The organism is Haloferula sp. BvORR071 (assembly GCF_000739615.1).
Taxonomy (GTDB): Bacteria; Verrucomicrobiota; Verrucomicrobiia; order Verrucomicrobiales; family Akkermansiaceae; genus Haloferula.
In genome coordinates this window covers 1-115,343 of record NZ_BATP01000001.1, presented here as the reverse complement: position 1 = coordinate 115,343, position 115,343 = coordinate 1, and the positions used below count along the sequence as shown (strand labels likewise).

86 protein-coding genes and 1 tRNA gene are annotated in these 115,343 nt (G+C 61.9%); 40 read left to right on the top strand and 47 right to left on the bottom strand.

Going from position 1 to position 115,343, the window contains the following annotated elements; all coding sequences use genetic code 11:
- The first annotated feature begins 55 nt into the window (after positions 1-55).
- Together BV071_RS00465 and BV071_RS00460 are read left to right on the top strand one after the other, a co-directional pair.
- Entirely contained in the window at positions 56-376 is a 321-nt protein-coding gene (locus BV071_RS00465) for a hypothetical protein (RefSeq protein WP_265593893.1), read from the top strand.
- Between the two features lie 38 nt (positions 377-414).
- The gene (locus BV071_RS00460; RefSeq protein WP_035600582.1) at positions 415-708 is read left to right on the top strand and encodes a hypothetical protein; all 294 of its coding nucleotides are present in this window, start codon (positions 415-417) and stop codon (positions 706-708) included.
- A 975-nt stretch (positions 709-1,683) separates the two neighbouring features.
- On the opposite strand, the gene BV071_RS34625 is transcribed toward BV071_RS00460, so the two are convergent.
- The 3 genes from BV071_RS34625 to BV071_RS00435 all read right to left on the bottom strand — a co-directional run bounded on the left by BV071_RS34625 (position 1,684) and on the right by BV071_RS00435 (position 8,457).
- On the bottom strand, positions 1,684-3,492 hold the full coding sequence (locus BV071_RS34625) for an alpha/beta fold hydrolase (RefSeq protein ID WP_081885686.1): 1,809 nt from the start codon (positions 3,490-3,492) through the stop codon (positions 1,684-1,686).
- 9 nt (positions 3,493-3,501) lie between these two features.
- The gene (locus BV071_RS00440) at positions 3,502-4,395 is read right to left on the bottom strand and encodes an alpha/beta hydrolase-fold protein (protein WP_081885685.1); all 894 of its coding nucleotides are present in this window, start codon (positions 4,393-4,395) and stop codon (positions 3,502-3,504) included.
- A 141-nt stretch (positions 4,396-4,536) separates the two neighbouring features.
- Entirely contained in the window at positions 4,537-8,457 is a 3,921-nt protein-coding gene (locus BV071_RS00435; RefSeq protein WP_035600576.1) for a hypothetical protein, read from the bottom strand.
- A gap of 561 nt (positions 8,458-9,018) precedes the next feature.
- Between BV071_RS00435 and BV071_RS00430 the strand changes: the two genes are divergently transcribed.
- Both BV071_RS00430 and BV071_RS00425 read left to right on the top strand, forming a co-directional pair.
- Positions 9,019-10,227 (top strand): alpha/beta hydrolase-fold protein, encoded by a 1,209-nt coding sequence (locus tag BV071_RS00430; protein WP_265593892.1) that lies wholly within the window; start codon positions 9,019-9,021, stop codon positions 10,225-10,227.
- Between the two features lie 13 nt (positions 10,228-10,240).
- Positions 10,241-11,380: an endo-1,4-beta-xylanase gene (locus tag BV071_RS00425; protein WP_035600574.1), complete on the top strand. Its 1,140-nt coding sequence runs from the start codon at positions 10,241-10,243 to the stop codon at positions 11,378-11,380.
- Positions 11,381-11,609: 229 nt separating this feature from the next.
- Here BV071_RS00425 and BV071_RS00420 read toward each other — a convergent pair whose 3' ends face one another.
- The 4 genes from BV071_RS00420 to BV071_RS32230 all read right to left on the bottom strand — a co-directional run bounded on the left by BV071_RS00420 (position 11,610) and on the right by BV071_RS32230 (position 19,473).
- A complete protein-coding gene (locus tag BV071_RS00420; RefSeq protein ID WP_035600571.1) occupies positions 11,610-13,211 on the bottom strand; it encodes a glycoside hydrolase family 43 protein in 1,602 nt (533 codons plus the stop codon).
- A 41-nt stretch (positions 13,212-13,252) separates the two neighbouring features.
- Positions 13,253-14,296: a LacI family DNA-binding transcriptional regulator gene (locus BV071_RS00415; RefSeq protein ID WP_265593891.1), complete on the bottom strand. Its 1,044-nt coding sequence runs from the start codon at positions 14,294-14,296 to the stop codon at positions 13,253-13,255.
- A 158-nt stretch (positions 14,297-14,454) separates the two neighbouring features.
- Positions 14,455-15,969, bottom strand: coding sequence for an MFS transporter (locus BV071_RS00410; RefSeq protein WP_035600566.1), 1,515 nt, complete (start codon positions 15,967-15,969; stop codon positions 14,455-14,457).
- Positions 15,970-16,002: 33 nt separating this feature from the next.
- Positions 16,003-19,473: a PVC-type heme-binding CxxCH protein gene (locus tag BV071_RS32230; RefSeq protein ID WP_052572694.1), complete on the bottom strand. Its 3,471-nt coding sequence runs from the start codon at positions 19,471-19,473 to the stop codon at positions 16,003-16,005.
- A gap of 156 nt (positions 19,474-19,629) precedes the next feature.
- Here BV071_RS32230 and BV071_RS00400 point away from each other — a divergent pair, with 156 nt between their 5' ends.
- The gene (locus BV071_RS00400; protein WP_035600563.1) at positions 19,630-20,916 is read left to right on the top strand and encodes a Gfo/Idh/MocA family oxidoreductase; all 1,287 of its coding nucleotides are present in this window, start codon (positions 19,630-19,632) and stop codon (positions 20,914-20,916) included.
- 6 nt (positions 20,917-20,922) lie between these two features.
- On the opposite strand, the gene BV071_RS00395 is transcribed toward BV071_RS00400, so the two are convergent.
- A complete protein-coding gene (locus tag BV071_RS00395) occupies positions 20,923-22,854 on the bottom strand; it encodes a YjhG/YagF family D-xylonate dehydratase (protein ID WP_035600559.1) in 1,932 nt (643 codons plus the stop codon).
- A 21-nt stretch (positions 22,855-22,875) separates the two neighbouring features.
- Positions 22,876-23,712, bottom strand: coding sequence for a fumarylacetoacetate hydrolase family protein (locus BV071_RS00390; RefSeq protein ID WP_035600558.1), 837 nt, complete (start codon positions 23,710-23,712; stop codon positions 22,876-22,878).
- Between the two features lie 95 nt (positions 23,713-23,807).
- On the opposite strand from BV071_RS00390, the gene BV071_RS00385 reads away from it, so the two are divergent.
- Both BV071_RS00385 and BV071_RS00380 read left to right on the top strand, forming a co-directional pair.
- Positions 23,808-25,223, top strand: coding sequence for an MFS transporter (locus BV071_RS00385; protein ID WP_052572693.1), 1,416 nt, complete (start codon positions 23,808-23,810; stop codon positions 25,221-25,223).
- Between the two features lie 531 nt (positions 25,224-25,754).
- Complete coding sequence (locus BV071_RS00380) at positions 25,755-26,057, top strand: antibiotic biosynthesis monooxygenase (protein WP_035600556.1); 303 nt, start codon at positions 25,755-25,757, stop codon at positions 26,055-26,057.
- A gap of 468 nt (positions 26,058-26,525) precedes the next feature.
- Here BV071_RS00380 and BV071_RS32225 read toward each other — a convergent pair whose 3' ends face one another.
- Entirely contained in the window at positions 26,526-30,107 is a 3,582-nt protein-coding gene (locus BV071_RS32225; RefSeq protein WP_052572692.1) for a PAS domain S-box protein, read from the bottom strand.
- 883 nt (positions 30,108-30,990) lie between these two features.
- Between BV071_RS32225 and BV071_RS00370 the strand changes: the two genes are divergently transcribed.
- Positions 30,991-31,497: a redoxin domain-containing protein gene (locus BV071_RS00370; RefSeq protein ID WP_035600759.1), complete on the top strand. Its 507-nt coding sequence runs from the start codon at positions 30,991-30,993 to the stop codon at positions 31,495-31,497.
- Entirely contained in the window at positions 31,494-32,033 is a 540-nt protein-coding gene (locus tag BV071_RS00365; protein WP_035600554.1) for a thioredoxin domain-containing protein, read from the top strand. Before BV071_RS00370 ends, BV071_RS00365 begins: the two co-directional genes overlap by 4 nt.
- Positions 32,034-32,118: 85 nt before the next feature.
- On the opposite strand, the gene BV071_RS00360 is transcribed toward BV071_RS00365, so the two are convergent.
- Positions 32,119-34,782, bottom strand: a complete 2,664-nt coding sequence (locus tag BV071_RS00360) for an excinuclease ABC subunit UvrA (protein WP_052572691.1) — start codon at positions 34,780-34,782, stop codon at positions 32,119-32,121.
- 918 nt (positions 34,783-35,700) lie between these two features.
- Here BV071_RS00360 and BV071_RS00345 point away from each other — a divergent pair.
- On the top strand, positions 35,701-37,614 hold the full coding sequence (locus BV071_RS00345) for an ATP-binding protein (protein ID WP_265593889.1): 1,914 nt from the start codon (positions 35,701-35,703) through the stop codon (positions 37,612-37,614).
- A 1,287-nt stretch (positions 37,615-38,901) separates the two neighbouring features.
- Here BV071_RS00345 and BV071_RS00335 read toward each other — a convergent pair.
- From BV071_RS00335 to BV071_RS00325, 3 genes are all read right to left on the bottom strand, one after another.
- Entirely contained in the window at positions 38,902-39,414 is a 513-nt protein-coding gene (locus BV071_RS00335) for a DUF892 family protein (RefSeq protein WP_035600542.1), read from the bottom strand.
- A 250-nt stretch (positions 39,415-39,664) separates the two neighbouring features.
- Complete coding sequence (locus tag BV071_RS00330) at positions 39,665-40,369, bottom strand: response regulator transcription factor (RefSeq protein ID WP_035600540.1); 705 nt, start codon at positions 40,367-40,369, stop codon at positions 39,665-39,667.
- 21 nt (positions 40,370-40,390) lie between these two features.
- On the bottom strand, positions 40,391-41,521 hold the full coding sequence (locus BV071_RS00325; RefSeq protein WP_052572689.1) for a histidine kinase: 1,131 nt from the start codon (positions 41,519-41,521) through the stop codon (positions 40,391-40,393).
- A 371-nt stretch (positions 41,522-41,892) separates the two neighbouring features.
- Between BV071_RS00325 and BV071_RS00320 the strand changes: the two genes are divergently transcribed.
- The 4 genes from BV071_RS00320 to BV071_RS00305 all read left to right on the top strand — a co-directional run bounded on the left by BV071_RS00320 (position 41,893) and on the right by BV071_RS00305 (position 44,370).
- Positions 41,893-42,597, top strand: coding sequence for a PRC-barrel domain-containing protein (locus BV071_RS00320; RefSeq protein WP_052572688.1), 705 nt, complete (start codon positions 41,893-41,895; stop codon positions 42,595-42,597).
- A gap of 112 nt (positions 42,598-42,709) precedes the next feature.
- The gene (locus BV071_RS35050; RefSeq protein WP_265593888.1) at positions 42,710-43,018 is read left to right on the top strand and encodes a hypothetical protein; all 309 of its coding nucleotides are present in this window, start codon (positions 42,710-42,712) and stop codon (positions 43,016-43,018) included.
- 61 nt (positions 43,019-43,079) lie between these two features.
- Positions 43,080-43,547 (top strand): hypothetical protein, encoded by a 468-nt coding sequence (locus tag BV071_RS00315; RefSeq protein ID WP_035600537.1) that lies wholly within the window; start codon positions 43,080-43,082, stop codon positions 43,545-43,547.
- 634 nt (positions 43,548-44,181) lie between these two features.
- A complete protein-coding gene (locus tag BV071_RS00305) occupies positions 44,182-44,370 on the top strand; it encodes a hypothetical protein (protein WP_035600529.1) in 189 nt (62 codons plus the stop codon).
- A gap of 1,010 nt (positions 44,371-45,380) precedes the next feature.
- Here the strand turns inward: BV071_RS00305 and BV071_RS35045 are convergent.
- A complete protein-coding gene (locus BV071_RS35045; protein WP_265593887.1) occupies positions 45,381-45,506 on the bottom strand; it encodes a hypothetical protein in 126 nt (41 codons plus the stop codon).
- A gap of 155 nt (positions 45,507-45,661) precedes the next feature.
- Between BV071_RS35045 and BV071_RS00300 the strand changes: the two genes are divergently transcribed.
- Positions 45,662-45,979: a hypothetical protein gene (locus BV071_RS00300; protein ID WP_035600525.1), complete on the top strand. Its 318-nt coding sequence runs from the start codon at positions 45,662-45,664 to the stop codon at positions 45,977-45,979.
- A 32-nt stretch (positions 45,980-46,011) separates the two neighbouring features.
- Here the strand turns inward: BV071_RS00300 and BV071_RS35040 are convergent, their stop codons facing one another.
- Together BV071_RS35040 and BV071_RS00290 are read right to left on the bottom strand one after the other, a co-directional pair.
- On the bottom strand, positions 46,012-46,257 hold the full coding sequence (locus tag BV071_RS35040; RefSeq protein ID WP_265593886.1) for a hypothetical protein: 246 nt from the start codon (positions 46,255-46,257) through the stop codon (positions 46,012-46,014).
- Between the two features lie 464 nt (positions 46,258-46,721).
- The gene (locus tag BV071_RS00290; protein WP_035600519.1) at positions 46,722-47,120 is read right to left on the bottom strand and encodes a response regulator; all 399 of its coding nucleotides are present in this window, start codon (positions 47,118-47,120) and stop codon (positions 46,722-46,724) included.
- Positions 47,121-47,300: 180 nt separating this feature from the next.
- Between BV071_RS00290 and BV071_RS32220 the strand changes: the two genes are divergently transcribed.
- Complete coding sequence (locus tag BV071_RS32220) at positions 47,301-47,816, top strand: transporter (RefSeq protein WP_265593885.1); 516 nt, start codon at positions 47,301-47,303, stop codon at positions 47,814-47,816.
- A gap of 501 nt (positions 47,817-48,317) precedes the next feature.
- On the opposite strand, the gene BV071_RS00280 is transcribed toward BV071_RS32220, so the two are convergent.
- From BV071_RS00280 to BV071_RS35035, 10 genes are all read right to left on the bottom strand, one after another.
- On the bottom strand, positions 48,318-50,774 hold the full coding sequence (locus tag BV071_RS00280; RefSeq protein WP_265593884.1) for a hypothetical protein: 2,457 nt from the start codon (positions 50,772-50,774) through the stop codon (positions 48,318-48,320).
- On the bottom strand, positions 50,771-51,199 hold the full coding sequence (locus BV071_RS32215; RefSeq protein ID WP_052572685.1) for a hypothetical protein: 429 nt from the start codon (positions 51,197-51,199) through the stop codon (positions 50,771-50,773). Before BV071_RS32215 ends, BV071_RS00280 begins: the two co-directional genes overlap by 4 nt.
- 81 nt (positions 51,200-51,280) lie before the next feature.
- The gene (locus BV071_RS00270; RefSeq protein ID WP_035600739.1) at positions 51,281-53,224 is read right to left on the bottom strand and encodes a DUF3604 domain-containing protein; all 1,944 of its coding nucleotides are present in this window, start codon (positions 53,222-53,224) and stop codon (positions 51,281-51,283) included.
- A 44-nt stretch (positions 53,225-53,268) separates the two neighbouring features.
- On the bottom strand, positions 53,269-54,369 hold the full coding sequence (locus BV071_RS00265; protein ID WP_035600518.1) for a HupE/UreJ family protein: 1,101 nt from the start codon (positions 54,367-54,369) through the stop codon (positions 53,269-53,271).
- Complete coding sequence (locus tag BV071_RS00260; RefSeq protein WP_052572684.1) at positions 54,366-55,235, bottom strand: peptidylprolyl isomerase; 870 nt, start codon at positions 55,233-55,235, stop codon at positions 54,366-54,368. Before BV071_RS00260 ends, BV071_RS00265 begins: the two co-directional genes overlap by 4 nt.
- Positions 55,236-55,540: 305 nt before the next feature.
- Positions 55,541-56,182: a response regulator gene (locus BV071_RS00255; RefSeq protein WP_035600516.1), complete on the bottom strand. Its 642-nt coding sequence runs from the start codon at positions 56,180-56,182 to the stop codon at positions 55,541-55,543.
- 52 nt (positions 56,183-56,234) lie between these two features.
- Entirely contained in the window at positions 56,235-57,776 is a 1,542-nt protein-coding gene (locus BV071_RS32210) for an ATP-binding protein (protein WP_052572683.1), read from the bottom strand.
- Positions 57,777-58,791: 1,015 nt separating this feature from the next.
- The gene (locus BV071_RS00240; RefSeq protein ID WP_265593883.1) at positions 58,792-59,475 is read right to left on the bottom strand and encodes a two-component regulator propeller domain-containing protein; all 684 of its coding nucleotides are present in this window, start codon (positions 59,473-59,475) and stop codon (positions 58,792-58,794) included.
- 239 nt (positions 59,476-59,714) lie between these two features.
- Positions 59,715-59,993 (bottom strand): integrase core domain-containing protein, encoded by a 279-nt coding sequence (locus BV071_RS00235; protein ID WP_265593882.1) that lies wholly within the window; start codon positions 59,991-59,993, stop codon positions 59,715-59,717.
- Between the two features lie 101 nt (positions 59,994-60,094).
- Positions 60,095-60,388, bottom strand: coding sequence for a hypothetical protein (locus BV071_RS35035; protein ID WP_052572681.1), 294 nt, complete (start codon positions 60,386-60,388; stop codon positions 60,095-60,097).
- A gap of 472 nt (positions 60,389-60,860) precedes the next feature.
- Here BV071_RS35035 and BV071_RS35030 point away from each other — a divergent pair, with 472 nt between their 5' ends.
- Both BV071_RS35030 and BV071_RS00215 read left to right on the top strand, forming a co-directional pair.
- Positions 60,861-61,130, top strand: a complete 270-nt coding sequence (locus tag BV071_RS35030; RefSeq protein ID WP_265593881.1) for a hypothetical protein — start codon at positions 60,861-60,863, stop codon at positions 61,128-61,130.
- Positions 61,131-61,671: 541 nt separating this feature from the next.
- Positions 61,672-62,049, top strand: a complete 378-nt coding sequence (locus BV071_RS00215; protein WP_265593880.1) for a hypothetical protein — start codon at positions 61,672-61,674, stop codon at positions 62,047-62,049.
- Positions 62,050-62,871: 822 nt separating this feature from the next.
- Here the strand turns inward: BV071_RS00215 and BV071_RS00205 are convergent.
- A complete protein-coding gene (locus BV071_RS00205) occupies positions 62,872-63,939 on the bottom strand; it encodes an integrase core domain-containing protein (protein WP_075090811.1) in 1,068 nt (355 codons plus the stop codon).
- 215 nt (positions 63,940-64,154) lie between these two features.
- Positions 64,155-64,227 (bottom strand) — tRNA-Ile (locus BV071_RS00200).
- Positions 64,228-64,748: 521 nt separating this feature from the next.
- On the opposite strand from BV071_RS00200, the gene BV071_RS00195 reads away from it, so the two are divergent.
- The 9 genes from BV071_RS00195 (at position 64,749) to BV071_RS35025 (ending at position 82,596) form a co-directional block, all read left to right on the top strand.
- Positions 64,749-66,137 (top strand): TolC family protein, encoded by a 1,389-nt coding sequence (locus BV071_RS00195; RefSeq protein ID WP_052572678.1) that lies wholly within the window; start codon positions 64,749-64,751, stop codon positions 66,135-66,137.
- On the top strand, positions 66,134-67,072 hold the full coding sequence (locus tag BV071_RS32195) for an efflux RND transporter periplasmic adaptor subunit (protein ID WP_052572677.1): 939 nt from the start codon (positions 66,134-66,136) through the stop codon (positions 67,070-67,072). The genes BV071_RS00195 and BV071_RS32195 overlap by 4 nt, the downstream gene beginning before the upstream one ends.
- A 32-nt stretch (positions 67,073-67,104) precedes the next feature.
- Complete coding sequence (locus BV071_RS00185; protein ID WP_035600497.1) at positions 67,105-70,191, top strand: efflux RND transporter permease subunit; 3,087 nt, start codon at positions 67,105-67,107, stop codon at positions 70,189-70,191.
- A 160-nt stretch (positions 70,192-70,351) separates the two neighbouring features.
- Entirely contained in the window at positions 70,352-70,915 is a 564-nt protein-coding gene (locus BV071_RS00180) for a PepSY-like domain-containing protein (protein WP_265593879.1), read from the top strand.
- Positions 70,916-71,013: 98 nt separating this feature from the next.
- Positions 71,014-71,670: a response regulator transcription factor gene (locus BV071_RS00175; protein WP_035600491.1), complete on the top strand. Its 657-nt coding sequence runs from the start codon at positions 71,014-71,016 to the stop codon at positions 71,668-71,670.
- Positions 71,667-73,130, top strand: a complete 1,464-nt coding sequence (locus tag BV071_RS00170; RefSeq protein ID WP_035600488.1) for an ATP-binding protein — start codon at positions 71,667-71,669, stop codon at positions 73,128-73,130. The genes BV071_RS00175 and BV071_RS00170 overlap by 4 nt, the downstream gene beginning before the upstream one ends.
- Before the next feature lie 149 nt (positions 73,131-73,279).
- Entirely contained in the window at positions 73,280-79,207 is a 5,928-nt protein-coding gene (locus BV071_RS00165; RefSeq protein WP_081885677.1) for a cadherin domain-containing protein, read from the top strand.
- A 176-nt stretch (positions 79,208-79,383) separates the two neighbouring features.
- Entirely contained in the window at positions 79,384-82,308 is a 2,925-nt protein-coding gene (locus BV071_RS00160; RefSeq protein WP_035600484.1) for an autotransporter-associated beta strand repeat-containing protein, read from the top strand.
- 141 nt (positions 82,309-82,449) lie between these two features.
- Positions 82,450-82,596, top strand: coding sequence for a hypothetical protein (locus tag BV071_RS35025; RefSeq protein ID WP_265593878.1), 147 nt, complete (start codon positions 82,450-82,452; stop codon positions 82,594-82,596).
- Between the two features lie 10 nt (positions 82,597-82,606).
- Here BV071_RS35025 and BV071_RS00155 read toward each other — a convergent pair whose 3' ends face one another.
- Complete coding sequence (locus tag BV071_RS00155) at positions 82,607-83,431, bottom strand: LamG-like jellyroll fold domain-containing protein (protein WP_035600482.1); 825 nt, start codon at positions 83,429-83,431, stop codon at positions 82,607-82,609.
- An 80-nt stretch (positions 83,432-83,511) separates the two neighbouring features.
- Positions 83,512-84,501, bottom strand: coding sequence for an AraC family transcriptional regulator (locus BV071_RS00150; protein WP_265593877.1), 990 nt, complete (start codon positions 84,499-84,501; stop codon positions 83,512-83,514).
- 51 nt (positions 84,502-84,552) lie between these two features.
- Here BV071_RS00150 and BV071_RS00145 point away from each other — a divergent pair, with 51 nt between their 5' ends.
- Positions 84,553-85,467 carry a phosphoenolpyruvate hydrolase family protein gene (locus tag BV071_RS00145; protein WP_035600479.1) on the top strand — a complete coding sequence of 305 codons (915 nt, stop codon included), beginning with the start codon at positions 84,553-84,555 and terminating at the stop codon, positions 85,465-85,467.
- 29 nt (positions 85,468-85,496) lie between these two features.
- Entirely contained in the window at positions 85,497-85,805 is a 309-nt protein-coding gene (locus BV071_RS00140; RefSeq protein ID WP_035600475.1) for a Dabb family protein, read from the top strand.
- A gap of 217 nt (positions 85,806-86,022) precedes the next feature.
- On the opposite strand, the gene BV071_RS00135 is transcribed toward BV071_RS00140, so the two are convergent.
- The gene (locus BV071_RS00135) at positions 86,023-87,939 is read right to left on the bottom strand and encodes an RNA polymerase sigma factor (protein WP_035600472.1); all 1,917 of its coding nucleotides are present in this window, start codon (positions 87,937-87,939) and stop codon (positions 86,023-86,025) included.
- Positions 87,940-88,067: 128 nt separating this feature from the next.
- On the opposite strand from BV071_RS00135, the gene BV071_RS00130 reads away from it, so the two are divergent.
- On the top strand, positions 88,068-88,694 hold the full coding sequence (locus BV071_RS00130; RefSeq protein WP_052572674.1) for an archaemetzincin: 627 nt from the start codon (positions 88,068-88,070) through the stop codon (positions 88,692-88,694).
- Positions 88,695-88,721: 27 nt separating this feature from the next.
- On the opposite strand, the gene BV071_RS00125 is transcribed toward BV071_RS00130, so the two are convergent.
- Positions 88,722-89,453 (bottom strand): DUF1080 domain-containing protein, encoded by a 732-nt coding sequence (locus BV071_RS00125; RefSeq protein WP_265593876.1) that lies wholly within the window; start codon positions 89,451-89,453, stop codon positions 88,722-88,724.
- A gap of 328 nt (positions 89,454-89,781) precedes the next feature.
- Here BV071_RS00125 and BV071_RS00120 point away from each other — a divergent pair, with 328 nt between their 5' ends.
- Positions 89,782-90,495: a hypothetical protein gene (locus BV071_RS00120; protein ID WP_035600467.1), complete on the top strand. Its 714-nt coding sequence runs from the start codon at positions 89,782-89,784 to the stop codon at positions 90,493-90,495.
- Positions 90,496-90,542: 47 nt separating this feature from the next.
- Positions 90,543-91,136, top strand: coding sequence for a L,D-transpeptidase (locus BV071_RS32190; RefSeq protein WP_052572673.1), 594 nt, complete (start codon positions 90,543-90,545; stop codon positions 91,134-91,136).
- Between the two features lie 35 nt (positions 91,137-91,171).
- On the opposite strand, the gene BV071_RS00110 is transcribed toward BV071_RS32190, so the two are convergent.
- Positions 91,172-92,317 (bottom strand): RsmB/NOP family class I SAM-dependent RNA methyltransferase, encoded by a 1,146-nt coding sequence (locus tag BV071_RS00110; RefSeq protein WP_052572672.1) that lies wholly within the window; start codon positions 92,315-92,317, stop codon positions 91,172-91,174.
- Between the two features lie 131 nt (positions 92,318-92,448).
- On the opposite strand from BV071_RS00110, the gene lpxA reads away from it, so the two are divergent.
- A complete protein-coding gene (gene lpxA / locus BV071_RS00105; RefSeq protein ID WP_052572671.1) occupies positions 92,449-93,225 on the top strand; it encodes an acyl-ACP--UDP-N-acetylglucosamine O-acyltransferase in 777 nt (258 codons plus the stop codon).
- Here the strand turns inward: lpxA and BV071_RS00100 are convergent.
- A complete protein-coding gene (locus tag BV071_RS00100) occupies positions 93,151-93,882 on the bottom strand; it encodes an N-acetylmuramoyl-L-alanine amidase (RefSeq protein WP_265593875.1) in 732 nt (243 codons plus the stop codon). The two genes, lpxA and BV071_RS00100, sit on opposite strands and share 75 nt — an antisense overlap.
- Before the next feature lie 44 nt (positions 93,883-93,926).
- Positions 93,927-94,841 carry a CDP-diacylglycerol--serine O-phosphatidyltransferase gene (gene pssA / locus BV071_RS00095; protein WP_035600464.1) on the bottom strand — a complete coding sequence of 305 codons (915 nt, stop codon included), beginning with the start codon at positions 94,839-94,841 and terminating at the stop codon, positions 93,927-93,929.
- Positions 94,842-94,913: 72 nt separating this feature from the next.
- On the opposite strand from pssA, the gene BV071_RS00090 reads away from it, so the two are divergent.
- Positions 94,914-95,465: a rhodanese-like domain-containing protein gene (locus BV071_RS00090; RefSeq protein ID WP_035600461.1), complete on the top strand. Its 552-nt coding sequence runs from the start codon at positions 94,914-94,916 to the stop codon at positions 95,463-95,465.
- Positions 95,466-95,510: 45 nt separating this feature from the next.
- Positions 95,511-96,203, top strand: a complete 693-nt coding sequence (locus BV071_RS00085; protein WP_052572669.1) for a cyclodeaminase/cyclohydrolase family protein — start codon at positions 95,511-95,513, stop codon at positions 96,201-96,203.
- 260 nt (positions 96,204-96,463) lie between these two features.
- Here BV071_RS00085 and BV071_RS36105 read toward each other — a convergent pair whose 3' ends face one another.
- The 3 genes from BV071_RS36105 to fabG all read right to left on the bottom strand — a co-directional run bounded on the left by BV071_RS36105 (position 96,464) and on the right by fabG (position 98,348).
- The gene (locus tag BV071_RS36105; protein ID WP_343123392.1) at positions 96,464-96,760 is read right to left on the bottom strand and encodes a hypothetical protein; all 297 of its coding nucleotides are present in this window, start codon (positions 96,758-96,760) and stop codon (positions 96,464-96,466) included.
- Positions 96,761-97,113: 353 nt separating this feature from the next.
- Positions 97,114-97,590: a phosphohistidine phosphatase SixA gene (sixA, locus tag BV071_RS00075; RefSeq protein WP_035600458.1), complete on the bottom strand. Its 477-nt coding sequence runs from the start codon at positions 97,588-97,590 to the stop codon at positions 97,114-97,116.
- A gap of 11 nt (positions 97,591-97,601) precedes the next feature.
- A complete protein-coding gene (gene fabG / locus BV071_RS00070; RefSeq protein ID WP_035600455.1) occupies positions 97,602-98,348 on the bottom strand; it encodes a 3-oxoacyl-[acyl-carrier-protein] reductase in 747 nt (248 codons plus the stop codon).
- Positions 98,349-98,435: 87 nt separating this feature from the next.
- Here fabG and BV071_RS00065 point away from each other — a divergent pair, with 87 nt between their 5' ends.
- Together BV071_RS00065 and BV071_RS00060 are read left to right on the top strand one after the other, a co-directional pair.
- Complete coding sequence (locus BV071_RS00065) at positions 98,436-99,023, top strand: TPM domain-containing protein (protein WP_265593874.1); 588 nt, start codon at positions 98,436-98,438, stop codon at positions 99,021-99,023.
- Between the two features lie 48 nt (positions 99,024-99,071).
- On the top strand, positions 99,072-99,668 hold the full coding sequence (locus BV071_RS00060; protein WP_265593873.1) for a hypothetical protein: 597 nt from the start codon (positions 99,072-99,074) through the stop codon (positions 99,666-99,668).
- A gap of 6 nt (positions 99,669-99,674) precedes the next feature.
- Here the strand turns inward: BV071_RS00060 and BV071_RS32185 are convergent, their stop codons facing one another.
- From BV071_RS32185 to BV071_RS00045, 3 genes are all read right to left on the bottom strand, one after another.
- Positions 99,675-100,694 (bottom strand): hypothetical protein, encoded by a 1,020-nt coding sequence (locus BV071_RS32185; RefSeq protein ID WP_265593872.1) that lies wholly within the window; start codon positions 100,692-100,694, stop codon positions 99,675-99,677.
- A gap of 70 nt (positions 100,695-100,764) precedes the next feature.
- Complete coding sequence (locus BV071_RS00050; RefSeq protein WP_052572667.1) at positions 100,765-101,169, bottom strand: NYN domain-containing protein; 405 nt, start codon at positions 101,167-101,169, stop codon at positions 100,765-100,767.
- A gap of 83 nt (positions 101,170-101,252) precedes the next feature.
- The gene (locus tag BV071_RS00045; protein WP_052572666.1) at positions 101,253-101,525 is read right to left on the bottom strand and encodes a hypothetical protein; all 273 of its coding nucleotides are present in this window, start codon (positions 101,523-101,525) and stop codon (positions 101,253-101,255) included.
- Positions 101,526-101,697: 172 nt separating this feature from the next.
- On the opposite strand from BV071_RS00045, the gene BV071_RS00040 reads away from it, so the two are divergent.
- Positions 101,698-102,858, top strand: coding sequence for a class I SAM-dependent rRNA methyltransferase (locus tag BV071_RS00040; RefSeq protein ID WP_035600446.1), 1,161 nt, complete (start codon positions 101,698-101,700; stop codon positions 102,856-102,858).
- A gap of 29 nt (positions 102,859-102,887) precedes the next feature.
- On the opposite strand, the gene BV071_RS00035 is transcribed toward BV071_RS00040, so the two are convergent.
- From BV071_RS00035 to BV071_RS00020, 4 genes are all read right to left on the bottom strand, one after another.
- On the bottom strand, positions 102,888-106,511 hold the full coding sequence (locus BV071_RS00035) for an alkaline phosphatase family protein (RefSeq protein ID WP_035600444.1): 3,624 nt from the start codon (positions 106,509-106,511) through the stop codon (positions 102,888-102,890).
- Positions 106,512-106,593: 82 nt separating this feature from the next.
- The gene (locus tag BV071_RS00030) at positions 106,594-110,778 is read right to left on the bottom strand and encodes a cadherin domain-containing protein (protein WP_081885672.1); all 4,185 of its coding nucleotides are present in this window, start codon (positions 110,776-110,778) and stop codon (positions 106,594-106,596) included.
- A gap of 224 nt (positions 110,779-111,002) precedes the next feature.
- A complete protein-coding gene (locus BV071_RS00025; RefSeq protein WP_035600439.1) occupies positions 111,003-111,596 on the bottom strand; it encodes a hypothetical protein in 594 nt (197 codons plus the stop codon).
- Positions 111,597-111,648: 52 nt separating this feature from the next.
- Positions 111,649-112,119 (bottom strand): hypothetical protein, encoded by a 471-nt coding sequence (locus BV071_RS00020; RefSeq protein ID WP_035600436.1) that lies wholly within the window; start codon positions 112,117-112,119, stop codon positions 111,649-111,651.
- Between the two features lie 46 nt (positions 112,120-112,165).
- Here BV071_RS00020 and BV071_RS00015 point away from each other — a divergent pair, with 46 nt between their 5' ends.
- Positions 112,166-113,143: an SAM-dependent methyltransferase gene (locus tag BV071_RS00015; protein WP_035600432.1), complete on the top strand. Its 978-nt coding sequence runs from the start codon at positions 112,166-112,168 to the stop codon at positions 113,141-113,143.
- Positions 113,144-113,192: 49 nt separating this feature from the next.
- Complete coding sequence (locus tag BV071_RS32180; RefSeq protein WP_265593871.1) at positions 113,193-113,918, top strand: L,D-transpeptidase family protein; 726 nt, start codon at positions 113,193-113,195, stop codon at positions 113,916-113,918.
- A 6-nt stretch (positions 113,919-113,924) separates the two neighbouring features.
- Here the strand turns inward: BV071_RS32180 and BV071_RS00005 are convergent, their stop codons facing one another.
- Positions 113,925-115,127 carry an MFS transporter gene (locus BV071_RS00005; protein ID WP_265593904.1) on the bottom strand — a complete coding sequence of 401 codons (1,203 nt, stop codon included), beginning with the start codon at positions 115,125-115,127 and terminating at the stop codon, positions 113,925-113,927.
- Positions 115,128-115,343 lie beyond the last annotated feature (216 nt).

Genomic DNA, 115,343 nt, shown 5'->3' with positions numbered 1-115,343 from the left:
GGAGGGGTCTTTCGCTATGGCTGGGGTAAGACTCCTCCCCACTTCTCCCGTTATTATGGAACCTGACTACGTACTTCGTCAGAGGGCGATCGACATGACGATTTCCCAGTTCGATTTTGGCAAAGTCCAAAAAGCCGCCGCTACCTTCTCGATGAGGTGGGATCAGCGTCCCGGCGTCCGCGAACCTCTGTCCGTCGAACAAATCAAGGACATCGCCAGGGAACTTCTGGAAAAGGCGTGGGACGACGACCTCGCCCCGAATTGCGAGTATTGCCACGGCGGCCTTAGGGCCACCCGCACGGACGGTGTCCTAGCACTGCAGTTCGTCTTGGAGGAATCCTTCTTCGTCGCGGCAATCGATGCAGAGGCCGCCTGACAAAGGTGGCTGTTCCTTTAACAAACCGAAATTCGACTATGGCTAACCAAAAACATGCACCGCTATCCGCCCTCAAGGAAGCGATCCGTGGTTTTCGCGTGATCCGCTTTACCTGCGATGGGGAAAAGTATGTCGTGGAGCCCAGCGAACTGGGCCGCTCTGAACGTGGATCCATGCAGCTTACCGGCTGGGTTCGGGAAGGCCCCCATGCCTCCGGACTGTGGATGGATTTCCACTATTGGAAGATCCGCGAGCTGGAGATTCTGGACGAGAGCTTCAGTCCTCCGCCGCAAGCCGCGCCCGTGCCCTTCTTAGTGGCACGAGAACGTTAGCTATGCGAGGCCGCCTTCACTGGCGGCCTTTTTCATGTGCTCCCGATACCCCTTCTTCCCGGTGTAGGAGTTCCGGTTTCCTTGCGACGTGAAGTTGTTCCGGGTCGAGTTTCCGGCTCGGGTCCGGTAGTAGCCGCCTACGCTTGCGCCGTCCGGCGGTCGTCAAGTGCGCGACGGCCGGCACCCATCCTCTTAACCCTCCCGCTACTCTCCGTCCGCGGGTCGGAGGTTCTCGAAAGTCGCGGGACTCAACGGGGGCTTTGCCTCCGACTCACACGTCTCTACCTGGGCGCTTGCGTGGTCGAGCGATCGATCGCTGATCTCCGATGGGGGACCGTCCGGGCTCCGACCAGTCTCAGCAGCTTTGATCCACGCCGCCGGCATCCAAATCTCGTTCCCAGCTACGAGGACTAAATACACGTGATCGCCGTTCAAAAGGGCATCGTCGATCACCACGCCGTGTTCCCCTAGTAGTGGGCCGTCTACGATACTGACGCTGCCGTGCAGCTTGGGGGAGGTTTCTTTCAACTGCGCAGTATTATCACCCTTTTCCTGACAACCAAGATGTTCCGCGTACTGTCAAGAAACTCGAATTCTGATCTTCATGCGGCTTCGCGGTGGTAGTAGCGCAGCAGGCCTTCTAGCCGTTCTCGACGCGGGGGGCGTGCCGGAATGCGCGGCGCACGGGATTTATCGCGTCGCCCCCGCCAGACTTTGGGCTCTTCAGCCGCCGGTCCGGGGTTTCCGGGGTTTCCGGCGTCTGCGGTTGACGCCTTTTTCGAAGGGGCGATGAGTTCAAGCAGCGCGGAGTCGGGCTGCTCGCCGCTTTTGCCGAAGATCCTGCGACCCAACACGTCGGCGGCGTTTCAGAGCGGAAATCTCGGCGTCCCGCTTCGTGACCTTGTCGATCCATAGCTTCCGTTCCTCATCCCATCGAAGATAAAACAACGGACGCAGCGCCCCCGGGGGACTAGATCATTTGAAGAAGAGCTGGAGCGTCTCACCAAGATACTGGCGGGCGTTCATCCATGTGTGCCCTCCCTCGGTGATGAGCGAACGGTGATCGACCTTCCGTTCTTTGAGGTAGCTCTCGAAGGTGATGGTCGGCTGATAGAGGAAGTCGTCCTTGCCAACGCCGAGCCACAGCAAGCTTGGCTTGCTGGCAGCGAGATCAGGAAGGTATCGTTCGCAGACCTCAGGAGTCAGGTAAGCGGCGTAGGAAGCGATCCATGCGAATTTATCGGGGTTTCGAAAGGCGGTGAAAAGAGACTGCCCTCCACCGCGTGAAAAGCCGGCGATGGCACGTCCCTCCCGGTCAACCCGCACGCGGTAATTCGCCTCGACGTAGGGCAGGACGTTGCCCGTCAGTTCGTCGCTGAAGACCAGGTACATTTCGCCTGACTGCGGCGAGGAGGGCATCGGCGTTTCACCCATCATGTTGCCGTAGGGCATGGTCACGATCATTGGGACGGCTCTATGCTCGGCGATGAGATTGTCGAGGATGACGTTCACCCGCCCTGCCTTGGACCAAGTCTCCTCGGTGTCCGTTGTTCCGCTAACGAGGTAGAGCACTGGATAATTGTCGGTGCCAGCGCGATAGTTCGGCGGCGTGTAAACAATCAACGGGCGGGTGCGGTTCAAAGTCTTCGACTGGTAGTAACAGGTAGTCAGCTCACCATGCGGAACATCTCGAACCGCATGCAGCAGCGGCGGATTGGCAGGCACGTCCACCAGACTGGGCTTGAACCGCTCGTTGGGAAATACATCGGGGTTCGACGGGTCGGACACGCTCGTGCCGTCGACCACAAAATTGTAGGGATACAGGTTGGGATCCACCGGGCCCACGGTGAGGGTCCAGAGACCGGCTTCGTTCTTCTCCATCGGCTGCCTGTCCTTGAGGAACTGGCCGCTCAATTCGACCTTCCTCGCGTCAGGCGCTTGGAAGCGGAAGCTCACCTTTCCATCCGGATGCACCTCGGGCGACTGGAGCGGCGCGGGTCGCGGGCTCGCGGCAGGCACCGTTTCGTTCTTATCGCCGACCGACTCCTCGATTAGCGTCGCCACGCCGCGTGGGTCCTCTTGCTGGGCGACATGTCCACCGGGAAAGGTGCGGATGGTCCAGCCACGGGAAACCGCGCGCTGCCAGCTCTTGTCGGTCTTGGCGCGTTCCTCGGCGGACTTGTCCTTCGGCACGAATGCGACGTAGGTGACGTCCAGCGTCTTGGCCGCGGGATTCTTGTAGGAAACCGGCTGGCTGAAACACTTGATGGACTGCTTCACGTTGTGCGGCGGCTTCGTGTCGGGCGTGACCCACGGCACCTGCATGAAGCCATCCTTGAATCGCGAGGGATCCTGCGGCCCCGCTCCTCCGAAGAGATCCCAAATGGACATCCCGTCATCCGGCACAGCGGCATCGAGAAAGACGACATGGCGAATGCGCTCGGGCACACGGTCCATCACGCCGGTGATGACCATCCCTCCGTAGCTGTGGCCGGTAAGCACAATATCGTGGAGGTCCTCGAACAGGATGAGGTTGACCACGTCATTGATATGGGTCTGCAAGTCGATGTCGGGGCTGTTGAGGTGCATCCGCTCGCCAAGACCGGTGAGGGTCGCGCGGTAGACCTCGTTACCGTCATCGGATAGGAATTTGCCGGTCTTCTTCCATTCCCAAGCGCCAGCGGTGGCACCGTGGACAAGGACGAAGGTGTTCTTCTCCGCCGCACGGACAATGCCGGCGAAAGCGAGGATCACAGTAAGGATGGGAAAGAGTCGGGATTTCATGGGGTTGGTTCAGCGGTTCTCAGGAAACATGATCTGTGCGGTCTGGTGAAGGTAGCGCCGCCAGTTCCGCCACTCGTGACCGTCGGAACTGAGAGTGGAGAAGGTACGAATGCCGTGTTCGTTGAAAACAGCCAGGGTTTTCATGCTATTGAGGTAAGCGATGTCAGTCTCTCCAACACCGAAATAGACCGGCATGCGGAAACGTCGGCTGCTTGCAGGATCGGAAAGCAAGGGGCTGATGTTCTGCTTGAAGGCAGGCAGCATTTCCGGCCAATAGCCCGAGCTGAAAACGTAAAGCTCCCCGAAGGTGTCAAGGTGAGTAAGACCGGTATTGAGTGTTACAAAGCCGCCCATGGATAGACCGGCAACTGCCCGGGCCTCCCGCTCTGGACGGGTCCGGTAGTGGCCATCCACGAAGGGAAGGATGCTCTCAAGATACTCTCTCGTGCAGGCATCGTCTTCTCCCGGCTTCGGCGGCGTGCCGCTCACCAACTTACCGGTGTCTGGCATGGCGATGATCATCGGGCGCGCCCTTCCTTCCGCGATGAGATTGTCGAGAATACGATGGGCGAAGCCGCTCTCGATCCAGTGGCTGTCGTTCTCTCCGCCGCCATGGTTGAGGTAGAGCACCGGATATCGGAGCATGCTATTTGCGTCGTAGTCCGGCGGCAGATAGAGGTGCATGCGCTTCTCCACGCCGTCCGGGTTCTTGTAGTGGACGACCTCCACCTTTCCGTGAGGGACGTCCTTTTCTGCATAGAAGGAGGAGTCGTCCGGCCCGGCAAGGGCGGGCAGGATGGGCACAGGATTCCCAGGATCGGGCGTCTGAAAGCGACCGTTGGGGCTAGCTTGGGCGAGCACCACGCCGGGCGCGTAAAGAAGCAAAGCTAAAAGCGATCTCATGGTTGATGGAATTGCGGCTCTAAGCTGCGGGAAGGAAGAGTGCGGGTCCGGACAGACTCCGGACCCGCATGTGGATATTTCAGCGTCGCGGCGCTGCTGGTTCAAATTTCATCGTGGCCTTCTCTAATCATTTGGAGTGGTTCAGGGCCTTGTTCCCGTTAGCTGCCCGAAAAGCTTGCGACCGACCGCATTCGACTTGGGCAACTGAACCTTGATCAAGTCGTAGTCGGTAGTGCTTCCTCCGTCTTCAGTCACGGTCACAATCACACCGTTTGCATTTGGGCCCGAGCTCACTGGGCCGATCGACACGACGTTCCAAGAGGCTAGATTTGTCCCCCAGCGGAAACTCAAGGTCGAATCAGTCTCGGAGAGATCATAGCGCTCGAAGGTGAAGATCAGGTTGGTGGCATCCTGGGTAAGACTCACCAGACTGCCGTTCGACGTCAGCGGATTGCCATGCAACTGATACTCCAGGACATTGTTGTAGGCATCGCTGTCCGGATTGGCTTCCGCCCCGTCGTTCACCCCGGTGCTCAACCCCGCTGAAGACACCCATGCCGCATAGCCGACGATGGTTCCGGTGAAGCTGAGAACCCCGGTGGATTCGTCGAACACGTAGTTGCCATCGCCGCTGGTCCAGTGCCGCGATCCTGGCGCTCCCGCACCCGCCGTGAAGCCCCCGGCGACCGCGGCCGAATCAACCACGGTGAAACCGGATTGATAGGTCGGGACAATGGTGAGGAGATTCCATGCGGCCCCTGTCGATGGGACCACCGCACTGAGATCGATCTTCAGCGTTCCCGCCAGGTTCAGAGTGCCAGTGCCACCGATCGAGTTGCTCACTCCAGTCGCACTGGGACGCAGATTATAGACGCTGGCCGTCCCGGGACTGAGTGCCCCGTTCACGATCAGGCTCGCGGTCGGGTTCAGCGTGAGATCGCCGGTCCAGTCGTTGGCCGCATTGTTGAAGCGGACCTGATGGACTACGGTGGCATTGCCATTCAGGGTCAGATCGCCGCTGCCCGAGAACTTGGCGGCCACGATGAGGTCTCCATTGTCGGCAAACAGCGTGGACGGATCGACCGTCAGGATCGTGCCGGCCATGGTGATGGGCTGTCCTGCATCCTCGCCATTGCGAACCGTCACCCCGTCGAAGATGTAGTTCGCTTGCGCGATGCTATTCCCGCCCTTCAGCAGGAACTGGCTTTCGGCAAGTGCCAGGCGAGCCCCCGCAAACACGGTGGTCTGGTTCGCCACGTTCGGCGTGCGGAGTGTCAGGCCGGTGGTGACCAGATAGCTCTTCCCGGCCACCGGGGCCAAGGCTCCCGGCCAGTTGGTGCCGGCGTTGAAAGAGGTAGCGCCAAAGCCGTCCGTAGCTGCGAGCAGGACGCCATCGTAGAAGTTGTCGTCGTTGACGTCCTTGAAGTCATTGCCATCCACCGGGCTGGTGCCATCCGCAAATTCCTCCGCATTGGTGGCGCCGTCCGGCTCGTAGTCCTGGGATGGGACCACGATGTTCAGATAGTTCGCGCCCACCAGCGGCTGGAAGTAGTGGAACTCCCAGTAGTCCGGCAGCCCGTCACCCGCGCCGCTGTTCTCCGTATCGCGGCCAGAGAATTCGTCGATGGGACTAAAGCCACCCTGGAACTCCTGGAGGTCGTTGTCGAAGTCGCCGTCAGCATTGGAATTCACGCCACCCGGCCGCAAGGTCGAGTCCGCGGTCGTGAGGTTGGTGAACCAATCGATCTCCCATCCATCGGAGATGCCGTCGCCATCGGTGTCGGGACTGGAATTCCGGTTGCTGGGATTGGTGCCATAGACTTCCTCGGATTCGTTGTCGGCGAAGTCATTGTCGGGATCGTCCGTGCCGGTCTGAAGCAGGTTGTTGAAGTACTGCCGCTCCCACGCATCGGCGAGCTGGTCCTTGTCGCTATCCGCGGCGGTCGAAAGCGCGTCATTCGGATTGGTCTCGTTGGCCAACTCCAGGTCGTCGGTTTCTCCGTCACCGTCTTTGTCCGCTCCCACGGCTGCGGTGGTCAGATTGTTGAAGCGGGCCATTTCCCATGCGTCGGGGAAGCCATCGGCATCGCTGTCCGCACGGTCGGTGTTGTCCGGGCCGAGCAGTTGGAAGAGCTCGCGCTCGGTCTCACCCAGCGCGCCTTTCCAGATGCGCACCTCGTCGTAGGTAGCGGAGGCCGTGGCATCCGCATACAAGGAACGACCCAAGGTGCAGGCCGTATCGATCAGCGCCCTCAAATCCGTGCCAGCGCCCGTATTGAAGGTCCCCTTGGCCCCGTAGAGCGGGTGGCCGGTCGCTTGGCTGCCACTGGCAGGTGCCGAGTACCAGGTGACTTGCGCACCCGTGGTGATCGCGCCATTGGTGAAGACCGCCGGGACGATGGTCATCACGATATGAAAGGGCACGCCCGCGACATACGGCGAATTGGCGGGCGCAAACGAAGCAGCAGGCTCCCAGCCCACTTGATCGAGACCAATGGTCGTCCCTTGGCTCCAGGTCATGCGCAGGGACTCATTCGGACCGGGATTCGTATTGTCGTTGACCCCGAAGTCAAAGATGCGGCTCCAGCTCTGGACGGCATCTTGGGTTGCCCACAGTTCGATCGTGACCGGCATCACTCCTCCCGACTGCAGACCGCTTAGAAGATTCGCGCCAAGCACCAAGTAGTCGCTCGAGGCCTTGGCTCCTCCCGTCAGATGAACGCTGGTGAGATCCTGGGTGGACGAGAGTCCGGCGTTTGCCGGGGCGTCATTGGCGACCTGCGCGGTGCTGCCTCCCACCGAATCGCTTAGATTGCCCGTAAAGCTCCAGCGATGAGCCAAGGCCGACTTGCCAGGGGACCATGCCGCATTCCGAGGATCCGTTCCGGCCCGGAATTCCTGGAGGTTGGTGTAACCGTCCGCATCGGGATTCGCGGCCGAGTCATCACTGCCGACGACCAAGCCCTTGGCGCTCTCCCAAGCGTCGCACATCAAGTCATGGTCGGTATCGGGCCAGCTGCTTGAACTGGTAGGCGAGGTGCCAGCCGTGATCTCGGCTTGGTTGGTGGCGTAGTCGCCGTCGTAGTCACCGCCCGGGGTCTGGCTGAGGTTGCCGAAGTTGGCCATCTCGATGGCGTCCGAGAAGCCGTCACCATCGACATCGCCCGGCACCGAGGCGGGGTTGGTGGGATCCGAGCTGTTCACGCCGCCGTTGAACTCGGCGAAGTCGCTGCGGCCGTCGCCATCCCAGTCGCCCGATCCATTGCCGGAGCCAGTCGGGCTGGTGATCAAGCCGTTCAACTGGTTCAAAGTGGTGATTGCATCCCAGCCGAGCTCCCAGACATCGGTAAGCCCGTCGTCATCCAGATCCGGATCGCCGAATTGGGAGAAGGCCAGCGCGACTTCCCCATCGGCCCCGGCGGACCAGCCCAGTGCCTTGGCTCCGGCAGGACCGGAGAAGCCATAGCCGCGGCACAAGGCACCGCCACCAATGCCCCCGTTGATGTCGAAGATCGCGGCATTCGCGGAGGAGATGATCGATGTTCCGGCGGGGATCGTACCCGCGCCGTTGCTGTTGTTGATGCCCTTGAAGTTGAGAACGAACTTGTCCGCCCCGGTGGTCGTGATGGAGGCACCCGTGCCGGAATCGATCGCGGCGGCACCACCGCTCGTATCGACGCCACCCAGTTCATACACGAAGATCCCCGCGGCGGGTGCTCCGGCCCCACCAATCGTGCAGGTGATGGCCACGGACGATGGCGCGGGCTGGGGCAGGATGTAGCAGGCGGTGGAGGTCCGGCCATTCACAGCGAACTTGGTGGCGGCAGTCCCGGCGAAGGTGACGCCGGAGGCGGCCGTTCCGTTGTCGCTGTAGTATCCCACCACTAGCACCTTGGCGCTCGATGGGTTTGCCAAGGTATAGGTGTAGTTCGAGGTGCCGGGATTGGTGGCGTTACTATTGGTAATCACGCTCCCGGTCCCATTGACCGTGACTTGGGCCGTGAGGGAGGAGGCAAGTGCCAAGGACAAGGCCGTGGCGACGGTTCGCGGTCGGATCTTCATGGGTTGCGGGTTTGCGGTTGAAATTCTCGCCAGGAGGTATTTTCGCTTCATTGGGTTTGCTTGATCGGAATCGGCGGGCAGGGGCCGGAGAGGATAATTATACGTTTAATTAAGTGGAGGGAATTTCGCTTGGATGAGACAGGAGCCAGAGGCCCTCCACCAATGGAGGGCAAGAGAGGATGCTCAGGTTTGCCAAGGTTTAGGCACCCGCCATCCCATCAGGAGGGTTCGATTAATTCGACGTTTAATGTATCCACATTCCCGCTGTCTAGAACAAATCGACAAATTGTATGACAGGCCACCACAAGGCTGGATTTCATCACAAAAAGGTTGGTTTCTCCGTACCTCGTCCGCTGGAATTCTCCTCCTCGCCGTCTTGGATCGCCCGTTGTCGCCGCCGGCTAACAGAAGTAAGGGTGATGCCGCATTCGCCCGAAAGACCGGAGCGCAACCTTGCGAATATTAATCGGTTAATCTGACACTGGATCACGAGCGGAGGAGCGGTCGCCACTGCGCCCCTTCCCCCGCTCTCATGGACCACTCCACCATCTCACCAAACTCATGAAACTGAATCTCACGACTCTCCTCGGCAGCGCCTTCGGGCTGCTTGCCTCCCTTGCTAGCGGCGCCGACATCGCCGGTCCTTGGAGCGCCCGCTTTCAAGGACCGCGTGGCGAACTCAATTATCAATTCACCTTCCAAACCGAGGGCGGCAAGCTGAGCGGCAAAGCGGTCTCCGAGATGGGCGGCCGGACCCGGGAAACAGAACTGCAGGACGGCAAGATCGAAGGCGACACCCTGAGCTTCGTGGAGGTTCTCAACTTCCAGGACAACGACATCCGCATCACCTACACCGGTAAGATCGCCGACGACGGCATCTCCTTCACCCGCCAAGCCGGTGACTTCGGCAAAAGCGACTTCAAGGCCACCCGTGGGAAAGCCAATGAGCTTCCCGATCCGCGCGCCGCGCTCAATCGCCAGGTGGTCCTCGGGCCCGACGACAAGCCGGCCTACGAGCCACCGCCCTCCGGCTTCAACGCCAGGAAGGCCGATGTGCCCCACGGCAAGCTGGAGATCATCGAATACGATTCCAAGACCGTGGGCACCAAGCGCAAGATGCAGGTCTACACCCCGCCCGGCTACACGAAGGACAGCAAGTATCCCGTGCTCTACCTCCTTCACGGCATCGGCGGCGACGAAACCGAGTGGCAACGCTTCGTGGACGTCGGCTCGCTGCTCGACAACCTGATCGCGGAGAAGAAGGCCGTCCCCATGATCGTGGTGATGCCGAACGGCCGCGCACAGGCGAATGACCGGCCGGAAGGCAACATTTATGCCGCGGGCCCGGCCTTCGCGAACTTCGAACGCGACTTGTTAGACGATGTCATCCCTGCGATCGACTCCCGCTATGCCACTGCCTCCGACCGCGAGCAACGGGCGCTGGCCGGCTTGTCCATGGGTGGCGGACAAACGCTGAACTTCGGTCTCGGTCATCTGGATCGCTTCGCCTGGATCGGCGCCTTCTCCCCCGCCCCGAACACCAAGCCGGCGGCCGAACTGGTTCCCGATGCTGAAGCCGCGAAGAAGCAGCTGAAGCTGCTGGTGCTGACCTGCGGCAACAAGGACGGACTCATCAACATCAGCCAAGGCGTGCACGCCTACCTCAAGGAGAAGAAGGTCCCCCACGTCTGGCACGTCGATGGCTTGGGCCACGACGCCACCCACTGGAGCCACTCGCTCTACTACTTCGCGCAAAAGGTCTTCCGCTGAACCGCTCCGAACCATGAACTTTCGATCCCACACGGCGCTGCTTCTACTCGCCGCCGCCACCAGCCTCCCCCACCCCGCGCACGCCGCGGAACCCACTCTCCGCGGCGTCTTCGAAAAGGACTTCCTGGTCGGCGTCGCCCTGAGTTCCGGAACGATCACCGGCCGCAATCCGAAGGCCGCCGAACTCGCCGCCACGCAATTCTCCGCCATCACGCCGGAGAACGAGACCAAGTGGCAGTCCATCCATCCCCAGCCGGACCAGTATCGCTTCGAATCCGCCGATGCCTACGTCAGCTTCGCCAAGGAGCACAAGATGGAGCTCATCGGCCACACCCTGGTCTGGCACAGCCAGACCCCGGGCTGGGTCTTCCAGGGTGAGGATGGCAAGCCGCCCACCCGCGAAGTGCTGCTCAAGCGCATGCACGATCACATCCAGACCGTGGTTGGCCGCTACAAGGGCAAGGTCAAAGACTGGGACGTGGTCAACGAAGCCCTCTCCGACGGCGGCCCCGAACTCCTGCGCGACTCGCCTTGGCGGAAGATCATCGGCGATGACTTCATCGACCTCGCCTTCCGCTACGCTCACGAGGCCGACCCCAAGGCCGAACTCTACTACAACGACTACGGCCTCGAGAGCGAACGCAAGCGCGCCAACAGTGTGAAGCTGCTGAAGGGCCTGCTGGACCGAGGCGTCCCGATCACCGGCGTGGGCACCCAGTCCCACTTCCACCTGAATCAACCGCCGGTCGCGGATATTGAGAAGACCATCAAGGACTTCTCAGCACTGGGCCTGAAGGTGATGGTCACCGAGCTTGATGTCGACGTGCTGCCCGGACGCGGCAACTTCGGGAATGCCGATGTGAACCGCCGCGAACAGGGCGACGCCACTCTCAATCCCTACACCGCCGGTCTCCCGGAGGATATGCAGAAGAAGCTGGCGGAGCGCTATGCCGAGATCTTCGACGTCTATCTGCGCCATCGGAAGGCCATCACACGCGTGACCTTTTGGGGTCTCAGCGATGGGCAGACCTGGCTCAACGGCTTCCCGATCCGCGGTCGCACCAATTATCCCCTGCTCTTCGACCGCGAGCTCAAGCCAAAGCCGGCCTTCGAGGCGCTGATCAAGAAAGGCAGCGAGAAGCGCACACCCTGATCGTCCCGGCAAATACTGTCCCCACCTGTTGTTAATAAATCGTTTAATTTCCCCTTGCTGCAACGCGCGACATGCTATGAATTCAACACTGATCCGGGTGGTTCTGGATCCGGGTGCTCATTCAAGTGAGCGTCCATCCCTGCAGGAAAAAGCGAGTGGTCGCTGCGGTTTACAACGGGTTCCCGCGGCGACCACGCGTCCTCCCAGGCGGCAGTGCATCAGCCCCCTCTCAAGCATGCTCCCGGTAGAGGAAACAGGAGAAGTCCGCCGGATGGCAGCTCCCGCTGATGTCCTGGCAGCACATGCCGACAAAGGCCCCGGTGAAGCCGAGATGCGCATAGTCATCGGAGAGGATCGCAGCGTTCAGCACGGGACCGATCTTCTCCCATCCCGTATCCCCCGCCGAGAATTCAAACTGCAGCGCCGCGCCCCGCAGCGTGAGGCGCATGCCGATCGGTCCTGTCGCAGGCACCGGTACATCCTCTGGTAAAACTTCGCTGCTGCTCGCGTCATCGGTCGCGATGATGTTGAGCGTGCGTCCCAGCTCCTCGTCGAGGCTGAGCCGGAGATAGTAGTGATTCTCCGTATCGTAGTAGGCGATCAAGCCTGCCATCTGTTGGAAGTTGAGCGGATCGAATTCCACCACGGTTTCCGCTGTGACGTCGAAAGATTGCACCCGGCGCGCGATCAAGCTCTGCCGGAATGTGCTGACCGTCGGCTCCATGCCCTTCAGCCGCAGGTAACCCGGCCGCTCGCCAAGACTGCACCAGTCCGGAGTAATAGCCTGACGGAGGCTCTGGAAGTTGAGGTCGAGTTGCGGATGATCGAAAAGCCCGCTCCACTCCGGCGTCTCCAGCTTCAGCTCGGGCATGCCAGCAGGCCCCTTCACGCTCATGCTGGGCACCGTTCCTCCCTGTTCGAGGTAGAGCCAGTCGTCCACGCCCCACACGCACTTCTGGATCGCGGTCTCGCGGCCCAGCGTGCAGTGCTTCCCGTCGATGGGCCGACCGCAGAGGTGGGCCAGGTACCACTCGCCCATCGGCGTCTCCACCAGCGAAGCGTGGCCGGCCTTCTGCAGCTCCACCCGCGGATCCTGGGAAGCATCGAGGAGGTGCGTGTGAGGATGCAGCTCATAGGGCCCATCGATCGCCCGTGAGCGTGCGAGCGTGGCCGCATGCGCATACTGGGTGCCGCCCTCCGCGGTCAGCAGGTAATACCAGCCGTTGCGCTTGTAGAGATGCGGGCCTTCCACCAGACCGCGTTCGGTGCCCTTGAAGATGTTCCTCACCGGCCCGATCAGCGACTGAGTCCGCGGGCAGAACTCTTGGAGCAAGATGCCGGCGAAGCGGTTGTTCTGCTTGCGGTGATCCCACAGCATGTTGACCAGCCACTTGCGACCATCCTCATCGTGATAGAGCGAAGGATCGAAGCCGCTGCTGTTCAGGAATACCGGTTCGGACCAAGGCCCTTCAATCGACTCTGCGGTCACCAGGTAGTTGCGGGCGATCTTGTAGGGCACCCGCTTCCAGTACTTCACATCGGTATAGATCAGGTAAAAGAGCCCGTCCGCATGGCTGAGGCAAGGGGCCCAGATCCCTCCGGAGTCCGGATTACCCAGCATGTCGAGCTGGCTCACCCGGTCCAGCGGACGGGTCAGCAGCCGCCAGTTCACCAGATCCCGCGAGTGATGGATCTGAACCCCGGGAAACCACTCGAAGGTCGAGGTAGCAATGTAGAAATCCTCCCCCACCCTCAGGATCGAAGGATCGGGATTGAAGCCCTTGAGCACGGGATTCCGGATCGTGGCGGTGGATGAAAGCGGCGTAGCCATGAAATCGATAAAACGTTTTATTTCAGCTCAAAAAGAAGGGCTCAGGTCGTCTTACCGAGGATCAAGGTGGGCCGATAGGCCACGGAAGGCAGCACCGTCTCGGGACCACCCTTTACCAGCTTGAATGCCATCTCACCGGCCTTTTTGCCCATCTCGTAGGAGGGAATCTGCATGGTCGTCAGCTGCTGCCAGGCAGACAACGAAGCATAGTCGCCGTTGAAGCCGGCGATCGCAAGATCGCGCGGCACCCGCACACGGTGATTGTAAGCGGCGCGTCCCACCATGTTCGCCAGATCGTCATCGTAGGCGATCACCGCATCGTGGCGGCGGATCTCTTTCCAGACCTCCGCCGTGAGTTCCACGTCGGCGCCAATGACCGCCTTCGTGACGACCGCCAGGATCGTGGGCTCAAGCTTGGCCTTGCGCATCTCCTTACGGTAGCCGGCTTCGCGGTCGGCAGCACTGTGGTGCATCTTTTTGATCGGAGCCCCGCCTTCGAGCTGGCGGTGCAGGAAGCAGATCTTGCGATAGCCTTTCCCAAGCAGATGGCGGGTCAATTCCGCGCCCGCCCACTGGTCCTCCACGTAAACCGAATTCGTCTCGTGGCGGTCGTTGAGGAAGATCACCGGCAGACGCGCCGCCACCACCCGCTCATAGATCTGTCGTGCCAGGTTGCTATAGCTCTCGATCACAAGCGCATCGAGGTTGCGCTCGCTGAAAACCGTCGGCATTGCCTTGGAAATGTCATCAATGCTGACCGGCAGCCGGATCAGGGTAATCCGCGAGCCTTGGCCCTCCGCAATGTCGTGAACCCCGGCCAGGTAGCCGGTCGGCGAGTTGGCGAAGAGCCCGGTCTTCGCCGTGAAGTAGCCGATCGTGTCAAAGCTGTTGGAGCGGATCGAGCGCGCGCCCGCATGCGGCTGGTAGTTTAGTTCACCGGCGATGCGCTTGACCTTGTCGATCGTCTCCTTCTGGAGCTTGATGTTCGACGTCGGATGCGGCCTCAGCGCCTGAGATACCGCGGCCGTGCTCAGGCCCGCGGCATGGGCAATGTCCTTGATCGTGGCTCGTCGGGGCAGGCTCATCGGTCTCGTTCTCGCGCCGCGGGCGGCAGGGCCGGATAACTCGGCGCGACGCAGCGGAAAATACCGGCGGAAGCCCAACAGGTCCAGCACTCGTCCCGGAATCAAGGACGCTTTCGACGGGAAGGAGTCCATCGCGCGCGATTTCAAGACAGGCATCATCACGCGGCCTCCTCCAGACCGGGTCCGACGTCCGTAGCCCGGCGGGCTTCAAGTTCTGCTGCCATCCGCTGCTCCACGGCCTTCGAGATAGGATAAAACAGCATGCAGATCACCCCGACGCCGAAGAAGGCTCCGGAGTAAATCCCCACCAGCAGACGGATGCCGTGCTGGACCTCCGGCAGGTGGGCGCTCTCCGGCGCGTAGCCGTAGAAGGCCAGCAGCCAGCCCGCCAGCGCCCCACCGATCCCCAGACCGGCCTTCAGCGCGAATACCATCCCGGCAAACACGAAACCCGTGGAGCGCCGGTGGTTCTTCCACTCGCTCCAGTCGGCGGTGTCGGCAATCATCGCCCACAGTAGTGGGATGGTCGGCCCGTAGCACATGCTGGTCAGCACCGTCAGCAGAAACATCAGCGGCACATCCTGCGGCGCCAAGAAATAGACCATGCCCTGGAATACGGCCGCGCCGGCGAGCCCCCCGACAAAGACCAGCTTCTTGCCGAAGGTTCGCGCCAAGGGCTTGGCTGCCACTACCCCGGCGATGTTCACAAGCGAGCCGGTCATGTTGAACAAGCTGATGCCGATCGCCGTCGGCGCATCACCCGGCTTGAGGATCAGCCCGAAGGTATCGAGGATCTTGAAGCCCCAGCTTGGCTGAGCCAGCGCTGCCGGCGTGGCGAAGAGCCCCGCACCTTCGAGGAAGCTACGCAGGGCCTCCGGATCCATGTAGTACTTCACGTGCAGGTAACTCGCATTCCCGCGCAGGGCTAGGGTGATGAAGACGAACAAGGTCATCCCGAACATCGCCAGCCAGGGGCGGTTGCCGGCGATGTCACGGAAGTCGCGCACCAAGTCCGGCTTCTGGTCCGGCGGCGGATGCACCCGCTCCTTCACGCTCAGGAAGGTGATCACGAAGAAGACCAGCGAGACCGCCGCGAAGATGCCGACCGTGACCGACCATCCCCGCGCGGGATCACCGCCACCGAACTTCGCAACCAGCGGCAAGGTGAAGCCCTGCACGATGAAGGCCGCGCACATCGCCGCGAAGAAGCGGTAGGACGAGAGGCTGGTGCGCTCCATCCCATCGCCGGTCATCACGCCGTTCAGCGCGGAGTAAGGTACATTATTGACGCTATAAACCACCATCAGCAGCGCATAGGTGAGGAAGGCATACGCGTAGCGCCCCGATGCACCCATTCCAGAGGGCACCGTGAAGGCCGCCCAGAACAGCAAGGCAAAGGGAATGGCCGACCACAGCAGCCAGGGACGGAACTTCCCCCAGCGGTGATTCGTGCGATCGGCGATCGCACCCACGATCGGATCGATGATGGCATCGCTGAAGCGCACGAGCAGCAGCATGGTGCCCATGGCCGCCGCGCTGATGCCCATCACATCAATGTAGAACGCCGTGGGGAAGGCGATGAAGATCTGGAACACGAAGTTCGCCGAAGCATCGCCAAAACTGTAGCCGGCCTTCTCCCTGAAGCTGAGCTTGCCGCTGGATTGCGAGGACATGGGCAGAGGTCCGCGGTGAAGGTTGATCCCGTATCAACGGCCCAGCTCGCCGGCCGTCCAAGGCGCACTGCGATCCTTGTGCTTGTCCCGGACTTCCTTCACCTGAGCCGGCGTCACCGCAGCCGCGTCGTTCGACCAGCTTTGGCGGACATAAGTCAGCACGTCCGCGACCTTCTGGTCGTCCAGGTCGGTGTGGGCGGGCATCACGCCGTTGAAATCATGGCCCAGCACCTTCACTGGCCCTTGCAAGCCGCCGGTGACGATCCGGATCGGCAGCGAGGGATCGCCCGTGGCCCAGTCCGAACCATCGAGCGGTGGGAAGGCGCCTTCCAAGCCTGCACCGGTCGGCTGGTGGCAGGCCACGCAGGTCATGCCATAGATCTCCCCGCCGCGCTTGTGGACCTCGGGATCGGGCGCGAACTTCTTCTTGGAAGCGGCGGTCCCGGCGCTATCCGCCTTTGCGGCCAACTCGGAAAGGAGGCCCTTTGCGCCACTGGCACCGGGGATCTCGGTGAGCGAAATGTCATCGTAAATCACCGTGCCGCTGGCCCCGCCGAAGGCCCCAATCAGGCAGTGGACCAGCAATCGCGTGCGGTCTCCCGTCTCGAGCTCGGTAGAGACATTGGTCCAATCCGAGTCGCCCTTCACGTAGTTGCTGCGGTCGCCGCCTTCGACAAAGAGCATGGTCCCCAGACCTTCCCCGACCGGCTTGAGGTTCACCGTCTTCACCCAGGCGGAGAGACGATAGCGCGTGGCCAGCTTGACCCGCAGGTTCACTACAGCCCCGCCGTCGACGACCTTGTTAGAGGAAAGCACCAACCCCGGCGTGCCATTGCGGCCCTCCGGCGTGCTGGCCACCTCGAAGGGCGTGCCATCGCCATAGACTCGCACTTCGCCCCAGCCGGTCGGCTTGCCTTCGGAAACCTCGTTGAAGCCCGGATTCGGCATCAGGTTCGGCATCTCCCGCTGCTCGCTCGCCTCACCGGTGTAACCGGCCGCCTTGGTCGCCGCGGTCACGCTGGCGGCATGCCGGTTCGCGGCGATCTGCCAGGCGTCCTTGAGCACAACCTCATCGGTGATGCGCGACTCCTCCTTGGTAATGAGCTGGAACAAGGCCTCGCCAAGTTCCTTGTCCAAGGGCAGCCGCGAAAGCGACACCAGCACCTCCGCCAGTTCTCGGTCACCCGCGACCTTCACCGTGCCGCCGCTCACATAGGCCTCCTTGAGCTGCGGCGGCGTCGCAACCTTGATCCCGGCTCGCTGCACCGCCCGGACATCCGACTTCAAAGCCGCGGCCACCGTGGCCGGCTCGATCACGGCGAGTCCGGCAAGTGCATACACCGCATGGGCCGAGCCACGGCTACCGGCAGCAGCCAGGCCCTTGAGCTTCTCAGCCAGTTCCTTCTTGCCACCTTCGACGATCAGTCGCTGCGCGTGGAGACGCCACAGGAGATTCGGATGATCCAGGGCAGCTATAAGCGTCTCCGGATGCTCGGCATCCAGGCCGGGGTTCGCGTCATCATAGCTGCCCTTGGGATAGATCCGGTAAACGCGGCCATACTGGGTGTCGCGCAGCGGCGTCTCGTAGGCGTTGCCCTTGCCTGTTTTCGCATCCATTCCGGAGGAGCTTACATTTGGCGTCGGGTTGTGCTGGATGATCAGGTTGTACCAGTCGCAGATCCACATCGCACCATCCGGACCGACTTCGGCACAGACCGGACCCGACCAAGCGTCGGCGCTGTTGTAGAGGTTGTTGAAACGCTGGGCTGCCTTGTAGCCGGATCCCGTGCGCGTCACATCAAAGGTCCCCACCAGCTTGCCGGTGGCCTCCGTGACAAAGGCCGTCTTCTCGCGCCAGGCTTCTGGGAAGCGCCCCGCGGTGTAGAAGGCATGGCCGGCCCCGGCGGTGTAGCGCTCGTGTTGATCCACCTGCCGGATGTCGGCGGAGCTTGGGTTGAAGATCGGATTATCGTCCGCCCGTGGGGTGCGCGGGGCACGTCGCCCGGCGGCCGCATAGGCTGCTTCCGGATGCGTCAGGTAGAAGGACGGATTGCCATTCGCCGTGGAGCCCATGATGTCGAAGTCCGAGGTCATCCCGAGTCCCCAAGTGTTGTTCGTCGTCGGTTGGAGGTATTCGAGTTCGGAGCCGTCCGGCTTGAAGCGGAACACGCCTTGGCTGAACTGGTACTGCTTGCCGCCGACACTGCCGCGGAAGCCGGAGTAGCCTACGGTGGCGTAGATCCAGCCATCGTGGCCATAGCGCAGGTTCGAGACGCCCGCGTGCGTATCCCCCATACCGAAGCCGCTGAACAGCACCGTGCGCACATCGGCCTTGTCGTCGCCATCCGTGTCCTTGAGGAAGAGCATCTCGCTGCCGTTGGTGCAGATCACCCCGCCATTCGCGAAAACCAGCGAGGTCGGGATTGAAAGCTTGTCCACGAAGGTCGTGAACTTGTCGGCGCGGCAGTCCTTGTCGCTGTCCTCGGCGATGATAATCTTGTCGTTGCCCAGGTTCCCCGCGTGCAGGTTGTTCGGATAGTCGACGGTCTGGATGATGAAGGCGCGGCCCTTGTGATCCCAGTTTACGAAGATCGGGTTCACGATGTCCGGCTCGGCCGCGAACAGTGAGAGCTCGAAGCCCGCGGGCACCTGCGCCAGCTTCATCGAGTCCTCTGCGGACAGCGGCTTCTGCGCCTTGGTGATGAGCTCGCGCTTTACATAGCCGGGAAGCTTCACCTCCTGCTCTTCCAGCTTGGGCAACTGGAGCGCCTGGAGCACTTGCTGCTTTTCCGATCCCACACTCCACAGGATCGCGCGCTTGATCAGTTCACGGAAGGCGGGCTGATCCCAGACCCGATGGTCATGGCCCGCGGCGGTGTAGAACACCCTCCCCTTCCCCTGCTGGCGGATCCAGGTCCACGGCTCGCCCTCGCGCTTCTCCAGGATCGTGCGGTCGTCGCCCTGCTGGTCGTGAACATAGCTTTCATCCCATGCCTCGAAGCCACCGTAGCCGCGCATAATCTCATGCTCCGGGCTCTCGTTCGAAACGCGGAAGACACCGCCGCCATGGCTCTTGAAGCGCCCGCCGACCAACTTGATGAAGTCCGGCGAGCCACCGTAGCAGGCCGATGCGCAGTGGATCGGCAGGAAGGCACCGCCCTTCTCGACGTAGTCTTCAAGCGCCTTGAGCTGCTCCGCAGGCATCGGTCCGCCCTGCGCCCAGTTCCCGTACATGAGCACCGCGTCGTACTTCGCGAGCGTGTCTGCATTCAGTGCCTCAGCAGGATTCTCGCTGTAGGAGAAATCGATTCCCTCGGTGCCGAGGTAACGCTTGATCACGCGGTAACGGGTCACCGGATCATGACCCGGCCCATTCGCCGTGGGAGCTCCGAAGAACAGCACCTCAAGGCGGCGAGCCTCGGGCTTGGGAGTGACCATCGGTTGGGCCAACAGCGCCCCAAGGACGGCCAGTGGCAGGAGGGAGATGAGACGGATGGCGCGCATAGGAGCGATTCGCAAAGGGTTTTGCCGGCACGACACTTGCGCCGGGCTGGCGACATTTGCTGCCCGTCCGGACGTCCGGATGCAAGTTTAAATTAATCGGTTAATTTTCCGCTCGTCTTCGACGTCACCCTTCGCCCAAGTTGTAGCCCTACCGCTATGACCACGCTCCAACGCCGCTCCTTCCTCGGCACCACCGCTGCCGCGGCCGCCTTCACCGCACTGCGCTCCCAAGCCGCCGATTCACCCGCCGCACCGCCTCTGAAGTTGGGTCTCATCGGCTGCGGCTGGTGGGGTTTGATCGACGCTCGCGCGGCATTGAAAGCCGGCGGCGTGGAGATCATCGCGCTCTGCGATGTCGACAGCGATCACCTCGCGAAGGCCGCGGATGAAATCGACAAGCTTCAGGGCAGCCGCCCTAAAATCTTCAAGGCCTACGAGGAATTGCTCGATGCCGAAGGCTTGAAAGCCGTGATCATCGCCACCCCGCCACAGTGGCATGCCCTGCCCTTCATCGCCGCCTGCAGCAAGGGCCTCGACATCTACTGCGAGAAGCCGCTGGCCTACGATATCCGCGAAGGCCGCGCGATGGTCGATGCCGCGCGCAAGGCTGGCAACATCGTGCAAATCGGCTTCCAGCGCCGCCACGCCACCGGTTTCGCCAATGCCCGCAAGTACATCCAGGAAGGCAAAGCCGGACGCATCATCTCCGCCGAGGCACAGATCCACTATACCCCGGCAACCCCCGATCCCTCGCCCGTCGATCCGCCGGCCAGCCTCGACTGGAACCAGTGGTGCGGCCCCGCGCCGCTGATCCCCTACAGCCCCGCAGTGGGCCACATGAACTGGCGCCTGGAGAAGACCACCGGCCAAGGTCACCTCGTCGACTGGGGGGTGCACCTCATCGACAATGCCCGCTGGATCCTCGGCTTGGGCGCGCCCAGCGCCGTCACTGCTGCCGGCGGCCTCCATCACCTCAAGGGCAAGATCACAACGCCGGATCTTCTAACAGTCCATTTCGAGTTCGATAACTTCCCGCTCACCTGGCATCAGCGCATCTGGGGCGCCCAGGACTTCGATCCCTCCACCTCGAACGGCATCTTCCTCTACGGCGAGAAGGAAACCGTCTTCTGCACCGACAATAAATGGATTGTCATGCCGCGCGGCCGCGATCCCAAGCCGCAGGTCCAGGAGAGCATGAACGACTCCAGCGCGGATCACCTCGCGGACTTCCTGCTGGCCGTGCGCGAGCGCCGCCAGCCCGCCTGCCGGATCGAAGAGGGCTTCCTCTCCACCACCGCCGTGAAGCTGGCTATGATCTCCTACGATACCGGCTCCCGCATCGCCTGGGATGCCAAGAGCGAACAGATCAGCGGCAATCCCGAAGCCTCCAAGCTACTGAAGCGCGAGTATCGCGCCCCGTGGAAGCATCCTTTCCAAGGCTGATTCCCTTCACCGCGATTCGGCTGTTAGGCCGAGCTCCAGCAGATGCGCGATCCGATCCACATCATAGACACAGCCGGCCCAGCTGCCGCCGCTGGCGTTCTGCAGTGCGGACCACAAGCGGGTGTCCGCCGGCAAGTGGGGATGCGGCTGGAGCTCGGGATGGATTCTCCGGGAAGCCAGCTCCTCCGCCGTGAGCGAGACCACATCGACCGAACCCTCAAGCGTCTTGGTATCGATCCTCAGGCGGATCCGGTCGCCGTCGCGCAGTTTGCCGATCGGCCCGCCGGCCCACGCCTCGGGACTGACATGACCGATGCAGGCACCGGTAGAGACCCCGGAGAAGCGGCCATCCGTGATCAGTGCGATCCTCTGGCCATCCTTCACATGCTTGAGCGCGGAGGTGACCTGATAGGTCTCCGGCATGCCGCAACCCGGGCCAATCCCGGCCAAGACCATGACCTCACCCGGGTTCAAAAGTCCCGCCTTGATAGCCTCAATCGCCCCGCTTTCGCTGGTAAAGACCCGGGCCGGTCCCTCGTGAAGGAAGACCCCATCCGCCCCGATCAGATCCGGGGCTATAGCGGTGCTCTTCACCAGCGCACCTTCCGGAGCAAGGTTGCCACGCAGGAAAGTTACCGTGCTGCTCAGCCCGCGATCACGGGCGCAAGCGGCGGACATGATCACATCCCCCCGGTCGATGCCATCGAGGATCCGCAGCTTTTCCTTCAAGCGGACACGGCGCTCGCTCTTCTCCCACCACTCCAGGTTCTCGCCCAGAGTCATTCCAGTCACACTTCGGGCATCGAGCTTCAGCAAGCCCAAGTCGCGCAGGTGGAGCATCGCTTCCGGGACACCACCGGCCAGATAGACTTGCACGGTGGCGAAGTGGCGTGGGCCGTTCGGCAGCGAATCGACCAGGCGCGGAACGCTCCGATTGATGCGCGCCCAATCGTCCACCGTCGGCCGTGGCAAGCCAGCGGCATGTGCAATGGCCGGGACATGCAGCACGAGATTGGTGGACCCACCGAAGGCCGCATGGCAGACCATCGCATTGTGGATCGAATCAGCGGTGAGGATCTCGCGACCTCTCGTGCCCGCGGCATCCAGCGCCATGAGGGCGCGGGCCGAGCGGCGGGCGACATCGCGCCAGATCGCGGAACCAGAAGGAGCCAGCGCGGCATGCGGCAAGGCGAGGCCGAGTGCTTCCGCCACGACTTGGCTCGTGGCGGCTGTGCCCATGAATTGGCAACCACCGCCGGGCGAACCGCAGGCCTTGCAGCCCATTTCCGCGGCATGGTCGAGGGCGATCTCGCCACGGGCAAAGCGTGCCGCGAGGGTCTGGACCTTCGCGGTGTCCTCGGCTTCCTCGGCCAACAAGGTGACACCGCCCGGCACCAGCACCACGGGCAGATCCGGACTGCCAGCAAGCGCCATCAGCATCGCGGGCAAGCCCTTGTCACAAGTGGCCACGCCCAGCACCCCGCGCCGGGTGGGCAGCGAGCGGATCAGACGGCGCAACACGATAGCAGCATCGTTGCGATAGGGCAGGCTATCGAGCATGCCATGGGTGCCATTGGTGCGGCCGTCGCAGGGATCACTGACGTAACCGGCAAAGGGAATCGCCTTGGCCGTGGCAAACTCACGGGCCGCCTCCTCCATCAGCAAGCCGACTTCCCAGTGCCCGGTGTGGTAACCCAGCGCCACCGGCCTGCCATCGGCAGCACGGATGCCGCCCTGCGTGCTGAGGATCAGGAATTGCTTGCCGAGCATCGCTGCGGGCGACCAGCCCATGCCGGCATTCTGGGTCCAGCCGAAGAGCTCACCGCTCGACATCCCGCGCAGGCGTTCCGCGTCGAGCGGCAGGCTGCCGGAAGGACCGGGGGCGGTGGTCCGCAGCGTGTAAATCGCCTCATCGCCGGAATCGAAGATCGGGTTCATCGTCGCATGCAGATTGAAGACTCACGCGACCTTGTTCACCAGGGTGCCGATCGGAGCGATGGTGATGCGAACCTCATCACCCGACTGCAAGGTGAAAGAGTCCGGCGGCACGATGCCGGTGCCGGTCAGCAGATAGGCACCATGCGGAAAGCTGTTGTCACGGAAGAGGAAGCCGGCGAGTTCGGGAAAGGTCCGCTTGATCTGGCTCACACTGGTGGCGCCGGAGAATACGGCCGCGCCATCGCGGCGGATCTCCAGCTCGATGGCTGTCTCCGGTACCAGGATTTCATCGCATACGAGGAGGCAGGGGCCCAAGCCGGTGGAGCGGTCGTAGACCTTTGCCTGCGGCAGGTAGAGCGGGTTCTCGCCCTCGATGTCGCGCGAGCTCATGTCATTGCCCACCGTGTAGCCGAAGATCTTGCCCTCGCGGTTGATCGCCAGGGTCAGCTCCGGCTCGGGGACATTCCACTTCGAGTCGCCACGGATGCGCACATCCATGCCCGGACCTGCAACGCGGTGCGGGGTGCCCTTGAAGAACAGTTCCGGCCGCTCGGCGTTGTAAACCTTGTCGTAGAAGGTGCCGCCGCCCGCATCCTTGGATTCCTCCATGCGTGCGGTGCGGCTCCGCAGGTAAGTCACACCTGCCGCCCAGATCTCCTGGCTGCCGATCGGCGCCAGCGCTTGAGCGGGAAGCGTGCCCGCTTCGCCCGCATCCCAGGCCTTGCGGATCAGCGCAAGAGGATCGCTGGAAGTGAAGAGATCATCCATGCCAAGATCGCCGGCAGCGCGGCGAACCGTGCCGGCAGACTCCAGCACCAGCCCGATGGAATCGCAATAAACGCGGATCATAAGTTCCATCAGCAATGGACGATGGCATCGACTTGTCCAGCCATCCTTGTGGCAGATGACAAGGAATCAGCGCCGAACTCCTACGTTCATCGTATTTCCAAAACATGAATCCCTCCCCTGCCGCTGAATCATCCTCCGGCAACGACCGCCTGAGCACCCGCGAGTATGCGGGCTATGCACTCGGCGACACGGCATCGAACTTCTTCTTCCAGACCTTCAACATCTTCCTTACCTACTACTACGTGGATGTCTGGGGCATCCCCGCCGCCGTGCTGCTGTGGATGCTGCCGCTCATCCGCGGCGCCGATGCGATCGCCGACGTGGGCATGGGACTGCTCGCCGACCGCACTCAGACGCGCTGGGGAAAGTTCCGCCCTTACCTCTTGTGGGGCGCGATTCCCTATGGCCTCTGCGGATACCTGATGTTCGCCGCGCCGGACTTCGGCGAGCAAGGCAAGGTGATCTACGCCTACATCACCTACGGCCTGATGATGCTGAGCTACACGGTGATCAACGTCCCCTACTCCTCACTGCTCGGAGTCATCAGTCCCTCCTCGCGGACCCGCACCCAGGCCGCAACCTTCCGCTTCATCGGGGCCTTCGCCGGCGCCTTGCTGATCTCGCTCTTGGTGCGGCCTCTCGTGCGTGCGCTCGGTGGCGATGACGAGATCCAGGGATTCAAGTTCACCATGGCGATCTTCGCCACTCTGTCGGTGATCATGTTCCTGATCACCTTCGCCAGCACCCGCGAGCGCGTCACGCCACCACCGGGCCAGGAGAGCCATGCCCTGGGGGAGATCCGCGAACTGCTCCGCAACCGGCCATGGCTGATCCTGCTCCTCGCCTCGATCCTTTCGACCGCCTTCATCGCGCTGCGTTCCGGCAGCACCTTGTTCTATTTCAAGTATGTCGCCGGGGATGACGGCTCGTCGCTGCTGTGGGGCCTCGACCGCAGCACGATCTTCCTCACCGCGGGGGCCCTCGGGCTTTTACTAGGCACCGCCTGCCTCAGCCCGATCGCTCGGCGTGTCGACAAGAAGTACTATGCCGCGGGGCTGAGCATGATCACCGGCCTGTGCTTCGCCGCCTTCTACTTGGTCCCGTCGCATGCCTTCGGCCTCCAGATCGCCCTCAACCTCATCGCACAGTTTTGCGCCGGCCCGACCTCCGCCCTCACCTGGGCACTCTACGGCGATGTCGCGGACTACGGTGAATGGAAGTTCGGACGGCGCTCGACCGGCCTCGTTTACTCGGCCTCCCTGTTCTCGATCAAATCCGGGATCCTAGTCGGCGGCTTTCTCCTGCCCTTGTTCCTCGATCAATTCGGCTTCGTGCGGAACGCCTCGCAATCCGAGCAGGCGATGCTCGGGATCACGCTGGCCTTCACCCTTGTTCCGGGAGCGATCGCCTTGCTGAAGGGTATCACGCTGCTTCTCTACCCGCTTGACCAACGCCGCGTTGATGAAATTGAACGCGCGCTCGCTGCCCGCCGCTCGGCCGCCGAAGCTTCCATTCAATGAAGGCCTCTGCGTCTCCAAGCTGCCTTCTTCGCCCTTGGAGACGCGGTTCCATCACCGTGATCCGTTCATGCGTGGTATCACCTTAGAATCCACAGCAACGCCGAATTGATCCAATGCGCTGACGACAAGCCGTTTGTCTGCCTCTCCGCGCTATCCCCGGCAAGCGAAGCCTTAGCCGCAGGGATTTCCTTTGGGGAGATGGGCAGCATGAAATCAAACCGTGGCGGCTTATTCCTCCATAGCTCCGGCCCTCAGTAGCTCATACGCGTTTGATGAAAGATGGTTCCCCGGAGGGTGTTGAATTCGAGGTCAGCGACTTTGGAATCCGCAGGGAGCTTGCGCGCTTTAGGAACTCGAGAATCGATCGCCGATGGATAGCTGTCTCTCCCCTAAGCGCTACTCCAACCTCAATCCACAGTCGATGCTGCGGACAAGGAAAGGGGTTCGGTGCTGTTAGACATTGGGCAATGATCGAGATTTTTGAGCTAATTGCTTTTTTATCGGCGCGATGAGGATAGGGTGTCATCTACCATGGTAAAAGTAGCACTGTTCGTCCGGTTAGAAGCAAAGCCCGGAAAAGAAGAAGACGTTGAGACCTTCCTGAAGGGAGGTCTTCCCCTTGTTATGGATGAGCCCGCCACCACTGCGTGGTTTGGGATTCGTCTCGGACCCAGCACGTTTGGCATCTTCGATGCGTTTCCTGATGACACCGGTCGCCAAGCGCATCTCTCCGGAAAAGTAGCGGCGGCCTTGATGTCGAAGACCGAAGAACTATTCTCCAGCCCCCCCGTTATCGAAAAGATCGACGTCCTCGCAGCGAAGCTGCCTGAATAAAGAAGCCCGACCTGCCGAAGCAGCCGACTACCGCAGCCATGACGATCTATTCTGACCCCCGACACGCGCCTACTGCGGTCGTGTTTGATCTTTAAGGTCCCGGCGGTACCTAGCTATCAACAGCTCACTCGCACACCCACCACCTCCCCCGATCCCCACCACCACCGTCCCCGATGTGCGATGTAAGCCGGTGCCGCCCACAAACGGGGGCGTGCTCTGACCGAAAAATTTGTCGTGCTATCGCAAGAGGATCTGAGGGCTTGGGCCCGAACGCCCGGTTCTCCACCCGGCCAAGAACGACCGTGCGAATTCTCCGCACACACGGAGAATGGTCGTCATTCGCGCCGAAATTAACGTGTAGAGGCGCATACCCCGCCTTAGTGAAATGCGGGCAGGTTCAAGAAGACTCCAATTGCATATGACGTCCGGGATTGAAAGCTCTGAAAACGAGTGAGTGCTTTATCGCGGTCAGTGGTGATCTTGGGTCCGTCCGTCGTGCGGAGGAAGCTGCTCGATAGGTGAATTCTGTTCGGAACCGTACAGCCGGATTTTACAGCCGGGCCTCTGGACCGGCTGCTGGACTAGGGCCAGCACCTCCTGAAGGGCCCTGAGGATTTCTCCGGTGGTAAAGGGCTTGCGGAGGAAATGCTTCATACCCGCCTCTGTACATCGAGCCATCAGGTGCTGGTTTGGAGCCCCGCTGACACCGATGATCCGCGCATTAGGGCTCACCAACCTCAGGAACTGGACCAAAGCCGGCCCATCCATGCGCGGCATCATCATGTCCGCGATCACGACGTCAATGGTACCGCTTGAACGGGCGTAGAGGGCTACCGCTTCCTCCCCATCTGCGGCCGGAAGCACCGTGTAGCCAAATGCCTCAAGGGTTCGTTGGGTGATCTCACGGATCGTCTCCTCGTCGTCGACCACAAGAACGGTCTCCCCTTTGCCACGCGGGAGACCGGGAGCCATCCACCATGACGAGTCGTCCGGTGCCCCTTCCGCGGCTGGCAGGAAGACGCTGAAACGAGAGCCTCTGCCCTCCTCGCTATGAACCTTGATGAAGCCCCCATAGCTTTTCACGATTGCGAGCGACGTGGAGAGACCGAGGCCGGTCCCGCTGCCCACCTCCTTGGTCGTGAAAAACGGCTCGAAGATCTTCTCGACGGTGTCCTTCGACATGCCGCTCCCGTTATCCTCCACTTCGATGCATACATAGGCGCGGGGGTGTGCATCCATGATCGGGATCTCCGGATTCCCGTCACCCCGGATGTTTGTCACACGCACGGCGAGGCGCCCGCCCTCGCGCATGGCGTCCCTCGCATTGACAAGCAAGTTGAGTAGCACCTGGTGCAGTTGGGTTGAATCCGCCCGCAGAGGCTCGAGGTCGGTATTGGCATCAATCTCGATGTTGATGTTTTTCGGAAAGGTCTCTTCGGCGATCTTCACGACCTCCAGCGCTACCAATCCGAGGTCCACCTTGGTTCGCCGCCCCTCGACACCCCGAGCGAAGGTCAGCACTTGGTCCACCATGTCCGCGCCGCGACGGGTACTAACCCCGATCATCTCCAAAACCTGCTGTGCCCTCGGCTCCGGACTATAGCTTTTGAGCAGATCGATCGACATCATGATCGGGGCGAGGACGTTGTTGAGATCGTGAGCAATGCCTCCGGCTAAAGTGCCGATACTTTCCATCCGCTGGGCACGGAAGAACTGCTCCTCCAGCTTCTTGCGCTCGGTGATGTCGGTATTGATGGTGAGGATCGACTTGGTATTGCCGTGCTCGTCACGAACCGCGGTCCAGCGTCCTTCGACGGTGACGGTGCTGCCATCCCTTGTTTGCTGCTCGAGTTCGCCCGCCCACTCGCCGTTGGCGAGAGTCGACCTGGTCGCCCCTTGGAATACCGACAGATCCGGGAACATGAGGTCCGCGACCATTTTCCCGAGTGCCTCTTCCGCAGGCCAGCCATAGAGGCGCTCCGCCCCACGGTTCCAGAAAATGATCCTCTGCTCAAGATCGCACACTACGATGGCATCGTGTGCCTTGTCCAGCAGCGTGGCCTGCTCGCGGAGGCGCTCCTCGGCCTGCTTGCGCTTGGAAATGTCTTCGGCCACGCCCACCAGCCGGTAGTACTCGCCGCTTGAATCCTTTACCGGGAAAGCGCGATCGTGAATCCATCGCAGGGTCCCGTCGGGTCGAACGATTCGATATTCCTCATCATAGCTTCCGTCGGCCCGGCCTGCCATGAACGCGTCGCGCACGCGTCCCTGATCCTCCGGGTGGATCGACTCCAACCACGCGTACGGGGAGGAATAGAGGCTCTTTGGCTCTCGCCCCCAGATGGCCTCAAAGGCGGGACTGACATAAAGCACGCGCTGCTCAGCCGGATCCGCGACCCAGAAGACCTCACTAATATTCTCTGCAAGCTGGCGGAATTTCAACTCGGACTCTCTCCGCGCCTCTTCCGCCCCTTTCCGCTTCGTGATGTCGACAGCGGACCCGGCGAGGTGGGTGACCTTTCCAGTCGCATCGCGCAGCGGACAAAAGATCGCGTCAAGGGTGATCAGTCGGCCCCCCGCCACTTGCACCTTAAATTCCCCGCGAACCGTCTCTCCATCCGCCACGCGCAGCAGTACCGCCCTTAACTCCTCTCTGGCAGAGGGGGAGTGCTTCCACCAGTAGGAGTCGGCAAAGGGCTTTCCGAGCACATCCTCCCTGTGAAGGCCCGCCGCTTCCAGCGGTGCCCGGTTGACTTCTAGAACGACGCCATCGGTGGAAAACAGTCCTACGAAAGCAATCATCGAATCCAGAATGTCACGCCAGCGCGCTTGGGTCTCGCCGAGCCGTTCCTCGGCCAGCTTCCGCTCGGTGATATCCCGCCCGATGAATACCAGATTCGTTAAACGGCCTCGGGTATCCGAAATCGGCGCAATCTCTAGATCAAGCCAGAGCTTCTCACCGGTCTTGGTGCGGCTGACAAATTCCTCGCGCACCGGCCTGCGGGCTTTAAGCGCGGCCTCAATGCGACATTCCGCGGGCCCTGGAGTATCGGTGGACGCCAGAAAACGTGGGCTTCGACCAACGGCTTCCTCGCGGGTGTAGCCTGTCAGCTTCAGGAAGGCGTCATTCACAAAGAGTATCCGCGGTCCCGGTTCCTCCAGCAGCTCCGTCCCGGTGATGATGACTATGTCGTTGAGGCGCGAGACGCAGGTCTCCAAAGTCCGCAATTGCTCCTCCTTTTCGCGGCGGCGGGTGATGTCGCTAAGGGTCACCGTGAGCCCATCGGGCGCCGGAAACGCGCGTACTTCGAACCAAGCGTCGCTGCGTGAGCTGTAGGTCTCGAAGCAGACAGGGACCAGCTCCGTCGCGACATGGCGGAGGTGCTGGACGAAGCTGCTATCGGCTCCCGATTCCCAAGCTTCCCAGATTGCGTGGCGAAGCACCTTGTTGCACTGCCCCAGGAGTTGCTCCGCGCGGTCGTTCATAGACAAGACCCGGAACTCGTGATCAAGGGTCACAAAGGCATCACTAATGCTCTCGATAGTGCTCTGCAGGCGCTTTTGCGATAACCGTAGTTCCAACGTCGTCATGACCTGCCGCGCCAGGATGGAAAGCGCTTCGCCCTGTGCCTTTGATAGTTGCCGGGGCGTGTGGTCGAGAACGCAAAGGGTGCCGATCGGCACGCCTTCTCCTGACATCAAGCGGGCTCCCGCGTAGAAGCGCAGATACGGCGGCCCGGCAACATATCGATTGTTCTCAAAACGTGGATCAAGCGCGAGGTCTGGCACCACAAAGAGTCCCTTCTGCCGGATCGCATGCTCCGAGATGGAGGCGTCCAGATCCGATCCCCGCATCTCCAGCCCAATCACCGACTTGAAGTGCTGGTAGTCGCGATCTACCAGAGTAATGGTTCCGATAGGAGCTTCGCAGAATTGTGTGGCTAAGCGGGTAAAATCGTCCAAATCACCCTCATGCTGACTCCCCCTGAGATCATAGCGCGTAATAGCGCCCACTCGGGCGGGCTCGGGGTCCGGAGAATTTAGATCCATAGTGCAATCAAACCAAGGTCACCGCAGTAGTGCCGCGCCGGCTCGCACCCGAGCAGGGAATCAAACCCTGTCGAGTTAAATTAGATATCAACCGAATTCAGAAAGGACTTACCCGGAAGGAGATACGTAAAACTCCGAAGTTTCGCACAGTCGTTTGCTATGGCGTTTTGCGGAATTGCCATAGCCAGTCTCTTGGCTTTTCGGCGGCATCCGCCAGATGGCTTGCTGCCAGGATAGATTGATGCACAGATCGGCACTCTGGCACATCTGACCCAGAGAAAGAGTGACATCATCAACGGATCTGGCCTTGGGCAGGCAAAAGATCACTCTTCCGCGGTGCCTGCAATTCCACGCTTGAAGGCATTTCCCTCATTTCCACGGCCGGGACAACGCTCATCGTGTTGGGGAATGGGCTTACCTTTGCTGCATGAGCTGAATGTGGACTGGCAGCCTAATGAGCTTGGCAGCGAACATTGATCCGGCCAGCCGAGATTCGATTGGACGACGGGCGGACTTGGGGTGAGTCTTCCTCTTTGACATCCCGACCCCGCGACATCGCGGCTTTCGCCGGGCATTTTTTCCAGCGTTGCGGTTTCCAGCGTTTCGATTTTTCCCGAAGCCACATTTTTCCCGCCCTCCGGTTTGAGGCATACCCGATGGGTTTTTTCAGCGGCCTCCCGTCAGCAATAGATTCCTAGCGGCCAAGCGGCAGTCGGAGAGCAAGCAGCCACCGTCTGAAAAGCAGACCACCGTAGTGGCGGAAAGGAGAGCGGGGCGCTGATTTAGCCCGGCGTCTCGCTGGTGCCTTGATCCCGACGATCAAAAGGCTGTCGGCCAACCAGAAAGAAGCACGACCATGAGCAACCAAGCCAACTACGAGCAAATGTATTCAAAGAGCCCCCGCACGGCGTTGCCGGCGGGGGGCGAAGCTCCCGACTTTAGTCTGCGCAGCACGCCGGACCAATGGGTGACCTTGAGCGAATTCCGCGGACAGCCGGTGATTGTGGCGTTTTATCCGGCGGATTGGAGTCCGGTCTGTGGCGACCAGATGGCGCTCTACAATGAGATTCTTCCCGAGTTTCAGAAGCTTGGCGCGGCGCTCGTGGGCATCTCGGTGGATGGCACCTGGTGCCACGCGGCTTTCGCGAAGGATCGCAAGCTACACTTTCCGCTGCTCGCCGACTTTGAACCGAAAGGTGCGGTGGCGCGTTCCTACGGCGTCTATCGTGAAAAGGATGGCGTCAGCGAGCGGGCGCTGTTTGTGATCGATGCCGACGGCTTCATACATTGGAGCCACGTCTCGCCGGTCGGCGTGAATCCTGGGGCCGCAGGCATTCTTTCCGCGCTCGAAGAACTCCAAACTAAAAAGGAGGCAGCAGCAGTATCATGAAACACGAACTTGTCGAACGCCTGACCGTCCCAATGGGCAAACGCGATCACATTCTAGGACCGGAAAATGCATCCGCCACTCTCCTCGAGTATGGCGACTACGAGTGTCCCTTCTGTGGGGCCGCGCACATGCTGGTCAAAGCCATTCTGGAGAGCGTGGGCGATCGGATCTGTTTCGCCTTCCGCCATTTCCCACTGAGCAACGCGCACCCGCACGCGGAGAGCGCCGCGGAAGCTGCCGAAGCGGCCGGCGCTCAAGGCGCCTTCTGGGAAATGCACGACGTCCTGTTCGAAAACCAGGATGCCCTCGATTATGACGACCTCGCCGAATATGCGGCGATCTTGGAACTCGACGCTTCCCGCCTGATCATGGAAATCAGGGCCAATGCCTATGCCGGCCGCGTGCGCGAAGATTTCAGCAGTGGGCTGAGGAGCGGGGTGAATGGAACGCCAACCTTCTTCATCAACGGCGTGCGCTACGACGGACCCCGCGCGGTCGAGCCAATGGTGGCAGCGCTCACCTATTCAGGCGGGTAGTAGGAGCCGCACACTTGGACTCGTCTTTCTTCCTCAACGTGGGAACATGCCCGCTGCGGACGACCGTATTTCCAAAGCCCGCAGCTTACTTGGCTGCCACGACCTTATTGAAGAGCGCCCGGAGATAGGGCGCGGTGCGACTGTTTTTTGCCTTGGAGACCTCGACGGGAGTGCCGCTGGCGATGATGCGCCCCCCATTCTCACCAGCGCCGGGACCAAGATCGATCACCCAGTCGGTCTGGGCGATGGAGCGTATGTCGTGTTCGACGACTATGACGGTGTTTCCCGCATCCACGAGGCCCTGGAGCTGACGCATCAGGCGGTCGGCGTCGGCGGGATGCAGGCCCGAGGTCGGCTCGTCGAGGATGTAGAGGGTATTGCCGCGTTGCGCCCTTTGCAGTTCGGTGGCCAGTTTGATTCGCTGGGCTTCGCCGCCGGAGAGTTCCGTGGCCGGCTGGCCGAGGCGCAGGTAGCCGACTCCGATCTCGCGGAGCACCGAGAGGGAGCGCATGACGTTTTCTTCCCCCGCGAAGAACTCGCATGCCTCTCCGACTGTCATGGCCAGCACTTGGGCAACGTTCTTTCCCCGCCACTCGATCTCAAGCGTCTGGGCGTTGTACCGGGAACCCTGGCAGGAGGAGCAGGGTGCGTAAACGCTGGGGAGGAACAGTAGTTCGACCATGACAAAGCCCTCCCCTTCGCAGGTAGGGCAGCGGCCCTCCGCCACGTTGAAGGAGAATCGGCCGGGGCCGTAACGACGGCGTCGCGCGGCCGGTGTCGCGGCTAAGAGTCGGCGGACGTGGTCGAAAAGGCCGCTGTAGGTGGCGAGGTTCGATCGCGGGGTGCGGCCTATGGGCTTCTGATCCACCGTCACGAGCCTCCGGATGTGCTCTATGCCGCTCACAATGCGACCAGAGGTCTTTTCCTGTGCAATTTCCAGTAGCGGGTCGAGTTCCTCGTCTTCGGATTCAGGCGGATCGGCACCGAGCTGTTCCTGGATCAGTTCCGGTAATGCCTGGCTGATCAGGCTGGATTTTCCCGAGCCGGACACTCCGGTCACCGCGGTGAAGCAGCCGATGGGAATGGCGATGTCGAGGCCGTGCAGATTGTTGCGGGCGATTCCTTCCAGCCGGAGCCAGTCCCGTGCCGTTCGAGGGGTACGGGCTTCCGGCGGTTGCAGGTCGAAGAGATACCGCCGGGTGATCGAAGCCTCGATTTTTCCGAGCCCGTCGGGAGGCCCGCTATAGATCACCCGCCCGCCCTCGCTCCCCGCGCCCGGCCCCACGTCAACCAACCACTCTGCCTGGCGGATGATGTCGAGATCGTGTTCGACGATGAAGAGTGAATTTCCCGCGGATAGCAGGCCGCGCAGGACTGTTAACAACGCCTCGCCATCCGCCGGGTGTAATCCCGCCGACGGTTCGTCCAGCACGTAGATCACGCCGAAGAGCTGGGAGAACACCTGGGTGGCCAACCGGAGGCGTTGCAGTTCGCCTGAGGACAGCGTGGGCGTGCTGCGGTCCAGGGAGAGGTAGCCCAACCCAAGGTCGATCAACGGATGCAACCGCTCCAGCAGCTCTGAGCACAGGCGCTGGGCGGTAAGGCGCTTTTCCTCGGAAACCGACGAGGTCCGGCGAACGTCAGGCGCGCCCTTGTGGGCGGAACCGCCAGCTGCGACGCGCCGATCCGAGGCAGCGACGCAAGTCTGCTTGTCGAGGGTGTGGTCGCTGGAGAGGTCTTTGATATGAGACAGATCGCCCCGCACTATCGGTGTCAGCAGAGCCACGAGTCCCTCGAAGGAAAGTTCACCAAACCCGGCAACGTCCAGCCCGCAGAACTTCACCGACAACGCCTCTTTCTTCAACCGCTTGCCGGCGCAATCCGGGCAGTCCCGGCCGATGAGATAGCGCGACACCCGCTTCTTCATGAGGGCGCTTTTGGTGTTAGCAAAGGTCTCCAGCACATAGCGGCGCGCCCCGGTGAACGTTCCCTGGTAGCTGGGCTCGGTGCCCCGCTTGCGGGCGACATGGGTCTGTTCCGGGGTGAGGCCCGCATAGACCGGGACGGTGGGCTGTTCGTCTGTGAAGAGTATCCAGTCGCGCACCTTCTTCGACAGCTTGCGCCAGGGTGTGTCGATGTCGTACCCAAGAGAGACGAGGATGTCGCGGAGGTTCTGCCCGTGCCACGCTGGGGGCCAAGCGGCGATGGCACGCTCGCGGATCGTTAGCGAATCATCAGGGACCATGGTCTTTTCGGTGGCCTCATAGACGCGCCCCAGCCCATGGCAGGTCGGGCAGGCACCCTCCACCGTGTTGGGAGAAAAATCCTCGGCGTAAAGCATCGGTTGATCCGGCGGATATTCACCGACACGGGAATACAGCATGCGCACCAGGCTGGAGATTGCCGTCACGCTGCCCACCGAGGAGCGGGTGTTGGTTGCGCCGCGCTGCTGCTGCAAGGCCACCGCCGGAGGCAGCCCGCTGATGGAATCCACCTCCGGAACGCCTGCCTGGTCGATCAAGCGGCGGGCGTAGGGCGAGACTGACTCCAGATAGCGTCGCTGTGCTTCTGCGAACAGCGTGCCAAAGGCGAGCGACGATTTCCCTGAACCGGAAACGCCGGTGAAGACTACAAACGCATCGCGCGGAATATCGACATCCACGTTCTTCAGATTGTTCTCCCGCGCGCCACGAACATGAACGCAGGGAGGGATGTCTTTCCGACCGTCAGGACGGGGTTCCAGCGGCATGGTGATGATAAGGTGGCATTTCTACGAGGTGCAGAGCGGGAATGCTACCACTTTGGTGGCCCCTTTGCTACTTCTCATAAAAGTTGAGGGCATCAGCATGAATGGCTAAGTCAGCCGGCAAATAGGCGGTAAGGACCAGAGAATTACTTCGTTGTAGCGCAATTGAGAAGGACATGAGATGGGCCGCAAAACTTGGATGGAATCAAGAGGGACTGCTCCGGCGGAGGGGGCTATTGGTGCCCAGTTCGCGATCATCGAGGCTCGATCTTCAGAAGCGCTCCCGGCGGTCGCTTTTAGCCGATTGACGCCCGTCACAAGCACCCATGGAATGATCTTTTCGCTCGCGGCCTTGGGACCGATCTAAAAGTGTAAATCGGCCCCGGTGAGTGTTATTAAATCGCTAGTGGGGTGGAGTGCCATCACGGTGCGGACATGAAGCATCAGTTTGCTGCCCTTGAGGCCTTCTTGGACTAGATTAATCCAATCGATCAGGTCGAGAGCCTGAAGGCATTTGCCGCGATCGACGCGGTTACGCGAGTCCTCGAAGAAAGCTTCGAGATTCCTGCATACCCGGCGGAAAAGCTGCGAAAATTTCGCGGGGAGGCGCTCTATGCCATCGTTCCCGGAGAATTGACGAGGCACCTTCCAGCCTCACACTATATCGCAGAGGCGCGGTTCGAGCTGAGGCAAGCGAACGAAGAACTTGTCAAGGACGACTAGCCCATCCTGTGCACGATCGACTCATGCAAACTGCCCTTATACCTACTTCTACAGGGTTGCGTCGCACATCGCGTTCTAGCCTCTTGATTCAAGACTTTTGAAATTTGAGACCTGACGCTGTCACAAGTCGCTGAAAAATAGGAATATGAGAATAACTGGTTGATGTAGGCTTATTTTGTGCAGAGGGAGTATCAACCCATGGCCCAAGACAATCCCCTCTCCGGTAACGCGGCCGATCTCAACGCAGGATTTTCTCCGGCGCTTCGTGAGCTGGCTGATGAGTGGGAGACCGGCGCTTGGATCGCCGATAGAGAGGGCAACAGGATCTGGTTCAACAAGGCCTGGTCGGGAATTTCCGGACGTGACCCTTCGGAAGAGCTGAACGATGGCTGGACCTCAGGACTGCCTCCCGATGACAAAGTTGCGTGTCTTCACAAATTTCGAACGGCGTTCGAGCGCGGCGTCTCGTTTTACATTGAACACCCGCTTCGCGATAAGGAGGGAATTTACCGGAGAATCTCGAATCATGTGGTGCCGCTTCCCTCCTTGAACGGTCCAGAGGGATTCTTTGGTACCGCGGTCATCCTCGAAGATGACCAGAATAAGCAGCGGCCGCCCAGCGACTCGGATTTCGAGCGTGAACTGATCGAAAGTGCAGTTGATTTTGCGATCTTCACGATTTGCGAAGAGCTAAAGGTAGTGTCCTGGTCAGCCGGGGCGGAGCGGATCTTCGGCTATCATGAGGATGAAATCGTCGGCCAAAGCTTTGAAATCCTCTTCACTCCGGAAGATCGGGCTGCGGAGATTCCGGGTCGTGAACTGGTAGCCGCCGCGAGGGATGGACGTTCTTCCGATGAACGGTGGCACCTGAAAAAAGACGGCACCCGCTTTTTCGCGAGTGGCACCGTCTCCCCTGTCAAGGGAAGCAGGCCTGTAAAATTCGTGAAGATCGCGAGAGATCTCACTTCGCGAAAACTGATGGAGGACGCACTGAGCGAAACCGATCGCCGCAAGAATGAATTTATCGCGACGCTCGCGCACGAACTTCGCAACCCCTTGGCCCCAATCCGGACAGGGATTGAACTTCTCAATCGCCCAGACACTCCTGAGGAGGTTCGAAAAAGGGTCCTCGGCATCATGGAGGGCCAAATGAACACGATGGTGCACTTGATCGACGACCTTTTGGAAGTGTCCAGGATCACTCAAGGAAAGATCGTTTTAAAAGCAGAACGCGTGGATCTCAGCGAGGTAGTCCGTTCAGCGGTTGCGGCTTGCCAGAATACAGCCGATCAGAGGCGTCGGGAGATTCCCGTCCATCTACCCGCAGAACCCATATGGGTCCAGGGCGACGTGGTGCGCTTGGAACAATGCGTGGTGAACCTGCTTTTGAATGCCTTCAAGTTCACTTCCCCGGACGAAGAGATCGAGATCTTCCTTCACGCCCGCGATGAGTCCGTCGAGCTGACTGTCGCCGACACGGGCGCAGGTTTGAGGTCGGAAGAACTTGATTCCATTTTTGAACTTTTCTCGCAGGGGTCGGGATCCGACAACGGACTTGGGATTGGGTTAGCAGTTGTGAAATCCCTTACAGAATTGCACGGCGGCAGCGTCAGTGCCGAAAGTGCCGGCCTCGGGTTAGGCAGCAAATTCACAATCAGACTCCCCAGGGCAGATTCTTATCTTCCTGTCTTGCAGCCCCCCGACGTTCCAGTGGAACCTCCAGTGTTCATCGCCGGGACGGTCCTTGTGGTCGATGACAATCTGGACGCCGCCGAACTGCTCAAGACTGCATTGGAAGCACGTGGCATCAGCGTTATAACCGCCTCCGACGGCTTAACCGCGGTTTCTAAAGCCATCGAATTTCGCCCTCGGTTCTGCATCTGCGATATAGGCCTGCCAGGAATCGATGGCTACGAAGTTGCGCGGAGGGTCTTGGAACAATCTCCTCAAACAACGTTCATTGCGGTCTCGGGATGGGGTGGTGGTCAGGACCGAAGCCGATCGCAAGAGGCAGGTTTTACTCATCATCTCGTGAAACCTGTGAAGCTGGACGAACTCTTGTCTTTGCTCGCTGACTCAGAGGTTCTCGGATCAGTCCCTCGCATTACATAGCGGAATTCCAAGTTCTGCTACCTACAGTTTCTCGACTGTCTGTCGCCTTGCTCGCGCATCGCGGGAAAAAACGCGGCAAGCCTTCCATAATGCCAAATTCCCTTACACCGCTGCCTTTCGGCGAACAACGCGAACATCCCGTGGATTGCCAGCATGGCGATTGGGTTACGAAAGAGGCTGTCCCACGTTGGACCGGTCGTAAGGAAACCCAAGCGTTTCGTCCCCCGGGTGCCAGCCGCCGCTCTCGGGCTTGAATCTTTTTACCAGTGCTTCAGGCGACCTCGGCTGGAGAAGAGGTGGTGTGGAAGCGAGTACTCTGAACAGCCGAGTAGTGCCGCTCCTTGATGCTTACGCGTGCATCTTGCGAAGCTCGCGACGTTTGCAGCGGAATCTCCTCGAATACCTTGCCCGAAGCGGATGAACGGCGGGAATGCGGCTTTACCGGTTCATTTCGGACAACATTGATCAGATTGTTCGGGAATGGGAGTAGTTCGCGCGGAAAATCTGGCCTGCGGGAGACCAAGGCCCCGGCTGCTTCGCGACCGCGCCGATGAGATGCTTCTTGCCGTCATCAAGGATCTGCGAAGTCCCCGGAGTCCTTCCGAACAGCGCGGGAAAGCTACAGGCGAGGGTCCGACCCCTCGCGCGAAAGCTAGTTGGAGGATCACGCCGTGCCTCCCGGTGCGGTGACAGTTTCCCTGGCACACAAAGGTAAGTGAGTCGGCAGGCTTCTTCCGCCTTGGCCGATCGGGAAAGATGAGAACTCGGTTATGGAGGACCACGGCTCCCATTTCTTGCATATCGGTGGCAATCGCCCGGCGAGCCGAAGACATGGTTGAGAAGCCGTTCTTACGGGAAACCAGTATCTCACCTTCGGGAGCTCTCTACCCAATGCTGTGGCTGGCGTGACATTCCGGCGAGTGGCGCGGGGGTGGTGCCCATCACCACTCCTAGCCAAGCTCCCCTAGTCGTCATCCGGCCTCTTGTCTTGCGGGGGAACCAAACGGGCGGACCACCAGTGTCCCCGGAACGGGGTCTGAGGATTATCCTCGCACTGATACTCCCGGTCATCATCGCTGCGGCTGTAGAGCTCCCCTTTGTCTTCGTGGACCTCCACGGGAGTCCAAGGCCCATACTCGTCCTGTCTCCACCAGAACCACCCCTCACCCGGGGGTCGGTCACTAACGAAAGGTTCACTCATCGGGGAAGATTGTCCGCGCGCAATGAAAAGTAGCAATGGCCCAACTGCGCCAAGGTTTCGGCCCACCCGGCACGATCCACGGATCTTCAGCCGGCAACTTTCTTCACCCGCGGCTTTTCAGGCCCTTCGGGATGGCCCTGGCTCCGGGCGATAGCGGCCAACGATTTTCCCATGGCTTTCTTTTTGTCGAGGATGCCGTTTAGCACCTCGGCAACCTCTCCGTACGCCAGCAGGTCCGCCCATTCGCCCAGGGACGCATAGGAGGCAATCTGCCAGTGACCGATCTTGCGCGCGATCGCGATCAACGCAGCGTCGAATATCGGCGAACGGCCAAGTCCGGCGGTCAACTTCTCACCGTCTGCCAGTATCCCGGCAATCGCCTCGCACCTTTTGCCGCGAGCCTTTTCGCCACAGGCTTCGAAGATGCCTTCAAGGTGCTTTACATTCCACTCGGACTCTTGTCCGTGGAGGCGAATCAACCTTTTTAAGCCAAGCGAAGCAGTGGTCTCCGCCATCCTGAACAAGGCTGGGCCGAGTCGGGCCTCAGAGCTGAAACAAATCCCTAGTTCGGTCAGGAAGAGTCGATTGAGATTTTTCATGTGATCTGCACGAGTTGTCCCGTCCGCTTGCTTGCCTCCCACGGGCCGGTTTCCGGGACGATGCATGACTTGCGGCCGGGGAGTGGGGGGACATCCCTTGCCACGCATGCATCATCCCGGTTGATCCGCCCCTCGCCCATGGTCAGGTGCCGTGGCCAGGATTGGCGTATGGCGAGCGCGGGTCGATTCAAGGTAAACAAGTACGCGAGCACCTCCCGAAGCGCCATGGGGTCTAGACCCCAAACTGGGGTCAGCGCCGCGGACTGTCAGCAGGCGGAGCGATGGTTCCCTGCACGCTGCTTTCGATGATGCCGACAGCAATCGCATGGCGAGTGAGCCCAGCGGTATCATGGATGTCTAGCTTGTTCATCATGCTCTGACGGTGCTTCTCGACGGTCTTGATACTGATGTGAAGTTCCACCGCGGTTTGCTTGTTGGCTTTTCCTTCTGCAATCAACTGGAGGACTTCCATTTCCCGCGGGGTCAGGCGCGCGGGATCCTTCTTCCCTTCCGCTTTGCCCCGCTCTTGCAGTTGCTCATGATCGAGGCGCCGTGAGATCGTGGGACTGAAGAACCTCATCCCGAGCCACACCTTGCGAATGGCCTCGCCAAGGATGTGCGCGGAGGTTTGCTTGACGAGATATCCGGAGGCACCCAGCGCCAAGGCCCTTTCCACGTAGGCATCGTCGCTGTGGGCGGAGAGGATCAGGATCTTGGTCTTGGGATGAGCCGCCAGGATCTGGCGGGTGGCTTCCATACCGTTGAGAAGGGGCATCGCGACGTCCATCACTACCACCGCGGGCCGAAGCTTGCGCGTGAGCGCGACGGCCTGGCGGCCGTTCTCCGCTTCACCCACGATCTGTATACCAGTCTCCAGCTTCAGCAAGGCGCGCAGACCCTCGCGGACAATCGTGTGATCCTCGACCAGGAGGACGGTGATGGCTTTCAAGGGCATATCAGGGTCTTTCGAGGTGCCTCACTTCGCGCCGGCCGCTTGCGGGAGATCGACGCGGAGCATCGTCCCCTTTGTCACCGCCGATTCGACATGGAAGCTGCCGCCGATCATCTCCACGCGCTCCCGCATACCGAGAATTCCCAGGCGCTCGCGGCGCCCGGACTTCGCCGTGCTGTCCAAGCGGAAGCCCCGCTCATTGTCCGTGATCTCCATACGCACTCCTCCAGCGTGGATTGAGATTGCGATCTCTGCCCGGCTCGCCCGCGCGTGGCGGGCGATATTGGCGAGGCCTTCCTGAGCGATGCGGTAGAGCACCGTGAGCTCCGCATTCGCCAACTTCTCGACCCCCGTGGCTGCGGTGAAGTCGACATGAATGCCGGTGCGCGAGATGAAGGCCTTGATGTAGGAGCGCAGCGCGGGAACCAGCCCGAGATCGTCAAGCACGGTCGGCCGCAAATCGAAAGCGAAGCGGTGCACCACCCCCATCGACTTCTCGAGCAGGCGCTGGGTGAATGCGATCTTCTTCTGGAAGTCCTTCGCGTTGGCAGTTGTCTGCAGCTTCAAGGTGGAGAGCCGCACATTGATGCCGGTCAGAGTCTGCGCGATCACATCGTGCAGTTCCCGGCTGATCCGCTTGCGCTCCTCCTCTTGGGCGGCAATCAACCGGCGCGACAGGTAGCGGAGTTCTTCCTGCATTTCCCGCGACTTCGCCAGCAACTGGCTGGAGGTGAGCTCGCTGGTCCGCAAGGAGCTTTCGACTTCCTTGCGTCGGGCAATCTCCTGCCGCAGCTCTTCGTTCGCAGCCCGCAGTTCATCGCTGCGCTGGCTGAGGGTTTCCACCGCCGCCTGCAAGCGCGCGTTGGCCTCTACCAGCCCATACTGGGCCTCCTCGATAGGCGTCACCGTGGCGGTGAAAAAATCCGCAGCTCGCTGGATCACGCCTGCTGCGATGTCCTCCGGGTAACGAATGAGTCCCAAGCTCACCAGCGAGCGCTGGTGAACCTGGGCAACGCCGGGGGTGCTGAGCCCGCGCTTGAGGGCGAGCAACCCGAGCTTCTGCGCCGCTTGGCGCCCTCTGCCAGAAGCATGTTCGATATGCCGCCGCAAGGCCGCGAGATAGCCATGGAGGATCGGCGGAGCTTGCATTTTCATAATTGTATCAGGAACCGCGGGCGAACGTCCCGAGCAATCCCCAGCTTCCGCCGCAAGGAGACGCTTGGCGAACTCTTTTGCGGAGCGGCAGCGGGAGAATGTCGCTCACGACCGCCGCCAATCCTATGGGGTGTAACCCTACTCGCCCCATAGGAGGCGAACCCCCGATACCACCACTACATCGCTGCGAAGGGATCTTCCGGGTGACTGCTTCGGCGATGAGGACCGTCTCCCTCAGCGAAGCTTCGGGGAATGAAAGTAGAACTACACCCCATGGGGGATTCGCACGGTCTGCGCTAGGATGACTCCACGGTGATGCCAGAGGCTCCTCGCTCTCCCATGCCGGCAGAATTCAGCGATCCGCCCAGCTCATGCTCTACAACATCAAATCGGCCTACGGCCAAAAGCTTGTCGCCTCCGACGGCGACATCGGCCACGTCAAGGACTTCTACTTTGAGGAACAAACCGGGGCCATCCGCTACATGGTCGTCGACACCGGCCTCTGGCTGATGAAGCGGCTGGTACTGCTCTCCCCCCATGCCTTTGAAAAGGTGCCGCGCAGCGAGAAGGTCCTGGCCGTAAAACTCACGCGGAAGCAAATCGAGGAAAGTCCAAGCATTCAATCGCACCGCCCGGTCTCCCGCAGCTTCGAGAAAGACTACTACCGCCACTACGGCTGGCCACCCTACTGGGAAGATGCCGATGTCGGTGGCGACACCGCTTCACCGGCCAAGATCCCCGACAAAGTCGTCGCGGAAGAAGCGCCGCCCCAGCGCCATCGCCACGAGTATGTCCGGCTCTTCAGCACCCACGGCATCGCCGGCTACGATGTCCAGGCCAGCGACGGATCGATCGGCTCGGTCAGCAGCTTCATGGTCGATGATCAAACATGGATCATCGGCGAATGGGTGATCGAAACCGGTCACTGGTATGACGGCAAACAGATCCTGCTGCCTGCCTCCGCGGTGACACGCATTGACCACGACGAGTCGAAAGTCTTCCTGGAAATGGCCAAATGGGACATCCAGCGGAAGGGGGCTCACCTCGGGGCGAAGGCCGCAGCACTTCATTCCTGAAGAAACGAGTTCATTCCCTGAACCCACCTTCTGCCCGATCGACCGCGTTCTTGAACTCCTGCCAAGCCTCCTCGGAGCGTCGTCGATCGGGCCACTCCATCCTTAAGATCTCATGTACAACACCGCACCGGGAGCCCCGCCGGAAGGTGATAGCTGCCCGCCGCTGCCCCCAAGCCGGGACCGGGTCTACGCCAGAACCCGCCAGCTCGCGCTGACTGCCGGACGATATGCCCACCAGATCTCAAAATCCGACTATGACCAGGCGATGCGGGAGATTACGGGCCAGTCCGATCCGAAGCGCCAGGAAGCCATTCTGGAGGCAGCAGAACGACTGCGCCTGGCACGCGTGGCGAAACACCAACAACTCACCGCGGGGAGCGCCGGAAGGCAGCCCCCAGCGCCACGGAATAGCCGGCATTGATGAACCGGTTGAAATTGCTTTTGCCCTGATTCCAACAGCCGCTTTCGCGGCGCCCGAACTTATGAGCAACGTCGTTCAGCCCGGCGATGTCCCCAAGGTAAAACCAAAACCACCCGCGCTGCCGGCAGCATTCCTGAAGCATCTCCACCTCCTGTCCTTGCAACTGGGGGGCCGTTATCTGGAAGACCCGCCAAGACCCATGGTCAGCAGGGCGGGCCCCAGATGGGATCTTCGGGTGTACCTGCCCCTCCCGCCGTGCGAAGTGGTGGTGATGAACCTGAGGGAAGGAATTGCCCGCCACCTCAAGGTATTTCAGGTGGAACTGGGCATCCTGATCCTCACGCTCGGTATTGTCGGCTCGGTCTTGTGGTCACTGGTCCGTGACGGGTCCAGCGCACAGCCCGCCACGCTCAAACACTGGAAAGAGCCAAGTCAACATAGCCCGGCTCCAGCAGTCGGCCAGCAGCTTGGGCGGTCAGCCGCCGATAGGGAGCCGGGCGAGTTACCGTTTGCGGGGGCGAGCCCCTGACTGGCGGGCGTGACTTTTGAGGCTGCGGTTCCAAGGGTGCAGTGGTTCCCACAGCCTCCCCATGAACTTCCATAGCGGTATTGCCCGGGACGCTCCCGCCCAGTGCCTCGTCAGGGACTGGAATCGCGAGCGAGGCAGGCCCGAGTGGGACGTGCTGGTCAGGCCGCAGCCATACTGGCCGCTGGCTGGTTCCTGATTGGAGGCATTGCCTTGGGTTTGGTCGCTTACTACTGCTGTCCATGTCCGACCAGCGGACCTTCTGGTAGCGGAAGAAAACATCCGGCGTTGACCGGCCGGAATGGGCTTGGCCTCCGGCACAGTATGCGCGAAATTGCGGGATGGTCGGGTCTCTTCCATTCGGTCAGCAGCGAGCTACCTTCTCTGAATGCGAGAAGGGAGATTGGGTTCTTTCCAAGGAAGAAGGACCGAAGCCCGACTTCATAGTCTCGGGGCCAATCAGATGGTCGGGCCAAGCCTTGTGGGATTTCGCCCTCGTGCTTTACCCGGACCCCGCAGGCGACATATGGGTCTGGAGGCGGGTGAACTGAAAGAGGGAAATCACTTCCGGTGTTGACCCAAAACGGCGGTCGCTAGTCGCTTGCAATCCCGCGTTGCAGGGCGACCGTTGCCAACCATGAGGGTGACGATTGAGGTTCTAAGCGAGGTGGAGGGACTCGAAGTGACGAAGCGGTCTGTGCTTCAAGCCGAGGAGTTCCGCAACGACGAGGAGTTCGAGGCGGCGGCCGTTTCGTTCATCCGGAAATCAAAGATGGCGAACGACCGGGAACTACGGAACGCCACGGCTAACGAGGTGTCGCGCTGAATGCCTTGACCCTTCTGCTACGGTCTATCCGCGGGCCGGGGCCCAAAGAGTCTCGTGGCTCAGGGATTTGCCCCCGGTTCCGCACTTCACTCAGGGATCACGCGAATGGGGCTGGGCGGTGTAGAGGATGCCTTCTGATTCCATTCATGGACGGCGCCTTTCTGCGGGCCTCGAGGTAGGTGTCCACGTCGCCACCTTACGCGCCAAAAGCCAAAAGGAGGCAGGCGATCCGAAGCCGCGTGAACATCGTCGCAGAAGATAGACCCTGTGGTGCCGCTTCGGCAACTTTCGCCCGAGCGGTTCCAATAATGCGGAGCGAGGGATCTTGCCCCCCAGCCACAGGAACTGCAGGATGCCTTTCTTTCTTAATCAGCACGTCCTGCTCCTCTTCCTCTGATCTTCGTCCATACAAGGCGGCTGTTTCTGGCGGTGGTTCACTACCTGACAACCCGCTGCATAGATGAGTTCGCTCCCTCCGCCCACCAGTATGGTGGTCCTTAAGATCGCCATTAAGTCCCGCCGGGCGGTTTCCTTCTACTGGCAATGAAATGAAATCGAAGCCGATCCCTACGCCATCCTCAATGCCCAGAAGACCGGAGCTCTGGTCCTCGTGGCATGGGTGCCCTCCCGGCATGAGTGGGGGTTCTATCGTTACGCGGAAATCCGCGGGCTGATTTTTCTTCCACGATCCTTCGAGCCGCGTCCCGATGTGTCGGCCGTGGTACCAACGGGCACCAGGAGGAAGCGCGACACGGCGGAGGGATAGCTGCGACCCGAAGCCGCGATTGTGCGCCGCAATCACCCATTGCGGGCCCATGGGCTGCCACTAGTGTCGCGCGGCCCTTGGAATGAGCGCTCCACGCGTTGCGCCAAGACCAGCCTGCAACGCGTCCGGCGAGGTCTGGGGAGAACTCCCGGCGCGCCAAGCAGGTGGGCCTGCCCCCTCAAGAATGAAACCAAAATATCAAGACACCGACGTTGTGCGTATCACGAGCGGTATCAATGCGGGCTCAGTTGGGACTGTTGTCGATTGCGCTCTTAGCGGCGGAGTCGTGCTCTATCTCGTAAGCATGGGTGGTGCAACCTCGTGGGTCGAGGAACACCACCTCGAAGCGGTAAACGATTGATCGGCTCATTCGAAAGCTTGTCCCAAGGATGCCCTAGCTGTTCATCCAGCCTCCCAAACGAAAAAGGCCCGTCGTCCTTCCCAGCCAGGAGGCGGCGGGCTTTTCGTTGCCCTTGACCCATCCACTACCCTTCCCCCGTGCGAGCGGTAGAGAAGAAACCGGGCATGAAGGGGACCGTGGAGTCCATGGGTGGGCGGTACAAGCTGCCGGAAGGCATGGCAGACCCGTGCGAGGTGGTGATTGTGGCATGGCCGCCGGGATCGCAGGATATCGAGGTCGAGGACACGCAGGACAGGCGCTGGACTGTGGCACACTGGCTGGTCGATTGTGGCTTCGAGTTCTACGTCGGCGGGCGCTGGGTGGCGGAGTCCGACCCGCGAATACTGAAGCGGCTTGAGGCATCCTTGAACCGCCGGGCCGCCGGTTACTCGGAGGAGTTCAGGCGGAGGGCGGAGATGATCTTGAAGCGATATGGGCGGTGAAAGCTCGGGCCACTGTCGGGGTGATCGGCAGGCTAAACGGCAGATTCGCCGTCGAGCGAGTGGTCGCTGACCTCGGGTGATGGTTCATTGAGGGCCGGTGCTGCGCCGGCGTCTACGACCCACGCCGCCGGCATCCAAAGCTCGTTGCCAGCTACGAGGATTAGATACACGTGATCGCCGTTCAAGAGGGCATCGTCGATCGCGACTCCGTGCTCCCCTTGAAGTGGGCCGTCGACGATACTGACGCTGCCGTGCAGCTTCGGGGAGGGTTCTTTCAACTGCGCAGTATTACCACCGTTTTCGTGACAACCAAGATGTTCCGCATCCGACTTTGGCCGGATGCAGCTTGCCGCATTCCTGCCTTGATCGTCCGTCGTGCGCTTGAGTAAGCGCGATTTTTTCCATGCACCTGCCGCCGCCGGCCTGCCTAGCAACCCTCCGCGCCGCCGGCGCCAGCATGCGCGTAGTCCGGTGCTGGTGGAAGGGAGGAGAGGTTGAAGTCGAGGTTGAACCTCACGCGCTGCTTCAAGCCCCGAAGACTTGTGCGCTGGTGCTCGTTGCCTGGTACGACGGATAGCACTTCTACCGCTTCGCCGAGATCCGCGGACTTGACGTCTCCGATCGGCTGTGTCGTACCGCTTCGACGTTCCCGATCGTGTTCCTTACGCCCGCACCAAGCAGCCGACTTGACCACCGCTAATCTCGCCATGCGGGCCGGGGCAGAAGTCCGGGACTGACGAGCTTAGGTGAATGCCCCCGGTTCCGCACTGGTCGGACAGCAGGCCCAGCGGACCGCATCGAGCAGCGCTTGGATATCGACGGGCTTGCGGAAATAAGCAGCGGCACCGGCATTGCGGGCCGCGGTACGCGTCGCGTCAGTGTCCTGCGCGGTGAGCAAAACAAGCGAAAGTTGAAATCCTCCGGAATCTAGCAGCGTTTTAAGTTCCAAGCCACTAATGCCGGGCATCGTCATGTCCGCCACTATGCAGCCCTTATCGCCTTGCGCCGCGACCGCGAGGAAGGCCTCCGACGATTCAAAGGCTTTACACGGAAGGCCAGCCTGGGTCATCACCCGCATCAAGGCACGCCGCACACTGGCGTCATCATCGATGATGTAGATGGTGGACTGCCCCGTAGCCATGGCACTAGGGATCTTGGCAAAAACCCCGCATCCTCGGCTATTGGACCTTGGTTCAATGGCCGACACCGGGGATTCCGGCTAAGCTCGAAAACGATGCTATCATCCTCAAGGTTCTTGAAAGCTTGGTCGCGAAAGTGGCACAGCGGCTTGCCATTGGGAATCGGCAGCCTTGTCCTCGCCATGCCATGCCTTGCTCAGGACATCGAACCGCGCCGCTGGAGTCACTTGCCGATCGGGGCAAACTTCGTCGGGGCTGCCTACGCGTATAGCAGTGGCGACATCAGCTTAAACCCGGTGCTGCGGATCGAGGACGGAAAGTTCGATCTCCGGACCGCGGGAATCCAATACATCCGCTCTTTCGAATTGTTGGGAAAGTCCGCTCGCTTCGATTTGACCCAAGCTTATCAGAGCGGAACCTGGAGCGGCCTGCTCAATGGCGTTCCCACCAGCGTCGACCGCGAGGGCTTCGCGGACACCGTGCTGCGCTTCGCGGTGAATCTCCACGGGGCGCCGCCGCTCGCGGGCAAGGAGTTCGAAGCCTACGATGCCGCTAAGGAGTGCGAGAACATCGTAGGCCTTGGACTGCTGGTGCGGCTGCCCACCGGCGAGTATCTGGAAGACAAGCTGATCAATCTGGGATCCAACCGCTGCACCTTCACACCGCAGCTCGGCTGGGTGCACAATCAAGGCCCGTGATCGACGGAACTTTCGGCCGCGGCGAGCTTCGCCACCGAAAACGACGAATTCTTCAATGGCAACACGCTGGAGGAAGAAGTCTATTTCGTCGGGCAGGGACACGTCACTTATACCTTCCGTCCCGGGCGGTGGATCACGGCAGGCACCGGCTATGGCTACGGCGGGGAATCCACCGTCAATGGGATCGCCTCCAACGATCTGAAGGGTAATCTGGGCTGGGGCCTGAGCATGGGCATCCCGCTCAGCCGCACCATCGGCATCAAGCTCGCCTACATCGGCACCCGAACGCAGCAGGACACCGGCGCCGACACCGATACCTTCAGTGTCGGGATCCCGGTGACTTGGTGAGGCCGCGCCCGGCTTCCCGGGGGAGGCCAGGACCGTAGAGCTTGGCTCCGAGGCGGAAGATCACTCTGCGGTTGGTGCGGCCACAAAGCCGCCATCATCCCCGCGAACCCACGTTTCGGGGTTTGCGGTGAAGGTGGTGGCCTGCGGGGTGGATCAGCGGCGGCGTTCAGCTCCACCACCTCCTCCTCCCCCACCTTGGCGTCCAGCACCGGAGCGACCTTGTTGGCCGGAGCGCTGGCGAGAGTCTGCGTCCCTGTTGAGCTGAGACGGGGTAGGCTGCTTGTTGGTGTAGCCGCCGCGGTTCTCGTTGACCGGCTTGGGTCGTGTGGCGGGTTGCTGGGTGGTCCGGTCGGTCGGTGGATTGGGTCGCGTGGTGGACTCGTTGGGACGAGTCGTGGGCTGATTGGGCCGTGCGGTCGGTTCGTTGGGCCGGGTGGTCGGTTGATTCGGCCGTGGGGCGGGATCACTGGCACGGCTGGCGGGTTGAGCGGGTTTCGGATTGGTGCTGGTTCGCGCGGCGTTCGGTTTCGTCGCCGGCACCTCGGGTGCGCCTTGCCAGCCGCCGTTCTGACGCTTCTGCCAGTCGCCACCATCTTCCTTTTTGTAGAGGTTGCCATCCTTGCCGACATAGACGTCGCCGCTTCCAGTCTTGCCGACGAAACCATCCGAGCCGTATTTACGGTCCACTCCCACCGCGGCACCGCCACGCGAGGTCTCAACGCCCGCGACCGTGCCCTTGGCATTCGAGCGATGGCCACCACGGATCCATTCGTCGTCACGGACGACCGCCGAACGCCCCCATGAGCCGTAAGGCGTGCTAGCTCCGACGCGACCTGCGGCAGTATTGGTCCACGGATTGTAGGCGGCCTTTGCGCCGACCGCGCCGTTCGGTCCGTAGGCATAAGCACCGCGGGCATAGGTCCCGGTCGCGGGATTGTAAGCTGCACCGTAGCCCGCACCCCCATAGGGGCCGTAGCAATGCGCCCCCTTCCGGTAGTAGCCGGTGCCCGGATGATAGGCCGCGCCGCAGCCGTAGCCATACCAGTGGGGCTTCGGGTAATAGTGGCCGTGCCAGTCGTCGTCATCGGCCAGCTCGTGACCCAGCCACATGCCGAGACCGAAGACCACCAGGCCATTCGCGACGTAGGCTCCGGAGTAACCGGAGGTGCTGCCGACCTGCACCGTCTCCGGCGTGGAGTCATACACGTGCACGTGGGTCACATTATATTTCGGGCTCTCCGGCGGGATCGTGTAGATCGGCTCGGGGACCTTGTCGCAGACCGCCCACGCACCGGTAGCGGCGGGAGCCTGGAACCAGATGCCCTTCTCGCAGCAGTAGTAGAGTTTGGCCACGCGGAAAACATCGCTGTCGGTATTGATTGCGAACTCGACACCCTCGGTGCCGGGCACCGCTTTGAATTTCGGCTCGCCCTCGTAGGCCACCTGGATGGTCGTATTCGCGCGAGTGACCGTAGCGGTCTGCGGGATCGAGGCCAGGATCACCGCTTCATCGGCCTCCGGAGTGCCCTTCACCGAGACGAGCACGTCCGCCTTCGGATGATCCTCGGGAATCTTGGCGAAGTCTTCGGGCAGCGTATCGGTAGCCGCGGCCCACGGTCCTTCGAGTGAGCTTGCGCCGAACCAGCGGCCAGAGGTCAACAGGTAGTAGGTCTTACTGGTGGTATCGAGGAAAAGGTCACTCTCGCTATTGGCGACATACATCAGAGAGGTGCCTGAGATTGGCGCGAACTGAGGCTTGCCTTCGGTCAGAACGATCTCAGAGGGCCGATTGGAGATGAAGACCTTCGGCGCGGTGCTAGCACGGGGCAGCACGAAGAGCTTGGACTTCACCTCGGACCAGTTGCCGTCATCGGGCAGCTTCTTGAAGGCATCAGGCACCGTCGTGGCCAGAGCCCATGAGCCGTTGGCCAGATCCTTGGCCACGAGCCATTGGTTGCCCGCAAGCAGGTAGTATTCGCCGCCCGTCATCAGCAGGTCCCAATTCGTGTTTGCGGCGAACATCAGCGAGGGATCGTCGCCCTTCACCGGCTCCAGCTTCGGCTCGCCGATGAAGACGACCATCACGGCGGGCGAATCGCTGAAGAAGATCGGCGGCGGTTCGAAGCTCACCGGCGTGTCCGCGGTGCTGGCATCCGCGCGATCGACAGCGGCGGTCATCGAATCGAGCGGCAGCTCCAGCGGGCTGTCCGGGGTGAGCACCGAGCGGACAAGCGCCTCGGTTTTTGCCGCGGTGGCGGCGTCCATCTCGGGGAAGCGGAAGCCGCTGACCGTGCGCTTGCCGACGCTGACGCTGCCGCGGTCAAAGTCGGTGACCGTATCGGCTTCGAAGGCGGCGGCGCCGAAGCTGGCCTCGGCACTGCCCTCCAGCTTGACGCCGATCGCCGCATTCGCCTTGAGATGGCGGAACTCCGACCACTCCAGGATCTGCGGCATGTAAATGGCGACCTCGGCCCCACCGACCTTGTACGAGCGGGGCCAGGATTCGGGATCAAGCGCGTCTTCCCCGGCAGCCCGGAGCGATGGCGAAAGGCTAAGCGCGGCGAAAGCCGCAAAGGCGTGAATACGTGTCATCTGGAGATGCGGTTTCATTTGGATGGAGTGGATGAGATCTCGCCCTCGATGAGCGCGTTACCGATGCGTTCGAAGTCGCGGGTCACGCAAAACATGGAGAACAGGATGCCGAAGAGCAGGGCGAACCCGATCGCGGAGAAGGCCACCTCCTCATAGCGGGCGAAGAAGATGGCCGAGAAGACCCCGCCGCTGAAGATGAAGTTCAGGCGGGAGAGGAACAGCGCGAGATGACCGAGGAAGACGCACCGCGGCAGGACCGCCGGTGCCGCATGAAGGTAGCGCAGCCAATAGCAGATCTGGATCAGGATGACCGCTACGACGATACCCCATTTGACGTGCGAGGGGACACCGTAGAAGTTTCCGGCCAGCAATACCCGGTAGAACGGGACGCACCACCACAGGATCATGAAGGTGCCGCAGACCTCGAAGCCGAGGAGGAGCACCCGATACGGCGATATCCGCCAAGATCTGGTAGGTGAGGCTGTCACTTGGCGAATGTCGCAAGCGGCGAACAAGACAGGGTCCTACTTCGCCGGGTTAAACCAGATCGGCGAGGTATAGGCCCTCTCGGTCGTGGTCATGCGGGTGCCAGGGAGCGGCTTCACGCCGAATCGCTTCGCGTCGTAGGCGGTCCAGCGCGGGGTCGGGATCTCGATGACCCGGACGTAGTAGAAGGCGCGCTGCTTGGCGTCGAATTCCGGGTCCTTCCAGACCGTGATCAGCTCCGGCGCGCCGATTGTGTTGGACCAGGTCGCGTTCGCAACATCCACCGTGCTGCCGACGCTCGGCACCTTGGCGTCCGCTCCAGGCTTGCGGTCGCCGCTCCAAGCGACGTCATAGACTTTCTCCTGCACATCGCCCTTGGCATCGAGCCAGCCTTTAATGACTTGGATCCGGTCGAGGTTGCCGCTGAGCGGATCCTTCATCGCGCCCACCAGGAAGCTCGGAGACTTGCCTGCGGGAGCTTCGTAGAGATCGCCGCCCATCGGCACCCCCTTGCTGTAGCCGATTACGGCGGGCTCGCGCGAGTTGGCATCGGCCGCCTCGAAATCCCAGCCGCCGAAGAAGCGCACGGTCATCCGCGAGCCCGTGGTGGCGTAGGTCTCCTTGCGGTACATCGCATCGAAGATTGAGGCCCGGGTGTTCTCCTGGGCCCACACCGCAGCGTAGCCGGAGGATACTACTTCCCAGTCCATGATCTTCACGCCGGTCTTCGGGTTGTCCATGAATGCGGCGGTCATGCGGTGCGCGCTCGGCTCCTGCGGCGTGGTCTTGCCGAAGAAGTTGTCTTCCTCGAAGGAGGCGATGCCGGTGTGCGCGTCGCTGCTGCCCACCAGCCCGAACTTGTAGGGATTCGTCCCGAGCTTGGCTTCCAGCTTGAGACCATTCTTGAGGGCGGACCGGGTGTACTCGAACTCCAGCATCTCTTTCTTCTTCGCCTCGCTGCCGTCGAGGTTGCCCTTGTCCCACAGCTCGTAGTCGGCAAATTCATCGTTCGGCGAGAGGAAGGGGTGAGACTCGCCGTCGCCCTTCATCTGCGTGGCTTCGTAGAGCCGCTCCCACTTCGCGCGGGCTTCCACATACTCGCGGTCAATCGCCTTGCCGAAGGCCTCAGTGATCGGGAACATGGTGCCATTGCTGAGGTTGCCGTTGTGGGCGAGCGCCAGCACGCTGCCGCCGGTCTTCTTCTCGTAGGCGTCCATCCACTTCCACAGCTCGATCGGATTGGTACTGCCCAGCGGCGGGTAGCAGGTGAAGGGCTCGACCTGCATCGCCTTGTCGGCGTTGTCGCGGAAGACGACGTTGCGGTGCAGGTTGTTGCCCTTGTCGAGCGAGGTCCATTCGTAGCCGATGAAGGCGGTGAAGCGGCCCGGATCATTGTAGTGCTCGGCGGCAGCCACGGTCTCCTGCCAAGCACCGCGATAGGCGCGGGTGCCGGGCATATACATCAGCTCCTTCGGGAAGGTTCCCTGGGAAAACTGGCCGATGATATCGAGCGCCGCCTCACCGCCCTTGCCCGCTTGGATCATGTCGTACCACTTGCGGCCCATCGGCGGCGAGAGGACCTCGGGCTTGCCAGCGAAGAGATCCGGGAAGAATCCCATGTTGTCCGAGTGATCGGCGACGACCAAGAAGTCGAGCGGGCGCGAGAGCTTCGCCGGCTGGCCGCTGGAGGCGATTATCTGCTCGCCGCGCGCAAAGCGATAGGCATCGCGCGGATTGAGGCGGCAGCCGAAGGCGCCGGCATCCATCGAGAAGCCGGTGTGCAGGTGGGTATCGCCGAAAAAGGGCCGCGCCGGGAAACTGCGGTCGGCATAGGGCGAGTAGGGGCGCTTCTTGAAGGCCTCTCCGGCCTTGTCCTTGTTGAGCGTCCCGGCGTCGCCGCCGGGAGCTTCATCCGCGGCGAGGGCGGCGGTGCTGATCGCGAGCGAGGTCGCGAGGGTGCTGGCAAATACGGTGGCTTTCATGGCATGGACGATCTTGAAACGGAGCTGATGGAAAAGGCGTGGATTCACCACATGGCGGCGCTGCGTTCTATGACCCAGAACATCGCGGCGCTGCCGATCGCGTAGGGTGGCAGGACCGCGGCCCACTGCGGCAGACGCGCGCGACGAAGCAGCGCGATGACGGCGAGCACTCCGATCACAAAAGCGAGTTGCCCGGCCTCGACCCCGAGATTGAAGAACAGCAGCGCAAGCGGGATGTCATTCGCGGGCAGGCCGACCTCACTCAGGGCCCCGGCGAAGCCGAAGCCGTGGAGCAGGCCGAAGGACCCGGCTACCAGCCAGGGCGCGCGCTCGGTCAGCCCGCGCTGGCCCCGGCGGCTGCGCAGGATCTCCGCAGCCACGAACACGATGCTCAGGGCGATGACCGCCTCGACCGGTGCCGGCGGCACCTTGGCCCAGCCCAGCGTCGCCAGTGCCAGCGTGATGCTGTGGGCGATCGTGAAGGCGGTGATGGTCTTCAGCAGTTGGCGCTTGCCCCGCACGATCAGCACCAGCGCCAGCACGAAGAGCAGGTGATCGATGCCGAAGAGAATGTGCTCGACGCCCAGCGTGAAGTAGCCGCCCGCCGCTGGGCCCGCATCCGCCCCGTGGAAGACGAAGGCGGGTGCATCCGGCCGCAGCATGTGCGAGACCACGCGACCATCCGCCAAGGCCACGCGGACCAGCACATCCACCATCGTCGCTTCCAGACCGTGGACACCGATCTCGCGACCCTCGAGCCCCTGGGGGCCGGCATGGATGGACCAGCGCTTGATCTCCGCACCGAAAATGCGCTCGACGCGCGGCGGCGCCGCCATCTCCCCTCCCCCCGGAAGTAACGGATGGATCGGCAGGCCGCCGCGCGAAAGCTCTTCCGGCGTGGGCACCGGGCAACCGCAGGGCATGGTCTTCTGCGGCCCACTGGCGGCCGCAGGAGCAGCAGCAGGAGAAGGATGGGCCATCTCCTCACCCGCAAGGGGCGCCCCACCGGCGGCGGGGACCTTCCAGACCACGTCGAAGTCACCCGGACCGCGCTCAGTCAGCTCCAGGTAAGCAGGCCGGACTTCATGGCCGGAGGCTCGCACCGCAACGAAGAACAGTAGGAGGATGGCGAGCAGACCTTTCATCGCTGGGCTGTCTTGCTGACCGCTGATTTCGCCAGCGCCGCTTCATCCACTGCCACCTCATAGCGCTCGCGCAGCTTCTCATAGATCTCGCGATTCGCCGTGACACGGCGCTCATCATTGAGGTCGCGCTCCACCGCAGCCCTCACCTCAGAGAGCTTTGCAGGGGCGGCTTCGGAGCGGGCATCGACGCGGACCAAATGCAGGCCGAAGCTCGATTCAACCGGTCCCTGCCATGCGCCGGCCGGCAGGACCGCAAGCTGCTTCGCGAAGTCCTGCCCGAACAAGGCGGTCACGTCATTCTTCTCGCGCTCGGCGAAATTGAAGCCATACAGGAAGGCATCGCCCATCGCCTCGTCGCTCGCACCCCTCGCCAGCGCGGCGAGGCATTCGGCGGCTTCCGTTCCTGCCTTCGCTCCGCGCTTCTCCTTGCTGAAATAGACGTGGCGGAAGCTGACCTGGCCGGGCTTCGCATAGACCGCAGCATGCTCCGCGAAGTAGCGCTCCACAGCGGCCTCTTCCGGCGGTGCCGCGCTGGTCACGTCGTCGGTGAGGAACTCCATCTTCTGCGCCAGCCTGCGGCGCACGATGCTGTCGTCACGGTCGAGACCAAGGGCCAGAGCCTCGCGGCACAGCACTTCCTCGCGGACGTGTGCGGTCACCAGCCCGCGCAGTTCCGCCGCATCCGGCCCTTGCCCGAATTGCCGCTCATAGCCGGCGCAAAGGCGCCCGATCGTCGCGGCGGTCACCTCGATCCGCGGGCCATTCACCTCCGCCGGGCGCTTCGAGCTGCGCCACGCGTTTACCGCGAACAGCAATGCGCCGATCGCGAGGAAGTGGAGCAGGGGTTCTTTGATCAGCTTTTTCATCAGTTCTGCGGGTCAGAATGGAGACTGGGAAAAAAGCAGATGGAGCACCGGTCAACCGGGGCCATCTGAGAAAGCGGATGGCCCGGATAGGCGACCTTGGTGCACCAGGAAGGTCCCCCGCGTGTAGATCTCCGGGCGCGGGCGAAAGAAATCGCGAAACGAGAATGCTTCATGGAATGGAGGAGCAAGGACCTCCCTTCGGCGGCGATCACCTGTCGGAGGGCGAACCTGACCCTGCCAAACACGACCACCCGCTGGCTATTGGACCTTAGTTCAATCTCCGCGCGATCCGCTCCCGTGCCCGATCACTTCACCGCCGCTTCAAATCCTGCGGCAACGCAGAGCCGCACCAGTTGCGCGACCGAGACCACGTGCATCTTCTCCATCACCCGGGAACGGTGCACCTTCACGGTCTGTTCCACGACTCCGAGCTCACCGGCGATCTGCTTGTTCAGCGCGCCCGTGATCACCCAGGCCATCACTTCCCGCTCCCGCTCGGTGAGCGATTCGATCTGTTCGCGCAGCACGCGGCTTTCCGAAACCGCGGCGAGTTGCCCGCGATGTTTCTCCAAGGCTTCGCGGATGGCCTTGAGCAGATCCTCGTGCTCGAAGGGCTTGGGAAGAAAGGTCACCGCACCCTGCTTCATCGCCTGAACCGTGGCGGGAATGTCACCATTCCCGCTGATGAAGATCACCGGACAGGGGGCCGGCCCTGCTGCCAACTCGCGCTGCAACTCCAGCCCGCCAATGCCGGGCATCTGCAGATCGAGCACCAGACAGGCAGGTTGTTCCCAAGCGGCGGGGCGTGCCGCGAGGAATTCCTCCGCCGAGGCAAAGCTCGTCTCGGCAAAGCCCGCCTGACGCGCCACACGGCCCAGACACCGGCACACCGACGGATCATCGTCGACGATGAAGACAGTTGGCGCGAGTGGTTGGGGGGCGACCATAAGACAACACTTGCGATTTGCCCCGATGGTCTAATGAAAGACAAGGGATATCTCAGCCCGCAAACACCGGCAGCAGCAAGCAGAACAGCGCTCCGCCATCCGGGTGGTTCTCCGCCAATAGCTTGCCATGGAAGCGTTCGGCGATGCTGCGGCTGATCGCAAGCCCCAGCCCCAAGCCGCCTTGCTTCGTGGATACAAAGGGCTCGAACAAACGATCCATCATTTCCGCGGGGATACCCGGCCCCCCGTCGTGCACGCGAATCTCCACTTGGGCGCCGTTGAAGGAAGTGGCCACCCGGATCTTGCCTCTTTGCGGAGCGGCCTTCATGGCATCCAGGCCATTGAGCACGAGATTGATCAGGATCTGCTGGATCTCCACCCGGCCCGCCCGTGCGGGTGGTATCCTCTCCCCCGGATCCAATTCCACCTCTACCCGGCGACCGACGATTTCACTATGGAGCAAGCCCAAGGTCTGGGTGACCGCCTGATTCACATCCACCGCTCGCGGTTCGCTCGCGGCTTCCTTGCGGAACATCGCGCGCATGCCGTGGATGATCCCGCCCGCGCGTTTGGCGTCGTCGGCGATGTCATCGAGGATGGCGCCGATCTCCGGCATGTCGGGGGTGCCGCTCTGCAGGTCACGCCGGCCGACCTGGGCATTGCCCAGAATGGCGGCAAGCGGCTGGTTCAACTCATGAGCTAGCGCCGAGGAGAGCTCGCCGAGCGTGGAAACCCGGGTGAGGTGAGCGACTTCGTTCAAGTGCTGCTGGGCCTCTGCGTCCGCCCGCGCGAGCTGCTCGCGTTCCCTCAGCCGCGTCATCTGAAAGCGTGCACGCGATGCGGCAAGCAGACCTCCGGTCGCCATCAGAAGCGCCACCACCCCTCCGGCAAACCAAGCGGTTTGCCAATAGAATGGCTTCACGGTGAAGCGTACGCCGCTCACTGCCTCGGACCAACGTCCGTCGGGGTTGGCAGCGCTGACCTGGAAGCGATAGTCACCGGGAGGCAGTAGGGGAAAGCGGGCGGAGCGCTGGTTGCCGGCTTCGGCCCATCCTCCTTCCAAGCCTTCGAGGCGGTAACGGAAGCGGATCTTGCTCGGCTTGGAGTAGGAGAAGGCTGTGTAGCGGATCTCCAACTCCCGCGGACCCGGAGGGACCACGAAGTTGCCTCCCCAGCCCTTCACCCTCTTCGCGTCTAACAACACATCCTCGATCAGCAGCGAGGGCGGGGCTGCCTCTTTTGTGAAGCGCTCCGGGTCCACTTCCACCAGACCGCGCACGGTCGAGAACAGCAGCGTGCCGGCCTTGGTCCGCAGTCCTGCCGGGCAATAGCCGCCAGTGCAACCCGCGGCCGGCATGCCATCCGATTCATCGAGGGCCAGCGGATGGATCGCATCCGCCCGGCCTGCCGCCACGGCTTCGACTTCGGCCTTCGACACGCGGAAGATGCCGCGGTGGCAACCGAGCCACAGATGGCCCTCATCGTCTTCGAGAATCTGCGTGATGGAGTTGTCACCCAGCCCCTGCCGCCATCGACCGAATGAATCTTTCCATCCTTCAGCCAAGCCAGGCCGCCGCCCGCGCTTCCGATCCATAGCGTGCCCGCGGCATCGCGATAGAGCGTCTGCAGCATGCTGGTGGGGAGTCCGTCCTCTACGCCCCAGTGCCGCGACTGTCCTCCCTCCCAACGGAATAAACCCTTTCCTAGAGTGGCGATCCAGATCGCCGGCCCCGTCTCGCCAACCAGCGAAACCATACGTGCACCAAATGATCCGCCCGCCACCGCCTCGGGGACATCCTTTCCCTCACGCCACAAGCCACCTCCGGCAGTCCCCAGCCAGAGGGTGCCGGCCTCCCCCTCACAGGCCGATAGCCACGATTCATCTTTCGCCGCGACTTTTTGCGGCGCGCTGTCGCCCGCTTTCTTTCGCAACAGTTGCCCGCTGCCGAAGAACCAGAAATCCCCATTGCTCATTCGCAATCCGGAGTGCAGGAAGGGATTGGCCACCCCCTGCGGGACCGGCACAAACTGAAGGTCATCCTTCGATCCGTGGAACAGGCCGCCACCGTAGGTGGTCACCCAGAGCCTGCCGTCGCAGTCCTCACTCAGGCCGTTTACTTGGCCCTTGCGCCCGGGCTCACCCACCGAATGCCAATCCAGCACTCGCGGCGTCACCCGGCTCAAGCCTCCCGAGCGTGTTCCCACCCAGAGGATCCCGTCGCGCCCTGCTTTCACCACTCGCACCGCGGGATCCAATTCCCCGTTTCCGGCCACTGCCTGAAAGCGGCCGTCGCGGAAGACATGCAGGCCGCCTTCTCCGGAGCCCGCCCAGATTTCGCCGCCCGCTCCTTCCGTCAGGCTGTAGACGACTTCGAAGGGCACCCCGTCCGCTTGATTGTATTCCCTCCATGCACCCTCGCGATAGCGAAGTATCCTGCCGTTTCCGATACTGGCCCACAGTGAGCCCCCGCTATCGGCCAATAGGTAGGGCCTCTGGAGCGGTTCTCCGCCCGGGCCTGGAAGCTCCTTGAAGCGGCCTTCGCTCATCCGGTAGAGGCCATTCCCCGTCGCGACCCACAGCACGCCATCCCGGGTCGTGGTGAGTCCGCTCACGACTCCCGCCGCCAGTCCTTCGGCCTCCCCGATAGCCCCGCCTCGAAGCGCTGAAGCCCGCGGTCTCCGCCTACCCACAGGCTACCGTCCGGGGTCATGGCCAGTGCCAGCACGCTGTTTTGCGCGAGTCCCTCGCTCGTGGTGAAAGTCGTGATGGCACCCTCCCGATAATGGCTGAGCCCCCCCCCGGAGGTCCCGATCCACAAGCCATTCTGCCCGTCATCGAGCAGATCCACCATGTAGACGCTCTTCAAGCCATCGGCGAGGCCGTAGGTGGTGAACTGCACGCCATCGAAGCGCGCCAGGCCGCCCCGCGTCCCGGCCCAGAGATAGCCGTCGGCGGTCTGGGCAATCGTCTCCACCGAATTCTGCGGCAGGCCGTCCGCCGTGGTCCAGGATTTCACCAGAAAGGGCGAGCCGTCGCCTCCTCCATCCGCAGCCGCCGCGACGGATCCTCCAATCCACAGCCAAGCACTCGCCAGCGCGAAAATGACGAATCGGCTCGTAATCAGGAGACGTCGAGATCGCATGCGCTTCGCGAAGGGCTTGTCCAAGATCTCCAGCTTGCGCATCTCGCTGTAGCGAAAGACCGCCCAAGAGCCATGACCATGCCCGGACAATGAAGGTCTGCTCCTTAGGCGGCCTTGGTCGGCGTGGTGTTCGGCTTCATCGAGAATCATGGAAGAGATTCTATCCGAAGCATCCCGGCGTCTCAATGCCCCCCACGCCCAGCCGATGGAAATGGGATGACTCGTTCGGGCGCTTGGATCGTGGGCCTGGTGGGCAAGCAGCTCCACCAAATCCCGGGAGTCGATCCACTGATGGCAAATGGGGCACTGGACGAAGTGATGGAGGCCTAGGCGGTTTTCTGAGCGGCCTTTTTCGCTGCCGTAGTGTCCAGAAACTCAATCTATGCCCTTCATGCGGCTTTGCTGTGGTAGTAGCGGAGCAGGCCTCCCAAACGTCTCCGGCACCTCAATTCCCCCGCTTCACCGGCAGCGAAGTTCGCCTCAATGAGCTTGTTCTCCAGCCCTTGGTGGTTCCGCTCGTGGTGGTAGTGGGCACAGAACTCGTCGACCGCTCGCCGGAGCGACCGTTCTCCCACGAGAATCAGATGATCGAGGCACTCGGACTTGATCGACCGGACGAACCTTTCCGCGAATGCGGGCGACTGGGCAGGAAGACGGATTAACTGCACACCCGCGGACCCAAGGATCGATATGAACTCTCGGGTGAATACCGTCGCTCGGTCGTGGATGAGGAACCTGCATTCTCGCAAGAAACCCTCCTGGCAATCTGTCAGGTTGCGCCCCCACCTGACTCATCCACCTCCCGTCGGGTGGAATTCAAGGCTTGGTCGTGAGGAAGAGATGCAACGCTCATCTGGAAGGTCATGCGGGAGATGCCGCCGAGCTTGGCATCGTAGGAGAGGATCTTTTTCGCGACCGTTTCCGGGTCGCCGACCATCAATGCTCTTCCCGGCGATGCGCCCGCGTCGAAGTGAGCCCGCGTGGTCGGTCCCCAGCCGCGTTCGTTGCCGATTTCGTTGAAGCTGCGCAGGGAGTCGGGTGAGAAGCCTTCGGCTGCCTGCACGTTGCTCTCCGCTACAGCCTATCGCGTGGACTCCCACGGTAAAACGTTCGGGCGGGTGACCGGCCTTTGCTCCTGCCTGGCGGTAGAGGTCGACCAAAGGACGGAAGCGCTCCGGAGTCCCGCCGATAATCGCGACCATGAGGGGAAGTCCCAGAACACCGGCACGGATGAAGGATTCCGGAGTGCCTCCGACCCCGAGCCAGATCGGCAGTGGGTTTTGGATCGGACGCGGAAAGATTCCTTGTCCGGTGAGCCGCAGTGAAAGCTCAGGCAGGCGTCGGAGATTGCAAGCGAATTGGCTGGATGGTAGCCCTCGGCCATGGATCTCAATGCCCCGATCGTTCCCGGCATCTCTGCGGCAGGCGTCAGCTTGGGTGAGGACATTTTCGAACTCGAGGCAGCTAGAGAGGGAACACTTCGACGATCGACAGCGTGCGACACAGTTACCATTGGACCGGTGCGGTTATCGGCAATGCCATCCACCGGGAAGATCATCGAGATCTGCGTCTCCGAAGGCTACAAGGGCCAAACGCCGCAGGGTATTCGTCTGGGCATGACCTTGGAGCAAGTCGCCAGGGAAGTGGGCGAGCCCTATGAGGATGACGAGGACGCCCTCCTCGTAACTGGCATCCCGGGCCTCGCGCTTGAGACGACCGCTTGGGAGGCAAGGAACGATCGAGGCTTCGATCCGAACGGAGTCATAACCCACGTCTTCGTCTTCACGCCCCGGGTGGATGATTGAGTCCGAGCCCGATGTCGGACCGTCAGCCATGCATGCCGTAGCATTGTTTAGAGAGTGCGAGAGAAAGTCTTTCGGACGGGACGCTTTCGAATTTCGTGGTCGACCTCGACCCTGCTTGTAACGATGTGCTGATCGACATTCGGTATGAACTTGCTGATGGAAAGATCTCAGCCTCATACGAAGGACTTGAGCCAGTTGAGGGCGAACAACCCGCGGATCGGCAGACGCGTTGCTTGAAGAATATTAGAGAACTCGTCCCCTCACTCTTCGAGCTCAAGATTCGAGCAGTGGACCCGGGCGGTCCGACTAACAGCAAGGTTATTTCTCTCTAGCAGTTGCCCGGACTGCTGCGGGGAGGCTTTATCAGGGGGCAGCGGGGACTGGACGAGACGACGACAAAGGAGAAGGGAAGTCGCGGGAGGGGCATTTTGGCAGACTGTTGGTCAATGGCGACGGCTATCGAAGCAAGATTAACGCTGCTACCAAGAGTCTATACGAGATTGTCGCCATTACGACCGGAGAAGATTCACGCCAGTGGCGCGTGGAAACGAGCCTCTATCGCTTTACTTGGCCAATGCCGTACCGGGTGAGTGCAAGGGAAGAAGATGCCGGGGTATCTGCCGTGAATTTGACGGGAAGCGGGGGAGAACTGCTCTTCATCCAATGTCCCCGAAAGCTCCCACCGCTCGAAGAAATGGGAAGTTCTGATCAAAAGATTGTCGAAATCAACCAAACGACCCGAACCGTGCTTTTGGAGTATGCCTTCGATCGGAAGATGTGGCGGCAGCGTCACACTGTGCGTCAGGTTGGTGGGTTGGATCTGGTGGTGAGTATGCAAGCCCCTTTCGAGATTTTCGAACGCTTTGAGCGGGATGTTGCTCCTGTTTTGTCCTCGCTCGAAGCGATGCGTGGTGATTAGCCTGCTCCGCCTAAGAGGCCAGACATCGAGAACATCATGTGCGGCCTTTCGGTTGCAGTGAGTTTGACGTTCGCCGGGACGCGTCGAACAACCTCAATTACATTTAGTTCTCACGTGATCACGGAACCAACTAGTGGGATGATTCTGCCACAGCTGTTGATTGGCCCGATAGTGTATCGAACAACCTGTCCGTCCAGAACGGCAGGGATCGGAGGCTTGATCGGTCCATCTCCAGTCCTGACCTCAAAAAGGAGCTTTCGCTTGCAGAGAGAGCTTTCGCCAGCTAGCGGATCACTATCGAACTATGGACGAGAAATGTGACTTCTGTGACCCGACTCTGGTGAGGGAAATCGTTGCAATTTCCGACAAGCTAAAGGAGCCCATTCGGTTGCACAGAGTTAAGTTCAATCGAGCACTATGGGGTCTAATTTTTGGATTATCATGCACTGTCCTATTCCGTGAATCGATGGGGTTGAGTAATACCATTGGCGGTTGGAGAGGGGTGGTGACGATGGTTGTGCTTCCGCTTCCGGTGATCGCGATGATCGCTTGGAATGTGCGCGGCCTGAAGGACGTCAGGAGAAGAGTTTATCGAGAGGAAGGACTCTACTGTGTCAACTGTGGATCTGCGCCAGAGGATGGAGAGCAGGATTTCGTGGACTGGGTTGAACTTAGGGCGTGCCGCCGCTGCGGTGGCAGGCTGGCGCGTTACGAGACGACTGAATGACTTCAAGGATTTTGCCCCGACTGGTAAGATGTGCAGGTCTACCGGAGTTGTTAAGCGGGCGGCTCGCGTAGTGTCCAGAAACTCGATCTCTGCTCTTATGCGGCTTCCCTGTGATAATAGCAGAGCAGACCACCCAAGCGTCTTCGGCACCTCAATTCTTCCGACTCACAGCCTCCGAAGCTTGCCTCGATGAGCTTGTTCTCCAGACCTTGGTGATTCCGCTCTTCGTGGTAGTGGGCGCAGAACTCGTCAACCGCCCGCCGGAGCGATCGTTCTCCCACGATAATCAGATGATCGAGGCACTCGGACTTGATCGACCTGACAAACCTTTCAGCGAACGCGTTCAGATTGGGCGACCTGGCTGGAAGGCGGATTGACGCCACACCAGCGGCCTTGAGGATCGATATGAACTCTCGGGTAAAGACGGTCGCCCGGTCATGGATAAGGAACCTGCACTCCCGCAGAAACCCATCCTGGCAATCGGTCAGATTCCGTCCGACCTGCTTCATCCACCTCCCGTCTGGCTCAGGAATGATCCCGGCGATGTGGACCCGCCGGGTCGCCAGACGGATCACGAAGAACACGTGATAACGGGTAAGACGTCCCCAACACCATAGCTCCACGGTGAAGAAGTCAGCCGCACCAAGTGCCTCCCAGTGGACGCGCAGGAATTCCGCCCAACTCGTCCCCTTCCCTCGCTCCGGTGCTGGCTCCATCCCTGCATTCTTCAGAATCCCTGCAATGGTGCCACGGCCAACGTCGTGCCCGAGGTTGGCTAACCCACCTTGGATCCGGGTGTAGCCCCAACTTCGATTCTCGTCCGCCATCCTTAGCACCAGGCTTCTTATCTGCTCCGTTGTAGCAGGACGGCCTACGCTCCGAGATGAACCGCTTGAGTCGTACTTCCTCGCAATCAGCTTCCGATGCCAGGCCAAGAGAGTCTGCGGAGAAACGATCGCCGCGACCTCTTTGAGCCGACTCAATCCAATGCGCTTCGCCCTCAGGGCCAAGCGCCTCCTTTGATCATCGGAGAACTTCAAACGCTTCCGACCCTGCAATTCCTTGAGCACACGCACTTCCTCCTGAAGATACTCGATGACGTCCTGCTGCTGTCGGTTGATCCAGCCTGCCAGGACCACGATCATGAGGGTAGCGATTCCCATCACGGGAGCTTGGCAGAAGGCCTCCCTTTGAACAGCCAGAAAAAGGCAGATCCGCTTCCACTCAGCCCTGAACATCAGACACTTACGCCGCGTTTGAATTTCTGGACACTACGGTAGCGGCCCGCTACTGGTCTTCGCTTCCAAATGTGGCCTATAATTGCCCTAGACCAACTTCAAAGAGACTCAAAAAAACACCTAACTCCATGATTGTCAGATAGGCCCGGTGGGGTTCGAACCCACGACCAAGGGATTATGAGTCCCCTGCTCTAACCGCTGAGCTACAGGCCCTTTAGTGAGTTACAACGATCGGATTTGGCCGAATGCATTCTTCTGGTGCATCCCCTCGCAAGAACAAAACACGAGTGGGTGTAACAGAAAGCGCAATCCAGCAAATCCAAGGTTGAGAACCTCTTTCGTCATCGGGCGGGCAATTACTACGCGGTCGCCAAGGTCGCTGGCAAGGTCCGACGCCAGTCTCTCGACACTTCCGGTTTCAACTTAGCCGCGGCCTGCCCGTAGAACGCTGCGGGGCTCCCTCGGACACCAAGAAGGCCGAGAGCAGAGGACAGGCTCTGACCAACGAAGCCGCCCGCGAGGATCCGGGCCCCAAGGAGCCAACCCGGCACCGCTGCCAGCAGGTCGCCGCCTCCATGCTCGCGGCCCCAGCAACAAAAATCGTTAGAACACGAAAGAAAGGAGAGGCAACCCCACCTTCATCATCAATCTCTCATGTTCGACGTGTAAAACTTTCTGATGTCCACGGCGAGGCGGCCTTCGATCCGGAGCTTCTGCGGGATCCTTAAGTTTGCATGAAGCCAAGTGTTCCCGCCCTAGTTTCCGCCGCGATCCGGTTCGGCATCTTCGCGCTCGCACCACTTGCGCTCTCCGCCTGCACTGCCTACCAGCCACAGCTTCTTGATCCTTCCGCCACTGCCGCGGATTTCTCCCGCCGCCGTCTGGACGATACCGCGCTGCGCCAGCCTCTGATCGACGTAGGCTCAAGGGAGGCAAGACGCGCTTGGCCTATGGGGAGCTGGAGCCTGCGCGATCTCCAGACCGTGGCCCTGTGCTATCACCCGGAGATCGCCGTCGCGAAGGCGAAGGCCGTATCCGCCACCGCCGCAATCACCACGGCGGACACCGCGCCGAATCCGGTCCTGAACTTCGCGCCAGAGTATGGCGTCAACCCCGGCTCCGGGGTCTCACCGTGGGTTCTTGGCTTCTCCCCGGACATCACCATTGAGACAGCAGGCAAGCGCCACGAGCGGACCACCCAGGCTCAGCACCAAGCCAACTCGGCGGCCCTCGCGATCGCCGACAAATCGTGGCAGGTTATCTCCGCGGTACGCTCGGCGCTTGCCGATCTGGAGGTCGCCAAGCGCCGGCTTTCCGTCTTCGAGGAGCAGCAGCGCAACGACGATGAACTCGTGGCCGCTCTGACCGCCCGTGTCAGCGCCGGCGAGTCCCCACACAGCGAGCTTGCCGTCTATCAGAGCCAGCGCGGACGCAATGCGATCGATCTAGCCGACGCCCGCAGCCGAGTGGAAGCCGCCCAAGCCAAGCTGGCCGATGCCATGGGTATGCCGGCGGCGGCACTGAGGGGCGTGGTGCTGGGCTGGGCCTCGTTTGAGAAGCTCCCCCCCTTGCCGAGCGAGGCCAAACTCAGAAAGTCGGCGGTGCTCCAGCGGAGCGATCTGCTCGCCGGTCTGGAAGACTACGCCGCCGCCGATGCCGCGCTGCGACTGGAAATCGCCAAGCAGTATCCGGACATTCACCTGAATCCGGGCTATACCTTCGACCAGGGCCAATCGAAATGGGCTCTGGGCGTGGGCCTGACCCTGCCGGTGGACCGCAATCTCGGACCGATCCGCGAGGCCACCGCGAAGCGCGACGAAGCGGCCGCTGTCTTCCAGCGCCTCCAGATCGGTGCCAGTGGCGAACTATCGCAGGCGCTTGCCGCCTACCGCGCTGACTTGGCCCGCCTCAAGGAGGTGGAGGGACTTCTCGCCATCCAGGAAAAGGAAGTGGAGAACGCCACGGAGCTATCCCACGGCGGCGAAGGTTCCCGGAGTGCCGTGCTGGAGGCCAAGGGCACGGCCATCCAAGCCAAGCTGGCCATCGTCGATGCCACCGCCCAAGCCCGCCAGTCCCTGGGCCAGTTGCAGGACAGCGCCCACCTTTCAATCGAATCTCCATGAAGATGCCGTTCGCCCCACCCACAGCCCTGCTTCTTCTGCCGTTCCTCTTCTGTGCCATCACTCCAGCCTCACAGGCGCTGGAGATCGATGCCGAGGCCCGGGGAAAGCTAGGCTTGGCCACCGCACCCCTGAAGGAATGCACGATCCCGCGAACCAGCCCTGCCTTCGGGACCGTGCTCTCCCCCGCTCCACTTATCGATCTGCTGCGCCAGCGGGACACGGCCATTGCCACGGCCGGATTCTCGAAGGAAGCGCTGGCCCGAGCTGAAAAGCTCTTCGCGAGTGGCGAACTCGTGGCCCGCAAGGATGTCGATGCCGCGCGTGCCCAGCAGGTTCAGGACGAAGCCCAGATCCGCGGCCTGGAGGACCGCATCACGCTGGAGTGGGGCCCCGCCTTCGCAGCAATGTCCTCTGGCGACCAAGCCTCTTTCATCGCCGAACTTCTCGATCGGAAACGCTTTCTCGCCCGCATCGCGCTTCCCGGGCGCAAGTGGCCCGAGGCCGCGCCAACAGGTGCCACCTTCCATCCTGGAGGCGCAATGACGAAGCCCTTCCACTCCGCGGCCATCTACCAATCCACCACCACGGATCCCGCTTTCCAGAGCCTCTCCTTCCTCACAGTCTTCGAGTCGCCAGGCATCTCTCCCACCCCCGGCACCGCAGACTCTGCCACTTTGGAATTGCCTGGGGAGCCAGAGCATGGACTCCTGGTCCCGGAGAGCGCGGTCGTCTTCTTCCAGGCGCGGGCCTGGATCTACAGCGTCCATGGTAGTGGGGACGAATTCCAGCGGATCGAGATTTCCACCGATCACCCGGCGCCGGGCGGCTGGTGTGTGGCTAAGGAAAAGATCGGCACCGATGAAGTGGTCACCACCGGAGCACAGGTCCTGCTCTCGGAAGAGGCCCTCTCCGCGCACCCCGCGGAAGAGGACTGATTGGCCCTATCCCACACCTCACACGGCTCCGCATGCTTCGCTCCCTCATTCATTTCTCGCTGCGCTATCGGTCTGTCGTGGTCCTAGCAGCGGTACTAGTCATGGCGATCGGCGTCTGGCAGGCACCCAAAATGCCGCTCGATGTGTTTCCTGACTTCGTGCCACCGCAAGTCACCATCCAGACGGAGAGCCCCGGACTGGCGCCGGAGCAGGTCGAGCAACTTGTGACCTATCCGATCGAAGCTGCCGTCAGTGGCATCGCCGGGATTGATACCGTCCACTCGGAGTCCAGCCAGGGTCTTTCCGTGGTTTCGATCTTCTTCGACCAGAGTTCGGAGATCCTGGCCGATCGCCAGCTTCTAACAGAGCGGATGACGGAAGTCAGCGCCCGTCTGCCCAAGGAAGCGAAGGCTCCCACCCTCTCGCCACTGGTGTCCTCCACCATGGACTTGCTGAAGGTGGGCCTCACCTCCACCAAGCTCCCGCCACTGGACCTGCGCACCTTCGCAGACTGGAATCTCGCACCGCTGCTGCGCGCCGTGCCCGGCGTGGCGGAAGTCAGCGTGGTGGGCGGTGAAGCCCGCCGCATGGAGGTGAAGTTCGACCAGCAGCAGATGGCCCGCTACGGCGTGACCTTGGCGGATCTCACCCGGGCAGTCACAGGCTCCACCGGCACCCGCGGTGCTGGCTACGTCGAGACGCCGAACCAGCGGCTGCTGCTCAGCGCAGAAGACCCGGCCGTGGATCCGGATGTGCTGGGAGCGGCCATCGTCCGTGGCAGCGGCGGGGATGCGGTCCGGCTGCGGGATGTGGCGGAGGTAAATCTCTCCGCCTCACCGAAATTCGGCGATGCCCTGATCATGGGCGAGCCAGGAGTCCTGCTCGCGATGACCAGCCAACACGGGGCCAACACCCTGGAGGTCACACGCCGGGTGGAGGAGGCTCTCGACAACTATGCCAGCACCCTGGAGCGCGAAGGCATCACCCTGCACCGCGGCTTGCACCGTCCCGCGAATTTCATCGAGCTCGCGATTCATCACATCCGTGATTCGCTGCTGATCGGGACCTTGCTGGTGGTGGCGGTGCTGCTGCTCTTTCTGCACAGCCCGCGCACCGCACTCATTTCCTTCGCCTCGATTCCCCTGTCCTTGGTTGCGGCCATGCTCGTGTTCCGCGCCTTCGGGGTGACCTTGAACACGATGACCCTCGGCGGTTTCGCCGTGGCCATCGGCGTGGTGGTGGATGATGCCATTATCGATGTGGAAAACATCGTTCGCCGCCTGCAGTTGAATGCCGCCCAGTCCGCACCGCTGTCCGCGATGCAGGTGATCCTGGAGGCATCCATCGAGGTGCGCGGCGCGATCGTCTATGCCACCCTCATCGTCATTGCCGCCTTCATCCCGGTCTTCGTGCTGGGCGGGGTGCAGGAGCGTTTTTTTGCTCCGCTGGGCCAGGCATTCGTTGTCGCCACCCTCCTCTCGCTGCTGATCGCGGTAACCGTCACTCCTGCGCTGTGCTCGATATTCCTGCGGGGGCGCGCAAAAGACCGTGAGCCCTTCTACCTGCGCTGGCTGCGCGGTCTGCACTCCGCCGGGCTGAAGCTGGCCACGCGCTTCGCATGGCCTCTGGTCCTACTCGTGCTGGCTGCCGGTGTGGGTGCGGTCGCGCTGGTGCCCAAGCTGGAAAAGGAGTTCCTGCCGGAATTCCGCGAGGGCCACTTCGTGATCCAAGTCGCCACGGCACCCGGCACCTCACTGAAGGAGATGAACCGCCTGGGTGCCTCCATCTCGCACGAGTTGCTGAAGGACCCGCGACTGCTCTCCGTGGAATTTCAAGCCGGGCGGGCCGAGCAAGGCGTGGATACCTGGGGCCCGGAGCGCGCCGAGATGCATGTCGAGTTAAAGCCGGACCCAAACCTGAATGAGGCGGCGGTGCAGGAGGACCTGCGCAAGCTGCTAGAGGGGTACCCCGGCGTCCAATCCGAGGTCCTCACTTTCTTGGGTGACCGCATCGGCGAATCGATCGGTGGCGAGACGGCTGCCGGCATCGTCAGCGTCTTCGGCAATGACCTCGACATCCTGGCGGAGACTTCGACCTCCATCGGCAAGGTGCTGGAAGAGACTCCCGGCACCGCGGACGTAATCGTGAGGTCAGCCGCGGAGGGGCCACGAGTGGGCATCCGCCTCAAGCCCGCAGCCATGGAACAATTCGGCCTGCTCCCTGCGGATGTCATGACGGCGGTGCAGACCGCCTACCAAGGCACGGAGGTCTCCCAGCTCTACCAGTGGGGCCAGATCATCCCGGTAGTCCTCGTGGGACCGGGACCGGAAGGCAGCATCGCCAGCTTGGGCGAGCTACCGCTGGTCCAGCCTCCGGGGCCCACCCTGCGTCTGGCGGACGTCGCGGACATCTTCGTCAGCTCCGGCCACGCCGTGATCGAACATGAGGGCGGTCGGCGGCTTCAGCGCGTGACCTTCAATACCGAGGGCCGCTCGATTTCCTCCGTCATGGCTGAGGCCCGAAAATCCATCGACGGCAAGATCCGCCCCGGCGGCGGCACCCAGATCTCCTACAGCGGCGCGGCCGAGGCGGAAGCCGAGGCGAACCGCAACCTGATCATTTCCTCCGCCTTTGCCGTCACGATCATCGTGATGATCCTGTGGATGGCCTTTCGTAGCGGCCGGCACCTGACCCTGATCCTCGTGAATCTCCCTTTTGCTCTCGTGGGCGGGATCTTCGCACTCGGGCTCACTGACATTCCCTTGTCGCTCGGCGCTCTCGTCGGGCTTGTTGCCCTCTTCGGCATCAGCGCCCGGAATGCGATCATGCTGCTTTCCCACTACGAACACCTGGTCCTGAGCGAGGGTCTACCTTGGAACCGCGAGACAGCGATCCGAGGTGCGGGCGAACGGCTTATCCCAGTGCTGATGACGGCACTGGTTACCGCGCTCGCCCTCGTTCCAATCGCTCTAAGGCCCACCGCTGCCGGTCAGGAGATCGAGGGCCCCATGGCGATCGTGATCCTCGGCGGCCTAGTCTCCTCCACCCTGCTCACGCTGCTGCTGCTACCGGCACTGGCCGAGCGCTTCGCCCGCTTTCACCCGGAACAGGAAACCTGAATGCCGCCCCGCCTGGTACGCGCTAAAGAAATCTCCCGACATCCGATTATTTGTTCCCGCCGTCAGGTTCCCGTCATCCACGCCGTGCTTTAGTTGCATGCGTTGGCTGCCATCCGGGCGGCCACGAAGATACCAAATCATCTAACAACTGATTACGCCGATGAAACCTTACCCTATTCTCGCGGTCGCGGCCCTACTTCCTATGCTGGCGCTCGCCAAGGAACACGAACTCTCCCTCGACAAGCTTCCGGCCAAGGTCGCTGAGACCATCCGTGCCACAGTCGGCCAAGCTAAAGTCGAAGTCGAGGAGGCGGACGATGAAGACGCTGCTCCCGCCGCCTATAAGGCGGAATGGGACCAGGACGGCAGCAAGCACGAGATCATCCTCGCTGCGGACGGCGCGATCCTCTGCCGCGAGGATGGGATCACGCAGGAGGCCGCGCCCGCACCCGTCCAAGCCGCCCTGAAGGAGCTGGCGAAATCCGGCACCCTGAAGGAGATCGAAAAGATCACCGCGAACAACACCATCAGTTACGAAGCGGAGGTGAAAACCGCAGAGGGCAAGATCGAGGTGAAGTTCGACGCGAGCGGCAAGGAGATCGCCCGCAAGATCGAGAAGAAGGACAAGAAGGACAAGAAGGAAGAAGGCGATGAGGATGAGGACAACGACGGAGACCATGGTCACCACGGCGACCACGAGGATGATGACGATGGCGAAAACTGAATCACACTCGGCGATCCGCTGAAACTTACGCCATGCCCGGGACTGCCTCGGGCATGGCTTCGCTGTAAGAACAAACGAGATCAAGACCACCTGAAACGATGCGAGTGCTGGTCGTAGAAGACTCCCAGAGCTTGCGCAGTTCGCTGCGCCGGGCGCTGCAGCACGATGGCCACGCCGTGGACTTGGCTGCCAACGGCATGGAGGGCCTGGCGGCGACTGGTTTGCATTCCTACGACGTGATCGTGCTGGATGTGATGATGCCGGAGCTGGACGGGCTGGGCATGCTGACCGAGCTGCGCATGCAGGGGAACCCCGTGCACGTGCTACTCCTGACGGCGCGCGATACCTTGGAAGACAAGGTTTCCGGCTTCCGCGCCGGGGCCGATGACTATCTGGTGAAGCCCTTCGCCCTGGACGAGCTGCTGGTCCGAGTGGTGGCCCTGGGCCGGCGCGCGCATGGCATCAAAAAGCCCGTCCTTTCAATCGGCCCGCTCGAACTCGACCTCACCGCCCGCACCGCCAGGCACTCGGGAGCGGAACTCGACCTCACCGCCCGCGAGTGGCGCCTGCTGGAATGTCTGGCACAACGGGCCGGCCAGGTCGTCCCCCGAACAGAAATCGAGGAAAGCATCTATGACGAACTGGTGGAACCGATGAGCAATGTGGTGGATACCGCGGTCTACGGCCTGCGGCGGAAGATCGGGCGAGACCTCATCCAAACCCGGCGCGGGCTGGGCTACGTGCTGGCACCATGAAATCCTTGAGAGCCGCACTCACGATCCGTCTCTTGCTGGGTGGCGTGCTACTTCTTGGCGTCGCGGGCGCCAGCTTCCAATGGCGCTTGAAAAAGGCCCTCGTAGCCGAGTTTGACACCAGCCTGCTGGTTACAGCTCATTCGCTGGAGGCCTTGGTCGAGAATGAAAATGGCAAAATCCGGGTGGAGAGCCAGGCCGAGGAAATGCCCGAGTTTGGCCACCGCGGCGGAGCATCCATCTTCCTGCTGGAACGGGCAGACAGTATCGAGATCCAGCGCTCCTCTTCCTTGGGGGACATGCACCTCGATATCCCGCCCTCCTCCTCAGACATCCCCACATTTTCCGAGCTGACCTTGCCGGACGGGCGCAGCATGCGCTGCGTTTCGCTGATCGTCGACATTGACTCCGAGGAACATGGTGAGAAATCGGATTCTGCATCAATCATCCCGGTGAAGCTACTGGTCGGACGCGAGAACCGGTCTCTCGATCACACGCTGCAGGAGATTGGGAACGCTTCGTTGATCATGGGTGTCATCACCCTGGGTGCATTGGCGGTTCTGCTCCTGTGGGGAATACGGCGCGGGCTGTCCCCACTCGGCAAATTGGTCGAGCAGATTGAAAAGATCGACGGCCGCTCGCTTTCGACCCGCCTGAATGCCGGCCGGACTCCGTCCGAACTCTTGCCAGTGGTGGACCGGCTGAACGAATTGTTGGCGAGACTTGAGCGCGTTTTCGAACGGGAGAAGCGCTTCACAGCCGATGTCTCCCACGAACTCCGGACGCCTATCGCCGAGCTCCGCGCCTTGGCTGAGGTGAACCTCCTGACACCACCGGCCGGCATCCACGAGGCGACCGCCTGCTGGAGCGAAGCCCAGGCGATCGTCCTGCGGATGGAGTCCTTGTCCATCCACCTGCTGGAACTGGCCCGGGCCGAACAAGCGGGCAGTGCGCCCGGTGGTGAAAGCGTGGACGTCAACGCGCTGCTAGACCGCACGCTCGAACGCCATGCTGATGCTGCCGTCGTCCGCGACGTGACCTTTACGATCCGCGCCTGCGGAGCGGTGACGCGCGAGAGCGACCCGGTAATAATGGAACTGATTTTCTCGAACTTGATCGGCAACGTCACCCATCACGCGGTGGCGGGCAGCACCTGCTTGATCGAGCTGGAGCAAGGTCTATTGAAGGTCAGTAACGCCGCCGCCGGACTTTCCGCAGAGGACCTGCCGCAACTATTCGACCGCTACTGGAAAAACGATCGCTCCCGCAGCGACAGCCGCCGTCACGGTATCGGCCTAACCTTGGCAAGGGAGGCCGCGAGCCTCCTCGGCGGATCGCTGGAGGTGGAGTTCAATCCGCTAAGTTCCACGATCACTTTCATCCATTACTTCGATCAGAAGGCCGCGGACCATATTGACGGGATTAAGGATACGATATCCTGCCAGTCCACGGTGAAGTCATGAGGCCGCCACGACGGAGCCCGGGTTAGCGGGAAGGAGGCCAAAGCCTGGCGCGAAGGAGCGATCTTACCCGTGTGGTTTCGCAATATAAGGTGGTGGGCTACCCGCTGTAGGGATGATCGGGCGAACGTGGTAGCGGTGAACTCATTCACATGAGATCCGCCCGCAAACTTCCGCATGCCCTCGCTCTCGGCATCCTGTCGGCATCCTCGCTGTCTGCTGCTCCCCTTGCGAATGGGATGAAGCTGGGAATCGACTTTGGTCCAACGCTGACAGCGAACTGGAACAACATCACGACCAACAACCAGACCATCGCGGCCGGCGCGGTGGTGAATCTTGGCGGCACGGTGCTGGATGGGGTGGCGATCGCCACGGCGAACAGCCAGTTCGTGAATAATGACGGCACGAACAACTGGGCGGGCCTGGCGAGCAATGGCGGCACCCTCCCTCCGGAGTTCGTGGACAGTGTCATCACGGACATCGCGGGCAACTTCTCGCTGGTGCCCGACGACACGCCCTACCGTGTCACCATCAGCGGCCTGAATCCCGCGCTGGCCCTGCGGCTCGACCTGGTCGCCACGGCCACCGGCACGCCGACGGATACCTTCACCCTCAGCGGTGCTGCGACCTACGGGCCCTTCGCAATCGCCCGGCCAACCGCACTATCGCAGGGACTCTTCCACACCTTCACGAACGTCTATCCGGATGCGCAGGGAAAACTCGTGATCGACGTGACCGACAGCGGGGCCGGCAAGAACCCGATTGTGAACGGCATCCTGATCACCGCCGGGCAAACGAGCGGCGCCGATAGCGATGCGGATGGCTTGCCGGACTCTTGGGAGCAGTCCGCCTTCGGCAACCTCGCCCAGACGGCTGCGGGTGACTTCGATCAAGACGGTGACACCAATCTGACTGAATTCGAGACGGGAACGAACGCGGCACAGCTTAGCTCCAACTCCGGCGCGGAGCAGGCTTGGCAGATCGATTTCCAAGGCGGTCCGGGAGGTGGGCTCGGCTCGGCGAATCCCGTGACCTCCACCGCCAACTTCGGCTACGGCAGCAAGTGGAATGCCTTCGAGATTCCCGCAACCAACAACGACGTCTTCGCGAACCCGCCGACCAACCATAATGCGGTGATCGACCCGGTGCTCGGCCCGCTACGCGATGCAGCAGACCACGCCACCGATGTGCGCATGGAGATCTCGGGCGGGGTCTCGGCCTTCAATGTGGGTCGGATCCTCGATCGCGGCGGCGTGGACCATTCCTTCGGTGATCATTGGTTCTGGGGCGCGCAGGGGCGCACCACCGCGACCTTGGGCTTCAGCTTCCGGAATCTGCCGCCGGGGACCTATTCGCTGACGGCCTATGCGAATCCAGACCAGCACAATCCACCTCGCGATTTCGGCTTGGTGGTCGGCACCACCACGGTGCCGATCCATCCAGCCTTCGGGGCCACTTTCTACGCGAATGCCGGGACCTTTGCCGGCACCGTTCGTGAGATCACGGTGGATGGCAGCGGCACGCTGAGCGGCAGCCTGACCACCCTAGGCGGAGACCCTAGCATCGCGGCCATGGTGCTGCGCCGCACTGCTTCGCCCACCAGCGCCATCGCAGTGCCGGATCGCGTGAAAATGAATCACGGCGGCAAGTGGCGGGCGCAGGTGCTGGCGAATGATGTGGTCATCGCGCCACTGGCCTCGGTGGAGATCGTGCAGGCACCGGCATCGGGGACCGCAACGGTGAATGCCGATGGCAGCATCCTCTACCAGCACCTCACAGGCACACCGGCCAGCGACTCTTTCAGCTATCGCATCCACGACGCCTCCGGCACCTCACAAGCGGCCACGGTGAGCATCGACTTCACCACGGGTGTTGTGCCCGCGACTTCGCTGAAGCTTCCCGCGGCCGCGCCGGTGACCGATTATGTCCTGGAGGATGCCTTCGCTGGCCGCGGTGCCTTCAATTTCGGCACGCCCACCTGGATGAGCACCATCCCGGGGAACAACCAGCGCTTCTTCGTCTCAGAGCGGACCGGGATCATCTGGGAGATCCCGAACATCGCGGCGACTCCCGCCACCCGGCAGGTCTTCATGGATTTCACCGGCCGATTGGATCTCTTCACTGAGATGGGCGTGAAGTCCTTCGCTTTTCATCCGCAGTTCCAGTCGGGCAAACCCTACATCTACGTCACCTACAACTACGAGGCCACTCCGAGTTCAGCAGTCGGCACGGTGCGCCTGTCCCGTTTCACAGCGACCGGTGCGGGTTTGGACAGCGTGGATCTCGGCAGCGAACAAATTCTCTTCGAGGTCGACAGCCGCAGCCAGGACCACAACCTGGATAGCTGCCGCTTCGGGCCGGATGGCTATCTTTACGTAGGCTCGGGAGACGAGCGGCGTCCCGGCGAAAATGCACAGACGATCACCAATATGTTCTGGAGCTCGGTGATCCGCATCGATGTGGATCGCAAGGCGGGCAACATTGAGCCGAATGCCTCGACCAATCCTTCGCTGGCGATTCCGAAGACCGGCGGCCTTGCCCACTACTTGATCCCCGCGGATAACCCCTACGCAGCCACCAGCGGGACCGTGAGCTACAATGGCAGCGCAAAGGCATGGGATGCGGTGCGCTCCGAGATCTTCATCACCGGCGTGCGCAATCCCTGGCAGTTCACCTTCGATAGCATCGGCGGCGAACCGGTGCTGTGGCTGGGAGACATCGGCAGTGACGGCAGCGCCAGCCGCGAAGAAGTGAACATCTTCCGCAAGGGTGACAATGGCGGGTGGGACCACCTTGAAGGTGACCGGTTCAATCGCACGATCCCAGTCGGCACCACGGTGCGGGCACCAGAGTGGTTCTACCAGCGCGGCAGCGGGACCTACGAAGGAGCCTCCGTCACCGGCGGATTCGTAGTGAACTCTCCCCAGTATCCGGACCTGCAGGGGAAATACATCTTTGGCGATTGGCTGAGCGGGCACGTCTGGACTCTGCAGCGCGGCCAGAGTCCGGGGCAGCCGGGCGTCCAGCGCATCGGCGGCCTTTCGGGCGTGGTGGGCTTCACCACCGATCCGTCGAATGGCGATATCCTCGCCTTGAGCTGGAACAGCGAAGCTGGTGCGCTATTCGATGGCAGCGGGCAGATGGGCAAGGTCTTCCGCCTGAAGGCATCCATCGCCTCGGGGAGCCCCTTCCCCGCCACCCTGACAGCCACCGGTGCCTTCGCGGATCTCGCGAGTCTGACGCCCAACCCCGGCCTGCATTTTTACGAGCCTAATCTCACCTTCTGGTCGGATCACGCCCGCAAGCAGCGCTGGTTCGCACTGCCGGAAGGTGGACAGCTCAGCTACGCCGCGGAGGGCCCGCTCGCAAGCCCCGCAGGCAGCGTGTGGGTGAAGCACTTCGATCTGGAGACCGAGCGCGGCAACCCTGCGACCAAACGCCGGCTGGAGACGCGCTTCATCGTGAAGGAGCAGGACGGCGGGGTGTATGGCGTCTCCTACAAGTGGAACGAGTCTGGCACCGAGGCCACGCTCGTCGGCGATGGTGGTGATAGCTTCGATGTCCCGGTCACCGATCCGTCCTTGCCGATGGGCCAGCAACAAGTGACGCAGCATTGGCAGATTCCCTCGCGCGCTCAGTGCATCACCTGCCACAATGCGAATGCAGGGCAGATTCTTGGCTTCGACAGCCGGCAATTGAACCGCGGAGATATCCCCTTCCACGGAGCCAGCGGCAACTACCTCCAGCTGCTGGCCGAGGCTGGCTATTTGAGTGGCCTGCCAACGAATCCCACCTCACTGCCTCGGCATCGCCGGGCCGATGAAACAAGTGCGAGCCTGGAGGAGCGGGTGCGGTCCTACCTCGCGGTGAACTGCGCCTATTGTCATGCGGATGCCCAAGGCCTGGACCTTCGGGCCTCGACGCCGCTTGATGCGACACACCTCATCCATGTGGCGGACGGTGGTCAGATCACGGTGACCGATCCCCTGCTGCGCCGCATCCGCCCGGGAGCTCCGGAACATTCGAGCGTGCTACAGCGGATCGCGGGAACCGCTGGCTTCAACCGCATGCCACCGATTGCCTCCAATGCCATCGACCAAGGTGGCGTGGAATTGCTGCGCAACTGGATCCTCGGCGAGGCCAATGGCGCGCCAGTTTCTGCCAATGCATCACCGATCTTCGTGATTCAGCCCGCATCACCATCAGGCACCGTAGTGGGCAGTGTTATTGCCAGCGATCCCGATGCTCCCCGTGACAAGATCCACTACTCCATCGCGGGCGGGAGCAGCCTGTTCGCGATCGATCCATTGAGCGGAGCTATCACGGTGAAGGGCGATCTCTCCGGTGCTGGAGCTACCGTGCTCAGCTTTGAGGTCGTCGCCAGCGATGACTTCGCGGCCAATCCACGTTCGACGAGCATCGCGGTGAAGGTGAATACCAGCGGCATCAATTCGGCACCGCGCTTCCACTCGCCCGGCGACTACTACCTCCCTGCCTCGCTTCCTCAGGGCAGCCGTGTCGGCACGGTGGTCGCGCGTGATCCGGAAGGAGGAAGCGTCAGCTACCAAGTGAGCGGAGGAAATGCTCCCTTCACGATTGATTCGCTCAGCGGCGAGATCCGGGTGAGCGGCACTCTAACAGCAGGCATGAATCACACGCTCCAAGTGCGGGCCAGCGATGGCAATGGCACACCAGCCACAACGGAATTGAGCGTGAGCTTCCATGTGGTTGCGCAGGAATCCAGCCTGCTCGCACCGGAGAGCGGCCGGGTCTTCTGGAATATCGACTTCCAGGGTGACGGCAGCAATACCGCCGCCGGACAGACCACCACACCAGCCACCGCAACCTCAGGGGGCATGTTCTGGAATGCCTTTGCGGTGAAAGCCTACAGCGGAGCCCCGAGCGCCATGAGCGCCAACCCAACGATGAACCTCGCCACGCATGCCGGCGGCACAGCCACGCCGGTGCGCTTCCACATCTTCACGGACGATGACCCCGCCACGGAGATCGGCCAAGGCGTCTATGGCTACAGTGGTCGCGCCGGGGGCAATCCCCTGACTGGCGACTATCTCCTGCTCCTGAATCAAGCCGGCGTGAATGGCCCGCTCTACCACCAGTGGGAAATCACCGGCCTGACACCGGGCTGGCAGTATGACCTCCTGATGCAGAGCGGCTACGATGCCAGCACCGCCCGCGGCACAGCCTTCACGATCGATCTCAATGGCGATGGCAACCTCGCCGACGAGAGCCCGGTCTATCTCACCGCGGCTGCCGACACAGCGGTCAATTCCTGCGTCATCCGCTCCGTCATTGCCGACACGCAAGGCCGGATCCTCGGCCGCTCGGCGCGCGAGGCTCCCGCCGGCCAGACTTACGGCGAGAGCAACTGGGCGGGCATGCAGATCCGAGCATCCCGCAGCAGCCCGGCAGCCTTCACCGCGGCGGGGCCCTTCTCGGTGAATGAGAATAGCCCCGCTGGCACGGTGGTCGGAACGATCAGCGGCGTCGACCCGGAGGGCCAGCCGGTGACCTATGCCATCCAAGGCGGAGACGGCATGTTCGTGATCCACCCCACCAGCGGCCAGTTGTCCCTCGCCGCCAGTCCCGACTACGAGCACGCGGCGATCCATCTCATCACCGTAACCGCGACCGATCCCGCCGGCACGCTTGCCGAGACCACCGTGCAGGTGAACGTCATCAATCTTCCCGACACGAATCTGGAGAAGGTAAGTTCATGGCTCGATTCGCACGCCTTCCCCGGAGGCTTCAATGGCGATCCCGATCACGATGGCATCGCCAATGCTTTCGAGATGCTCTTCGGCGGCGACCCCCTCATCTCCGGACGCACGCCCCTCCTCCCCGGTGGTGCCTTCTACCTCGATGCCGAAGTGGATACCGCTGCTGCTGCGATCCTCGCCCTCCACGCCGAGCACTCGCCCGATTGCCAGCAATGGCAACCCACCGGCCTGGCCCCGGAAGCCATCTCCGAACAGGCTGGCAAGACCCTGCTGCGCTTCGCCGCACCGCCGGCCATAGTCCCTGCCAACCGCCTTTTCATGCGACTGGCGATGGACGAGTAGATCAGGGCTTCCAAGCGAACACGCCATGGCCTCTTCCACCCGAGGGAAGAGGCCTTCTTGTTTCATGGACTCATCATGAGCCATAATGCCGTTTCGGGATAGGTGCATGTGGGGTGGGCCAATGGACCTTTTACTACGAGATGAGTAGTTCTTGGTGACCCGTTGCTAAAAAATCCATGAATCCTCCATCCTTGCGCCTCACTGCATTCTGCTCCCTATCCTGCATCACCACGCTTGGTGCCGCCCCGCTCCTCCCCGGAAAGAAACTCGGCGTGGACTACGGGCCGACGCTTACGGCGAACTGGAACAACTTCACCGCCGTGGGCACCAAGGCCGCGGGAACGGTCATCCACCTGGACGGCAGCGTCTCCGACGGCGTCGTCATGACCGTGGCGAACGGACAGTTCTTCAACAACGACGGCACCAACAACTGGGTGGGCTTGCAGTCGAACACCACCAACATCGCCCCGAACCCCAAGGCCCCGCCGGAGTTTGTGGATAGCGTCACTACCGACATCGCTGGCAACTTCAGTCTCGGCGATGGCACTCCTTTCAAGCTCACCGTAGATGGGCTCAATCCCTGGCTCAGCTATAAGGTCGACGCCGTATCCGCCGCAACGGGAGGCCCGATTGACACCATCACGATCATCGGATCAGTCACCTACCCTGCTTCCGCCATCACCCGCTCGACGGCGGTGGCATCGGGACGCTTCCACCATTTCGACTCCGTGGTTCCCAATAGCGCCGGGGCCCTGGTGATGGACACCATCGATAGTTCCTCAGGCGCCAACCCGATCGTCAACGGTGTCCTATTCGAGGCGGTAGCACCGACGGCCGATGGCCTGCTCGACAACGACCACGACGGGATGCCGAACTGGTGGGAGTTCGCCTATCAATTCAATCCCGCGGACAGCTCCGATGGGGCCGCCGATGCCGATGGCGATGGCTTTTCAAATGCTGCCGAGGCTGCCGGTGGCAGTGATCCGCGGAGTATCATCTCAGTGCCCACGCCGCCGCAGTGGGCAGTGGACGGAGACGGGGCTTGGGGCAGCGCCGGCAGTTGGAATCCAGCCACGGTCCCGAACGGCGTGGACAAGGTCGTGCGACTGTCCGCCAGCACCCTCACCACCGCCACAGCAGCCACTATTGCAACGAATCTTCCGGTCACGCTGGGCTCACTTGAGGTTAGCGGCGACAAGCCTTTCACACTGGGCGCGGCCAACCCGATCACCTTCAGCACCTCGCTTGTGTCCGCTTCCTTGGCGAGCACCGGAGCCAATCAGAATGCCCTCACCTTCCTCGGTGGGATTGTCCTCGCCTCGCCCTTGGAGGTCAATGCCGCCATGGGTTCCGGGATTACCTTGAAGGGCAGCCTGACCGAAAGCGGCGGCCCGCAGACCATCACCAAGAATGGCGGCGGCGATCTTATCCTTGCGGGAGACACAAGCGCCTTCACGGGCAATGTCGTCGTCAGCGCCGGGCAACTCGTGCTCAACCGGAGCGGCAGCGCAAGTTTCCTCAATTTGGTAGACGGCAGCGGCAGCTTGGTCATCACCGGTGGGGGCAGCGTGACACTGCCAAGTTTAAACACCCACAGCGGTGGAACCCAGATCAACGGCAACAGCACCCTCGTCATCGACCAAGCCGGACCACTCGGCAGCGGCGCCTTGCGTCTCGACGGCGGAGTCTTGCGCGCCGAGGGATCCGTGGATGCCATCGGGAAGCCTCTGAACGTGGGACCGCTCGGAGCCACAGTCGAGGTCACGGATGAATTCTTCCTGCTCGCTACGGGTGGCTCGGCCGCTTCCACAGGCACCGTGGCCAAGACCGGCCGCGGCACTTGGCAAATCTCAGGCGGCAATGCAGGGACCATCGGCACATTCACCGTTGCTCAAGGATTCCTCGACCTCGCGCGCAACGATGCGTTCGGCAACCATGTGAATTCGCAACAGGACATGGTGATCGGGGTCGGAGCCCGCGTGACCAACGGGGCCGGCAATACGGGCTTCAATTCCCTCCGTAGCGTGACTCTGTCCGGCGGCGAGCTTGCCGTGACGAACAGCCTGTCAGCACTGACCGGCACCTTCCAAGCCTATGGGATCAAGGAGAGCCTGACTGTCACTGGCACAACCCCTTCCAAGATCACCGACGAACTTGAAGGCACAAATGGTGCCATCAACATCGGCGGCACGACGGACCTCGGCGGCGGTCGCGGCGCGGATCTTGTGGTGGACGTGGGCGACGCGACTTCTAACAGCAATGCCGACCTGACCATCTCCGCGAAGCTGAAGAATTCCGCAAACGCCAGCTACGCGGCGCTCCGCACCGGCTTGATCAAGGAGGGACCTGGCACATTGGTCCTCACCCGCCCGAATACCTACACCGGCGACACCTCGGTGAATCAAGGAGTCCTCTCACTCCGTGAGCCCTACCTCTCCTCCATCGCGGACGTCGCGGTATCAGAGGGCGCCATCCTCAACCTCGACTTCGAGGGCATCGCCGTGATCGATCAGCTCTCGCTGGCCGGCACCGGCATGGCCGCGGGTGAATATGGCGCGCTCGGGTCGGCAGCCCCCGTGATCGCCACGCCCTTCATCACCGGCAGCGGCACCCTGCTCGTCAGCGGCGATCCGGTGGTGGATGTCTTCGCCGATTGGATAAGCACAAACTACCCTTCCCTGCTTGCACCGGACAAGACGCGTGACGCAGATCCCGATCACGACGGTCTCTCCAATTTTGAGGAGTTCGCCTTCGCCGGAAATCCAGCGAGCGCCACGGATGCCGGTCTCCGCCGCTTCGCCCTGGAGAGCGCTGGCAGCGAACGACAGCTAACGCTAACGATCGCCTGTCGCGATGGTGCGAGCTTCACCGGCACGGGACCGATGAGCGCCACTGTCGATGGCGTGAACTACACCGTGCGCGGCTCCACCGATCTTACTTGGCCGGGAAGTGCCATTGAAGAGATCACCGCTGTGACCACGGGTTTGCCAGCCTCGCCACCAGCGGGCTTCAGCTATCATAGCTTCCGCCTCACTGCGCCCGTAAGTGCCAGCACCAAGGGCTTCCTTCAGGCAAAGGCTGAAGCCGAAGTCGCGCCGTAACAAGTTCCGCGGGTCTCCGTCGAGGTCGGGAGACAGCCGCGGATATCACACAGCCGCATCTCCGTGGCATGGGACCCGGAGATGCGGTTTTGTTTTGCGCCAATACCCACGCAGTCGCCCGCAGGCTTGTGGAGATCCGACATGACGATGTGTGGCCTCGGCGCGGGACAGACGGCCTCCTTCGATGCCGGCACCGGCCGAGCGACGATCGTCCCGGAACCGGGTTGCACGCTGCTGGGCGCAGCGGGCGTGCTGCTGCTCTTGCGCCGCAGGAGACAGCATGCTTGAGCGCATCCGCTCACTCCACCTTCAGGTAGTCCTTTTGAAGCGCCGCGATGGCAGACGCCAGTTCCTGATCGCTCAGCGGCCGCTCCCAGATCAGGAAGCGCGCGATCTGTCCATCGAAGGACTCCACTCCAGGGTGATTGATGGCATCGCGCTCCTGGCCCACCGCCATGCGCGAGGGATTAGCGGTGACATTCACCGGGACCTTCGCCGTCGCGGCCGGCTTGTCACCATTGACGAAAAACTCCAGGCCCACCGTGCCGGTGCCCGCCGCCATGCGGCCGGCCAGTACATGGAACTTGCCGACCTCGAGCTTGGGCCCTTCAAGCTTGGGATTGTTCTCATCGAAGCGCCCGAAGGTGATGCCGTTGCGTGCCCCCCACCATGGCGTGTTGTCGTCGTTGAGGCAGCCCCAGATCCCCTCATACTTCTCGCCGTTCCTGAGATTGCCGAAGAAGGAGTTCACATCCTTGAGCCCCTCGCGCTGCTCGTGCACGGCCAGCACGGCGATCCAAGTATGACCCTTGCCGCTACTGAGACCATCGAAGGCATCCTCGTCCAGGCACACCAACTCCTGCTGCCGGAAGTCAACGGTCGGCTTGCCGTTCAAGCCGAGCAGGCTGGGCCGGCCGGAGCCGGGTTCCTTGCGACCCTCGTCGCGTTTGACGAATTCCTTCGCGGTGGGAGCGACCGCCGCTTGATTGGTCCAGGCGACCACCTTGTCACCGTCTTCCACCTTGAGGCCCTTGGCCGCGTTCAGATCAATGACCAGCCCCTTGTCGGGAAGCGGCTCGGCGGTGGCGGTGCAGATCAGGGCGAGCAAGGCAAAGCGGTGCATGGAAGCTTCTACGCAGCTCCGACTGGATTTCCAACGCCATGTGGGGCTGAAATATCCGCGCGTGGGCTCTTCCATCCGTCTCAGGCCTCCGCCTGCGGAAAACCCGGCATCCCCAGCGCCTTGCGATGCTCGGAAGGCCGCCAGCCGATCCACTTCTTGAAAGTATTCGAGAAGGTGAAGGCACTCTCGAAACCGACGGCATGGGCGATGAACTCAACCTTGTCGTCGGTGATCGAAAGCAGATGCCGCGCACGCTGGAGTCGCAGGAAAGTAAGGTGCTGCATCGGGCTGCGGCCGAGCTCCTTGCGGCAGACGCGGCGCAGGTGCTCCTCGCTCATACAAGCGATCCCCGCGAGCTCCGTGAGTGTCCACGATTTCGCAAGATCAGCCTCCGCGCATTGCCAGACGCGCCATAGGCGGTCATCGGCCTGGTGCGGTTGAGCAAAACGCAGGACATAATGATGGACCAACTCGCTCCAGTGGTGCAGCGCGGAGACTCCCCGCAGTGAACCGGCCTCGGCATACAGCCCCTCGATCGCAGCCTTCAACGGCGAGGGGTCGAAAGCTCCCATGACTGGCGAGATCGTGGACACGATCGGCCGTGCCTCGCGCGATTCATGATAGCGCACCCAGGCGAACTTCCACGGGCGGCCCGGCTGGCACTTCAGCGAGTTCATCACAAAGGGCGGTTGCAGGCAGGCTTGGCCCGCGCGGACCTTCCGCCACTGGCCATCGGCGAGCACCACACCCTCCCCCTCAAAGCAAGCGATCATGAAGGTACCGCTCTGGTTGGTGCGCAGCACCTCGAAGGGCGGCACCGCTTCCATGATTCCTGCGTGCGAGATGTGATGCTGGGTCAGCAAGGGGCAAGCATGCCCCTTCTGCAGCCAGTCACGGGTATCCGCAGGGTCAGCACGAACCACCTTGTAAGCGGTGCCACTTCCCAACACTTGGCGATCCTGGGGACTCGTGCGCGAAGCCAGCATAGAACGAATGTCCGTCAGGCTATTTCCTGCAATCGCAGCCGTCGAGCCTTCATCTACCGCAGGGTGGGTCTGTGATAGATGCATGTGGGGTCGCCATGCTAGACCGCTGGTCCCGCCTGCGTCCTAGAATCCACCATGCCAAATCCTTGGACCGGAAAAGGAAATCCCTACACCCGCAGTGAAGTCCTGGAGCGTCTCCACGACACCCTCTCGAAAGGACTGCCGATCATCGCCGCCGGGGCGGGCACCGGCATCAGCGCAAAGTTCATCGAGAAGGGCGGAGCCGACCTGATCATCATCTACAACTCGGGCCGCTTCCGAATGGCCGGCCACGGTTCGACAGCCGGCCTGATGGCCTATGGCGACGCTAATGCTGTGGCCATGGAGATCGGCGAATACGAAGTGCTCCCAATAGTCGAGGAGGTTCCAGTGATCTGCGGCGTGCATGCCACTGACCCGCGCCGCCGCATGTGGCACTGGCTTGGCAAGGTGAAGGACATGGGCTTCAGCGGGGTAAACAACTTCCCCACCCACTGCATCATCGACGGTAAATTCCGCCAGATCCTGGAAGAAACGGGCATGAGCGTGAAGAAGGAGTTCGAGATGGTCGCCCTCGCCCGGAAGATGGACCTCTTCAGCATCGTGTATGTGGATGCGCCGGAAGAAGCGAAGGCGATGGCCGAAGCCGGTGCCGACGTGATCATCGCCCACGCGGGCACGACCATCGGCGGCTCCGTGGGGGTGGTGGATGCCACCATGTCCCTGCCTGAGGCAGCGAAGCGCACTCAGCTCATCATCGATGCCGGGCGCAGCGTGCGCGACGACATCATATACCTAAGCCACGGTGGCCCGATCAACACGCCGGAAGATGCCGCCTACATCAACGAACACACCGACACCGTCGGCTTCGTCGGAGCCTCCTCGCTGGAGCGTATGGCGGTGGAGCAATCGCTCACCAATCTGACGCGCGAGTTCAAGGCTATCCCGGTGAAGCGCAAGCACTCGCCCGGCAAGCGTAGCACGATGACGGCGCCGGCAGGCATCCACTGAGAAGAACTCAACTTCCACCAGCATCGGACATGGTCAGACACTTCGGCGTATTTCAATTCAAGGCGGGCATTTCCCCACTGCAGATCGAGACCTGCTTCGCGGAGATGCAAGGCATGGTCGGCAAAATTCCCGGTTTGTTAGCCATGGAGCAGGGGCCCTACCAGAGCTCGGAGGGCCTGAACGACGGCTTCACCCACGGCTTCATCATGAGTTTTGAAAGTGCCGCACAGCGCGATGCCTATCTGCCGCACCCCGAACACGAGCGAGTGAAGGAGATCGTGGTGCCCTGCCTCGAGCGGGTGGTCGTATTCGACTTCTCATTACCCAGCCCCGGCTGAGGACAGAAAAGGCATCCCTGAGACCAGGAGCGGCAGCCGCCGGGATATGGGTTCTCTACCCCCATCGGCTGCCGCCCGCTCAGTCCGCCGTCGTCTCACACCAAAACCCCTTAAGGGCGAAACGACGGCTGTTTCTCGCTGGTGGAGGATCTATCCGGCACAAGGCCGACGCGCGTTATCTCCAGCAAAGTTATTCGTCGTAGCTAACCGCCTGCCTTCATTGCTCTTTCGCCGCTTGGGTACGCAAGAGGCCCTCAAAGGCGCCGATCGGCTCCCGGAACACCGGATCCTCTGCATGGGTGGACTTCCACGCCTCATACTCCTCGGGCTTCTTCCCGTGCCAGACCGAGAGCGCCGTGAGAATGCCACTCATGCGCGGCCCCTCCGGCAGATGATCCGCCCAAGCCACGGCCTCGTCGCCATTCCATGTAGCCCATTCTCCAGCCATGGAGGCCGGGAATCCGGACTGCTGCATCCACGGCTCATCGATGAAGCGGTCGATAAACGCGGATTTCTTCTCCGGTGTCAGATTGACCAAGGTCCCCATCAGCGTGCCGAAACCTTGCTGCTTGAGAGCGCCAAGATCCGAGCTGGATCCGGCCGGAGCTTGCAGGCCATCCATCCACTGCGCCGCCGCTTCCGCGCCCTGATCGGCGACTTGCTGCTGTACGAGCGTGGCCATGAAACCTGCTCGCTGGCCCTCCGGAAACTGGTGCAAACACTCCCACGCATAGCCGATGTCAGCGCTGGCGATCCCACCGATCAGCGAGCGCGAAAGCTCGGTCTTCACCACGCTTTCCGGCAGGCGGTTCCACCACTCGGCCGCCGCCTGCGGATCCTCCACCGCCCAAGCCATCATCGCCGAATGCTGGGCATCGAAGGGCGGCCGGTTGAGCTGGTCGCCCGGCGGGTAGATTTTGTTCATCGCGGCCTCCCCGCCCAGCATCGCGGCGGTAGAGAGGAAGAGATCGTATTCGCGCGGGAAGAGCCGGCCCTCCTGATCATGCCCCGCGAAACTCGCGGCAATCGCCTCGAAGTCATCGGTCTCGAAATGGCTGATGAAACGCGAGAAGAGCCGCAGGCGCTTCGAGGGATTCTTCTCGAAGAGGATTTCCTTCGAGCGAGCCTCCACCGCCGCAGTCCGTTGTGGTCCCGGTGGCAAGTTCTGCCAGTCCTCCTCCGCATTGCGCGCGGCGGCACCTGAATTGCTAGGAGAAGGGCGCGAACGGGCCGAGGCGGCACCGGGCGACGCAGCAGACGCTGAGTAAACGGACACCTGCTTCTCCAGCCGGGTCTTCTGCTCCTCCAAGCCGACGATGGAATGGTGCTGGATGGCAATCCAAGTCGTGGCCAGGACGGCGGCAATAGCAGGCACGAGGACCGTGGTCGTTTTCATGGCGGCGGTGGTAAGGACAGAGGTGCTGGCGACAGTCGTGGCGACCGCACCGCCCCCAAGGGCAGCCGCCGCCAAGGCCTTCGAAGTCATGAGCGAGACGGCGGGAGCCGCGGCTTTCACATCCGCAGCGAAACCCAAGAGCATCGCTGCCGCCAGGGTCCCGCCCGCTTGGCAACCGCGCTGCGCAAGCTGGCCGCGCAGCCGTCCGCTGGCGCGATCGAGCCGCTTCTGCGCGGCATCCACCGCGATCCCCAGGGTCTGCGCGATTTCGCGAATGCTGAGCGAGCGGTAGAAGCGCAGCAGCAGAGCCTCGCGGTCGCGGTCGGAAAGAGCGGCCAGCGCCTCATCGAGCACGGGCTGCATCTCCGCCCAGATCCCGGCGGGCTCGGCAGCGGCAACGGGAGGGACAGATGGTTCCATGGCAACCTTGAGGTGGAGGCGTTTGCGGTCTTCCCGGCGATGCGAGCGGAGCAGATTCTGGCAATTCATCCGGGTGGCGCGGTGAATCCAGCCACCAAGCGAATCGCAAGCCGTCAGGGACTTCGCCTTGCGGGCGAGCAGGATAAAGGTGAGCTGAGAGGCTTCGGCAGCCATCGAGTCATCGCCGCAGATCCGCTTGGCAGTCATCAGCACCAGCCCGGCATAGCGCTCCACCAGCGCGTGGAAGGCGGGCTCACTGCCGCTGGCCAGCCACTCGGCGAGCAACTCGGGATCGGATCTACCGGAATCCTGCATCATAAGGAAAATGTCCGGATCGGGACCGTAGCGGACAGCTTGGCGGCGGATTTTTCAAGAAAGCTCCTGGCCGCCGATTCCCATTGATGCGCCCACACCCTTGGCGCGAGGCTCTCATCCCATGAAGTCCCTTGCCTGCACCACCCTACTCCTTCTCGCCGGCATCACCCGCGGCGAAGAGCCCCCCCCAGCCGAAGGCCGCCCCGATCGCCATCCAGCCCCTCGGCAAGGTCAGCGCGGAGCGGCTCGCGACCGTGAAGACCGGTCTCGAAAAATCCTTCGGCCTCGGTGTCGAACTCCTCCCCGCCCTGCCCCTGCCTAAGGAGGCTTGGTATGAACCCCGCGAACGCTATCGCGCGGAGAAGCTCCTCACCCACCTCGACGCAAAGGCACCTGCCGCCCACACCGTCGTCATCGGTATCACCGAGAAGGACATCTCCACCACCAAGGATGAACACGAGGACTGGGGCATCTTCGGCCTCGGCGATCTCGTCGGCCGGGCCTGCGTGGTATCCACCTTCCGCCTCTCCGCCCGCGGGGCCGATGAAGCGAAGCTCCGCGAGCGTCTGCGCAAGGTCGCCATCCACGAAGTCGGCCACGTCGCCGGCCTTCCCCACTGCCCGCAAGCCGGCTGCGTGATGCGTGATGCCGAATCGAGCATCGCCACCGTGGATGAGGAGAACGGCGAGTTCTGCCCGGACTGCAAGGAACGCGGTCAGGCGGGGCTCACGAAAAAGACTCAAGCGCGCGTGAAGTGAGTCACGCCGCCGCCGGACCCGCTCCGCTCAGTCATCCAGCGGCTTGAGCTCGATATTCCGGAACCAGACCCCCTGCCCCTCTGCCTGCAGCGCGATGTGACCGAAGCGCAGCGGTGTCTCCGCACCGGCAGCGTAAAGCTGCTTGGTCGCCTCGATCCGGCCCTCGGGGTCGAGCTGAGGCTTCTGGTAGTGCAGCACCTCCTTGCCATTCACCCGGTGGATCACCTGCTCGTCGCCATGGACCTCCAGCTCGATCTTCACCCATTCGCCAGCCGGAAAGGTCGGCGCGGTCGACTCCACGATGTGCTGAGTCACTAGCTTGCCATCGATCTCCAGATTGGTCCCCGGGGTACAGACGTTCGCGGTCGAGCGCTTGCCCTTCCCTTCGTCCGCCAAAAATTGGAACTCGAGGCTGACCGGAAACGATTGCTTCAAACCCATGCTTAGGGGGGACTGAGAGTGATACATGACCCCACTATTCAGGTTCACGTAGCTCGGGGCATCGGCCATCATCTTGCCCTCGAAGCGGTATTCCATCCGCAGGATGTAGTGAGAGTAGACCAAGTTCGAATAGAGGTGGCCGTACTGGCCCTCGAACTTCGGGTAGTCGGCGTAGGAGACTTTGATCATCCCATCCTCCACCCGGAAAGTGTTTAAGGCATTCTCACCCGCCGGGTGTCCGGTGATCTTCGGCGTCCAGCCATCGAGATTCACCCCGTTGAAAAGCTTCACCCATTCCCGCTCCGCGGCTGGAGCCATGGCGATTGCCGCGAGGAAAAGACTGCACCCAAGAACGTTCCGCCGGATCATGAATCGATTCTCGAAATCCGACCCCGCTGGTCAATCTTGCGTCGGCAAAAGTTTGATTGAAACAACAGTTCCGCTCAACTGGCAATGCCGCAAACGATTCATTGAATCAATCGCTTCACAAATTGTTCACAAGATGTGAATAACTCTACCTAGTGAACTGATGATAGTTTTATTAGATGAACTCTCACGCTCGAATCTTAAGAGCCGGTTAAAGCTTGGATTCATCGATCGAGCAATCGTTTGAAAGGAAGATTGCTGGCTGCCGTTTCCAATCCAAGTGACCGTCACACGCCTCTCAGCCCTGTTGGCCGCGATCGTTCTCGCGGCCTCCTCCTACCACTCCGCGAACGCCGCCGAGTTGAGCGCCGACGATTACGAGCCAGCCCGCAGCATCCGGGGCTGGCAGGTTCGGATCGAGAAGTCGCTGGCTGACTATCCTCGCCGTCAGGCAGCTCTTGACCTGCTCGACCAGAAGCTCGCCGACGTGGAAGCAGCGGTGCCAGCCGCCGCCCTCCCCCAGCTCAAGCAAGTCCCCCTTTGGCTGAGCCGGAGCTCCTCGACCGGTGCCTGCTATCACCCCTCTCTGGACTGGCTCCGGGAGAACAAACGAGTGATTGAAATGGCTCGTTCGATCGAGATCCAGAACGTCGACAACTTCCTCGACTGGTCCGGCACCCAGCCGTCCATGATCCTCCACGAGCTGTCCCACGCCTGGCATCACCGCTCCCTGCCGCAGGGCTACGACAACCCCGAGGTCCTTGCCGCATTCCAGCAGGCCCAGGCCAGCGACAAGTATGAGAAGGTGCGCCGCACGGGTGCCAAGGAGCAGCGCCACTACGGCATGAACAACGCGATGGAATACTTCGCCGAGTGTAGCGAGGCCTACTTCGGCCGGAATGACTTCCAGCCCTTCGACCGCGCGGAGCTCAAGGAATTCGACCCCAGCGGTTTCGCGATGATCGAAAAAAGCTGGAAAAGCAGCACTAACTAGTGGCACGATCCGGGCGTCCACGCACTCACCCCGCCGCCCGCCTCTCCATGACCCGATTCGCCTGCGCTGCCCTCCTCGCGATAGCCCTACCCTCCTGCGCTTACTTCAAGCCGCAACCGCCGCCCAAGGCTACCACCGTCCTTTCAGACTGGCACGATGACGGCGGCCCCGGCGAAGTCTCGGTGGAGATCGACCTCGGCCGGCAACTCGCCATCTACAAGCGGGGCGACCGCCCGATCGGCTGGTCCTTCGTCTCGACTGGCAAGGAAGGTCACTCCACCCCGCCCGGCAACTACACCATCACCGAGAAGATGGAGCTCAAGGAATCCAACCGCTACGGCTGGATCGCCGATGCCGCAGGCAATGTGACCAACGGCGACGCCCGCCCCACCACCCCGGTGCCCGAGGGTGAGTTCTACCATCCTGCGCCGATGCACTACTGGATGCGGATCACCAACTACGGCGTGGGCCTGCACGCCGGCGAGATCCCGCTTCCCGGCGAGGCCGCCTCCCACGGCTGCATCCGCCTGCCGAAGGACTTCGTCCCGGAGCTCTACGCCGTGGCCAAGGTCGGCACCCCGGTGAAGGTCGTCCGCGGCAAGCGCCCGCCGCCGGAGCAGATCGGGCTGGTGGATTTGTGAGCGACCCTCTCGTAGCGGACTGGCTGCGCCATTCGCTACAAGGCCAGCCGCGCCGCATAGAACCCGTCCCACCCCGTGGCCGAGGGCGAGACCTTGATCTCCGCCTCCACCTTGAATCTCCCGTCTCGCTCGGCCAGCGACTCCAGCTGCCCTTCGTTCTCCGAGGGCAGCACCGAGCAGGTCGCATAGACGAATTTCCCGCCCGGCTTCAGCAACTCGGTGTAGTGATCCAGCAGTTTGCGTTGCACCCTGCGGGTCTTCTCGATCGTCGCCTCGTTGAGCCGCCACTTCAGGTCTGGCTGGCGCCGCAAAGTCCCCAAGCCGGAGCAGGGCGCATCAATCAAGACCCGATCGGCCCAGCCGGCGTAGCGCTTCAAGGTATCCGCCCGCCAGGAGTCGGTGCGGATGATGCGGGTCCCCGCTCGGCTGGCGCGACGCCGAAGCTCGCTCAGCTTCGCCGCGGATAGATCCATCCCCACGATCTCTCCCCTGCCCTGCATCAGCGCGGCGAGGTGCAGGGTCTTGCCGCCAGCACCGGCACAGGCATCGATCACCCGCATTCCCGGCTCTACTTCGAGCAAGGGCGCAATCATCTGCGAGCCCGCATCCTGAATTTCTACCAGCCCCTCTGCGGCCAGCGGCTTGGGCAAGCTCTTGCCCTCCGGCAGCACCAGAGCGTCCGGCGCGCCATCCACCGGCGAGGCCTGCACGCCGTTATCCGCCAGCCAGCCGATCGCTTCGGCGGGCGTCAGCCGAAGCCGGTTCACCCGCAGGAAGACGGGAGCCCGACGGTTCAGCGCCGAAAGCTCCGCATCCCACGCCCCGCCGATCTCCCGGGCGCAGCGCTCGTCCAACCAATCCGGCATCGACTCATGGATCGCGCGCGGCTCGGAACCCAGCAGCTCCTCGCGTGCCGTCATTTCCGGCACCCGGCGGCCCTGCCAGCTCCACCAGTCCGGGATCTCTAGACCGGCGCGGTTCCATTGCGCCGCGCACAGCGCCTCCAGCGAGTCTCCTTCCACCACGAAGGCAAGGGCCCGCCGCCAGCGGGTCACTTCGAAAACCGTCTCCGCGATGAAGCCGCGGTCGCGTTTGCCCCACTTCGGGTTCGCGCGGAAGGTTTGCTCCAGCTCACGGTCCAGCACCCGGCCGCCCTCGAAAACCCCGCGCAGAATCTCCATGCATCCCTCGGCCAGCGTCCGGTGTATCCTCACGCCCGGGACCATGGCCGGGCCCGGGCGGTACTCAATGGTGAAAAGGTGAACCCGCTCTGTCCCTTGCCTCCCGCATCCCCTCTATCTACAAAACCCCCGTGCCCAGCATCCATCCCACTGCCCAAGTTTCCGCGGAAGCCGAACTCGCCGACGACGTCAGCGTCGGCCCTTTTACCGTCATCGAGGGCCCGGTGAAGCTGGCCGCAGGCGTGAAGATCGGCGGCCATGCCTGGATTTCCGGCAATACCTCGATCGGCGAGGGTTGCGACATCGGCTGGGGTGCCGTGGTCGGCTGCGATCCCCAGGACCTGCATTTCGATCCCACCTGCGGCTCCGGTGTGGTGATCGGTCCGCGCAATATCCTGCGCGAGTACGTCACCGTCCACCGCGGCGCGAAGGCCGGCGGTCTCACCGTCATGGGCGAAGGCAATTATCTCATGACCGGCGTGCACCTCGCCCACGACGTGCGCTTGGGAGATGGCAATATCTTAGCGAACAACGTGATGCTCGGCGGCCACGTGCAGATCGGCGACAAGTCATTCATCGGCGGTGGTGCGGGCCTACACCAGTTCGTGAAGATCGGTAACCTCGCGATGGTCCAAGGCAACACCGCCGTCAGCCAGGATGTACCTCCCTACTGCATCGTCTACGGCATCAACCAGCTCGCGGGCCTGAACTCCGTTGGGCTGAAGCGAGCCGGCTTGAGTTTGGAGGAGCGCGCAGCGATCAAACGCGCCTATCAGCTGATCTTCCACCCGCTCAAGCTCCGCCAGGAAGCCATCGCCGAGGCCCGGGCCCAGTCATGGCCTGCGGTCGCGGAGAAGCTGATTGAGGCCGTGGCGAACCCATCCAAGAAGGGTGTAATCAGTCCATGAGGGCCAATCTCGATCCAGCCATTCCATGGGCTTGGCACGCGGCTCATCGTGGACGGCCATGATCCCATCGCAAATCGCCTGTGCCAGGGTCTGCTGGTAGGCCGTGGATTGGCTGCGCACGCGCTCCACCGGGTGGCTCAGGAAGCCGCACTCCAGCAGCACGGCGGGCCCCTTGGTCAGGCGCAGCACCCTGAGGTCGAGCCGCCGCTTGATCCCGCGGTTGTCGGTATTGAGCTCCTTGGCCATGCGGTTCTGGATTTCCCGCGCCAAGGGCATCGAAGCCGGTCCGCCGTAGAAACTCTCGACGCCGCGGAAGATCCAGCTCGAGCTGGAGTTGAAATGGATGCTAACGAAAATCGAGGACTCCTGCTGTCGGTTCGCGACCTCGATCCGGCCATCCGGTGGGAGAAAGATATCGCTGCGACGGGTCATCTCGGTCTTGAGCCCCTTTTTCTTCAGCAGGGCTTCCACTCGCTCCGCCACTTGAAGCGTGAGTTGCGACTCCTTTACTCCCGCCCAAGAGGTACCCTGGTCGTTGCCGCCGTGGCCGGCGTCGATCACCACGGTCGAGAATTCCAAGGCCCGCGCCGCGCCGATGCCTCCCACGGCAAGCAGCCAAGCCGAGCCTGCGACCGCGAAGTGGCGGCGGATGGACACCAGAGTCCCCATGATGATCCCGACTGGTAAGCCGGAATCATGCCTCATTCAATCCGATTCTCCGCGTCCGGCTCGGTCTCGGACGATTCCTCAGCACCATCGGGACCATCGGGACCATCGGAATCCTCGGTAGTCTCCTCGATCTCCTTCTGCACCTTCACGGAAAGGAAGGGCCGCACCGCCAGGCCATACAACAGGTAGGCGCTGAAAAGCACCGCGGGCATGATGTAGTGGAAGCGCACGATCGCGATCACGGTCACCACCGCGAACACGATCACCAGCGGGGTGCCGCGGGTCCGCCAGCCGACTTTCTTGAAGCTCGGGTAGCGCACGTTGCTCACCATCAGCATCGAAAGTCCCAGCATCGCCCCGGCCAGGACATATTTCCATGCGCCGAGGTTCACATCCCGCTCGTTGTAATAGATGACCAGATAGGTCAGGGAGGAAATGAAACCCGCAGCCATGGGAATCGGGATGCCGCGAAAATCCGAGCCGACATGGGCAGACTTCGGCAGGGCTGCCAGGCAATTGAAGCGCGCCAAGCGGATGGCACCGCAGAGGACATAGATGCAAGCCAGCCCCCAGCTCAAACCGGGCACCCTCACTTCCTCATCCAGCGGGAAGAGCACCGCCTTGGCCATCAGCAAGGAGGGGGCCATGCCGAAAGAGATCACGTCCGCCAAGGAGTCGAACTCCCGGCCGAAGGGCGATTCCTTGCCTCCGAGACGGGCCAGACGCCCATCCAGCAGGTCGAAGATACAGGAGGCGAAGATCAGCAGGATGGCCTGCTCGTAATATTTCGCCGCCTCCGCGAAATCGTAGCCGCCGCCCTTGGTAGCCATCATGATACCCTTGAAAATCGTCAGCACCGCGAAAAAGCCGCAGGCGAGGTTGCCGGCCGTCATCAGGTTCGGCAGCAGGTAGATTCTCGGTTCGTTGGGATCGACGTAACGCGACATGCGCCGGGAACATGACCCGGAATTGGCGGTTGAAACAGTGGAATTTCTCCCCCGCCCCGTTAGCGTCCCGGCGTGGACCCCGCCAGCATCACCGCCGAGACCCCGATGGGAGACATCATGGCCGCCCTTCCGGGCGCCCGGCGCGCCCTTTTTTCGCGCTATCACCTCGGCGGCTGCCAGAGCTGCGGCTTCGCGGACACCGAGACCCTCGCCGAACTCTGCGCCCGCTCCGGCCCCCTGGATACCGCAGAAGTCCGCGAGCACCTGCTGGCCAGCCACGCCCATGATGAGTCGATGATGATCTCCCCGGCCGAGCTGAAGGCCGAACTGGATTCCCCCGCCCCTCCCCTCCTGCTCGACACCCGCACCCGCGAGGAGCACGAGGCCGTGAGCCTGCCCGGCGCGGTCTTCCTCGACCAAGAACTCCAGCAAAAGCTCTTCGGCGGCGATCCCCAGCGCCGGATCATCCTCCATGACCACTCCGGCAAGCACGTGCTCGACACCTGCGCCTGGTTCCTCGGCCACGGGATGAAGAATACGAAGGCGCTTAAGGGAGGGATCGATGCTTGGAGTCGTGAGGTGGATCCGAAAGTTCCGCGTTACAGGCTGGAGATGGACCCGTAACAAAATCTCGGGTAGATATCCCTCCACTAAACCCATTGTCTTTGAATGCCCGTCGAAACCGAGGTCAAACAGATTGAATTACTAGCCCTCACAACGGGTGACCTTCTCGAACGGTTTGGAAGCGGCGGCCACAAACCTGGCTCAGGGAGCGGTGCGGCTCTTGTGGGGGTGCTTTCAGCCAAGTTCATTATCACAGTGATCTCCCTCACGTTAGAGAGGGAAGCTTATCAGGCCGCTTGGGCCGAGCTACAATTCTTGAGAGACCGAATAATCAAAGCCCATGAACCTAGGCTCAAAGAATTGGTCCAGCTCGATGCGGATCAATTTGATCGGGTGGTTCGAGCCCGACAGACTCGGGATGCCAAACCAGGCGAGAGAAGGCTTCGGGACACCGCTCTGGAGGAACTAAGAATCGCCACCGATTTCCCCATCGAAATTGCGGAAATATCGGTAGAGCTGGGCCGAATTGCTAGCCGCGTCTTTGACGTTGGATTCAAATCAGCAAGAGGTGATTCCGGACTGGCAATTAGCGCGGCGATTTCCGCGGCTTCAAGTGCACTCTTCATCACCTTTCTAAACTTGAAGAGCTTCCGATCGGGTGACTGGGCTGTCATCACAAAATTGAAGGCGGACAACCTTCTCCGCGAAGTTCTCGATCTTCAGTCGGAGCAATTCCGCAGGGTTACAAGGCTTCAAGTGGAGACATCAGAAGCCAACCAACTGGAACTCCAACTTTGATCGCCCGATTGAGATTCTTGTCCGCCCCTGAGCACAACCACGCCGCCAATTACGCGCTCTGCATCTGCTTCCCTGAGCGAAGCGAAGTACCCGAGCCGAAATCTCCAACTCGAGCTGCGAGCCCGAAGTAGGCTTACTGAACGGTAATCGGTCGATAAGCTCTGACTCTCCCTATGGCATTCTCTCCTAAAGTGAAAGAGGAGGCGCTGGTTGCGGCTGGCCGTCACTGCTGCGTCTGTCGTCGATTCGCTGGAATCAAACTAGAATGTCATCACATTGAGCCAGAATCCCAAGGCGGTGACGACACCTTCGAGAACTGCATCGCTCTCTGCTTCGATTGCCATGCAGACGTTCAGCACTACAACGCCTCCCACCCCAAAGGGAACCGGTATCGGCCCAGCGAATTGAGGGCTCATAGAGATCGGTGGTACGGCCGCATCGCGGAAACCACCCCAGCTATATTCGATGGCGAGAGACGAGCCGTAGACCGCCAGATTTTTGCAACTTTCCGAGAGAAGCTTCCAGAAAGCATCGCCAGAGAAATCCTGCAGGACCAATGTTGGGGACAAACCTTCCAGAGGTCTACATACGACTTTCTATGCAAGATTGAGGAGCTAGTGAACCGAATAGACTCTCAGTATCTAGATCCCACATGCGAGGGGTTCCGATCCGATTTCAGATCCGCGTTCCTCAAATTTTTGGATGGTGAGTCCTTTCGCCGCATCTCAGCAGTTCCCGACCGGGAATATTTGCTTCGACTACCGAAGGAATGGGACATGCACTCTGATCCGCTCGTCCGCGCACAGTTTAAACAATGCATGGAAGATCTAAATTCACTCTCACGCGCGGCTTATGAGGCGTATGTAAATCTGATCCGAGAAATTCGGAAGCTGCTGATTGTGCCGTAGGTCTACTCCGCCAACAGCGTCGGCGGGATGTGAAACAGCAGCCGCGCATGCCATGCCGGCGGATGCACCAGCAAGCCGGTGATGCTCGCCTTTTTCACCTCCACCGAGCTGCCGCTGCAGCCTAACAGCCACTCGATCAGCGAAGACAGGTCCGGTTCGTGCCCGACGATCGCGACGCGCTCGAAATCGCTGAAGGCCACCAGCTCGCGGATCGCCGTCTCCGGATCCATGCCGCAGGCCAGCCAGCCTTGGGTCACAGGGCCGGGCATCTCCGCGGCCTGACATAAGGTCTCCGCAGTCTGACGCGCGCGGACCAGCGGACTGGTGAGCACCACGTCCGGCCGACGGTCGATGCGCTTCAGGAAGGCCCCCAAGCGCTTGGACTGGCCATAGCCCTTCTCCACGAGCGCGCGGTCGAAGTCGCTCCCCGAGGCGGAAATGTCCTCGGCCTTCGCGTGACGGATGACGAGAAGCTCCATGGCTGCGAACTTTACATCGTCATGCCGCCATCGACAGCGAGAACTTGGCCCGTAATGTAACGGGCGTCCTTGCTCGCCAGGAAAAGCACCGCCGAAGCGATGTCAGCCGTCTCTCCAAAGCTGGAAAGCGGGATATTCTTGAGCACTTCCTCGCGGACCTTCTCGCTCAGCTCACCAGTCATGTCGGTGGTGATGAAGCCCGGAGCCACCGCATTGCAGGTCACCGCGCGACCGGAGAGTTCCTTGGCCACCGCCTTGGTGAAGCCGATCAGGCCGGCCTTGGAGGCGGAGTAGTTCGCCTGCCCGGCATTGCCGATCAGGCCGATGACGGAGGCGATGTTGATGATGCGCGGGTCTTCCGCCTTCATCAGCACCCGCATGAAGGCCTTCACGGTGTTGAAGGCACCCTTGAGATTCGTGTCGAGCACGGTGTCCCAGTCCTCCTCCTTCATCCGCATCAGCAGGCCGTCGCGAGTTACTCCCGCGTTATTCACAAGGATATTCACAGTGCCAAAGTCGGCGACGATCGTCTTGCCGAGCTCCTGCACCGCCTGGTGGTCGGCCACGTCGATCGCATAGGCCTTGGCGCTGCCGGGATAGGCGGCATTGATCTCCTCAGCGGACTTCCCGCAGCTCGATTCACTACGGCTAACCACCGCGACCTTCGCGCCTTCCGCCGCGAATGCCATGGCAATCGCGCCCCCAATCCCGCGTCCACCGCCGGTCACCACAGCCGTCTTTCCTGCAAAGCGTTGCATGGGGGCAAGCCTGCGCCGCCGGGCCGCATTTTGCCAAGCCAAGCTTTGCCCTTCCTCCACGGCGGGCCGCCCGCTTACCTTGGGGGCATGCGTTGCCCGTACTGCAGGAACCCGCTCGCCGAAACCGCGGTAGAGTGCCTGCACTGCCACCTCACGCTCGACCGCGCCACTGCCATTCTGGGTGCCGTCCCTCGCCTCGGCCAAGGCATCTTCGACAGCTGCCGGGTGCTCTCGAAAAAGGAGGTACAGAAGATCGTGAAGTCTGGCAGCAAGCTGACCTGGCAATTCCCGCAGACCCAGCTGCACGTGCTGCTCCACGAGTTTCCCCGCGAGCATCCCTTCGCGCTGCACGTCTTCTGGGTCTTCAACTGCGGCGGCTTCTCCACCGAGAGCCACCGCGGCCCGGACAACCACGCCATCCTGCTTGCGCTCGACCCGGTGCAGGGCAAGTCCGCCCTAACCGTCGGCTACGGTCTCGAACCCTTCCTCAGCGATGAAGCGATGGACCACCTGCTGGAGCTCTCCGAGCCCGCTTGGAAAAACGGCGAATGGTCCCGCGGGATCCTCGACGTCATCGCCGGCCTCGAGCGCTTGTTGGAAAGCGCCGCCTTGGAAGTCGCCGCCGGTTTCGGGCTCTCGGCCGAGGCCAACAACGCACGCGGGAAGGAGTTTTGATCTCCAACACCTCAGGGAATGGCAAGGCCCTTACCATATATTCCCAAGGTGGGCAGAATCCTGCATGCGGCAGCGACGCCCTTTTTCGCGCTGGCGCTGGTGCAGTGCGAAAACGGCGGGATTCGCGAGCACCCTGCCCTTCAGTCCCCTGGCGCTCGCTCGCCCGCTGTGGCTATCACGACCTTTGTTTCGATCGCCTCGTCGGCGGCACTTCTGGAAAGGGACTTGTCCTCAGACCCGGGTTTTCGATCGGTCGCAGGACAGGAACTCCTCGAACTTGTCGCCAAGTTTGAGAAGGAGAAAGGATTGTTGATCCCCTACCCTCGAAAGGGATGGTCGGAAAGATCCGAGGATCTACTGCGAGGCTTCGCAAAGGGCTCGCCAATCACCGGCTTTCTCGATGCGCAGAATCCCACCGTCAGAAGTTGCTCGCCCCTTGCCAATGAAGACCTCAAAGGCGGAACCCGGGTGGATTGTAGTCTGCTCCTGTCTAACGGAACCACTCGAGCCTGTAGCGCCGAGGTCTCCAAAACGGCCGACGGTTGGATTGTGGACGAGTTCTGGTCCGCCGACTCGTCGGCACAAAGAAGGCTGGCAAAAGCAATATCTTCGATGAAAGGGCAGCCAGGCCAACAATCCCGCTGAGGTCCTCTAAGCAAAGGCCTTCAAGAACCCCACCTCCAGCGCGAGCTGCTCCTGGGCATTCGTATCCAGCGTTGAGCGCAACTCGCCCAGCGCCTCCATCCGCCGCACCAGCATCGGTAAATCCTCCTTTGCCGCCACCGCCTTGGTTCGCTCGGCCGACGCCGGGAAATCCAGTCCCGCCGCGCCCGTCTTGCAGCGCAGCACATCCGCCATCCACGACTGCAACACCTCGAACAAGCGCGAGCGCTCTTCCAAGTATTCGGACTCCGCGGCAGCCTTCAGGGCTTCCTCGCGGCGCTTCAGGTAATCGCCCTCGAATCCCTTGTTGAGGGCCTTTTCTTCTTCCTCAAGCTGATTCTCCGCAGCCTCCACGGCCTCGGCCTTGCGCTGCTCGAGGATCGACGCAAACACCGACTTCAGGGTGAGCGCCACCGTCGCCGTACCGAAGCCTGCACCAGCCGCCTGATCCAGCGCACGGACCAGATCCGCGCCTGCACCTTCCGACAGATCCGCTGTTCCAGTTAGCGGCAGTCGCACGCAGCGTGACAGCACCGTCGGCAGCAAGCCGCCGGTATTCGGCGTCAACAGCATCAACAAGGTCCGCGGCGGCGGCTCTTCAAGAGTCTTGAGGAAAGCATTCTCCGAGGCCGCGGCCATCCGGTCGGCATCCACGATCACCCCGATCTTCCAGCGCTTCGGGCCGGAGGCCACGTAGAGTGCCTTCTCCAGATCGCGGATCGCATCGACCACGATCCGGCGCGACTTCGATTGCGGGCGCACGATCCGCACCCACTCGCCTTCCAGCTCGTCCAGAGGCGGCACCGCCTCGACCACCGGCTCGCCGAAGAGATCAAAGCCCCCGCCTCCACCACCACTGGCCTCGTCGCCGAGCATCTGGATGATGCGCGCAGCCAGCCGTTCCTTGCCGCAACCGCGCGGGCCGCTGATCAGGAAAGCATGGGCCAGGCGGCCCCGCTCGTGGGCCGCTTTTACCAAGTCAAAAGCGTGGTCGGGCGTGAATGCCATCGCGCCGGGATGCTGGCCGGGAGCCGGGCAGAACTCCAAATGCTAATTTCGGAAATCCCTCCTTAGAGGCTCAAAACCACTCCTCCAACTCCTCGATCCGCATGGCTCCCGCACCGAAGGTGGTGGCCGTGAGCATCACCATGTTGTCGTTGGTGGCCACCATCACGTGGTCGCCTTTTTCCGAGAACCGGGCCGCCAGCCGCTCGATCACGGCATCCGCGGTCTCCCGGGCCTTCGAGTAAACCACCAAGATCCCCTCCTCCTTGCCGCCTTCGTAGCCGCGCTCGGTGTGCCGGCCGTCGAAGACCACGACTACTTTCCACTCGCCGCGGTCGCCGATCGCCTGCAGCGCCTTGACTAGCTCATGGCGCGCGAGGTGGCGCTTCGGGCCATGATGCAACTCCCGCAGCGCCTCGATCCCGAAGATCGCGCTGTGGCCATCGACAATTAAAAGCTGCTCCGGTGCTGGTTCCACTCGGCGGGAAAGAAAGAGGGCCGGTCGCGAATCGCAACCGGCCCTGCAGAAAAAATACTAAAATAGCGGGTAGCGCAGAGGCTTTACTCTTCGGCAGCGGGGGCGTCGGTGCCCTCAATGCCTTCTGGAGCCTCGGTGTCCTCGGACTTGGCGGCCTTCTTGGCCGGAGCCTTCTTCGCAGCGGCCTTCTTGGCCGGAGCCTTCTTCGCAGCGGCCTTCTTGGCAGGCGCGCCGTCGGACTTCTTCGCCACGGAGCTCTTCTTGACCACGCCACCGGCCTTGGCTTGCTCCTTCTTGCGCTTCAAGTAGGTCTTGCGGCGGCGGCGTTTGACGATTGCTTTGGTTTGCTGGCCCATGGTTTTGGTCGGGGCGGGGTTTTAAGGCCCGCCCACCCCGGGTAGCAAGAGGAAATGCTTGAGATTAAGGGGTGGGGCCAAGACAGCGGCCGGGAACCGCAAGTCTCATCGGTCCTGGAGGTCTTATGGGCTTGCCCGGAGCGGCCCCGGGCCCAAGCTTCCCCTCCACACCATGCCCGGTCTTGTCATTGCTCCCCGCGCCCGAATTTTCCACGGCCACGAATGGGTCTACGCCACGGAGGTGAAGAAATCCTTCGGTGACCCGCAACCCGGGGACGTCATTACACTCAAAGACTTCCAAGACCGGCCGATGGGCAGCGCGATCTACAATCCCGCCTCCCAGATCGTCGCCCGGCGCTTCTCCCGCCGCCGCCAGGACCTCGATGCCGAGTTCTTCCTGCGCCGGATCGGCCAGTCGATCGAGCTGCGCCAGGCACGCGGGATCGATGAAACCTTGGCCCGCTTGGTCTGGAGCGAGTCCGACGGGATGCCGGGCCTGATCATCGACCGCTACGGCCCGCATCTGGTGGTCCAGACCCTGACCCTGGCCATGCGCCAGCGGGTCGAGCTGATCGTCGCGGCCCTGAAGGAACTGATTTCACCCGAGTCCATCATCCTGCGTAACGACTCCCCGGTGCTGAAGGCCGAGGGCATCGAGCAGGAGATCACCATGCTCCACGGCCAGAATCCGGGGGCTTTCATCGTCCAGGCGAATCACCTGAAGTTCGAGATCGACCTCTTCGACGGCCAAAAGACCGGGCTCTATCTGGACCAGCTCCAGTCCCACGCCGAGGTCGCCGCCTTCGCCGAGGGCAAGCGGGTGCTCGATTGCTTCACCAACCAGGGCGGCTTCGCCCTCGCCTGCGCCCGTGCCGGTGCCGCGAAGGTCACCGCGGTGGATATCTCGGAGAGCGCCTGCGCCGCCGCCCGCCGCAATGCCGAGCTCAATGGCCTGGAGATCGAGGTGATCGCGCACAACGTCTTCGACTTCCTGAAGCACGCGACGCCCGAGTATGACCTGATCATCCTCGATCCACCGAGCTTCACGCGGAACAAGAAAACCCTCATGGACGCGATGCGCGGCTACAAGGAGATCCACCTGCGCTCGATCAAGCTGTTAGATAAGGGCGGCATCCTCTCGAGCTTCTGCTGCTCCCACCACGCCAGCCGCGAGCTCTTCCAAGCCAATCTGGTGGACGCCGCGGTGGATGCGAAGAAGTCCCTGCGCTTGGTAGCCAACCACGGACAGCGGGCTGATCACCCGGTGCTGCTCTCGATCCCGGAGACGGAGTATCTGAAGGGCATCACCGCGGAGTTGATGGCGGGGCGTTAAGCCAGACGTTCAGCGCTCTTCTTCAGTGCTCACTGCCCCTCCGCGGCTCGCAGCCTGACATACAAGGCAGGGGCAGCGCTCCGAGGGATCTTCACCGTGACGCTTTGCCGCCCCTCCCCGGCCGGAACGCTTGAGACGATGACCCCGGCCTGACCTGAGACCGCGGTCGTCCATGTGCCAGCCAAGGTGGCGTTGTGCTCCACCACCGGTTGGAGGTAGGCCGCGCCATCGGCGAGCGAGTAGGTAAAGATCAGATAGTCCTCATCGCAGCTTACGGCAGGTGCCGCGGAAGCGGACAAGGGGTCGGTGCCGAGCACAAACTCCAATCCATTGGCAATCCCGTCATGGTCTGCGTCGCCCTCGAATCCCGCTTCGTTCTCCGGCAGACTTTGTGCGAGTGCCCAGCCCGCGAAGCCTGGAGCACCGGTGGAATAGACCAGCAGCAAATTGTTGCCCGATGCTTGCAAGCTCCACACTCCGCTGAAGCTTCCCCCGCTGACCACCACGGCATGGTTGTTAGAAGCCAGCCCCGTGACCGGTGCGGTGGCGCTGGCGATCACGAAGGACTTCGGAGTGTTGTCGAAGCCGGTCAGCGCGGAGGCATCCACGTTCACGGTGAACTTCGCTGCTTCCGTGGCAGTGATCGCCAAGCTTGAGACGTCCAGGCTATCGTAGGCGATGCCTGCGGCACCGTTCCACGACCCGAGACCGACCGCATAGCTGCTTCCCTGCGCCATGGTCAGGGCCGCCGGTATGCTCAGCTTCCCGATTGCTCCCGCGGCCGGAGCGATGTTTCCGGAAACGTTCACCGGACGTGAGATCGTGCCGATTCCACCAAGGGTCGCACCAGCGGCGACACTTACCGCATTCCCGGACGCAGCCAAGGAACCATCGACGACCACGCTACCGGAATTCACAGCCAGCGTGCCGGTGTGGGTATTGGCGGCACTCAAGGTGAGGCTGCCATTGCCCGATTTGCTCAAGGTTGCGCTGCCGGAGAGCACGGCGGAGATGCTCACCGGATCCGCGTTGTCGAAAACGGTAGTAGTCGAGAGCGCGACCGGGTGCGTGAAGCTCATCCCGCTGGCGAAAATCAGCTTTGAGCCGACATTGGCATCGATCACCAGTGCGTTGGCGGCTGCGCCCAGCGAGGCGTTCGAGTTGATCGAGAGCGAACCGCGGTTGAGCTGGGTCTTGCCCGTGAAGGTATTCGCGCCATTGAGGACAAAGGTCGCCGCATTGTCGCCAACCAAGCTGGTGTTGAGGTAGAGCGTCGTGTTGCTGCCGCCACCGGAGATCACTCCGCCCAAGCTGAGCTGCTGCCCCACACCGCCATTCATCAAGACCGTGCGGTTCGTGGCGGTGGTATCTGCCGGAAGCACGATAGCATTGCCCAGGCTTGCAGTGCCGGTGAGTGGTGTGGTGTTCAAGAAGCCTGCGCTGGCCGTGGTCGCGACGCTCAAGGTGCCGGTGCCAAGCGCCGCGGCATTCCCCAGTGTGATGCTACCCTCCGTGAGGCTGACTCCGGCATTACCGCTGCCCGCAGCATCGAGCCGCAGCGCCGCACTGCCGCGCTTGACCAGCTGGCCGGTTAGAACCAGCGGCCCCGCCACGATGTCCGCGGTTGCCTGTGTATCGAGCACGCACTGACTCGCCACGGTCAGGCTGCGGCCGCTACCGAGGCTCATCGTGCCCTCCAGGATCAAGCCGGAGCCTGCGAGGTTCGAGGTGACGTCCAAGGTCAGGTCATTCGCCGGATTCCCCAGCGCTGCATCCGAAGTCACCACCAGGCCGCCGCGGTTAATCCGCAGGCGGGAGGCAGTAAAGCTGTTCGCGGCATTGCTCAAGCGGATCTTGCCGACGTCGTTGGTCCCCGAATCGTTGTCGATCAGGATCTCGTTATTGGCACTGCCGCCACTGATCACACCGCCCAAGGTAGCGGTTACGTTGGTCTCATCCGTCAAGAAACGCGTGGTGACTCCCCCTGCCGGCAGCGTGATGCTGTTCGGCAAGGTTCCCGAGCCCGCCGCCGGCAGGAAATAGAAGGCCGTGCTGCTGACCGCGTGGCTGAAAGTCACCGGACCGCTGCCGAGCGCGCTGTAGTTCCCGATCTGCAGTGCGCCCGCGGTCTGGCTGTTAGGACCGGCAGTGATGGCGGTGTCGGTGAAGCCATTCGCAGAGGAAAGCGTCAGGCTGCCGCCGCCATTCTTCGTCAGCGTGCCGCTAATGCTGCCACCGGAGAAGGTGTAGGAGCCGCTGTTCACGACCGTATTGGCCGGCAGCACTCCCCCCGCAACCACGCTCACGCTTTCACCGGTAGTCCCGACGAAGCGGGCATCATTACCATTGCCGAAGATCTCCCCGCCAAGCCAATTGGCATCCGCGGTGTTCCAGGAATTATTACCGTTGGCATCGTCCCATACCCGCTCGCCCGGATTCGGCAGGGTCACCGCCGTCTTCAGCGAGGCCTCGCTCGTGCCCGTTAGGACCAGCTCGTAGTTATTCAATCCCGCCACAGGTGAGGGATCCGTGAAGTTCGTCTGTGAGGTAGGCAGCGTCGCGATGCTATTGCCGTTGCGCAGCACTTGAAGCACGCTCAGCCCTGGAATCCCCGCCGCTGGCAGCGACCACGTGAGATCGACCGCCCCGGCATTCAGATTGCCGGCGAAGAGCGGCCCGGTGACGAAGCCATCCTCGGCCAGCGTCCAAGTTGCCGGGATACTCAGGCCAAAGTAGCGCATCACCGTTGCCGGCACCGCCGCTTGTCCCGGGCTTGCCGTGCTCACGCCCGCAGGAATGCCATTTCCCGAAACGATGAAGGGAATCGTCCGCTCATCAATCGACTGGCCGCCATGGCTACCGCCAGTGGTGCCGCCATGGTCGGTCGTCAGCACCACCACCCACTGCTCCGCCGCACGCTGCGGCCGCGCCGCGATCGCTGCAAGCACATCACCGACATGGACATCCACCGCCGTGATCGCGCTCATGTAGCTCGGCACGCTCGTGGAGAATCCTGAGGAATGGCCCGCGCCGTCCACCTGATCGAAGTGCAGGAAGAGCACATCCGGATCCGCCGCGGCGAGATGCGCGACCGCCTTGCTCTTCACGTCCTGGTCGCGCAGCGCATAGCTGGATCCGCTACCCTTCTGGTGATAGTCGAGGTAGCTCGGCTGGGCCGTCACCAGATAGTCCTCAATCCAATTCCAGCTCGCGATCGAACTGGCAAAGGTCCCCGGTGCCGCCTCCTCCAGCCGCTTCGCGAAGTGCGGCGCCTGATCCACCAGATAGGAGCCGCTCACCCCGGGCTGGTTGTAGGCCGGAGTGCCGTTGTCCACCACGTTATGGCGGTCCGTCCACATCCCGGTGAGAATGCTCGTCCAGCCAGGACCGCTGATCGTCGGCTGCTGCGTTACACCGCCCAGCTTGCCACCGGCATAGGCATTCCAGGTCACCGTGCCATTTGCCACCAGACTGGCGATGGCCGGCGCGTTGCCGCTCTCCACTTGCTGCTTCAGCGCATCCGCCCGCAGGCCGTCGATGCCGATGACCAAGGCCCGCTTGCCGGCGAATGGATTCGCCGTGCCGGGACCGGCATAGAGAAGTCCGGTGCCAAAGAGCGGAAGGAGGAGGAACGCAGGTTTACGGATGCTCATGCTGTCCCTGCATAGCGTGAGCGGCGCGTCACACGTAATAGCGAATCCGCCACCACGAATGGCAAATATGCAAGCGATCCTATCAGGGCTGGCTGAGCCGCAGGAACTGCTGCGCCGCGCTGTGGTTCACCTTGATCACGATCCGCGAGATCCCCGGCGCTACGGGCGTCACCGAGACCACCTCGTAGTCCGCAGGCTGGAGGTCATTCCAAGTATCCAAGAGCGATGTCCGCTGCAAGGTGTAGTCCACGCCCAGCTTGAATCCATTTCTCACGTTCCACCCGAAGAGGTGCGAGGGTGCCGCCGGGGCACCGACGATGTCGTAGCTCACGGCCTCGGCTTCATCGGCGATCAGCGGATTGCCGCCGCTCAGGAACTCCACGAAATCCGGCGAACCGTCGCCATCGCGATCCTCCGGACTGAGTCCATAGGTCGCCTCCCAGACATCGAAGATCCCGTTGTGGTTCGAGTCAGCCGTATTGTCCGGACTGCTCTCATCAATCAGGTCCACGATCACACTGTGATTTAGCACTCCGGGATTCGGCGCGAAGTGATCGGAGGCCCGGATCGACAAGAGATGCTGGGCCTGCTTCTCGAAGTCGATGATCCCATTCACCCGTAGCTCGCCGGTCACCGGATCCAGCATGAATAAACGGTCATCATTCCCCGCCGTGATCTCATAAGTCAGCAGCGATTGATCCGCGATGCCCCCTCGCACATCCGGATCAACTGCATTTGCCAAGCCGAGCAGAGTACCGATGCTGGCGTTCTCCGAAAGATTCGCCGTGCCTAGGCTTCCCGGAGCCGGGACCGGTGGCTGGTTCGCATATTGGTCGATCCATTGCCCGATCAGCGCAATGCCATCGGCATCGAAGACATTGGTCGCCAGCGGTGGCATCTGTGAGTAGCCGTTGTAGGTGCCATTGATTGCACTGCGGGCATTGATTTTGTTCCAGATCGACGAGTTCGCCTTGTCTCCGGGACGGATGATGCTGTCCGTGAGGTCTGGCGTCGCCTCGCTCACCGGGTGCCCATAGAGCAGATGTGTATCCGCCAGCGAAATCTGCGGGCGCCCGTCCCATGAATCCGGGGCAGTTCCGCCAGGCTGGTGGCAGTAGGAGCAATTCACCGCCAGGTAGGAGCGGACGCGGTCTTCCAGATTCACTGTGGTCTCGTTCGGCCGGTAGTGGCGCGGCAGCCCGGTAAGATTTCCGGAGAAGCCCGCGAGGTAGCCGCTGCTAGAGAGCAGCGTCAACAGGTTCCCGCTGTGACCGGAGATCGAATTCACCAGGTTGAATTGACGCGTGTTCATGCTTAGCGCATGCCCGGCCACCGCCGTGTGGCAGGTCGTACACTCGGCGCGCGAGGGAATGTGCCAGTTGATATTGGCGGGAGCGCCATTCGCTTCCGTATAGCTCAGCGGGAAGTCATCGCCGGCATTCGCCACCAGATTCGCTTCCGTGCCGGCCTCGTTCCAGCGGTAAGACACACCGTAGGCACCGTTACTGTTCCGCACCAGCACCCGAGTCTCCAGACGCTTCTTCGTTGTGCCCGGGTGATTGCGATCCAAGTCGAAGTCGAAGTGCTTGATCCAAATCATACCCTCCGGGAAGGTCCAGTTGCCCTCCGGCGCATAGCCGATCGTGTCCGTTAGATTCTTGATCACGAACCAACGCGATTTGTCCGCGCCGTCCGACCAGAACTTCAGGTTCGGCTCATAGGGGACTACTCCCGGATTCGGCTGCAGAGTCGCCATGTCCGCGAAGATCCCGAGCTGCGACAGCGTGGCCGGATAGTTCTCACCCTGCGCCGCCTGTAGCGTAATCCGCATCACCCGACCGCTGCCACTGTTCTCCAGCACGAAGATGTCCTTCGTCACCGGATCCACATGGAAGTCCACGACCAGGTTCGAGCTCTCGCGTAGATCGGTGAGTTCCACCACATTCCCGTCCCGCCCGATGCTCCAGATCCGGCCCGAACCATAGTCGCCGCATACGTAGCGGTTGGTGAGCGTGGGCAAAGCCGTATCCCGGTAAAAGATCCCACCGGTCGCCGAATTGTTCCCCTGCGAGTGCGCATAGGTATAGAGCGGCGGCTTGTGCGGCGTGACACCGGAGGGCATGGTCGGATGCGTCACCCCGGGGTTCAGGGCGTTGCCTTCGTAGTAGGACCACCCCGCGTTCTGCCCCTTCTTGAGGATTGTGAATTCCTCCCAAGTGTCGCGCCCCACGTCACCGATCCATGCTTCGGTCTCACCGCTGCCATCTTCCACATCGAGGTGGAATTTGAAGGGATTCCGCAAGCCCACCGCCCACATCTCCGTGCGCACATGCGGAAGATCACCGCTTAGATCCGTATTGTTGAAAGTCCCGTTCCAAGTCCCCCCAAGGCTGGTGTGGATGAAGGGATTGTCCGCCGGCACCCGGAAGTTCGGGTTCTGCGTCGCGGAGTTCAGATAAAACTGATACTTCCCGTTCGCATCCAGCCCGCCTCCCGCGGCGATCGCGTAGTGCGGGTTCGGCTTGGGATTGGTCGAGGCCGGATTGATGTCAATCCGCAGCATCGAGCTGTAGAAGTCCTTGTTGATCCGCTGGCCGTTGCGATAGGGATCGCCCTGGTCGCCCTCGTCGCCGAAGGTGATGTAGAGGTAGCCGTCCGGCCCGAATTTGCAGTCGTTGATGCTGTGAAAAAGATTCTGCTCGGCCAGGTTGATGTAGGGATACTCGGTCGCCAGCGCCGTTAGATTTTCCGCTGCGGACATCCCGTTAGCCACCGCATCGGCAATGTGTGCTGCCGAAAGCGTGAAGCGCGAGACCCGCAGATCCGTGGCGATCGTCGCATCCGGGCTCCCGTCGCGATCCAGGTTCGGCATCACATCAAACACCGTCTGTCCCGGCCCCGGCTGCGGCAGACGGGCATTGTTCCCTTGGTAGTTCAGGATGATGTGCCCTGTCGTCGCAAAATCCGGGAAGGCCTCGATCGAATAAATGCTCCGGCCGCGCGTGAAGTTCGACAAGGAGGCTACATCCAGCACCTTGTGCTTCGTCGGATTCGCCATAGTGGAGTCCGGCACATACCACACCGAGCCATCCACCGAGGCAATCAAGAGCGCCTCCGGCTTACCCGGCACCGAGGTCATACCCACCGCTCCGGAGAAGGTCAGCCCCGGCAAGCCATTCTTGATCGTCAGCGTGCCCGCCGAGCTGGTCGGCGGCGTCAGCGGCACGTTCACCGTGTTATTCGCCAACCGCAGATTGTCGCTGACGTTCACGTTCACGTTTGCCTCTGAGGTCAGGCCACCGCCCTGCCGCGTAATGCGGTAGCGGAAGACATCGCTGCCCGCACCGCTCCCGGTGTGCTTGTAGACTACTTTCCCTGCCGCCGGATCGAACTGCGCGGTACCATGCGCGGGTCCCGAAACGATCTGGACCGAAGATGGATTGATATAGCCCGTATCGTTCGCCAGCGGATTGAAAGCAATCGCCCCGCCCACTCCGACCTCTACTGAATCAGTATTCGCGACTGGCAGGGTGCCCGCGATGAGCGGCAGTCCCAAATTCTCGCCCGCGGTATCGACATAAATGTTATCGACGTAGACGTCCTGCCCCGCCACCTGGACCATCATGAAGGTCAGCATCGCGTTTGCCGCGACGCCATTCCGGAAGCCGAAGCCGCTCGCCACCTTCACCCGCCCGCTCGCACCCACCGGCGATTCGACATACATGTCGACGGTGTCGGCGGTGTTGTTCACCACCATCCAGATCCGCATCCAGGTCCCGGAGGCGAAGTCATAATTGCTGTCCGTGAAGACCGCCCCGTTGCGAGGGAAAATGTCGGCGTTCAGCCAGCGGAACTGCGCCTCCATCGCGGGGTAGTCGTTTGGTGCCGCCACATCGGAGAGCCCCGCGCTGATGTTCGCGGTGCCTGCCCCCGTGGTCGGCAGGTAAGCCTCAAAAAACAAGGTCCCCGTCGTGTTGTTGGCAATCTGCCGGCTGGCTCCCAGCGCCTTGTAGACATCATTCCGCGTCCCGGCCTGCGCCACGCGCCCCACCACGCCCCGGCCCGATGCCGCCGGATCATTGGCCGCCGTAGTCGTTGCCGGAGTGTCCGCCACCCAGCCATTCACCCCGCTGATCGTGCTCCCGACGGTGAAGCCCGCCTCAAAGTTCTCCAAGAGAGTCCAATCCGCAAAGGCCCCGCTACACGAGGCCATCAAGAGGCAAGCGGCTAGGGACCGGGCCCGCCGGGCGAGGAGAAGTGGGTTCATGGGTGGGGTGGCCAAGGGCCAAACAACTCTTCCACCTCCGGAATACCTCGCTGCTCTTCAAAGAAGCAGCCGCTGGCGGGTCAAGTCAGCAGGGTCCCGGGGCTTTGAGGGGTTTCCCACTCCTACCAAGAAGCCATGGTGCGGCAAGTGAAATCTGTATGACATCCACGACCGTCACACGATTTCATTCCATAAAATTGCATCACCCCTGCTTGACCTTTTCCTCACTCTCCCTTCGGTGCCGCCCCGGTCCCCGGGTCCTTGGGAGAACTCGCGGGAGCTGCGGCCGGAACACGGAAAATTTTCTTCTCCGCTGACGGATAAGTCGGATCCGCAACCAAGGCTCCCTCCGGGATGCCCTGCACATCCACAATCTTATTGTTGTAGGGACTGAAGACATAGCCGGGACGCCCCGGTACTCCAGCGGCGACCTCGTAGGTCTTGGTCTCTTCCTCGACACCCTCCGGCACTTCGAATTGCTTTGAGGGATCGTTCGGGAAGCTCGGATCCTGGACCAGTTCACCCGCCTTACGGCCGCTCACATCCACCACCGCCTTGCTGAATGGACTAACCACCTTGCCAGCTTGCCCCTTGGCGACAGTCCCTACTTGCGGCTTCCGTTTGCGCTCCTCGCGAGTACCGCTCTTCCCCTCCTTCTTCGGCTCGCCCTCCTCACTCTCGTTACTGCTGCCGGACGAGACGGCGGCCGAAGACTTCTTCTTCGCCCCGGCACTCTCCCCACTGCTTTGCCCCTCCGGCTTCTTGGTGCACGCGGATAAGAGGATCGCTAGCGAGAAGATAGTTGCTTGCAGTCTCATGAGTTAAAGAACACTCCGCAGCCATCTTCCGGTCAAGGCAGATCGGATCGGCTCAGAGCTGTCCCTCTTCCGCAGGCTTGGACTTCTCCTTTTCTTCTTCCGGCTCCTTGTTCTCCTTCGGCGGAATCGGACGAATCAGGATGCCGGGATCGAGCAGCCTCGCGGGATCGTTGGCACCCTCCGGCATCTCGGGCACACGGAAGTACTTCTTCTCCTCGATGGGATAGGTCGGATCCGCCACCAATGTGCCGGGCGCATAGCCCTTCACGTCGATATGCTTGCCATTATACGGGCTGATCACCATCCCGGGCATGTTCGGCACGGGCTCGGCCACCGGTGGCTTCTTCTCCACCAGCACGGGCCCTTCCTTGTCGCCGCCAGCTTCTTTGGGTTTCGCCTCGTCCTCCTGTGCCACATGCTCACCGCCACTGCCGCCATTCCCAGCACTGTGACGCGATTCACCCTTTCGCTCGCATGCGGCGAGCGACAGCACCAAGATCGCGGCGACCCAATGGCCTTTCACTCTCAAGAAATGCGAGAGGGATCGCACCCCGTCAAGCCGCCCCGCTATGAATTCCCCTAACTGGCCATGGAATCCCGGTGGCAAGCTGCGTTTCGACCGCTTCATGGACCTCGCCCTCCACGAGCCCCAGCGCGGCTACTATGCCCGTCGGATTCAAGCCGTGGGCCGTGGCGGCGACTTCACCACGACCCCGATGCTCACCCCTGCCCTCGGCAAGGCGGTGGCAGCGTGGGCCTCGGAAGCCCTGCGCGAGAGCGGTTGTCGTGATCTGATCGAGCTCGGCCCCGGTGAAGGCGTGCTCGCCGCCGCGGTCTTGGCCGGAATTCCTTGGCTTCAGCGCCTCCGCTTGCGCCTGCATCTGGTTGAGCGCTCCGCACCTCTGCGTGAGAAGCAGCAGGCTCGCCTCGGTCGCAGCGTCCAGTGGCACGAATCGATCGAGTCCGCTCTTGCGGCCTGCGGTGGCCGCGCCTGCATTTACTCAAACGAGTTCGCGGACGCCTTCTCGGTCCGACGCTTCCGGAAAGAAGAACAGGACACATGGTCGGAACTCTATCTCAGCCCTGCCGAGGAATGGCTGGCCTGTGTCGATCTACCTGACTCCTCCGTCTTCGCACAGCCTCATGCGCCGGGACAGATTGTCGAAGTCGCCGAGTCTTACCACCACTGGCTCAGCGGATGGCTGCCCTCATGGCAAGCCGGGCGCATGCTCACCATCGACTACGGCAGTCCAGTGGCGTCGCTCTACCACCGCCGCCCGCGCGGCAGCATCCGCGCCTACTTCATGCAGCAGCGACTGGAGGGCCCCGCCATTTACGAAAACCCGGGACGCCAGGACCTCACAGCCGACATGAATTTCACTGACCTTCAGCAATGGGCGAAGCCGCATGCGGAAACGGTGAAGCTTATTTCACAGCGCGACTTCCTGCTTCCTCATATCAGCACCAATCAATCTTCCGATACCCATGCAATCGATCCCGAGGGGGCTGGCGCGGCATTTCTGGTTCTCGACCAAAGGCGCAGCTAGCGCCGCGCCCCGCCTTGCGCCACGGCCAGGATGCGGCATGATGTCAGGCGTGATCCGACGACTGCTCGCCATCCTCATCAGCACCACCCTCGCTGCCGCCGCCTTCGAGCTCCCCGCGAAGTCCAGCCAGTGCGTCGTTGGCACCGCCAAGAATTGGGACACATCCAACGTCACCCTGAAGGCCTTCGAAAAGCGCGACGGCAAGTGGGTCCAAGTCCTCGCCCCTTGGCAGGGCCGGCTCGGCCGCGATGGCCTCGTCTGGGGCCTCGGCATCAGTCCGCGCCCCCAGGGTGCCAGGATCAAAACCGAGGGCGATTGGCGGGCCCCGGCCGGCGTCTTCTACATCGGTGGCGCCTGGGGCTACGATGCCCAGATCAAGAAGAATCCCCGCTTGGCCTATCGCCAGGTCACCGCCCGCGACCTCTGGGTCGAGGACGGTAGCTCGCCGAGCTACAATCAACACGTGGTTCTCGACCACGATCCCGTCACCGCATGGGAGAAGAAGCAGCAGATGAAGCAGGGTGACTACCCTCACTCCTTGAAGCTCTTCATCGCTCACAACGCTCCGCCCAAAGCCTCACCCGGTGCTGGTAGCGCGATCTTCTTCCACATCTGGCGCGGCGGCGGTTCGAAGCCCACAGCCGGCTGCACGACAATGGAGGAGGCCAAGCTGCGCGAGCTCGTCGCTTGGATCGATCCCTCCAAGCAGCCGGTCTACGTGCTTCTCCCCGATGCCGACTACGCGGCGAAGAAGGCCGAGTGGAAGCTGCCCTGAGCCCGGCTACTGCGCATCCATCTGCATCGGCGGCGCGGCAATCCCGTGATAGAAGATCGCCAGGATCGGCACGCAAATCGCGATGCAGGCACACTGGATCCACCAATAAGTCGACCAGCCACCATGCTGGGCTCCCACTGTGAAGTCGTAGAGCTTCACCGACAGCAAGGTCCCGATCACCGAGCCGACGCCATTGCTCACCAGCGATAGCAGGCCTTGGGCCTGCGTACGCATCCCCGGTTCCACCCGGCGGTCCAAGAAGAGCTGCCCGGTGATGAAGTAGAGCGTGTAGCAAAGCCCGTGCAGCGCGATCCCGCCGATCAGCCAAGGGCTTGAATTCGTGATCCCCGCGACCCCGAACAACGCGTATCGCAGTGCCGACAGGATCAGCGCCACCATCAGCACCGTCTTCACCCGGAAGCGGGTCATGACCACCGTCATCAAGAGCATGGCCGCAATCTCACTGATCTGCCCGATCGTCATTGTCGCCGTCGGCGTCTTGTTCCCTAGATCGGAAAGATGCATCGGCGTGTGCATGAAGAAGGCCGCCAGCGGAATCGACAGCAGCATCGTCACCGAAAAAAACACCAGGTGGTCCCGCTCCTTTAGCAAACGGAAGGCATCCAGACCTAACAGAGTACGCCAGGACCTAGAACGCCCGAGCGGGGGCGTATCCGGCAGGAAGAAAGCGAAGACCCCACACGCACACCGCGTGATCGCCGCCGCATACCCCGCCTTCGGCGAAGCATCAGCAAAAATCACATAGCTCGTGATGTATCCTGCCGCCATCCAGCCAAGGGTTCCGCCCAAGCGCACGATCGGAAACTCCCGCTCGCCGTCCTTCAGGTGCGCCATCGCGATACTCGCCAGCATGCTCGACATCGGAGCGGACACGATTGAGCCGCAGGCCAGCAAAATGATGAAGGTCCACGGATTGCCTCCGCGATCTAACACCGAAAACGCCGCAGCCAAGCACACGGCACCGAAGATCCCGCTGCATCCCACCACCTTCTGCGCCGAAAAGCGGTTGTCCGCGAGGGCTCCCACAATCAGCGGCGAAATCATCGAAGCCACTGGCCCTGCCAAGAAAGCCCGCGACAACCACTCGCTGCCCAGCTCCTTCGCCCGCAGGATATTCGGAATCGCCGGCGTGTAATACCCCGGAGCCATCCCCCACAGGAAAAAAGCAATCCACAGCCCGCCAACCACTGCCGCAGCAGTTCGAGAAGGCTGAAGTCCGGTCACGCGCGAGACGCTAGCGGTCCGTCTCCGTCATGCAAGAACCGCAGCACTCAATTAGGAGAGTGGCTTAGCATCACAAACAAGTTCCCAACTCGCCCCGGCACCCTGTGGAGGGCGGACACATTTGTCCGCCCAATAGCCAAGCACGCGGCACTCCTCCACCAGCCGGCGGTCGTGCCATCC

Excerpts from the sequence above, each read along its gene's own strand:
- BV071_RS00465 (WP_265593893.1), top strand. The coding sequence starts at position 56 with ATGGAACCTGACTACGTACTTCGTCAGAGGGCGATCGACATGACGATT.
- BV071_RS00460 (WP_035600582.1), top strand. The coding sequence starts at position 415 with ATGGCTAACCAAAAACATGCACCGCTATCCGCCCTCAAGGAAGCGATC.
- BV071_RS34625 (WP_081885686.1), bottom strand. The coding sequence starts at position 3,492 with ATGAAATCCCGACTCTTTCCCATCCTTACTGTGATCCTCGCTTTCGCC.
- BV071_RS00440 (WP_081885685.1), bottom strand. The coding sequence starts at position 4,395 with ATGAGATCGCTTTTAGCTTTGCTTCTTTACGCGCCCGGCGTGGTGCTC.
- BV071_RS00435 (WP_035600576.1), bottom strand. The coding sequence starts at position 8,457 with ATGAAGATCCGACCGCGAACCGTCGCCACGGCCTTGTCCTTGGCACTT.
- BV071_RS00430 (WP_265593892.1), top strand. The coding sequence starts at position 9,019 with ATGAAACTGAATCTCACGACTCTCCTCGGCAGCGCCTTCGGGCTGCTT.
- BV071_RS00425 (WP_035600574.1), top strand. The coding sequence starts at position 10,241 with ATGAACTTTCGATCCCACACGGCGCTGCTTCTACTCGCCGCCGCCACC.
- BV071_RS00420 (WP_035600571.1), bottom strand. The coding sequence starts at position 13,211 with ATGGCTACGCCGCTTTCATCCACCGCCACGATCCGGAATCCCGTGCTC.
- BV071_RS00415 (WP_265593891.1), bottom strand. The coding sequence starts at position 14,296 with ATGAGCCTGCCCCGACGAGCCACGATCAAGGACATTGCCCATGCCGCG.
- BV071_RS00410 (WP_035600566.1), bottom strand. The coding sequence starts at position 15,969 with ATGTCCTCGCAATCCAGCGGCAAGCTCAGCTTCAGGGAGAAGGCCGGC.
- BV071_RS32230 (WP_052572694.1), bottom strand. The coding sequence starts at position 19,473 with ATGCGCGCCATCCGTCTCATCTCCCTCCTGCCACTGGCCGTCCTTGGG.
- BV071_RS00400 (WP_035600563.1), top strand. The coding sequence starts at position 19,630 with ATGACCACGCTCCAACGCCGCTCCTTCCTCGGCACCACCGCTGCCGCG.
- BV071_RS00395 (WP_035600559.1), bottom strand. The coding sequence starts at position 22,854 with ATGAACCCGATCTTCGATTCCGGCGATGAGGCGATTTACACGCTGCGG.
- BV071_RS00390 (WP_035600558.1), bottom strand. The coding sequence starts at position 23,712 with ATGGAACTTATGATCCGCGTTTATTGCGATTCCATCGGGCTGGTGCTG.
- BV071_RS00385 (WP_052572693.1), top strand. The coding sequence starts at position 23,808 with ATGAATCCCTCCCCTGCCGCTGAATCATCCTCCGGCAACGACCGCCTG.
- BV071_RS00380 (WP_035600556.1), top strand. The coding sequence starts at position 25,755 with ATGGTAAAAGTAGCACTGTTCGTCCGGTTAGAAGCAAAGCCCGGAAAA.
- BV071_RS32225 (WP_052572692.1), bottom strand. The coding sequence starts at position 30,107 with ATGGATCTAAATTCTCCGGACCCCGAGCCCGCCCGAGTGGGCGCTATT.
- BV071_RS00370 (WP_035600759.1), top strand. The coding sequence starts at position 30,991 with ATGTATTCAAAGAGCCCCCGCACGGCGTTGCCGGCGGGGGGCGAAGCT.
- BV071_RS00365 (WP_035600554.1), top strand. The coding sequence starts at position 31,494 with ATGAAACACGAACTTGTCGAACGCCTGACCGTCCCAATGGGCAAACGC.
- BV071_RS00360 (WP_052572691.1), bottom strand. The coding sequence starts at position 34,782 with ATGCCGCTGGAACCCCGTCCTGACGGTCGGAAAGACATCCCTCCCTGC.
- BV071_RS00345 (WP_265593889.1), top strand. The coding sequence starts at position 35,701 with ATGGCCCAAGACAATCCCCTCTCCGGTAACGCGGCCGATCTCAACGCA.
- BV071_RS00335 (WP_035600542.1), bottom strand. The coding sequence starts at position 39,414 with ATGAAAAATCTCAATCGACTCTTCCTGACCGAACTAGGGATTTGTTTC.
- BV071_RS00330 (WP_035600540.1), bottom strand. The coding sequence starts at position 40,369 with ATGCCCTTGAAAGCCATCACCGTCCTCCTGGTCGAGGATCACACGATT.
- BV071_RS00325 (WP_052572689.1), bottom strand. The coding sequence starts at position 41,521 with ATGAAAATGCAAGCTCCGCCGATCCTCCATGGCTATCTCGCGGCCTTG.
- BV071_RS00320 (WP_052572688.1), top strand. The coding sequence starts at position 41,893 with ATGCTCTACAACATCAAATCGGCCTACGGCCAAAAGCTTGTCGCCTCC.
- BV071_RS35050 (WP_265593888.1), top strand. The coding sequence starts at position 42,710 with ATGTACAACACCGCACCGGGAGCCCCGCCGGAAGGTGATAGCTGCCCG.
- BV071_RS00315 (WP_035600537.1), top strand. The coding sequence starts at position 43,080 with ATGAGCAACGTCGTTCAGCCCGGCGATGTCCCCAAGGTAAAACCAAAA.
- BV071_RS00305 (WP_035600529.1), top strand. The coding sequence starts at position 44,182 with ATGAGGGTGACGATTGAGGTTCTAAGCGAGGTGGAGGGACTCGAAGTG.
- BV071_RS35045 (WP_265593887.1), bottom strand. The coding sequence starts at position 45,506 with ATGAGCCGATCAATCGTTTACCGCTTCGAGGTGGTGTTCCTCGACCCA.
- BV071_RS00300 (WP_035600525.1), top strand. The coding sequence starts at position 45,662 with ATGAAGGGGACCGTGGAGTCCATGGGTGGGCGGTACAAGCTGCCGGAA.
- BV071_RS00290 (WP_035600519.1), bottom strand. The coding sequence starts at position 47,120 with ATGGCTACGGGGCAGTCCACCATCTACATCATCGATGATGACGCCAGT.
- BV071_RS32220 (WP_265593885.1), top strand. The coding sequence starts at position 47,301 with ATGCCATGCCTTGCTCAGGACATCGAACCGCGCCGCTGGAGTCACTTG.
- BV071_RS00280 (WP_265593884.1), bottom strand. The coding sequence starts at position 50,774 with ATGAAACCGCATCTCCAGATGACACGTATTCACGCCTTTGCGGCTTTC.
- BV071_RS00270 (WP_035600739.1), bottom strand. The coding sequence starts at position 53,224 with ATGAAAGCCACCGTATTTGCCAGCACCCTCGCGACCTCGCTCGCGATC.
- BV071_RS00265 (WP_035600518.1), bottom strand. The coding sequence starts at position 54,369 with ATGAAAGGTCTGCTCGCCATCCTCCTACTGTTCTTCGTTGCGGTGCGA.
- BV071_RS00260 (WP_052572684.1), bottom strand. The coding sequence starts at position 55,235 with ATGAAAAAGCTGATCAAAGAACCCCTGCTCCACTTCCTCGCGATCGGC.
- BV071_RS00255 (WP_035600516.1), bottom strand. The coding sequence starts at position 56,182 with ATGGTCGCCCCCCAACCACTCGCGCCAACTGTCTTCATCGTCGACGAT.
- BV071_RS32210 (WP_052572683.1), bottom strand. The coding sequence starts at position 57,776 with ATGGATCGGAAGCGCGGGCGGCGGCCTGGCTTGGCTGAAGGATGGAAA.
- BV071_RS00240 (WP_265593883.1), bottom strand. The coding sequence starts at position 59,475 with ATGATTCTCGATGAAGCCGAACACCACGCCGACCAAGGCCGCCTAAGG.
- BV071_RS35030 (WP_265593881.1), top strand. The coding sequence starts at position 60,861 with ATGCCATCCACCGGGAAGATCATCGAGATCTGCGTCTCCGAAGGCTAC.
- BV071_RS00205 (WP_075090811.1), bottom strand. The coding sequence starts at position 63,939 with ATGGGAATCGCTACCCTCATGATCGTGGTCCTGGCAGGCTGGATCAAC.
- BV071_RS00195 (WP_052572678.1), top strand. The coding sequence starts at position 64,749 with ATGAAGCCAAGTGTTCCCGCCCTAGTTTCCGCCGCGATCCGGTTCGGC.
- BV071_RS32195 (WP_052572677.1), top strand. The coding sequence starts at position 66,134 with ATGAAGATGCCGTTCGCCCCACCCACAGCCCTGCTTCTTCTGCCGTTC.
- BV071_RS00185 (WP_035600497.1), top strand. The coding sequence starts at position 67,105 with ATGCTTCGCTCCCTCATTCATTTCTCGCTGCGCTATCGGTCTGTCGTG.
- BV071_RS00180 (WP_265593879.1), top strand. The coding sequence starts at position 70,352 with ATGAAACCTTACCCTATTCTCGCGGTCGCGGCCCTACTTCCTATGCTG.
- BV071_RS00175 (WP_035600491.1), top strand. The coding sequence starts at position 71,014 with ATGCGAGTGCTGGTCGTAGAAGACTCCCAGAGCTTGCGCAGTTCGCTG.
- BV071_RS00170 (WP_035600488.1), top strand. The coding sequence starts at position 71,667 with ATGAAATCCTTGAGAGCCGCACTCACGATCCGTCTCTTGCTGGGTGGC.
- BV071_RS00165 (WP_081885677.1), top strand. The coding sequence starts at position 73,280 with ATGAGATCCGCCCGCAAACTTCCGCATGCCCTCGCTCTCGGCATCCTG.
- BV071_RS00160 (WP_035600484.1), top strand. The coding sequence starts at position 79,384 with ATGAATCCTCCATCCTTGCGCCTCACTGCATTCTGCTCCCTATCCTGC.
- BV071_RS35025 (WP_265593878.1), top strand. The coding sequence starts at position 82,450 with ATGACGATGTGTGGCCTCGGCGCGGGACAGACGGCCTCCTTCGATGCC.
- BV071_RS00155 (WP_035600482.1), bottom strand. The coding sequence starts at position 83,431 with ATGCACCGCTTTGCCTTGCTCGCCCTGATCTGCACCGCCACCGCCGAG.
- BV071_RS00150 (WP_265593877.1), bottom strand. The coding sequence starts at position 84,501 with ATGCATCTATCACAGACCCACCCTGCGGTAGATGAAGGCTCGACGGCT.
- BV071_RS00145 (WP_035600479.1), top strand. The coding sequence starts at position 84,553 with ATGCCAAATCCTTGGACCGGAAAAGGAAATCCCTACACCCGCAGTGAA.
- BV071_RS00140 (WP_035600475.1), top strand. The coding sequence starts at position 85,497 with ATGGTCAGACACTTCGGCGTATTTCAATTCAAGGCGGGCATTTCCCCA.
- BV071_RS00135 (WP_035600472.1), bottom strand. The coding sequence starts at position 87,939 with ATGATGCAGGATTCCGGTAGATCCGATCCCGAGTTGCTCGCCGAGTGG.
- BV071_RS00125 (WP_265593876.1), bottom strand. The coding sequence starts at position 89,453 with ATGGCTCCAGCCGCGGAGCGGGAATGGGTGAAGCTTTTCAACGGGGTG.
- BV071_RS32190 (WP_052572673.1), top strand. The coding sequence starts at position 90,543 with ATGACCCGATTCGCCTGCGCTGCCCTCCTCGCGATAGCCCTACCCTCC.
- BV071_RS00110 (WP_052572672.1), bottom strand. The coding sequence starts at position 92,317 with ATGGAGATTCTGCGCGGGGTTTTCGAGGGCGGCCGGGTGCTGGACCGT.
- pssA (WP_035600464.1), bottom strand. The coding sequence starts at position 94,841 with ATGTCGCGTTACGTCGATCCCAACGAACCGAGAATCTACCTGCTGCCG.
- BV071_RS00085 (WP_052572669.1), top strand. The coding sequence starts at position 95,511 with ATGCCCGTCGAAACCGAGGTCAAACAGATTGAATTACTAGCCCTCACA.
- sixA (WP_035600458.1), bottom strand. The coding sequence starts at position 97,590 with ATGGAGCTTCTCGTCATCCGTCACGCGAAGGCCGAGGACATTTCCGCC.
- fabG (WP_035600455.1), bottom strand. The coding sequence starts at position 98,348 with ATGCAACGCTTTGCAGGAAAGACGGCTGTGGTGACCGGCGGTGGACGC.
- BV071_RS00065 (WP_265593874.1), top strand. The coding sequence starts at position 98,436 with ATGCGTTGCCCGTACTGCAGGAACCCGCTCGCCGAAACCGCGGTAGAG.
- BV071_RS32185 (WP_265593872.1), bottom strand. The coding sequence starts at position 100,694 with ATGGCATTCACGCCCGACCACGCTTTTGACTTGGTAAAAGCGGCCCAC.
- BV071_RS00045 (WP_052572666.1), bottom strand. The coding sequence starts at position 101,525 with ATGGGCCAGCAAACCAAAGCAATCGTCAAACGCCGCCGCCGCAAGACC.
- BV071_RS00040 (WP_035600446.1), top strand. The coding sequence starts at position 101,698 with ATGCCCGGTCTTGTCATTGCTCCCCGCGCCCGAATTTTCCACGGCCAC.
- BV071_RS00035 (WP_035600444.1), bottom strand. The coding sequence starts at position 106,511 with ATGAGCATCCGTAAACCTGCGTTCCTCCTCCTTCCGCTCTTTGGCACC.
- BV071_RS00030 (WP_081885672.1), bottom strand. The coding sequence starts at position 110,778 with ATGAACCCACTTCTCCTCGCCCGGCGGGCCCGGTCCCTAGCCGCTTGC.
- BV071_RS00025 (WP_035600439.1), bottom strand. The coding sequence starts at position 111,596 with ATGAGACTGCAAGCAACTATCTTCTCGCTAGCGATCCTCTTATCCGCG.
- BV071_RS00015 (WP_035600432.1), top strand. The coding sequence starts at position 112,166 with ATGAATTCCCCTAACTGGCCATGGAATCCCGGTGGCAAGCTGCGTTTC.